The sequence below is a fragment of the Stygiolobus sp. CP859M genome (genome assembly GCF_037389975.1).
Classification (GTDB): domain Archaea; phylum Thermoproteota; class Thermoprotei_A; order Sulfolobales; family Sulfolobaceae; genus Stygiolobus.
Genome location: NZ_JBBHKS010000007.1, coordinates 229,028 through 343,229 on the forward strand (window position 1 = coordinate 229,028; position 114,202 = coordinate 343,229).

Genomic DNA, 114,202 nt, shown 5'->3' on the forward strand with positions numbered 1-114,202 from the left:
AATAATGGGGTTTTTGCCCTCACTTTTCTTTACCATAATATTCCTTTTGAGCGAATAAATAGGTCTCTGTCTAGTTTTGTATACTTCAGGTCTTTGTTGGGAAAATCTTATAACATCCGCTAACCAGCCTTGTAAAAATCTAGGCATCTGATCAGACTTTATTAATGAAATTATAAAGTATTCTCTTACCTAACGGTGTACCCACACTTTCAGGATGAAATTGAACCCCATATATTCTATATTCGACATGATGAACCCCCATTATTTCGTTATCTTCTAAGGAATAAGCGTCAATAATTAACGGCTCTTTTACATCATCAATAACTAAGCTGTGATATCTAGTAGCCTCGAATTGCTTAGGGATTCCGTCATAAATAATCGCTGTCGAATTATGAACTATTTTACTTATTTTACCGTGAAAAACCTTTTTAGCCCTTCTTATCTTAGCCCCGAAAGCATATCCTATAGCTTGATGACCTAAACAAATACCAAAAATCGGAATTCTTTTTCCCAATTGCTTTATTACGTCTATTACTATACCTATATCTTCTTTCTTATCAGGTGAACCTGGACCCGGAGAGATGATGATCCTATCAGGGTTTATTCTCTCTACCCCCCTCACTGTAATTTCATCATTTCTTATCACTATCGGAATAGTTCCTAATTCTCCTACTATTTGTGCTATATTATAAACGAAACTGTCATAATTATCTATTATAAGTGTAATATCTGTCATTTTTCCACCCCCATAGCCACTTTCAAAGCCCTCATTTTATGTTCAGTCTCATAATATTCCATTTCTGGAATTGAATCGTAAACTATACCAGCTCCTGCTTGTATCCTAAACAAATCTTTATTCACGAAAGCACTCCTTATCGTTATAGCAAACTCGGAGTCACCATTAGCTGAGAAGAATCCCACACCTCCAGCATAGGGACCTCTCTTATACGGTTCTAACATCTCTATAATATTCATAGCCATAGGCTTAGGAGCCCCGCTTACAGTCCCCGCAGGGAAGGTAGCTTTCAGCACGTCAAAGGAAGTGTTGTTCCTCTTCAATGTTCCGACTACCTTACTAACTATATGCTGAACATGACTGTATTTTTCTACATACATTAATTCCGGTACTTTCACGGAACCCATGTAGCATACTTTACCTATGTCATTCCTAGCTAAGTCTACAAGCATTAAATGCTCTGCCCTCTCTTTCTCTGAAGCCAACATTTCCCTCTCCAACTCTAAGTCCTCTTCTACGGTCTTCCCTCTAGGCCTAGAACCCGCTATAGGATAAGTTTCAACGATACCATCTTGGACACTGAATAATGTTTCGGGACTTGAACCAATTATCTCCCTATCAAAGAACTTTAGGTAAAACATGTAAGGTGAAGGATTAACTTTCCTTAACGTATTGTAAAAGTGTGTTACATTACCCTTAAATGTATACCTATAAAACCTAGAAATTACTACTTGAAAAGCATAGCCTCGTTTTATATAATCTAATATGTCTGAAACACCATTTTCAAATTCCGTTTTCCCTAAAGATTCGTCATAGAGATCGAACTTTACTTGTCCTGAATCCGAACAACCATCTTTAAGCTGGAGTTCACCTTCCACGTAAACCTTCCCTTCAACATGGTCATATAAGATTACGTTTTCGGGTATGAAGAACTCAGCGTATGGCCAATCCTCGGCTTCTGGTTTCAGATCCTTTATCGTTTCCCAATACCTTATTGCGTCATAACTGACATACCCTATCATACCTCCCTTAAATTTTCCAGGTAAATTCAACAATGGAGCTTTTTTCATAAACTCACCTAAAACCTCCACGGGATCATAAAATGAGGTCGATATCTCTCCCTCGCTAGAGTCCTTGTTCAACTTGAGATAGCCTTTCCTCCCCCAAGCAATTATACTAAACCTCGCTTTATGCTGAGGACCAGAACCGCTTTCAAGTAATGCGGCAATATTCTCTCCTTCTTTAATACACTTAAAGACTTCGTTAGGTTGTGCGAAAGCGGTTATCGGATAGACGTCCATTCTCTCACCTCTTTTATAATTAAGGACATTTTACTCGGGTCTTTCTTTCCCTTGTATAATTCAATCCCACTGGAGATATCAATCCAGTAAGGGTTCAGTGAGAGGTAATCCCTAACATTTTCGGGCTTTATACCTCCTCCTATACCGACCTTAGAGTACTCACTAATCCATTTTTTAGCAATATACAAATCGACCTTGTTTTCATCATCTTTATCTAATAAGACCATGTAATTTGAAGATGAGATCACTTTTCTAAAGTACGTTTCGAATTTACCAGATGCAGGCACGTATAAAATGATATTCCTTTTGAAGGAATTTAAATACTGTAACTCTTCGTCGGTTAAAACCCTATGTATCTGTACAAAATCCGCTTCTTTCCCTTCTTCCAGTATTTTACCTAGTTCTCCTTTAACCTTTACCGTTACTACGGGTTTCGTAACATACCTTTTCACTATTCTTACAAACTCATTTTTGACATACCTAGGACTTACAGTATCAGTTACTACACCTATGAAGTCCGCACCTAATTTTTCAGCTAGCATAGCGTCTTTAACGTTAGATATACCGCAGAACTTAACCCTTATCAGCTTCCTTCACCAAAGCCTCAAATTTTTGAGAAGTTCCGTTTAACTCCATTATCTTTCTTATATGTTCTACAGAACTGCTCATGAGCTGCTCAGCGTACTCATATCCGTCTTTAAAGTCGTTAACTTTCCTTAATAGTTTAAGGCCGACACTAACGTTAATTCCTATGAAAATTCTGACATTTTTGTCCTGTCCCAACAATCCCCTAATGATCTTAAGAGCTGAATCGTGAGCATTTTCGACTCTTAATTTACCTATCGAGACTGGTTCTTTAATGCCGAAATCCGTATAGTTTACCTTATACTTTTCCATACTCTGTCCTTTCACTTCATATATCAGAGTATCTCCTTGAGGACTTACTTCATCAATTCCGGGGTCTCCGTGATACAAAAATACCCTCTCGTAATTAAGATGTTGAACCGCTTCTGCTATTCTATCAATGTATTTTATAGAAAACACACCAATCATCTGGTACTTAGCTGAAGCGGGATTGGTAAGCGGACCTAAGATATTAAATATTGTACGTATCCCGAGATTCTTCCTTACATTAGCAACGTTCTTCATTGCAGGATGATAGAGTTGGGCAAACAAAAATACAAAATTGCACTTTCTCAAAAGCTCAATAGCCTTATCTTTACTAACAAATATGTTATATCCCAGCTCTTCCAAGACGTCAGCACTTCCCGACTTACTGCTCACCGATCTATTACCGTGTTTTGCAACGGGAAAAATCTGACTAAGTACAAGAGCTGCAGCTGTACTTACGTTCAAGGTGTTTAACCCGTCCCCCCCAGTACCAGCTGTGTCCAAACTATCGGGAAAGTCTATTTTTATTGAATTACTTCTCATAGCCCTTGCAAACCCTCTAATCTCTTCTGCCGATTCTCCCTTAGACGCTAAAGCTACCAGAATTCCCGAACTCTGAATCTCATTTATCTCTCCCCTCATTATACCGTTAGCTATTTCCTCAGCTTCTTTTTCTGAAAGATCCTTTTTCTCATAAACAAGTTTTTTCAAGTACTCAGCTGTATTCATCTAAAATCCCCCTGATTTTTTTAACTAGTTCTAGTGCACTATTGATCCCGTTCTTCTCAATTTCTTCGATAAAAGCGGTACCAATAGCTATCCCGTCAGCCCCCGCGGCTAATGCTTTTCTGAGGTCGTTAAGATCGTTAAGACCAAACCCTACAACTAACTTATTTTGAACTAAATTCCTAACACGTATAATCAGGGAGTCAACACTTACGGGAATAATAACTCCAGTAGTGGGTCTTACACCGTAATAAAGAAATATATCGGAAATCTTTGACGCCTCTTGTATGAGAGTATCGGGAACTGATGGAGCTGTAAATAACACAGCCTTTAACCCATGTTTCTTAATTATATTAACATATGACAAATAATCGTCTACGAAATCAATCAATAGATCTGGAAATAGTATCCCATCTATCCCTATTTCTCTTAATTTGCCAAGAAATTGATCCAATTGATTTATATAATCTTCTAAATACGTTAATATAATAATAGGTACTGAAACCCTTTTTCTGACCTCCGCTAAGACTGAATAGTAGTCCTTAAGCCATTCAGTAACTACTTTGTAACTTTTTCTAATCACGGGGCCATCGTATTTAGCGTACTTTGGTGGTACGCCTATCTCCAATATGTCTGTCCCTAATGATACACTTTTTTCTACAAACTCATAGAACGAGTCCAAATTTGGATATCCTAATGTCATATACGTTACTAACATTCTCTTCATTTCTTGCTCCCTATTCTCTTTCTTATAGATTCATAATTACCAAGATCTAATAACCCGTGACCACTGAAATTTACAACAATTACCTTTTTCTCGTTTTTCTTCTTCGCCTCTAATGCCTCATCGATTACAGCTCTCAATGCATGGGAGGTCTCTGGGGCAGGTACAATACCTTGAGTTTTCATAACTAGTTGAGCAGCCTCAAATATGTCCTCCTCTCCGTATTCCCTCCACTCTATGATCTTTTCTCTCACTAATAGGCTAAGAGACGGAGCAACACCGTGATATCTTAGTCCTCCTGCATATATCGAGGGAGGAACATAATCCTTGCCTAGGGTTATCATCTTAACCAGAGGTAATAACCCTGCGGAATCAGGAAAGTCATACTCGTACTTACCAGTGCTAAACTTCGGTACTTCCGCTGCGCCTACCGCAATATACTTCTTTCCTTTCTTAGCACCTATAAAGGGATAAACAAATCCTCCGAAGTTACTTCCTCCACCTACACATCCTATTAGTACGTCCGGTTCCTCGCCTAGCTCTTCTAATTGGGCTATAGCCTCCATACCGATTACCGACTGATGAAGAAGTACTACATCTAAAACACTTCCTACTAGGTATCTGTAGCCGTGTGTTAGTGCATATTCTATAGCTTCACTCATTGCTATACCTAGAGACCCTGGGTGATTCGGATTTTCCTTAAGAACTTTCCTTCCAAATTCAGTTAAGTCCGTGGGACTTGGATAAACATTTCCACCATAAAGTTCCATTATCGTCTTTCTCATTGGTTTCTGTTCATAACTAACTTTCACCATGAAAATAGTGGATTTCATATCATACATTGAAGCAGCTAGTGCTACCGCCGTCCCCCACTGTCCAGCACCCGTCTCTGTTACTACATGCTCTACTCCTTCTTCATACGCAAAATACGCTTGAGGTATAGCTGTGTTTATCTTATGAGACCCCGTAGGGGTTGCACCCTCGTATTTAAAGTAGATCTTTGCAGGAGTACCTAAATATTCTTCTAACCTCTTCGCTCTAATTAGGGGTGTAGGCCTACCTATAGCCGCGTATCTATCCCTCACTTCCTCAGGGATCTTTATAAATCTCTCTATAGTGAACTGTTGCCTTAATACTTCTTTGGGCAATATTTTCTTAAGGAGCTCAATCCTTGAAAATTCAGCATCTGGAGGGTCTCTTGGAGGAGGTAAAGGTTTGGGTAGGTCTGGAACTATATTGTACCAGTACTTTGGAATCAAATCCGTGTTTACCATTGGTGCAACAAAAACACCTTATACAATAAAAGCTTACCACATTTAAAAATTTTAATAGGTATCAAACGTGTCGAACTCACCTTTATACTCATCAAACCTTACGTCCACATTCTCTACCTTTGCAAGAGGAGGTCCTCGTCTTATCTGGTCTAAGAGTTTCTGAAGAGCTTCTTCGTGACCCTCTCCTACTATCTCTACACTTCCGTCTGGAAGATTTTTAGCATAACCTTTTACCCCCAGTCTTACCGCATGAATTTGAACGAAACGCCGAAAACCAACCCCCTGAACTATACCGTATACCCTTACATACATTCTTTTTAACATAATCTCAACCTCAGTGTCGCTCCACTTCTTCACCTATCTGATTTCTCCTTATCATCACAATATATTTTAATCCATCTTCTCTCATTTTAAAATCAATGATTAAAGTAGCAATAGCTGGACTAGGGAATTGTGCCTCAATGCTTATACAAGGAATAGAATATTATAAACAGAAAGGAGAGAGTTATTACGAGGGGTTAATCACACCACTAATAGGAAGATATAAGGTGACTGACATAGAGATAGTCGCAGCATTCGACATATCCAAAAACAAAATAGGAAAGGATATAAGCGAAGCTATCTTCGAGAAACCTAATATAACCCCTAAAATTGTCGAAATGCCCAAAAAAGGCGTAAAAGTTTCTAAAGGACCCACATTTGACGGAGTAGCTCCTCATATGATGGACGTTTTTAACCCTGCAATGGACGGAAAGATAGAGGATGTAGTGCAAGAACTCAAGGATAGTAAAGCAGAGATCCTTGTAAATATGTTACCGGTAGGTAGTGAGATAGCCAGCAGAACTTATGCTAGGGCTGCGTTAGAGGCAGGAGTAGCCTTCATTAACGCGATTCCCGTTTTTATAGCAAGCGATCCTACCGGCGAATTTCCCAGAATGTTTAAAGAAAGGGGACTTCCTATAGCTGGTGATGATGTTAAGGGTCAGATAGGTGCTACGATTCTTCACAGAACACTCACATCTTTGTTCAGACTTAGGGGAGTTAAGGTAGACGAAACCTACCAGCTTAACGTAGGAGGAAACACAGACTTCCTAAACATGAAAACAGAAGAAAGACTATATTCTAAAAGGGTTAGCAAAACCAAAGCAGTAACAAGCACTTTAGAGAACGATTATCTAGAGAAAGAAGGTAAAATCAGGATTGGTCCGTCAGACTATATTCCTTTCCTTGGAAATACTAAAGTAGCTTATATTTACGTTAAGGGCTCTGGCTTTGCTGGGATGCCAATAAAAATAGAAGCGTCATTAGAAGTTGACGATAAATCTAACTGTGCTGCGGTGTTGGTAGACGTGATAAGAGGTGTTAAGGTAGCGTTGGATAGGAAGATAAGCGGACCTCTAATTGAATTATCAGCATTTTACTTCAAACATCCACCTGTCCAGGCGAAAGATGATGAAGAAGCTTACAGATGGTTTAAGAGATTTTTGGAAATGCGAAATTTGTGAAGAAAATTCGCAACTTTTTGTTTGCAAAATTTGTAGGAGAAAAGTATGTTTAGAAGATTTTGTAATCACTCAAGACATATGCAAAGTATGTGAAATGAGCCTCTGTCAAATTTGTAGAAGGAACTTGTCAATAGGAAAGTGCGAGAATTGCGGAAGAATAATATGCCAATCATGCACAGCATATTTTGACGGAGCTAGGAGATATTGCAAAGAGTGTTGGGGCTCGATATTAAACCAGAAGAAAAAGGGAAAAATCTATTTACAATGAACTAAGGATAAAAATTATTCTTTATCTTCTTGATTATTATTTCTTAGTCCTTGAAGCAGTATTTTTTGCTCTACAGAGGCTACCCAACGCCTGGTAGTGATCACAGCGTCTGGGTTAACACTTATACTATCTATCCCTTCCTTTACGAGGAATTCTACAACTTCGGGATATACACTAGGTGCCTGGCCACATATTGAAACTGTCCTACCATACTTATGGGCAGTCCTTATTAACCTCCTTATAGACTCGAGCACTGCCGGATCTCTTTCATCATAATATCCCATTCTCGCAAGTAGGTCTGAGTCTCTATCTACTCCTAGCGTGAGTTGTGCAAGGTCATTACTACCAATACTGAATCCGTCAACTATCTTAGAGAATTCATCTGCTAGAACAACTACTGATGGAACCTCAGCCATAATCCAAACTTTGAAATCAGAACTTCTCCTAAGCCCCTCTTCCTCCATAATTTTAATTGCTTTATTAAGCTCCCATGTAGTTCTGACAAACGGGAACATGACCCAAACGTTACTTAGTCCCATTTCCTCTCTAACCTTTAGAATTGCCTTTACCTCTAGCCTGAACGCTGGCTCGTATTGCTTACTGATGTAACGTGATACTCCTCTCCAACCTATCATTGGGTTTCTCTCGTCTGGCTCAAATTCGGTTCCGCCTTGCAAGCTCTTATACTCATTAGACTTGAAATCAGAGAACCTTACTACTACCGGTCTAGGATAAATTGCTGAAGCGACCATTGATATTCCTTCAGCAAGTTTGTTCACAAACTCCTCAGGTTTACCTATCTTTATTAAGTAAAGCGGATGATATTTAATCCACTCACTGACTATGAACTCGATCCTCATTAATCCTATACCGTCAAACGGAAGATCTAAGTACTTGTTTATTATATCAGGCTGTCCTAAGTTCATATAGATTTTAGTGGCAGTTACTGGATATAGGCTTAATAGTACTTCACGTGAGATTCCTGAAACAGAAGCTTGAGGAGTAACAGTTTGAGCCGAAGACTTCTCTCCCTCCTCTTGAACCACTTTACCTTCATAAATAATTCCTCTAGTTGCGTCAACAGTTATTTCTTGCCCGTCTTGTATGACTTTAGTAGCGTTACCAGTTCCTACTACAGCGGGAATACCTAACTCTCTGGAGACTATTGCAGCATGACTAGTCCTTCCGCCTTCATCAGTAACTATTGCAGATGCCATCTTCATGATAGGAACCCAATCAGGGTCTGTCATCTTAGTAACTAATATCTCACCTTGTTGGAAGTTCTTTGCATCTTTAAGATCAAGTAGAACTCTTGCTTTACCTACAGCAATGCCTGGGCTAGCCGGTATTCCTTTAGTGAGTATTCTACCGGAACCGCTTGACTTCTTTTCTTTCTGCTCTTCTTTACCTTTATTACTCCAATAGGTCTCTGGCCTAGCTTGAACTATAAACACATTATCAGGAAACTTCAGGTCTGAATCGATCGCCCATTCTATATCCATCGGTCTCCCATAGTGCTCCTCGATCTTTAATGCAAGTTTGGCCAACTCTATCGCTTCTTCGTCGTTTATGGACATAGTATCGGCTTCCTCACCGGTTAGTTGCACTGTCTTATTCTTACGGGCGACCGGATCGTAAACTATCTTAGAGATTTTATGGGAAAGTCTCCTCTCAACTATCTTTAGACTGGACTTCTCAATTACGACTTCATCAGGAGTAACTTTTCCTCCTACTACAGATTCTCCGAGTCCCCAACTGGACTCAATAACAATATAGTTCCTATCACCAGTAGAAGGATGTAAAGTAAACATTACACCTGCAGATCTGGAATTAACCATCTTTTGTACTACTACAGCCATAGATATATTTAATTGATCTATACTCTTTGCTTTTCTATATGATATTGCCCTTGCTGCATATAAACTTGCCCATACTTTTTTTACAGCTTCTATTAGTTCTGAACGTGAAACATTTAAATACGTGTCTTGTTGTCCTGCAAAACTAGCTTCCCCTATGTCTTCAGCAGTAGCTGATGACCTAACTGCAACTAAGACTTCTTTCCCCACCATCTTAGACAATGAGTCATAACCCTTGTATATTGATTCCTCTAAGTCCTTAGGCACTAATGCCGACAAGATCAAAGACCTAATCTTTTCGCTCGCACTCTCTTCATCTGACTCTTTTTCCAGAACTTCTTTAATCTTCTCCTTTAAGTTATTATATTCTATAAAGTACTTATATGCATTTGACGTAATCACAAAGCCAGGTGGTACCCTTATACCAAAAGCAATTAATTCTCCTAAATTAGCCCCTTTACCTCCGGCTACAGAAAGCATGTCTTTCCTTATGGATTTAAGATCGAGGATAAGGTCTCCCTCAATAACGGAAGAAGTCACAATATTCCCCATTATAGTATTTACTTATACATTAAAAAATGTTATTGACCCTTGAAAAAATCTCACCACCAATTTAATTTTTCATTTGTGGTCTTCATTGGATTTCTGTGCTACAGATGTAACAAATGATGGTAGAGATGGGAACTTCTCCTTCATCCTTTGCTCAGCAACCATAGTTGCTTCCTCAAGAATCTTTCTCGCCTCAGGCGATGTTGAAGTGAAGTCAACTCCAGTACCGCTGAACTCTCCGGCTTCTATTACAATCTCTTGTAATCCCTCTTCTAGATCAGCAAGTTCAACAGAAAGTTCTGGCATTACTCCTTTCATAGCATACCTTAACTCCCTTATTACACCAACAACCGGTATCAGTGAATTAAACACATCACCTAACTCGGTTACGGTCTCTAGCCTTAACTGCACTTGCTCCAGAGCTATTTGCGTAGCTAACAGCTGTTTTGTGATCTTCCTTATTTCAGCTATCTCGTTAGCATACATTGCAGCCCTCATATTATCTTTAGACATCTGAGCTTCTACTACTTTCTCAAATAACGACCTATCCCTTTCCTGCAGTTTCGAGATGTAAACATCTAGTCTGCTAATTGTAGTCTTAAGCCTATAGTTAGCCATTACAAGCTTGTAACGTAGTGGTTGTTGAGGCTTGAATGCAGTTTTTAACTTTTCAGCTAACGTGGGTTCTTGTTTGCCGTTCCAGTTCTTTATGAAATCGTTTACACCAGCCATTTATCTCAAATTAAGTCTAGTTATACTTAGTTGTTTAAATAGACGGGCTTATAATACCTCATTATATTAAAATAAATTAATGAACGTTTTTTCGGTTAAGAAAGACGCAAACAAAATAATCATACTAAACACTACACCTAAAAAAGTATTACTAAGGCTCATTCTAGTGACCTATGAAGTATCTGCCCTTACGTATAACCAAGAAAGAGTACCTAAAATGCTTCATGACGAAATTTCTATAAATAGAGAACTTAAAGAGAACGAAAAAGTTGAAATTAACTCAACTATAGATACTGTAAAGAAAGTCAGCATTGTATATAAGGATCTGGAAAACGACGTCACTTTGAGAGAAGATCATGAGCTTTAACGATTTTGTCCAGTAAAACATTCATTCTTTTAACCACTTCCTCATCATCCTTCACTTCTTCAGGCCACTCTCTCCCTACCTCTTCTTTAAACTTCCTCGTTGCATCAATACCAATTTTACTTCCTAGAGGTGGGTTAGGTACTGTGTGGTCTAGAGAATCCGTAATTACATTATCTATTAATAGCACATCTCTCTTAGGGTCTACAGTAGAAGCTATAGCATAAATTACTTGATTAATATCATGAACGTTTACATCTTCGTCTACAATAATAATCATTTTAAGTAAACTCAGTTGCCCAGTCCCCCATAGAGCCATCATAGCTCTTTTACCTTGGCCTGGATACATTTTCTTTATAGAAAATATACCTATGCCGGTGTATAAACCGTATTCTGGTAAGTTCATGTCAACCAGTTCAGGCACTATTAATCTCAAGAAGGGTAAAAACAATCTTTCAACAGCCTTCCCGATCCACGCATCCTCTAAAGGTGGTTTACCCACAGAAGTAGCGTGAAATATTGGATTCTCTCTTAAGTACACCTTTTCTAGTTTAAACGTGGGAAAATAATCCTGAGGGGTGTAGTAACCCAAATGATCTCCGAAAGGTCCCTCTAATCTCATATCGTCTAGATCAACATAACCCTCGATGACGGATTCTGCATTAGAAGGAACTAAAATACCGTTATCTAGTTCATGAACCTCAACTCCCTCGCCTCTAACAATCCCAGCGAATAAATACTTGTCCAAACCGGGAGGTACAGGTGAGGATGCTATAAACGCAATAGCTGGGTCTACACCGTTAACTATAGCAATAGGAACTTTCCTAATTCCCAGCCTCTTATACTTATGAGCTGCAATATTTCCCCTCTTTAGAACTTGCCAGTGAACTATTGCTTCCTTTTCATTAACTATTTGAACTCTGTAAACGCTCAAATTAGTTACTTCACTTTCTGGGTCTTTTGTTATAGCTATTGAAAATGTAAAATATTTTCCCGCATCCTTAGGCCACGTTTTTAAGGCTGGGAAAGACAGAAGATTAGCCCTACTTTTTTCCTCAAAAACGGGCTTCTTACTTTTAGGTAAAATTTTCCCAAACTTAGAAAACTCTGCAAGACTCTTTATTTTCTGGGTTAGAGTTATAGGTATATTTCCCATAAAATTCTCTATAAAATTCTTGCTTATTTCGTCTAATTTATCTGTTCCAAAGATGTCGTAAAACGAATTAATAGAATAGAACATGTTAGTTATTACCTTCCAATCAGGATACCCTTTAACTCGCTTAAACAAAAGTGTAGGCAACCTCCTATATGTGGCTTGCCTCGAAATATAAGCGATCTCAAGGTCTGGCGAAATTTCGTCATCTATTTCTACAATTTTTCCTTTTTGACGTAGAAAATGAATATATTCTCTAAGATCCTTAAAAGCCATAATTACTCACATTTTTGATGTAAGATAAAGCTTATAATTTAGTGTAATAAAGAGCTTTACCGTACAGTGGTGAGTTATTGTTGGAAACATTAATGGCTATTTAAAATGTTTAGACTGTGGGGAAGAGTACCCTATAAAGCAAGACCTTATAACTTGCCCTAAATGTGGAGGACTACTAGAAATAGTAGTAGAGCCTCCTAAGTCCTTTTCGTTCTCCTCACTTAAAGGTAAAGGAGTGTGGAGATATAAGGAATTAATAGCAGGGGAATATAAGAAAATAGTTACACTGAATGAAGGAAATACGCCTCTGATAAAGTCAACTAGTTATGAAAATGCTTACTTCAAGTTTGAAGGAGCTAACCCGACTGGGAGTTTTAAGGACAGGGGAATGACGGTAGCAATAAGCTCTGCACTCTCATTAGGATACAAAGTTGTCGTCGCAGCTTCAACTGGGAATACCGCAGCCTCAGCTGCAGCCTATGCAAGTAGAGCAGGTCTCAAAAGTTATATTGTCCTTCCTAAGGGTAAAGTAGCTCTAGGAAAATTAGCTCAATCTATTCTTTACGGAGCAACAATACTTGAGATAGATGGAAGTTTCGATATAGCAATGTCAAGCGTTATGAGGCTTTATAGAGAATTAAAGATAGTTTACCCGCTAAATTCCTTTAACCCGTGGAGACTGGAAGGACAAAAGACCATAGCATTTGAAATTTACGAGGATATTGGAGTCCCTGATAACGTAATAGTCCCAGTAGGAAATGCAGGAAACATTTACGCAATATGGAAGGGATTCAACGAATTAAAGAACGCTGGGATAATTGAAAAGACACCGAGAATGATAGGAGTCCAAGCTGAAGGTGCTTCACCGATAGCAAAAGCTCTCGAAAAAGGGCTGGACAAACCAGAGTTCGTAGACACACCAGAGACTGTTGCTACTGCAATAAGAATAGGAAAACCGGTTAATTGGAAGAAAGCTATAAAAGCGATAAAAAGCTCTGATGGCTTCGCTATTTCAGTATCCGATAACGAGATTCTTGACGCGCAAAGACAATTAGCGAGAAGAGAGGGAGTAGGAGCAGAACCAGCATCTGCAGCAGCTTACGCAGGCTTTCTGAAACTTATTAACGAAAAAAGACTAGACGCAAAGGATAAAACAGTTATGATCTTGACAGGGCATGCGCTTAAAGACCCTGACGCTATGACTAAATCTGAAGCTAAGCGTATTCTAGTCAACCCCGAACATATAGACAAAGTTGTTTTAGGTGAGTTATAAAATGAGAGTGGTAAAAGTAGGTGGTTCAATACAAAAAGATGAAAAAGATTATGAATTAATCCTAGAAAAAATAAGAGAATATTCAAGTGACTCGTCTTTTAACAAGAACATAGTAGTAACATCAGCGATTAAGAACGTAACAAACCAGCTCCTAGAAGCAATAAATCAAACTGACAAATCAGTGGACATCATAAGCGATATTTATGATAGGCACATAAGACTCCTATCAAAACTCGTGGACGGAATAGAATTTGAAAGAGCATTTAAGAATCTTTCCAAACTTGCGGACGAGCTTTACAAAGTAGCGTGGTCAATAAGAGTATTAGACGAAGTCACGCCGAAAGTAAGAGACTACATACTATCTTTCGGAGAGAGACTCGCTGTTATTGTCCTCTCGGCATACCTTGATAGTAATAAACTAAACGTTGGATATTTACCAGAGCCACCTTTGATAACAGATGAGAATTTCGGTGAGGCTAACGTATTATTACCAGAGTCTACAGATTATTTAACTAAAAAACTTGAGGAAATAAACAAACCAATTACGGTTGTACCGGGCTTCATAGGCATCAGCAAATCACATAAGTTCACTACGATAGGAAGAGGAGGAAGCGACTATACCGCAACCCTCATAGGAAAACTCCTTAATGCTAAAGAGGTAAGGCTAATTACTGAAGTACCTGGAATAATGACAGCGGACCCCAAAAAGATCAACAACGCCATAACTATTCCAAGACTCTCCCTTGAAGAAGCAATCGAACTTTCACAACTAGGGGCTAAGAGATTGCATCCTAGAACCTTTGACCCTATATTTGGATCAAATATGAAAGTAATAATAGAAGGACTTTACGAAGAAGGAGATACTGTGATAGAAGGGTTATGTACACCTAATGATTTATTAAAAGGAATTACTATGAACGACAACTTAAAGCTTGTCACCATTGAAAGTACTAGAATCGTAGGAAAGATCGGTTCCGCTGCTACAATAACTACTGAAGTTAAAAACGCTAACGTGAATATAGTTGCGATTTCACAACCTGCATCAGAAACTGTAATTCAATTAGTAGTAAACAATGAAGATAGCGAAAGGATGATGAAGAGATTAAATCAGTTAGACACTTTAATAAAAGAAGTGGAAGTAGAGGACGTAGGCGCGATAAGTATCGTAGGATGCGGATTAAGAAACAAAGAAATCTCATCCAAAGTACTCACAAGGGCTTCGGCATTTAATCCACTCTTTATATCTAGAGGGTTGAAAGGAGTCAGTATAACATTTATATCAAACAAGAGAGAATCAGAGCAACTCGCTAAAGACCTACACAAGGTGGTTTTAGAATGGTCGACAAAATAAAAGTATCCTTACTCGGCTCAACCGGAATGGTAGGGCAAAAAATGGTAAAATTACTTTCTAAACACCCTTATCTGGAACTAGTTAAGGTTAGTGCTTCTCCCTCAAAAATAGGTAAAAAGTATAAGGACTCGGTCAAGTGGATTGAGCCAAGTGATATACCGGAAAATGTCAAGGACTTACCTATAGTATCGACAAATTATGAAGACCACAAAGATGTCGACATAGTACTCTCAGCCCTACCTAATGAGTTAGCAGAGAGTATAGAACTAGAGTTAGTAAAAAACGGGAAAATTGTTGTCTCTAATGCAAGTCCTTTCAGAATGGATCCAGACGTACCTTTAATTAACCCCGAGGTAAATTGGGAGCACCTAGAACTTTTAAAGGTACAGCAAAAGAAAAAAGGATGGAAAGGATTACTTGTTAAAAACCCTAATTGTACCGCAGCTATAATGTCCATGCCCTTAAAACCCTTGCTTGATATAGCAGAGAAATCAAAAATATTAATCACTACACTCCAGGCTGTAAGCGGAGCTGGTTATAACGGAATTTCCTTCATGTCAATAGAGGGGAACATAATACCTTACATTAAAGGGGAAGAGGACAAAATTGCAAAAGAACTCACAAAACTTAACGGAAAATTTGAAGGACAACAAATAATTCCCGCTAGCTTAGACACTTCGGTAACGTCAATTAGAGTCCCCACTAGAGTAGGTCACATGGGAGTAATAAACATACTAACTAACGAGAAAGTGAACATAGAGGAGATAAAACAGCGGTTTAGAAACTTTAAGTCTTTACCTCAAATTAAGAACTTACCCACAGCACCTAAATCACCAATAATAGTTAGAGATGAAGAGGACAGACCTCAGCCCATGCTAGACGTATCTGCAGAACACGGAATGGCTATCACTGTAGGGAGAATAAGACACGAAAATAATGTATTAAGACTAATAGTTCTAGGTGATAACCTAGTGAGAGGGGCTGCCGGAATAACGATACTGACAGTAGAGGTCATGAAGGAGCTAGGATATATATGATTAAGATAGACCTCCACGTTCACACTTTTTATAGCGATGGAAAATACTCCCCAGAAGTTATGGTAAAACACTCACTAAAAGTAGGTCTTAACGGAATAGCCATAACAGACCATGATACGTCAGAAGCACATAGAAGAGTTAAAGGATATCCTATAATCCCTGGGCAGGAAGTCACTACACAGTTCGGACATGTAGTTATTCTCTGTAATTTTCCTCCTGATCCTCCTAGAAAAATTGAGGAACTAGTAGACTATAGTAAAGAAAACAACTGCGTCATTTTTCCGTCCCATCCCTTCGATATCTTTAGGGCAGGAATAGGAGAAAAAGTATACAACTATAAGTTCGACGCTATAGAAGTTTTTAACTCCAAGGCTCCTAGGTCAGCAAACGAAAAGGCGTTAAAAATATCTAAAGAATTGAACATACCTGGAGTAGCTAACAGCGATTCACACGTAAAAGAAGCCTTGGGTTCTGCATATAACGAGTTAGAGATATCGGAGTTTAACGTAGACGAGGTCTTAGAGGAGTTGAGAAAAGGCAAGATAAAGCCGGTAGGAATAGGATTGACCGTAAAAGCTAAGTTAAAGATCGTAGAATGGAGTATATTGAGGAAACTCAAAATTGCGAAAAATTCCCGCAGAGTTGTGCATCAGATGTAAGGGATACAAATACTTATGCGGACTTCCTTCTTGCCCTATAATGGATAGGTTTAGATCTGTAACACTGGCAATAAGTAAAATTCACAACTCAGAAGTCATAGAGGGATCCACTCCCCCTAGTATAATAATCGGAGAAAGAGGGTATCCTAAAGTCTCGTTACTTTACAACATACCCCCCGGCGTTCAAGGTGAAAGTGCTAAAGATTATGAAGACCCGAGAGGCTGGTGGGGAAAGAAAAGCCTAAACGAGATTTTGTCATTGAGAAGTCAAATGATATCTTCTATACTTAAAAAAATAGACATTACAAATCCTTACAGACTTTACGAAAAAGAGATTTCATTAGCTGGAGTCTCGTACAAGCCCGTTGATTCAAACGCAGTAAGCGATAAGAAAGGGATTGAGCCAAAACTGAGGTTCGATGGTATTTTTATACCCAGAGGACCGTCAGTAGAAGTTAATGATATCAGAGTGCAAGATAATCCTAAACTTTCCCCTCAATTCGAAAAACTGATTTTTGACGACGTCAAGGCAGAATCTGCTATTCTAGAACTTTATCGAAACGGAGAAGATTACTACAAGATAATTACTGGTCTATCGCTAGGACTTTTCGGGCTGAAGAAGAACAGGAAATTAGTCCCTACAAGATGGAGTATAACAGCCGTAGACCAAGCAATAGGTAAGTTCCTATTATCTCAAGTCAAACAATACCCCGAAATCAACGAAATCGAAGTATACTACTCATCGTACCTAGGCAATTACTTCCACGTGATCTTCTTCCCCTCAACATATAGGAGTGTCTGGGTAGAAATCTGGCACCCCTTATCACTCTGGACTAAAGAGCTCATAGTTAGCGACTTAAGTGAAAACTTCTGGGGGGAGTATGATTTCCTCGACGGAGGGTATATGGCTTCCAGACTGGCAGTTCTGGAGAAACTTTACGAAAGAAAGAGACAAGCAGGTGTGATCATCATCAGGGAGATAACTTCTGAATATTATGCTCCTGTAGGTAATTGGCACATAAGAGAAACAACTAGACGTGCACTGGAGGAAAAGAAGATTGGGACTTTTTACAACCTGAGAGAGGCAATCAAATTCGTGAACTCAAGGCTAAAAGCGGGGAACCAAATCATGTTAGAGGAAGTAAGGAGTATCAAAAAACTCCTCACCCAGACTACTATTGACTTATTTTTAGATAAGAAGTGACAGTACAGACATTGCAGTATAAAGTCTATTCTCTGCTTGATCCCATACTGCCGACTGCTGTCCGTCTATCACTTCAGCATCTACTTCCTCTCCCCTAACTGCGGGCAAACAATGAAGGAATATTGCCTCCTTACTCGCATACCTCATTAAGTCTTTCGTCACCTTATAGCTACTCAGTTTTTTCTTCTTTTCCTCAGCTATTTTCTCCTGACCCATACTGACCCACACATCGGTATACACAACTTTGCTCCCCCTAACCGCCTCATAAGGATCTTCATAAAATTCTATTATTGCACCACTCTGCTCAGCCTCTTCTTCAATCTTCTTCCATACGTCCTGCCTAGGCTTATATTCTTTCGGAGTTGCAACCCTTAACTCAAGACCCATTTTAGCTGCAAACGACATAAGGCTGATCAAAACATTATCCCCTCCGTCTCCGACAAAAGCCACAGTCTCGTACTTACCGAACTTCTCCTTTATAGTCATATAATCCGTCAACGCTTGAAGGGGGTGAGATAAGTCGCTTAGTAAATTAATTACAGGTTTCTTAGAATACTCGGCCAATATCAGGAGGTTTTTATGGTCGAGGACTCTCGCACCTATACCGTTCACGTACCTTCCGAGAACTCTGGCAGTATCCTCTACCGGTTCACCACGGCTGAGTTGAAGTTCTCCCTTACTTAAGACTATACTTACACCTCCCAAATACCTCACAGCGAGTTCTGTGCTAACTCTAGTCCTAGTGCTGGGCTTTTCGAAGATCAAGGCAACACTTTTTCCCTCAAGGACTTTAGGAATATTACTAGTATAAACGTAGTTCTTCATCATGAACGATACTTCCATCATTTTTTCTATTTCTTGTTTAGAAAAATCCAAGAGACAAAGAAGGCTTTTTCCTCTCAACATATTTTTATGTTATCTATGCCATTTATAAATGTGGAATTCGTAACATTGCTAGGGCAAATTGTAACCCCTAAAAAGGGGAATAAACCGAATTTTGATGAAGCTCACGTACTCCTCGCCCTAGAAACTATAAGGAAAGAACAGCCTATAGGGAGACACTTACTAATGAGAAAGTTGGGTCTCAGTGAAGCCAGTACCAGGACGCTAATTAAAAGGTTGAGGGAACTAGATTTAGTGAACATAGATAAGGTAGCAGGAATAATCTTGTCCGAAAAAGGTAAAAGCATCCTAAAATATTTTACAGAAAAAGCTACAGTTCTCGAAAATATGGAATTAAGGACAATAAATTGGAATGCTGGATGTGTAATTATGAGAAACTTGTCCCACTTAGTCGATAAGATCGGGATACTACAGCTCAGAGACCTAATAATTAAGTCGGGGGCTTCTAAAACACTGATCGGAACAGTAACTGAAGAAGGTAGTATTGAACTACCACCTAAAACCTTTGACGAAAGTGATGAGGTGAAGAAACTGAAAGAGGAGATAAAAGAAAAACTGAAGGAGTCCATACAACCTCACGACTTAGTAGTATTCTTTGAGCCTAGTAGTAATTACTTAGCTTATAAAATAATCCTGACCCTATATTATGCGAATGAGCAAAACGATATGCCTACTGGTTAACCCTGTAGCCGGAAGCGGAGGAAGAATAGGGAATAAAGGTAGTGATAATTTACAAATTTACAACACAGAAACACCATCTCGAATTTTAAGGTTTTTAAATACAGCCCCTAAAAACGCTAATTATATTGTTGCTCCACGTGAAATGGGAGAAAACTACTTTAAGGGAAGCGAAGTTAAGTACGAAGTCGCTAAAATCAACATCAATACACCCACATCAAGAGAGGATACAATCAAAGCCGTAACTTACTTTATAGAGAGTAAGCAATGTGATATAATAGTTTTTGCCGGAGGTGATGGTACAGCAAGGGATGTTTTCAGTGTCGTAAAGGACAAGTTACCAATCCTGGGAATTCCTACAGGTGTAAAAATGCACAGCGGTGTTTTTACTACAAACCCCGAGTCAGCAGGAGTTCTTTTACGACACTTCGTTGAGGACAAGACTGAAGAAATCTTAACTGAAATCTTGGATATAGATGAACAAGCCTATAGACAAGGTAAATATGTTGTTAAGTTATATGGTTACGCTAAGACAGTAAATTACTCCAACTTATTAACACCTAATAAAGAGGAGGTCATAAACGATAAGGAGGAATTAGATGAAATAGCCCAATATGTGATTGATACTTACCTAACATCGTCTAACGAAGTCTTCGTAGTAGGCCCAGGGAGTACGACAAAAACAATATTGAAAAAGATCGGAATAGAAAGTAATTTCCTCTGTACTGATGTCATAAAAAATCGTCAACTTCTAAAGAGTTGTGTGAAGTACGAAGAGTTACTGGGTTTAACCGGGGAGTTAAAGCTTATCCTCACTCCCATTAGTAAGCAGGGCTTTCTCATCGGGAGGGGGAATCAAGAGATAGGACCCGAATTTCTCAGGAAATTACTAAAAGTATCTCAAGGGGCCAATAGGAAAGATAACATAATCATCGTATCTACAAGGAGTAAGTTGAACACTTTCAACTGTCTCAGGATAGACACTGGTGATCCCGAACTTGATGTTTTAATGAGAGGAGTATACAAGATAATAGTTGGTTATGGAGAATTTGTAGCGATGAAAACTTGTGATATTACTGATTAACAAAAAGCATGGAATTACCTAGGCTGAAACTTTCCACTATTATTAATTTTAGTTTGGCGAATAATATATGATGACTACTGACGATACTGACATTACGGATATTATCAGAGTTCAAGAGAGCAAAAGTATTAACCCCAGGTCTAAGTTAGTGGAAGCAATGCTCGTTCTACTTCTCGCGAGACCTCTTAGAACATCAGAAATAGCGGTAAACTTGGGACTAGAGACCAAGTACGTTAGTAGTTATCTGAGCTATTGGAAGAGGAAAGGGCTCGTTTATCAGGAAGCAGGAAGGTGGCATTTGACCCCACAAGGAGAAGACTTGGCTAAGGAAATAGTGGAGAGTAAGAACAACACTAAGTTTACCGAATACCTGGCTATTGCTAAAGATATATTCAATGAAAAAGTTAAACCTACAATAAACAACAAGAATAAGGAAAAAGATGACAAAGAGAGAAAAGAAATTTTGTCGTTTATTGAAGCAAAAACCAGTCCTAAAGAAAATAAACCACAAAAAGAGAATTTGATGAATTGTTTAGATGAAATTCTTCAAAAACTAGAAGAAGAAGAGAAAGAGTTATTATCCTATTTACTGACAAAATACACGCAATGGGGTTCAACATACGTATACATCGACCAGCTACAAGAGGAGTTCGGAGCCGATACAGGCTGGCTCTTTCGGGTATTGAGAAAACTTCAGACTAAGAGGATCTTGTACCTTTATCATGATCCAAAACTGGGTTTAAGGATAGGTTTTACACAGTCATTCAAAAACAAGATTAATGAGTGCTAATTTTTATAAAGGAACTCTCTCTGTTTCTTTAATAAGAGTTGTAGGGGTTTACTTAATCAAAACTACATACATATACTACAACTATGAATAATACCTATACGAAACAATTCTAATCAATAATACTTACAATATACAAACTATATTTAATTACTTCACTCAGGTCTAGTCTATTGTTCATCTCTTGTAGTAGTAGTAATATATATTAGAGGAGACGTGTAAAGTTACATAATGCGGTGTTAATTATGGCTGATAATACGAGGTCTTCTAAGATCTCGGAAGAGGAGATGAACAAAGTGTTAGCAAAGGCTGAGAAAGAGGCAGAGAAGAAGGACCATAAGAAACAGTGGATAGAAAAGATGATAAAAAGCGCAAAAACATACCACAAATTATGTCCGCACTATGATAAGAAGTCTCAAATCTGCTTCTTAACCTTAGGAGGAGCTAAATGCACTAGAGAGGGAAAATTTGAGAACTGTCCAGTATTTATAGAAGATTTAGAAAAGAAGTATAACGAAATAGTGTCAAAAGGCAAAATGCTTCCTATGGACTACCTGGACTTATCCCACATTGTCTGATTGGCCCAGGGGGAGCAGTTGCCCAGGAGGAAAAAAGGTGAAGAACAAGAAGAAAAGGATACTACCTCACAAACCAAGAGCAAGAAAAAGAAGTCATCCTCTGTAAAGTATGTAGATCCTAATGAACTTTTAGACGAATATTTAGACGAAGTGATAAATGCTCTTGGTCTCGCTTATCTCGAATTGTCGAGAGAGGAGTATAAGGAACTTATAAAGGAGCCTTTTGCGGGTGCTGTAGGCGAAGTGAAGACTAAGCCTAAATCTAAGACTATAATAAACAGACTATCTGCCAACAAAGACTCATTAATGGAGTTCCTAGCTATGAAACTTGTGAAAATTAAGGATTTAGAAAAAATGACAGATGAACAATTAGAGTTTGTTGTATATAATACAAAGAATGCAATTAAGGATCTGGGCCCGAGACTGTATGAGATTTGTAGTAAGAAAGGCAGAAGTGACCTAATAGATATTCTCAGGGCTAACTGGACTATATACGGAATTAACTCCCCGGTAAAATGTCCGAAATGTATGTTTAACGCCATTATGCCTGACTTGTCTTGCTATATATGTAAGTACACAATCAGTATGAAACAACTAAAAGAACAACTAAACGTGTTGCAGTTGCTTTTCGACTATTTCAAAGCGGATCCTCAAGGTTACAAGGAGATAATGACAGCTGGTTACTTCTACTATTCATGGGACGGCGTTTTACCCCCTAGTAAACAACCCAAAGATCTTCTAAGGTTCGAGATCGTGCTTAATAAGGAGGAGAAGGAGAAGCTAAAGTCCTTTTACATCGAGCACAGTACTCCCCAGACTCAGTGAAAGCGTCACAAGACTTACACTTGGGGTAGTTGAATAACGAAGTGGAGGTTATGAAGGTATGAAAAAGCTCGTAGTTCTCAGCTAACTGTGTGTTAACCCAAGAAAAGATTGAGTTAAAAACGTCGTCATTAAAGCTAATCTCGTTTATTATACCGAAAGCACTGAGTTCTGATAACGGTATTGAATAAAGAGGAATAAAGATTTTAGTTCCATCGTTTAATGTCTTAGAACTTGTAACGTAATTAAGATAAGAATAATTTTTCATTGTAACTGAGTAGAGGAGATAAGCTAAATAGAAGTTTGAAGGAAAAGGAAGTACTTTCACACTATACTCTTTGAGATTTTTAGCTTCCATTATTAGACTCCAGATATACTCGTTAATATCTTGGTAGTCAAACTGTACGCTAACTTTGTCGATCTTTAAATTACAAGTGTAACAAGCCTTGCCTATGATATGTATTAGGAGCTCTGCTATTTGGTCCATGTTATTTGGTGCTAGAATAGCAACCTTATCATTGTAATTAAACATTTTACTGTTATGAATCTCCTTTCTGACCCTTTTAACAATCTCGTCTCGTGCACACATCTCACATAATTTCCTTCCACCGACGACGTACTTCGCTTCTCTCTTGTTACATCTCTGGCAAAGGTTCATATATCAACAACTTCGAGTGTAGAATTAAAAACTGTTTAAAATATCTCCATTCTTTCTCTAGAACAATGATGACTTTCTCTTTTCTCCCATACCTCATTAGTATTGGGCCATAAAAAAGAAAAATTTATATATAACCGCTCCTAATGAAAACCAGCTACGGTGAGCTAAATGGCAGGTGCTCCAGTATTACTTTTTAAAGAGGGTACAAATAGATCCTCCGGAAGGGATGCTTTAAGGAACAATATACTAGCAGCTGTAACACTATCAGAGATGTTAAAGAGCTCGTTAGGACCCAGAGGATTAGACAAGATGTTAGTCGATAGTTTCGGCGACGTAACTATTACTAATGACGGTGCTACTATAGTAAAGGAGATGGAAATCCAGCACCCGGCTGCAAAGCTCCTTGTTGAGGCTGCAAAGGCACAAGACGCTGAAGTAGGAGATGGAACCACTTCAGCAGTAGTCCTTGCTGGATTATTACTCGACAAAGCAGATGATTTGTTAGACCAGAATATACACCCAACCATAATAATTGAAGGTTATAAGAAGGCATTAAACAAATCATTAGAAATTCTAGATCAGTTAGCTTTGAAGATCGACGTAAGTGATCTTAATTCACAAGTAGCTAGAGACCAGCTGAGAAAGATTGTATATACAACAATGTCGAGCAAGTTCGTTGCTGGTGGAGAAGAGATGGACAAAATCATTAACTTAGTACTCGATGCTGTATCAATTGTAGCTGAGAAGAGGCCAGACGGTAGCTATAACGTTCCTCTTGATTTAATCAAAATAGATAAGAAGAAGGGTGGAAGTACAGAAGATAGTATGTTGGTAAGAGGTCTAGTACTCGACAAAGAAGTGGTTCACCCTGGAATGCCTAGGAGAGTAGAAAAGGCAAAGATCGCTGTATTAGATGCTGCACTGGAGGTTGAAAAGCCTGAGATATCAGCTAAGATAAGCATCACTAGCCCAGACCAAATTAAGGCCTTCCTAGATGAAGAGGCTAAGTACCTTAAGGAGATGGTAGACAAACTAGCTTCAATTGGAGCTAATGTTGTTATATGCCAGAAAGGTATTGATGATATAGCACAGCACTTCCTAGCTAAGAAAGGAATACTCGCAGTGAGAAGGGTAAAGAGGAGCGATATAGAGAAGTTAGAGAAGGCTTTAGGAGCAAGGATTATAAGTAGTATAAAGGATGCGACTCCTGAGGATCTAGGTTACGCCGAGCTAGTAGAGGAGAGGAGAGTAGGAAACGATAAGATGGTATTCATTGAAGGTGCAAAGAACCCGAGGGCTGTGAACATTTTATTAAGAGGATCCAATGATATGGCACTTGATGAAGCAGAGAGGAGTATTAACGACGCATTACATTCATTAAGGAACGTATTATCAAAGCCCATGATTGTAGCGGGTGGTGGAGCCGTTGAGACTGAGTTAGCATTAAGATTAAGAGAATATGCAAGAAGCGTAGGAGGTAAGGAGCAGTTAGCAATTGAGAAATTCGCTGAGGCATTAGAGGAGATACCGATGATATTAGCAGAGACTGCAGGTATGGAGCCTATACAAACTTTAATGGATCTGAGATCCAAGCACTCTAAAGGTCTAGTGAATGCTGGAGTTGATGTAATGAACGGAAGACTTAACGATGATATGATGTCAATCAACGTAATTGAGCCTGTGAGAGTAAAAGCTCAGGTATTTAAGAGCGCTGTTGAAGCAGCTACTGCGATTCTGAAGATTGATGACTTGATTGCCGCCTCTGCATTAAAGAGCGAGAAGAAAGAAGGAAGCAAAGGTAAAGAAGAAGGCGGAGAAGAAGGAAGTAACAAACCCTCATTTGAATGATTAGTTTCTTTTTTATCTCATTTATTCAAAATTCTATTCTAATTGTTTACTCTCATTATAATTTTTATCTATATAATAGTCAGATTATGAAATTATTAAAATATAATTAATTTGTATAATTAATTAATAAATTGTAATAAATTATGAACGCATGAGTGTTGTTTCCTAGTATACATATTACTTTTTACTTTACTTATACATCATAACTTGATTTGTTTCTTCTCCTGAATACCCATCTAGTTCTTCAAGCATCTTCTGGACTGCTTCTTTTATTTTTGGGCTTGAATAGTTGTCACGAGTTAAATAAAGTAATTTCTTTGAGAGGTCTACTCCAATAATTAAAACCAGATTTATAAAGTCTGGACTTAGGATATAATTAGCTAATTTTTCTGGGTCTCCTCCATAAGATGAAAAACCATATTTTGACTCTGCTTTTGCAAGTAATTTCTGAGCTTCATCTAATTTTTTCATATCCAGACTTACGGGCGTTAATACCTTACTCACTATATGCCGTAAGAAGTCAGGTTCTCCCAAATGATTCGCCTATTATAACTAATTTTAACTAGCCATATAAAAACTGTAGTTAAGAAGTTATTTGCTCTTTTCATCAACACTTATAAGTAGATATTTTAATTAATAACATAGGAAGTGAGAGGAGTCAAGATGTCATCCTCGAAGAGAAAAAAGAGGTCTATAGGTAAAGAAGAAGAACCTTTAAATGAGGTTGAGAAAAAACTTCGTGTATTGTATTCCGATAAAGAAGTAGTTGTAATGACTGCACCTAATGAAGAGGAGTTGAAGGAGATATTATTGGACTTATTAAGTCAAAAGCCTATGAATCTAAAAGAACTTCATTCCGCTTTATCAGGTATAGCTAGCGAAGATAAGATAAGAAAAGCATTATCGGATTTAGCGGAGAAAAACTTGGTCACATTATCCGAAGACGGGAAGTATGCTAAGTTAGGTTAGAATTCTTACTGGGCAAGTTTTCCATACTTTTGAACATAACTCCGCTTGTGACACTGTTAATATTCTATCCATAGCCTTACATCTCGCAACTAAACCTTTTTCAGTTCTAAACAATTCAAAATTTGGACACTCACTATCTAGAGTGCTTTCTAGCACGTTAATCTTATGGTAAAATGAGATCTCTTGTTCTACCCTCTCGTCCTCTGTGTATTGTTCAAGTCCGTCTTTTCTGGCCTTTTCCTCTTCGTTACCCATGTAATACCTGCAAGACTTATAGTTACCTTGACACCTTGAAGGTGATGTAACCGAATCGGAAGGAGATTCCAGTACGGGAGAAGTACAAAAACCTCCTTTGTAATGAGGGCATATATTACGTTTCTGCAACTTCTCTCACTATAATATGTACTCCTAATAAATTATCCTCGTCCTCCGAAGCCGTGGGTATAGTAACCTTATTAATCACAACTTTGTCTACTTTTTCGTTAATCTGCTTCAATAACTCAGTTATTTGGGTTTCATCTACTTTTGTAGATCCCTTCATATCATCCACTATTAGGACTTCTACTCTTTTCATGTTTTAAACATTCAGTCAGAAAAAGATATAAACGCACTGGCTTATGCCATCTTGTGAATCCTATAAGAGATGCAAAGATTGAGTTTTCTAAGCTCATATCGGATAAGCTCGGTATTAACTACGATGAAGTATTTAAAAACATCGAATATCCTACTAAGGACGACTTAGGAGATCTGGCATTACCATTACCGGCAGTTACTAAAGATAAGGCTTTGATAAGTAAGGAATACTCGGATAAGGGTCAGATGTTAATAAGAGAAATAAGGAAGATGGGGATTTACATAAACGCCTTTCTTGACGAGGGTAGTCTATTCAAACTTACATTTTCTAATCTTCAGGACGATTATGGAATAGAAAAGATTGAAAAAGGCTCAAAGATCGTAATTGAACATACTAGCGCTAATCCTATTCACCCCTTACATATAGGGCATTTAAGGAATTCTATTATCGGCGATACGATAGCCAGAATGCTGAGGTTAAGAGGACACAACGTTAACGTGAGATTTTACGTAAACGACGCTGGTAGACAAGTCGCTATATTAGCATTGGGTTATATGCTGCTTGGAGAACCTGAACCACCCTCTAATGTTAAGTCTGATCACTGGTTTGGAACAATTTATTCAATAACCAATGTTTTGATAGAAATTAAAAGCATAAAGAAAGAACTTAGTTTGTTGAAAAACAACGATGACGAAAAATACAAAGAAAAAGTGAAGAGGCTTGACGAACTTGTAGCTATTGCAGCCCAACAGCAGGAGAGGTATCCCGATATATTTAACAAATTAGCAGATGAAATAAACAAAATAGAAGATTTAGAGGTAGAGATACAAAATATAATAAGACAATATGAAAGCAAAAGCGATGAAAAGATAGTAGAGGTAATAAGAAAGATAGTGAAATACAATCTGAACGCGTTCGAAAAAAGTCTGTCAAAACTTCACATCACGTTCGATGCATATGATTATGAAAGTGACTTGTTGTGGAACGGGGAAGTAAGTAAGATAGTGAGCGAAGCCTTAAGTAAGTCTATCGATTATAAGGGTACTAAAGCACTTAGCCTTGAGCTAAGCAAAGAGGAAAAGGAAGGACTGTCTATACCTACTGGGCTTCAACTACCGCCATTAGTTTTGGTTAGATCCGACGGAACTTCTCTTTACACTACAAGGGATATAGCATACACAATAAGGAAATTTAACGTATTCGAGGCGGACAAGGTAATTAATGTAATAGCGGAGCAACAAGCCGTTCCACAGATGCAGTTAAGGGCTTCTCTATACATACTAGGGTACACAAAATACGCTAGGAATTTAGTACACTACTCGTACGGAATGGTCAATTTACAAGGCATGAGGATGAGCGGTAGATTAGGGAGGTTTATTGCACTTGACGAGATAATAGAAAAAGTTGAGGAGGTAGCAAGGAAGAAGATACAAGAAAAGGGAGGCAACATGGAAAATGTTGGAGAGGTTGTAAATGCAGCTATTCGCTTTGCAATCCTTTCTGTGTCGGCAAATAAGCCAGTAACGTTTAACGTCAATAATGTAGTAGACTTTGACCAAAACAGCGGACCTTATCTGCAATACACATATGCTAGGGCTTTTAACATTCTATATAAGAATAATGAAAGATTGGAAATAGAGAAAGCTGACCTGAAAGACCTCGAAGGAGACAAAAGGAAGTTGTTAATACTGATTGCTAAGTTCCCCGAAGTATTGTCAAAAGCTTCAGACGAAATGAGACCTGAAGACTTAATAGACTTTTTGAAAAAGTTGTCAGATACCTTTAATAGATGGTATAATAACGAGAGGGTTTTGCAAGAGCAGGATCAGGGAAAGAGAATGACCAGACTATTTCTCGTCAAGGGTGTCGAGAGAGTTCTATTTAATGGGCTCAATGCGATAGGAATAAAACCTCTTGAGAGAATGTAAATACGGACCCGTAGCTCAGCCAGGATAGAGCGCCGGCCTGCGGAAAGTTGGAGAAAGCCGGCGGTCCCGGGTTCAAGTCCCGGCGGGTCCGCTATACTAGGCTTTCCTAACTTTAAGATATCGAGTACAGAAGGAAAAAACCCAGTTGATTTAATCTCATAGAAAAAGAAGGTAAAAGGAAAGTTATTAATGTGTTCAGTGAAACTGAACACAATGCGAGTTGAAAACTTAATATCCCTTATTTTTCATCCCTCTGTTTCAACCGCTTTAGGTTTTATTATAATCTACTTAATACGTTGTAAAAACCTACCAGATCTATTAATATCCTTAATATTTTTCTCTTTTACACCTTTTCTAATTACTTTAATTTTAATGAGAAGAGGCAGGGTTTCTGATCTATTAGTTACAAGAAGAGAACAGAGAGGAAGAGTAATAACATTATCAATACTGGGTTACCTTATTGCGATAGCATTGATTTACATTTATGGAATAAATTTGCTCTTTTACGTGGCACTTTTGTATACTTTAAATTCTTTCCTTATCCTTTTAATTACATTAAAATATAAAATAAGCATTCACGTTGCAGTGCTCTCAGGTGTTTCAACTGTCCTTTCGTTTCTTGTAAGCGAGTATTTTGTTATAATGTATTTTATGACAGCCATAGTAGCGTGGGCTAGGGTTAAAGCTAAGGAACATGAGTTAAGTCAAGTGGTCTCGGCTTACGTTTTCTTTGCACTCCTTACTTACTTGGAGATAAACTTCATTTCTACTGATTTTCATATTTAACGGAGATAAAATTTAGAATGAATAAAGAATAATAACAAAAAAAAAAAAACAATCTAACTTAATACAGCTTTACCTAAGGGAGCCTTCTTACCTATGATCTCAGCTATAACTTGTGATAAACCAGTATACCACGCTACTATTACGGTTAATATACCCATATAACCTCCAGCGTGAATCAATGATTGATTACCATTTATTGACCCTATACCTAGCAAGAAGAAAGTTATCCATAAAAACAGAAACGTTAGGAAAAGCGATAGATTAGCCCTAAAAGTCCCAAACCACATTATCAGTGTGAATATTCCAAACGCTATTAACAATAAGCCTATTCCTTGCGATGTTACGCTTCCGGTAAAACCCATAGCCGTAAACAAATACCATTCCCAAAAGGCTCCGTAAGTAAAAAACGCTACATAACCGAACGTATTTCCGGCCCTCCACTCTATTACTCCCGCTACTAATTGAGCTAGTCCACCGTAGAAAAGGGCTAAGCCTAATACTACACCTTCTCCTTGTGCAGATAACAACCCCGCGTTAAAAGAGCTGAGTACTAGCGTAGTTAAGGCGAATCCGGAAAGCCCTAGAGGAGCTGGATTTACTCTTTTTCTTCCGTCATTACAAACCTAACAGTTTTAATTTATTTTATATTTAAATACGGCAAACTTAAAGAGATTTATAATGGTAGAAAACCTACCTTTTGAGGAGAGATATTACCAACCGCCTTATAAACAACTTTACAAAGAATCACTCGAAGAACCAGAAAAATTCTGGAGAAAAATGGCTGAAGAGATAGAATGGTTTTCACCATTCCAGAAAGTTCTCGACGAGAGTAATGCACCGTTCTACAGGTGGTTTATAGGAGGAAAAGTTAACATAACGTATAACGCTTTAGATCGTCACTTAAAGACTAAGGGGAATAAAGTAGCTATTTATTGGGAAAACGAAAAGGGCGAGAGCAGAAGTTTAACCTACTCACAACTCTATAATGAAGCAAACAGGTTTGCGAAAATACTACAAGATTTAGGCGTTCAAAAGGGAGACAGAGTCCTGATCTATCTTCCTTTGATACCGGAATTGCCTATAGCAATGTTAGCGTGTGCAAGAATTGGTGCAATTCATAGCGTAGTCTTCTCAGGCTTTTCCACACAAGCTGTAGTTGACAGAATAAATGATGCTAAGGCAAAACTCGTTATAACTACTTCGCATACCATGAGGAGGGGTAAGAGGGTAGAACTCAAGAGAATAATAGACGAAGCTGTTTCTCAAACTCCAACAGTAGAAAAGGTTCTGGTCATTAAGAGGGACGAAGAGATAGAATTAAATGAAGAAAGAGACGTACTATATCAAGAATTGATAAAGAGAGTGGGTTATAAGAAAGTAGAGCCAGAAATGACTGATGCAATAGATCCCTTATTCATCTTATATACTTCTGGTACAACTGGAAAGCCTAAAGGTATTTATCACTTACATGGCGGTTACGGTCTCTGGACTTACCTAACCACTAAGTGGGTTTTTGATTTGAGAGACGAAGACGTGTTCTTCAACACTGCAGACATAGGTTGGATCACCGGACACTCATACATAGTTTACGGTCCCTTACAGAACGGTGCCACAGTGCTGATGTATGAGGGAGTTCCAGACTATCCTAACCCCGATAAATGGTGGGAGTTAGTAGAGAAGTATAATGTAACAGTATTTTACACTTCTCCAACGGCTGTGAGAACATTAATGAGATACGGAGAAGAGTGGGTAAAGAAGCACGACTTATCAAGTTTGAGATTATTAGGAAGCGTAGGAGAGCCTATCAATCCTGAAGCATGGAGATGGTATTTCAAGAATGTCGGAAGGTCTCAACTACCTATAGTAGACACTTGGTGGCAAACGGAGACGGGAGGTATAATGATTTCAGCAACTCCAGGGTTAGGGAATTACATGCTTAAGCCCAGTGCTAACGGACTTCCATTACCCGGAGTAGACGCTGATGTGTTTAATGATGAAGGTAAACCCACGAAACCGAGAGAGAAAGGCTATATAGTTATCAAGAGACCGTGGCCAGGTATGTTGGCTGGAGTATGGGGAGATCCAGAGAGATATATAAAGACTTATTTCTCTAAGTTCCAAGGAGTCTACTATCCAGGGGATTATGCAGTAAAGGACGAAGATGGATTCTTCTACATTTTGGGAAGAGCAGATGAGGTGTTGAAGATAGCAGGGCACAGAATTGGAACTAGGGAGATAGAAGACGTCTTAATCTCACATCCGGCTGTCGCAGAATCAGCCGTAATAGGTATACCAGATCCCGTTAGAGGAGAGGTAGCTGTTGCAGCAGTAGTATTGAAACAAGGATATCAACCTTCAGATGAATTGAGAAAAACGTTAATTGAATACGTTAGGAATAACCTAGGTCCCATAGTAGTGTTTGGCGGGTTATACTTCGTAAGTAAATTACCGAAGACCAGGTCAGGGAAGATAATGAGAAGAATTGTAAGAAGCGTAATCTCTGGGCAAACGTTAGGTGATATAACTGCACTAGAGGACGAAACATCAGTTGACGAACTGAAAAAGATCGCAGAGGAATTCTCTAAAGAGATTCAGAGTCAGAAGAATCAACAATAAACTCACTTTTTCCTTAATTTTTGATACAACGAGCGTATCTTACCTTTTTAAGTTGCGGTATATGGTAATACCATAGTTAATTCGGCTATGACTTATTTATATCATTTGAGAAGAATAGATGATAACTAATGCAAAAAGTACAGATCAGTGTACTCTCTCTCGCTAAGCTTAAGGTCATCAAACGTAATAACTCAGTCGAAGAGTTTAAGTCCGAAAAGATTTTTTCAAAGCTATCATTACCAGAAGAAGTGATTGACGGGATACTAAACGACATAGCCCAAAATGCAAAGGACAACGCAATAGACAGTAGGACGATAGCCGATATCGTTGAAAGGAACCTCATAGAACACTCATTAGACTATCCAGAGTTGATGGAGACGGCCAAACGTTTCGTCCTAGCAAGGATTTACAATCACGTTTTCGGCAAAGGCAAATGGAAGGATTTCGACCCAAAGGACTTACTGTTAACATACAATGCGTTGAAAGTCCTAGAAGCTAGGTATCTACTTAAGAACCCCGACACACTCCGCTACATAGAAACCCCGCAAATGATGTTCAGAAGAGTAGCCTCATTTCTGGCAAAAAACGAGGAAAGGAGGAAAGAAGTAGAGGAGAAGTTCTACGAGATAATGTCAGAACTTAAGTTCTTACCAAACACACCTACCTTAATGAACAGTGGTACAAGGCTAGGTATACTCTCAGCATGCTTCGTAATACCAGTCAGAGACTCAATGGTAACCCAAAACGGTGAAGGAATATACGACGCATTAAGGGCTATGGCAGTAGTTCATCAACAGGGAGGAGGTACAGGCTTCGACTTCTCAGAACTAAGACCTAAAGGAGATGTAGTAGCCTCAACCGCTGGAGTAGCCTCAGGCCCCATATCCTTCATGAGGATCTTTGACGTGTCTACTGACGTAGTAAAGCAGGGTGGAAAGAGGAGGGGGGCAAATATGGGAGTAATGCATGCGTGGCACGCTGACATAGAGGACTTCATTAAAGCTAAGACTGGTCAGCTGAAGGACGTACAATTACAGAACTTCAACATATCAGTTGGCGTTTACGACTACTTCATGAAAGCAGTGGAGAGAGGTGAGACAGTCCCGCTAATTAACCCGAGAAAGACCAAGATCCCTGGTAAAGACTACGAGTACTACATTGTTAAGGCTAGAGGTTACATGGATGAGGAATGGATACAAGAAGAAATACTAAGAGAATTAGAGGAGAGAGGAGGTTCAGTTTACCTCGATGAAAGCATTATTATAACAGTTGACGAGGCTTTGGCTATTGCAGAAAAAGAGGGGGCTATAGTGAAGTGGGTAAATGCCAAGGATCTGTTTGACGAGATCGTTAAAGGTGCTTGGGACAGTGGCGACCCTGGTCTACTCTTCATAGACACTATTAACAGGAGGCACCCCGTATGGTACTTGGGCAAGATACAAGCTACTAACCCGTGCGGTGAAGAGCCGTTATTAGCATGGGAGAGTTGTAACTTAGGTTCAATTAACTTAGAGAAGTTCGTAGTAGAGAGGAACGGCAAACCAGTAATTGACTGGGAAGGATTAGCAGAAACTATACGTTACGGTGTGAGGTTGTTAGACAATGTGATCGATGCAAACCGTTACCCGCTGAAACAGATTGAGGAAGCTACAAAGAGAACTAGAAAGGTAGGACTAGGCGTTATGGGCTTAGCTAGAATGCTAATCAAGTTAGGCATTCAATACGACAGTATAGATGCTGTATACTTGTCTTACCAGCTAGCCAAGTTCATCTACTACCACGCTTTCAAAACGTCAATAGAGCTGGCTAAGGAGAAAGGCGTCTTCCCTGCATACGACCCAAGACGTTACAAAGACATATGGGAGAGTGCATTACCATTTGAGCAACTCCTCTCAACGGTAGGTGTTGAAGGTAGAGTAAGTTCAGAAGTTAAAAAACTGACCGAGGTCGTTGACAAACTCGATTTTGACCAACTTAAAGGAGAGAGAATTAAACACGGTGTGAGAAACTCGACCGTCGTCTCGGTAGCTCCAACTGGTACTATCTCAATCATAGCAGGAACATCGTCCTCCATCGAACCACTATTCGCATTAGCCTTCATCAGGAACGTAGCTGTGGGTAAGTTTATAGAAATAGACCCGTTATTCCTCGAGTACCTGAGAAAATACGAGCTTGACGACCCAGAAGTAGTTAAGAAAGTTGCTGAAACTGGCATGATAGGAGAGAATCCCTTCATGCCCAAGAGTATGAGGAGGATATTTAGGACTGCACACGAAGTGCCACCGGAGTTCCACTTACTACACCAGGCCTCGTGGCAACAGTGGAACGACAGTGGTACGTCAAAGACTATTAACTTGAGAAGTGAAGAGCCTCCAGAAACGGTAGAAAAAGTGTACTTGCTGGCGTGGAAACTTGGTATCAAAGGTGTGACGGTTTACAGAGATAGATCTAAATCGCAACAGGTCATATACTTCGGCATAAAGAAGGAGAGGGAAGAAGCTGAGAAAAAGATGAAAGAGGAAAAGAAGATACAGTCTCCTCTGCCCTCCTCACTTAGGATATCCCAAAGTAAATATGTGGAGGTCTCGGAAACCTACAGCGGTGGTTGTAAGACTTGTGAGTTGTGAAACGCTAAGCATTATAATATTAATATTTTTTAATTATGACGGTGTATCATATTCTTGAGAAGGTTTGCAACTTACATTACCTTGTGAATATTCGGTTAAAGAGATCCTACCTGCTGTTAGGGCTTTGATAGCTGAGAAACTAGTTGTCGAAAATAACGTTTCGATCTACAAGACGGCGGAATTAATGGGTTTAACACCGGCAGCTGTAGAGAATTATATAAAAAAGAGAAGAGGTAATGCAATAAAGGATGTCTTGAAAAAAGATAAGAAGTTTATGGAAATGATAGAAGGTTTTATAAGGATTATTTCATCTAAGAACGGTAAAGACGGTGCTTCAATATCATCATATTATTGTATGTTATGTACTGAAGGAAAAAGAGTACTGATTAAACAAGGTTATCAGATGTCACATTGTATAGTAGAGACTCTATCTTCAACTTATGATTTTTCGCTTGAGAAAACTTTCAAGTAATTTTCTGAGAGTGAGTTTTACATAAATTATACCGTTTTTCCGAATAGGTATTTTAACTCTGTCGAACTCAGGTTCTATTTTCTCAGCCTCATTTCCTTTTCCATCAAGTATAGATGCGGAAGAAATTCTAGCAGATAAGATCAGGTTAGCTATTACAGGCTCGTCGTTTAGGTTCACTAATCCTAAAGTAAGTTCGTAATTCTTGTATCTAAAGAGAAATGGGACGATGCCGCTAGGATATAGTTTATAAAGAGAGAGATTAAAAGGCGGTTTACAGTCCAAGTGTATAATTGGAACCTTTAAGTTCCACACTAGTTCATACGGTTTAGCTTCTTTCCACGTGGTACTTTTAGTTACTATTACTTCTGAGCTACCCTCAACTCTTAATGATCTGTTGTCTTTAAACAGTACGATCTCTGATGCAGTGGCAAAGGTTATTGCTTTATGAAGTTCCACTGAGAAGAAATTAGATTTTCCTTCTACTTTCTCGTCAAAATTTAGTATAAACGGGTTCATATAATAGTAGGTGGGGTTGTAGAAGGGTATATCTATCGAAAACGGAGGAGTTTTCTTGTCTAGTTCATGTTCTCTAAACTTTAAACCGTCGATTGTTGTCAGCTCTCCACTTTCCATAATGACTTTTTTACCTTCTAGCCAATCCTTTCTTGTCCAAGGAGAAGGATTAAAATAGCTCTCTCCTTCTTTACAATTTATTAGGTCTCGGATTAATCCTACTAACACTTCGCTGTTGATCTTAAAGTCCCAGCCTCTCTGTTCTTTCTTGATCGGTGTCCTAACGTATATAGGTTCAGTATTATTTCTAAGACTCATACTGGTAGTTATCGAACTCCCATCAGGTCCAATTATTTTAGCATATTCACTCCAGAATATTTTTTCTGGACTAAGATAGTTTAACAATTGTGGGAGCTGTTCTATGTTTAGGTCACTTTCTTCTAATTCCACTATTGGAAAATAAGGTAATGGGTAATCAGCGGCTACCTTTAACAAATCATCTGGCTTCATAAGCGGTCAAGCTCATCATCTTAAGAGATCCGACAAATGCCTTTTCATCATAAATTCAGGATCGGGGGTAATTCTTCATTCTTTTCGATATTATTTCCGCTACTTTCCTGCCTTCCACTTTACCTCTAACTTTGGACATTACTTTACCCATTATTACATTAAATGCTTTATCCCCTTTCTCCTCGATAATTCTTATATTTTCTTGGATTACTTGATCTACGATCTTCTCCAGTTGTTCATCACTAATCTTAGAATATTTCTCCACGAGTTTATTTATATCTTCCTTCGTTAAGGAATATTCTAGCAATATTTCAGGAATTGAGTCCTTACTTATCTTGTCTTCGTAAAGTAACTTTATCATGTACTCTAATAAGTCATCGGTAATTATTGATATATCTCCTCCCTTAGACTTTACGTACTTTAAGTTGACCTCCAGTACTGAGGCAATCACGGATGGAGAAACTTTAGGAGAATATTTATTCACAAGCTCTTCAAAAAGGTCTATTTTGGTACTGTTTAACATCGCAGTAGCAAGCTCTTTACTTAACCCCAGATCCACAAACTTTTTCAGTTTACTTTCAGGCTTCTCAGGCATAAAAGTCTTTGCTAATTCTATTATCTTAGAGTCAATTCTTCTAGGCGGTATATCTGTCTCTGGGTACATTCTGGCAGAACCGGGCTGAGGTCTCATAAACTTTGTAGTTCCGTCCTCGAGAGCAGCCCTCGTCTCTTTTGGGATCCCTTCCAGAGCGTATAAAATACGGTCTCTTATCGTATCGAGAGCCAGTTGTAACCTAGCTTTATCCCCGACTACCAGTACGAAAGCGTCTTCTTCACTTACATTTAATGCTTTCTTTACCTTGTCTACTTCTTCCTGAGATATTCCATAATTGGGTAATTCATCTGAGTGAAATAGTCCCCCTAGACCGGCTAAAACTCTCACGTAATCTGCAACTTCCGTTCCGAACCTTCTGTTTTTCATTAGTTCCCATCCGAAAATCCCTCTAAACTTAGGTATCTTAACTCCGTAGACTAAAGCTCCCTTTTCCAGTTCTTTCTTTACCAGTCTACTATTTGTGGAAGCAAAGATCGAAGTTAGGTCTGTAGGCTTATAATTTTCAAGAATCAACTCTTTAGTAACTCCTCTTCTCTGAGTTAACTCTTCTTTGATCTTTAATAACTCGTACTGTCTCCTCGCTTCGTTTCTTATTATCTCCGGGACGAGCTCTAATCTCTGAACTCCCTTGATTTCAGTCTTAACTCCACCCTGAATAGATACGTTTAGGTCTTGTCTTATTGTCCCTATTCCTCTTTTTACTTTTCCGGTCATTCTCAATAACTGACCAATTGCAAAGGCTACCTTTTCAGCTTGTTCTGGTGTATGTATGTCCGGGGCTGTGGAGATCTCTATTAACGGTACGCCTAGCCTATCTAGGTTGTAGACGATTTCATCTTTATTATCACTTATTTTTCTCGATGCGTCTTCTTCTAGGGCAATTGTTTGTATACCTATCTTATTACCATCTACTTCTATGTATCCTCCCAAAGCTATAATAGCTGTTCTCTGAAAGCCGGAAGTATTGGAGCCATCTATAACTATTTTCCTCATTACGTAAACTTCGTCAACTAACGTACTGTGGAGTGAAAGGGCTATGGCCGTGACTATGCCCAAAGCCTCTTCGTTGATCAAATGAGGGGGCTCCTCGTCGCATTCGACAAGGCATGAGTTTTTGGGTAACTTATAAACATATTTCTTACCTTTTTGCCACTCGAACAAAGCAGCTATATCTACTTCTCCTAACTCGCTGAATGAGGGCCTTAAATACCTCTCTAATGATGCATGAAAGGTTTCATTTAGAGATGTATCACAGTTGCAGAAGAGTTTGTGAGAGGTATTTAATTGCTGATGTATTTCCAATCCTACTTTTAACCCTAACTTACTGTAATCTAATTCTGTCATGATACCACCTGGGATACATTTCGGGAACGTGAATCGGATTAATTTCTCCTACAAAATTAGTGAGCATAAGCTCTTTAACCTTATCTAAGTCTGTTTCATGAGCTAAAACCCACATGAGCTTGACCAAAGCTGTTTCAGGTAACATATCCTCTAAAGGTACTACCCCAGCTTCCTGAAGGAGTCTTCCCGTAGCATAAACGTTCATGTTTACCCTCCCGAACAAGCACTGTGAAGTCATCCCTACAAATATACCGTCCTTAGTAGCTTTCTTGAACGCATTATAAAATTCGGAGGATGTGTGTCCTAAACCAGTTCCCTCGACTATAATACCTTTTACACCCTTACTCATTAAGTAATCGATTATGTCCGGCAGTAGACCAGGGTAGTACTTTAATAGGAAGACGTTAGGGTCGAACTTAGCGTCTACTTCGTTTGCGTCCTTCTTCCTTATGTAATCGTCTCTGAGAATCTCTATTTTTCTTTCCCTATAATACACCTTAGCCAATGGGATGTCATTAACACTTTGGAATGCGTCTCTTCTACTTGTATGCATTTTTCTAACTTTTACACCTCTGTGGACTAGGGTGTAAGTATCGGATGATTCCCCATGCATATTAACCGTAACTTCAGCAAACGGAGCATCTTTTGCTACCAGAACGGAGGTCAAAAGGTTTATAGGCGCGTCGCTGCTTGGTCTATCACTACTCCTCTGAGACCCTACCATAACTACCGGTCCGGTTAGGCTCTTAAGCGAGAATGCTAAAGCTGATGCTGTGTAAGCCATAGTATCAGTTCCGTGAGCGACAACTACTCCTTTTGCTCCCTTATCTAAAGCATTCTTTACTTCGTTTGCTATTTTTATCCAGTATTCAGGCTTCATATTCTCGCTAAGTATGGAAAACAAAACTTTTGCGTCAATTTTAGCTATCTCGTTTATCTCAGGCATGAACTTGAGAATTTCTTCAGTTGTCAAAGCAGGTCTTACAGCACCGGTATCGTATTCTATTTTGCTTACTATAGTGCCTCCAGTGCTGATTATAACGACTTCACTCTTGTCTTTAACCGCTTTCTCCTCTGCCCTTTTCTCCTCTCTTTTTTCTCCTCTCTTTATCAGCTTAACTTCGGATATACTATCTACGGATATACCGATGTTATATCCGTTATCAAGTTTTATGACTAAAATGTCATCAGATGAAGAATAAGAGGGCATTATAATTCCTTTTAGTATTACCCCATTTTTTGTAAGCTCTATGGCATCCCCTTCTTGTAAGTTAAATTTCTTTAAAAAATCAAGTGCCTTACCTGCGTAAGTTTCAGACATAATAAAAGGAGAAAAACTGGGACTAAAAATCTTTACCTAGCTTTAGCTTGTGATGCCTTAAGTACTCTCTTCTCGTACTCTAGCTTGTTCCTAACTCTCGGCACTTCTTTGTGCTTCTCCTTTTTAGGCATTTTAGGTGTAGCGTTCCTTACTTTACCAGCCTTTGTTAATGAACCGTGAGATGGCATAAATAAAATGTGGTAAAGGAAAAATTTAAACTTAAATGTTAAATAATGGGTTTGATAATTGATGAAAATATACTTAGTAGAGCACGCGATAGGATCCTTTGCATATGACGAGCAAGGGAAGCTATTAGATTATGTATTAAATCCTAAAGATTTAGGTAAGGTTGTGGAAGCTCTTATAGAAAACGAGAAGGGAACTCCCCTACCCTCAGCAAAAGAATTAATAAGTAAGTTAAGGCCAGACGAGGTTGTAGTCGAGAATGAGGCTGAAATACCAGAGCTTCAAAAGAGCGGAGTGAAGGCATCAGTAGAAATTCATAATATTGGAAGTAAGACTTTCAGGCAATCTCTTCCTAAAGTAGCTTTAGAAACTAAGTTTGTCTCATCGGAAGAAGAACTTTACTCCTTCTTGTATGAAGTATCCTTTGAATATACAAGAAGGAAACTAAGGGGCGCAGCAAGTAAAAGGGATCTACTAGCGATTCAGGCTATAAGAGCAATTGACGATATAGATAAGACTATCAACTTATTCTCCGAGAGATTAAGGGAATGGTACAGCATCCATTTCCCAGAATTGGATAATTTAATTGACGATCATGAATTATATGCATCAATAGTTTCCAAGTTCGGCTATAGAGACGAGATAAATGAGGAAGGACTGATAGAATTGGGATTAAGCAAAGAGAAATCACAGAGACTTCTTACTGCGGCTAAAAAAAGTATTGGAGCAGATGTTACAGATGTAGATATTAAGTCAGTTAGAATGCTAAGTGATACTATCTTAGAGTTATACAGAATTAGAAGAGAGCTAACTGATTATATAGAGTCGGTAATGAAAGAAGTTGCTCCGAATATAACCGCACTTGTGGGGCCTACTCTGGGAGCTAGGCTTTTAAGTTTAGCAGGAAGTCTTGAGGACTTAGCTAAAATGCCAGCAAGTACTATACAAGTCTTAGGAGCTGAAAAAGCACTCTTTAGGGCGTTAAGAAAGAAAGGTAGACCACCAAAGCACGGTGTCATCTTTCAATATCCCGATATTCACACATCCCCCAGATGGCAGAGGGGTAAAATTGCTAGAGCTTTAGCAGCAAAGTTAGCAATAGCTGCTAGAGTAGATCAGTTCAGCGGTAGGTTTATTGGTGATAAGTTAAATGAGGAACTTAAGAAGAGGATCGAAGAGATTAAGACAAAGTATGCTCAGCCTCCACCTAAAAAAGTCCAGGAGCAACAACCTAAGCCGAAACAAAAAGGTAAAAAGAATGAAAAGAGAAAAAAGAAGAACAAGCGAGAGTGAGAAATTATGTCAGAAGTAGTCAAGGTTGAGAAAAGCGAGTTTGATAACATCTATGAGTGCGTATATAATGACGGGACTGTAAGGCTTTGTACGAAGAATCTAGCACCAGGCCATAATGTTTACGGCGAGAGATTGATCAAAGTAAACGGTATTGAATATAGGGAATGGAACTCCTTTAGAAGTAAGCTTGCAGGAGCAATTCAGAAAGGGCTTAAACACAATCCAATAACAAGGAATACAAAGGTTCTTTATCTAGGAGCTGCTTCAGGAACAACTCCAAGTCACGTATCGGATATTGTTGAAATGCAAGGTAAAGTTTATGCTGTTGAGTTCTCTCCTAGAGTAGTCAGGGAACTTATTCTGGTTGCCCAGCACAGACCTAATTTATTCCCTATTTTGGCAGACGCTAGATTTCCACAATACTATAGGGCTCTAGTTGAGGATGTTGATGTGGTTTATGTAGATATTGCACAGCCAGATGAGACCGATATAGCAATTTATAACGCTGAGTTTTTCTTGAAGGATAAAGGTTATCTAATGATGGCAATAAAAGCCAGAAGTATAGATGTAACTAAAGATCCCAAAGAAATCTATAAGAGTGAGGCTAAAAAATTAGAAGAAAAAGGATTCGATGTGATCGAAGTAATTCAACTAGACCCTTACGACAAAGATCACGCGATGGTATTGGCGAGACTTAAGTGAAACCATGTTCGATAAAATTTTCGACATAGGAATTAAAGGAACTATTTCTTATTACCCACAAGAATTCGTAACGTTAAAGCAAGCTCTAGACGGTAACAATTACGTAAAAGTTAACGGCGGTTTTAAACACTACTTCAAGAAGGAAGAGTTAGAAAAACTATCTAAAAATCTCCCCCTTTACTTATGGGATTTAGTTAAGATCCCTTTTGTAATTGTTAAAACTCTAAATCCAGGTGAGTATGTTTTAAATGGTTCAGAGTGGGAAAATAAGGCAATTTCTGCGTTATTGAAGAAAGATATAAAAAGTTATATGACAATAGGTGATGTAGAAAAGATTATAAAAGAATATAAGTCTCTCGTGTTTATTACATTAAGTCCATTAGGCTCTCTTAGTAGTGGTGATGAAAACGATGAGTACTATTAACGAGATAGAAAGAGTTTTGTTAAGGGGGTATTATGATTATTCTATCATTCACTATCCAGAAAAAAACAAATCTATAGATATAATTGCAAGAAAGAAGAGCGATAGTGCAGATAACTCGCGTTCATTTATATTAAAAGTAACTTCCAGCAAATACGTCCATAACAGCAAACTAGTAAAAGACTTAAAGAAAATGGCTACGTTAAGTGGCGCATTACCTATCTTAATAGACGATCAGGTAGACGAGGAAGTTATAAATGATAGGGATAAGGTGCTGGTAATGAGCTCCACTACGTTTGAGAAAGTAGTTAGCGGTGAGAAAATATTCTTGCTAAAAACCAGAGGGGGTATTTTCGTAAAGATAAACTCTAAAGAACTTAGAAAGATAAGAGAAGAAAAAGGTATGAGCTTGGGTGAATTAGCAGAGAAGCTGGGAGTATCTAGGATTTCGATTTATGATTATGAAAAAGAGGACTCCTACGTATCAATTGACGTAGCCGAAAAACTAGTAGATATGTTCGGAGAGAGAATATTAGGGGACATAATAAGTGATTTTAAGACAGAAGATGTAAAAGTTGATGACAAGGATTTGGATGTAGGGAATGATAGAGATGTAACAAGCTTATTAGTTAAAAAGTTAGTGGGAAACGGATATAAGATAGTCAGGTTTAATTTTACTACTGTAGACCTTGCGGCTTCCAGAGATAATAAAAAGATGTTCTTCTGTATTGAAGCAGAAAACGTTTCAACTTCTCTAAAGAAATTTAATGAGGCAAGTAAGTTAGTTTCTAAAGTTAACGGTGAACTAGTGGTCATTGCCAAAACATCTAAGACGCTCAAGGCTTATGAAAAAGAGAGTTTCAATGCATACACTGTAGAAGATATAGATAAGATCGAAAATGAAATTAACTAAAATACGGGAAGGAAAAGCTGAAATTCTAGTCCCAGATCCTAAAGAATATGAAAAAGAAGGTAAGTTCGATCCTAGTTGGGCTCCGGTTTTCTACAACCCAAGAATGGAATTAAATAGAGACATAAGTGTGCTATTTTTGAATATAATTAGACCTAGACGCATAGTAGATGCATTGTCAGCAACTGGAATAAGAGGAATAAGGTACTTTAAAGAGGTAGAAGGCGTCGAAGAAGTGATATTTAATGATTTAAGTAAAGAAGCTGTTGAATTAATAAATGAAAATATAAAGATCAATAACATTAAAGGTAAGGTATTTAATAAAGATGCAAACTCCTTACTTTATGAAGTTAAAGCTGACTTCGTAGACATTGATCCCTTTGGAACACCTGCACCTTTCCTACTAGCATCTTTCCACTCAGTTATAAGAGGGGGCTATGTCGGGATTACTGCGACTGATCTATCAGCTCTAGTTTGTTCCTCTAAATCCTCAGCTAGAAGAAAATACGATATTATTTGTGATAGACTAAGTTTTTCGAAAGAGGTAGGAATAAGGGGGCTAATAGGAAAAGCGATAAGGGAAGCTGCAGTAGTAGAGAAAGCTGCAATACCAGTATTCTCCTTCTATCATGACTACTATTATAGGGTATTTTTTAAGGTAGAAGGTGGTGCTAAAAAGGCAGACAGTTTACTTTCTAGACTAGTTTACTATTATGAATGTCCAAAGTGTGGTTATAGAGATAAGTCAGTTTATTATCAACATGCCACATGCCCCAAATGTGGGGCATCAATGAAAGCTTACGGCCCTGCTTGGGATGGGGAAATTTACGATAAAAATATGATCAACAAGATTAAAGAGGGGTTAGTTCACTTTAATTATCTATCTACATTTAGTACTATATCTAGGTTAATCTCGATAATTTCAGTCGAAGCAGAATACAAAGAACCTTATTATAAACTTGATTTTATTTCGCCAAGATTGAAAAGAAACGTACCACCTAAAGATAAAGTCATAAAATGTTTAAAAGAAGCTTCAGCTACTCACTTTGATACTGTAGGAATAAAAACCAGTAAAAACTTTGAAGAAGTTGTAGAGTGTATTAAGGTTAACTAGCTCCTTTTATGTTCATTAGTATAAACTTAGATAAGTAGGTACAAGTTGTGGGTGAGACCACACTTCCATTTCCACATTTAGTCAAATTCTTGCACGTAAAACAAGGTATCTCAATTATATTGTCTAAGTTAACCGTTATGAGCGTCGGCTCCTCATTAATAAAATACTTAACAACTGTCTTGCCATTTTCTTTAACTGAGTTCTTCCTTATAACTTTCTTGTTCATTAACTTACGTATGGCGAGATTAGCTGTCCTACTATCAAGTCCGAGTTCCTTAATGAGTTCTTTTAAGGGAATTCCTTTTTCGCCCGCCTCCTTTATCTTTTGATAAATAAGATCCTCATATGATGAAGAACTTGACTCCATTCTAAAATCACCGAATTATCAGTAAATATATATATACTTTAAGGCTTATTTATTTTTCCCTCTCATAATTTTACTTCTATGTCGAAGTTGCTGATTATTTCTTTGTATCTATTTCTTATAGTTACTTCTGTAATATTTAGTGCTTCGGCCACCTCTTTTTGAGTTCTCTTTACATCCATCAATGTACTTATTAAGTACACACTGGCAGCCGCAAGTGCAGTATAACCCTTTCCACTCGTAAGTCCGTTTTTATGCATTAAATCGACTAGTTCTGATGCTTTAGTAGAGACGTAAGGAGGTAAGTTTAACTTTTCAATTATTTTCGGTATATATTCAGTAGGTTTGATAGTAGGCTTAAAACCTTGAACGCTTTTAGCCACGCTTTGAATTCTCTCTAGAGCTTTCCACAAATCGGACGAGGAGACATTATATAAACTTTTTATCTCTTGCAATGACTTGGGAATCTTGTTAACCTGGCAAGAATAGTATAGGATTCCAGCAATTAGAGTATACATATCGATTCTCTTAGCTTTTCCTTCTTCTATTATCCTCCTTGTCAGTAACGCTGCAGTTTCCTTTACATGATCGGGTAAGTTTAGTTTAGAGGCTTCGCTATTTAATACCGACAAGTAAGTTACTAACTTTCTCTCCTTAGCAAGTACTCTTAATTTGTTTTGCATCAGTATCAATCTATGTATCTTAGCCTTGTCCTTGACTCTGGGATATCCGATTTTTGTTGTTATGCCAAAATCGTGTACCTTAGCCGTTATCGGAGACCCTGTTCTTTCCCTTTCCATACGATCTTCAGTCGTGTACGCTCTCCACTCTGGTCCCTGATCTATTATCATATCGTCTATGACGAACCCGCAACTGGTACATACGTGAATTCCTCTCTCGGGATCAAAAGTTATCGAATCAGAAGAACCGCAATTAGGACACTTGGTCATTTTCTTCTACCTCCTTTCTTTCTTTCTATAATCTCAATGAACAATTTCTCGGTAGGCTTCTCGTTAGTAAGAGGTTCAGCTAAAATGAACGGTCTATTTACATTACCTATAATGTCTAAAACTTTTGCTATCCTTTTTCCACTTTCTGTAACTATAATCTTTCCTATGTAGTTATACTTAGAGTAGTCAATCTCTCTTTTTCCTTCAATTAGCCATTTATTACCTAGACTGTTTTTATAGAAATTTCCAGTTTCAAGAAGTCTAATTTTTGTCATAGGATCACATCTCATTTTGTATATTAGATAGTATTTATAATAATACCAGCATAACAGAACGTAAAATGGCGTTCTGCTTGGGATTTAGATTATGGGTTAAATACTTTATTAACCTACGGCTACTTATAAATAAAAATAAATCTTCATACATTAAAGTGATAAGTGAATGTCAACAGCTGAATCCTCAGAGGACGAGATTCAACAAAAGCTCTCACTAGCATATGAGCAGATAAGAAAGTTAAAAGAGAAGAAGGAAAAGTTAATCGAAGAAGTTAAGAAACTAAAAGAAAAAAGAAGGGAAAAAGTAGAAAAAATAAGATCTATAAGAGAACAGCTCATGCAAGTTAGGGAGGAGTTAAAGTCCAAGGTCGAGGAAATAAGACAGCTAAAAGCGCAGAAGCAAAACTTAGTTCAAGTAATCAGCGAGATAAGAAAGGAGTTTGAACAGCTTAAGAATGCAGAGAAAGTAAAAGAGAAGTTAGATCCGGTTCAGATAATGAAAAAAATTGAACAGCTTGAGTGGAAGTTACAAACATCTACTCTTTCACTTGAAGAAGAAAAGAGAATTATTCTTAAAATAGCAGAACTCGAAAGGAAGTTACAGACTGCTAAGAAACTAGCTTCTTTAAAGGAAAAGAACGTAGAAAGTAAAGCAGAATTGTTAGCTAAGAGAGTGGAACTATCTAATATAAGGCAAAAAATGTTAGAATTAGGTAGCCAAGTTGCTGAGAAAAGAAAACTTCTGCAACAACTGAAAGCGGAGAGAGACAAACTCAAAAAAGAATTAGAGGACATAAATAATCAGATAAAAACAATAAGTGATCAGATTGTAATTATTAGGACAGATATAGAAAATAAATCAAAAGAAATTCAACAGCTCAAAGATGAGTTAAAGAAGATCAAGGAAAGTATAAAGAATGCTAAGAATGTGACAGAGATATACCAAAATCAGATAAAGGCTAATCCAGTGAATAAGGAGATGATTGAAAGCAAAAGGAAAGAGATCGAAGAGAAATTGAAGACTAACAAGAGGCTTTCGTTTGATGAACTTTTAATACTATACTACAACCAAAATGATGATAATGGAGAAGATTCTGGTAATATACATTGATATTGACGATGATTTAGGCAGGATTGGAATCAAGACACCAGTTATAGGAGAGTCAGAAGTATCTCAAGCGATTAGGATCGCCGAGGAGAAAATTCCCACCGACTCAGATCTAAACACTATGATAGTGGCTTATAATATATTCAAGAAAATGCGCAATGAAGGGCAAAACGTAGATATCGCATTTATTTCAGGTAGTGAAGGCAGTTCATTGGAAAGTCAGTTACAATTTTCAAAAAAACTGGATGATGTAATAAAAAAAGTAAATCCATCTAAGGCTATAGTAGTATATGATAGTCCTGAAGACGCAAAAGCTATCCCAATAATTCAATCGAGGCTTCCCATCGCAGGTATAGAGAGAGTTTTGGTAGAGCAGTATAGGGGAGTTGAAGAGACTTATGCTCTACTTGGGAGGTATATAAAGAGAGCCTTATCAGAACCCAGATTTTCACGGATTTTTTTAGGAGTACCAGGGATCATTTTGTTTATATTAGGTCTCTTTTCCCTGCTTAATTTAACAGCTTATGCCGGTCCTATAATCATGATGGTTATAGCAACAGCACTCATAATTAGAGGTTTGGGAATAGATGATTTAATAGAAAGTTGGTGGGAAAACTCTACTATTATGGTTATAGTATCAATTATTGCATTAATTTCTCTTATCGCCGGTATAGTAAACGGTTATTTTGTTTTTATCAGCTTGAAAACTTATGATGCACTCACGGAATTTCAGGTTCTATTAAGTATACTTCCCTATGTTGTTTTTGCTTCTGTAGTTCTATTCGGAGGTAAGGCTGTTAACAAAATAATAGCTAAAGATATAAAAGTGTGGCATGATATTTTTAGGATCTTTTCGACAGTCATAATATATTACATTATAGTGGTAGTGGCTAAAAACCTAGAACAGAATTCAACAGAAGTAGGTTTACAAACTATTTATTCCTTATCTATAACTACACTCGTTTTAATCTCTGTGTATATACTTATGAATATAATAGAAAAATATAAGTTCAACTCTACTTCTGCTCCTTCTTAGTTTCAGTTTTTTCTTCTGTTTTTATCCCTAATTTATCCCTAATTTCGACGGGTAGATCTTCTACTTTTATTACTTTAGCTTTTCTAGGAAGCTTCTTTACAAGTCTGTTTAAAATGAGATATGCGTCTGGCGGATTAGACTCTTCAAGTCTAGACTTGAAGACACGGATCTTTACAAAATGATCCGGACTTATTTGAACATATTGATATTTCTGATGTTTTAATGCCATGTTTCTCACCTATTCAACACTTTCTTAAAACTCTAACTCTTCTTCCTCTACTGGTCTTATACAGTCTAATTCGGCAAGCCTGTCGAAAATTCTTTTTACAGCCTTATGTACCTCGTCTTCTCTTTTTGCTCCAGTAATTACCATTTTTCCGCTACTGAATATGAGTAAAACTACTCTAGGCTCGTCCATTCTATATATTAAACCTGGGAACTGTTCAGGCTCGTACATGTTATTTTCAAGGAGAAATGCTGCCTTATCCAAATTAACTATTACATGAAGGTTAGCTGATGCAACTATATTTTGAATTTGTATCTTAGGTTTTCCGGTAAGTTGCATTCCGTATTTTTTAAGCGTCTTTATAATTCTCTTTACTGCCTTGATCAATTCATCAGTACTTTTAGCTCCGGTTACTACCATTTTACCTGACTTGAAAATTAATGAAGTAACCTTGGGAGATTCAAGTCTGAAAATTAAACCTGGAAACTGATCAGGGTCATATTCAACGTTTGGAACGCTTCTCTCCATTGCGTAAAGGTCTAACGACTGTTCAAGGGTTACAGTAGCTACTATATTCTCGATATTAACTACTGCCTTATAGGGTATTTCTGATATTTAGACCACCTAAAAATAGTTTATAAAGACATTTATAAATAACTTGTTTTTTAAAGGATGAGGTCTTTTAAAAGACTGAGTTCAGGGAACTCCATTATTCCTTGTCCTTCTATAATCCCGTAAGGTTTAGCCTTTTCTAGTACTCCGTTTTTTCTCATTAAAGGTGACATATAATTCGTGTGAATTAACGAGATGTCGTTACCAGACTGATAAGTTCCGGTTGCAGGTAATACAATGGCTGTTGCTCCTTCATTCAGTGGTACCTTTAAGAAACACTGAATTTTATGTGCAAATCCCAGCTTATCCCTTATGCTCAATCTTGGATGTTCATGACCTATTATATAAATACGACCCTTCTCTATTGATATCTCTTTATGACCGTGAAAGATGATTATTTTATCATAAACAATTTCATCTAGAAGTTCTACATTATCAAATTTCTCTAGAAGTGAGGAAAGGTAATTGTCATGATTACCCCTTATAACTTTTAACTCCACTCCTTCCTCTTTAAGCGTTGTAAGTATTTCTGTAAGTTCAGCCCTCTCTTGCTTGCTTAATTTACTAAATGAATGTTTAAAATCACCGTTCACGACTAACTTATTAGTTTTAAAGACTTTAAGAGCTCTCTTGTATACTGTTAGGAATCTTTTCTTCTGAATTTTAGGTATAAAAATTCCCTTGGAAGCCATGTCCTCCTCATAACCTATATGAACGTCAGATAAAACTACGGCGTTCAGTGGTTTTACGTAAACTACAGGTAAGTCTTCAGCAATAAAAATCTCAGAAGCTAAATTCATCATATCCTTACTTATGAGTGTAATACTAAATCTTAAATCTAATAAATCTCTCTTTCATAAGTGTCACTGTTAAAGCTAATCGGCCTAGGCTTGTCCAGTAAGTTCCTGACTAAAAAGGCTATAGAAGAGTTATCCTCTTCAGATATAATATATTTAGACTCCTATACATCCTTATCGTGTGACATTGATGAAGAGTTAATCTCGAGTCTAACGGGGAATAATGTTCATGTATTTACAGCGAATCGTTCACTATTGGAGAATAATTTCAAGACAATTCTCCAATATCTAGATGAAGGAAAAAACGTTGCCATCGCTACCATAGGTGATCCTATGATAGCAACTACCCATATTAGTCTAATAACAGAGGCTAAGAATAGAGGTCACGAATTTCTAATTGTTCCGGGTGTTTCGGTTCACTGTTACATGATCTCGAAAAGCATGTTATCCTCTTATCGTTTCGGAAAGTCCGTAACTATAGTTTACCCTTTTGGTGATAAGATAGATACGACACCCTATTATGTCCTTAAGGAAAATCAAGAGCGTAAGCTTCATACTGTTTTTTACTTAGATATAAGAGACGATAAACCAATGAGTGCAATAGAAGCTGTGTCATTATTACTTAAAATGGAAGAAATGGAGAAAATGAGAGTTATTTCACGAGACGATGTGATAATTGTGGGACAAAGATTGGGCTGTCAAGACGAAGAAGTCGTAGCAATGAAACTTAGCGATGTGGTTAATTATCAGTTTAAGCCCCAACCACATATAATAGTTTATCCCTCTAAGTCCCTACACTTCATGGAAAGCGAGGGGTTAAAATGTTTGATGAAGAGGTAAAAAATAGGGCTGAAAAGTATATTAGAGGAATGGAGGAAAGACTTAAGAAAGTTCCATCATTCTTTATAGAAAAATATAGAAAGATTTATGATTTAGCACGACAATATACGCAGGATGCCAAATACTATCTGGAAAAGGGAGACTATATAACTGCTCTAGTAGATATAGTCTATGCCGAAGGTCTGCTAGATTCTATTGCTTTCAACGAGAATATAAATTTAGAACTACAAATACCGAAGAAAGTATTCGTAGCAGGAACGTTTGACATTATTCATCCTGGACACATAGAACTACTTAAAGAGGCGTCTAAATACGGGTTAGTACATGTAGCTGTAGCTAGGGACAAAAATTCGGAAAAAATAAAGGGAAGAAGACCCATAAATGACGAAAATCATAGATTAGAGGTAATAAGAAGCATAAGATATGTTTACGAAGCCTTCCTAGGCGACGAAAACGACTTCCTAAAGAGTGTGGAACGAGTGCGTCCTGACGTGTTATTCCTAGGACCAGATCAGAAAGTCGATGAAAGTAAATTAATTGATGAGCTTAAAAAAAGAGGTTTAGAAAACGTTCAAATTATGCGATTACCTCAAAGGATATCCACGTATGAACATTCGAGTACATCTTCTATAATTCAAGAGATAGTAAAGAGGTATTGTAATAAAAAAGATGATAATAAAAAGGAATAGAAACAGGCATTCTTATATTTATTTTTCAAGTGCTAACGTTTAACAAATAAACTCCATTTGGAATAGCTATGTACAAAGGTGCATTATTAAATAATACGTTTTTAATAAACTTCACAGAGCCTATATAATGCCATTTATTAATTACTCCATTTGTGTGTAGATACGTGCCATACTCTACGTAGTAGTATACTGTTAAATTAGATGGGTTTATATCAACTTGGAAAAATGCTATGTAGTAAATGAACGGGTCTGGTACGAATGTTACACCATACCAATTGTAATCGTAACTTATAGTACCGTAATATGAATAGCTTGAACCCGTAATACTCGGTACGAGATTATTTAAACCTTCCGCTACACCTATTGCATAATATATATAACCGTCACTATAATGATTTTTAGTTTCATTATAAACCGGAAGATATAAGCCACCTAAACAGTAACTAGAATCGGTTGGGGCAATTGGGTTTAAGGTCAACTGCTCATTTAAATTTGGTTTTTTGAACGTCAAATTTATCCATTGGTATTGACCGGGTGGGATAATCTTCAAAATTGTGTTTGTAATCTCATATGGATAAGTAATATTACCTATCGGTACACAATTATTATCGAGTAATACCAGAGTGAGGTTTAAAGGTGCTAAAGCAAAGGGATCTGGTGTGCTTATACCTCTTAGATAATCCCAATCCGGACTTTCAACCTCAGTTATTGGGAAGTTCCCTGAATACGGAATTCCAGCCATACTAACCAGTTGCTGTAAAGAGTATAATTTGTTACCTGTATCGGAATATATTCCTAAAGACGTTACGTTATACCAAGTGCCCTTATTTGTAATGATAATAGCCCATGGATATTCCCCTAATAAGGAGTTTATAGAAACTGGTATACTGATTTTCTCATGTATAGGTTTTAACTCATTCGGATATATTATGTAACATATGTATTGTCGCGAGGGAGAAGTTATATAATAATTTCCATTAATTTCTATTGTAGAAAGAGGAGAGTTCTGTGAATAATAATTTAATCTCTTTATCAGATTTTGAGATGATGAACCTAGCTGTTGCTCTACGGATAAAACTACTAATAATGACATTATTATTATTTGCACTAGTATTACAGCACCTAATATACTTGAGATTCCTCTCTTACTTCTCATGAAGTAACTGAAAAATTAAAAATGAGCAGAGTAGGTTGAAAGTTAAAAATAAAATCTTTTCATCCGCGTATGCTTCACGAATTCGCAAGAAGGTGTTAAAAACTTTACATCTTCTTGAGGACTAAAGATGTAAGAGTAGACCTAACTCCCTTAACGGATCTTATACTTTCAATTATTTGATTTAACTCATTAGTATCTTTAGCCTCAACCTTCACTATTATATCATAATCTCCAGATATCTCCATTACTTCTTTAACTCCTTGTACTACCGATAAGCGCCTAGTTACAGCAGTTGTGTAAACATTCGAGTCACATTTTACGGATACGATAGCCTGAATGTTTTCAGGAGGTCTCGGTTTTAGTATTCTCCCGGTAACATTCTCAGCAAGCTCCAGTAGATCTACGTCACGATAGAATCTTGCACTAGGGTTTGCTTTTATTTTAGCTAAAACTTGATCTAATTCACTATCAGATAGCTTGACACCTAACTTTTCGAATCTGTCTTTAAGGGCATGTTTTCCAGTATATTTGTCTATTACATAATCTCTATTTCTTCCGAAAGTTTGGGGTGGCATAAATTCATAGGTTGACGGGTCGTTAAGAATTCCGGCAACGTGAATTCCCGCTTTATGCACAAACGCGTAATCACCGGTAATCGGGAAGTTCGGAGGCATCGGAATCCCGCTATATTTCTCAACAAGACTGGCTACCTCAGGTAGTTTTTCTAGTTTAACGACCTCTACACCGAAATGATATTTCAATGCGGCAACTACTACTTGAAGAGGAACAATTCCTACCCTCTCTCCCAGTCCGTTTACGGTTGCATGAATAATAGTAGCCCCTCCTTCTACCGCAGCCAAAGCGTTTGCTACAGCCATTCCCAGATCATTATGTGCATGTATATCAAACTCTACGTCTGGAAATCTAGAAGTTAGATCCTTAAATAACTCTCTAGTTTTCGAAGGGTACAAAACTCCTACAGTATCTGCAATACTTATACGATCAGCACCTGCGTCTTTGGCAGTCTTTATTACTTCAAGAAGATATTGGTAATCTGCTCGTGTAGCGTCTTCAGCAGTAAATCTGACCTTAACTCCGTGGCTTTTAGCGTAACTCACGGTCTCTGAAATTATCTTCAGTGCTTCTTCCTTGGTGACATGGTGCTTTGCCTTTAAATGAATATCGCTTATACCATAGAAAATTGCAATTCTATCTACTTCTAATTCAGCTGCCACCTCAATATCCCTTTTGACTGCTCTGCTGTGCCCTAGTATTTCTGAAGTAATTACGCCTTCCTTCTTCATTTTGACTATTCTTTTTATACCCTCGTAAATGTCAGCAGACACTGCAGGGTGCCCTGCTTCTATCATTGTAACGCCTATATCAGATAACGCTTTAGCTATTTCAACTCTCTGTTCTACGGTAAATACTACTCCAGGTGTTTGTTCTCCTTCTCTAAGTGTTGAATCAAGGATTCCTACTTTCATTTGTAATGTCTATGACAGTAATGTGGTTATAAATAAAATGGTAAAGAGTGGTTTCAAAACCGTACTATTTAAGAGAGTTTATTACGAGTTGTGAAATGTTCTCAAATCCAATTCTCTTTGAATATTTTTCCAAAACTTTTGAGAGTAATTCATAAAATTCTCTATTTTGCCTTATAACATCAAGGTGATTAGTATACACAAAAATTATAGATGAAGTCAGATTCTCACTGTGCATATAATCTTGTTCGATCTCCTCTAGTATTGATATAACAGTTTGTAAATCTATTTTATTCTTGTATTGTCTAATTAATTTAAACTCCTCCTCATCCATTATTGACATATTTTACACCGGAAGGACTAAACTTCCTATACTTATATTCCCTGATATAATATCTAAAAGCTTGTCTAAGTTTTTGAAATTAACAACCAGTACTTTTATTTTCGATCTTTCTATAATTTTAATCGCTAATGGGTCTAAAAGCTCATAAGTTCCTGCATTAACTGACTGCGTTAACTCTAAGATTTTTTTCAGCTCAATAGTGCTAAGTCGAGGTAATAATCTAGCTTCGGAGAACTTTTTAGGGTCTTTATCATAAACTCCGTCTACGTTAGTGGCTAGAACTAAAAGATCACTATTGGTAGCTTCACTAACCAGAGACGCTACGGTCGCAGTAGATTGACCAGGCTGAAAACCTCCAGTAACTACAACCTTACCGTAACTCCATTTTTCAATAAACTCCTCTAGACTTTCGGGAACCTTGGAATAAGCAAGGTCTCCCAGATAGAAAGCTACCAGGTAGGCGTTAAGCCGTGACGCCCAAATACCTAGAAGATCTAAGTGAGCTTCTTTGATACCAGCTTTTCTTCCCAAGTTTATGTATTTTCTCGCGGTACCTCCTCCTCCAGTCACAATAGCTACTCTATGTCCAGAATTCAGTAGAGAGAGTACGGATTTTTTTATAATTTCCAAATTAGTCGGATTTTCGTCATCAAAAAATTTCCCGCTTATCTTCAATGTCACTATCATTTGAGGAATAAATCATTTGGGGTAAAATTAAAGCTCAACTGTATGATCGTACAAAAGAATAAGTAAAAACAAGCTTTAGCTTAAGCATATAAAAATCGCGTTAAACTGGATAATCATCTGGAAGTTTATGCCTGAAGTACTTTCCAGTCTCGGGGTCTTTGAATAACCCTATCTTTACACCTTTCCTTCCTTTAGGAGCTAATACCCATGTTTTCTCCGGTGCAAGCTCCATCTCTTTACCTCCTGGAGTTTTTACTTTTACTTTTTTATCAGCCATATCAATCATTACTATACTATTTTAGACAACTTTAAAAACCTTTTTACAACTCATGTAAAGGATAATACCAATAGTAAGCTAAAGATAACTTGAAGGACTTCCTTAAATTATATTGCATCACTAGTTCCCCCATCAATTTGTATTACAGACCCCGTTATATATGAAGAGAACTCCGAAAGAAGGTAAGTTATTAATGATCCCAATTCTTTTTCCACGTCCCCAGTTCTCTTTAACGGCGAGCGAGAGATTACCTCTTTCTGCCAGAGCTCATCAAAACTTATTCCCAATTTTTCAGCTAATCTCCTTAAGCTTCTCTTAGCTCCCTCAGTCTCAAAACTTCCCATAAGGATCACGTTAGCTGTTACGTTAAATTGACCGTAATCTTTAGAGACTACTTTAACCAATTGTATCAATGGGGAACGGGAAACATCAGCTAACACGAATATACTCTGAGGTTGTTTCACAGTCCATGAGGATAAATATATCAATCTACCACTTCTCTTCCTTACCATATGCGGTAGCAGTGATTTAGTTAACTTTATAGCACTAAGCAGATAGAGATTTACAGAATACAACCAATCCTCCATGGTAGTTTCAGCGAAAGTAGAGGGCTCTGAAGGAGGATTCCCCGTGTTGTAAATTAGAGCATCAATATCATTCCCTAACTTCTCTAACGCAAAGTTAACTAGGTCATCCAAACTATCGAGCTTACTGAGATCAGACTGGAAACCGTATACCTCAGGGTTATACTTTTTTAAACTTTCAACGGCTTTATTCAATTTTTCTTTGTTTCTAGAGGTCAAAACCAGTCTACAACCTTCTCTAGCTAACTTCTTTGCTATCCCGAAACCGATACCTTCACTTGAAGCGGTAATAAGTACTTTTTTACCGTTTATATTCACGTTCACGTTTATCCTATTTTATCCTTGTAAAGGATTGTATATAACGTATTCACCTTACCTGAAGTGGTTACTAAATCTATGCCTAGTATAACCATGCCTCTATTCTCAAGTTCGTTTATTTTTGCCTTTAGCTCCTCTGGTTCTTTCACCGTTAAAAACAAGTCATAAACTCCTTGGTAAATGTTCGTACCTCCTTCAACCGTTTTTTCTGAGTAGACGGTAATCCTATAAGTTCTGTTAGTAGGTTTTAGGGTGAATATTGTTGAAAGCTCCCTACCCTGAACCTTTCCGTAAGGTTTAAAATAGTACCCTGCTACGTCCTTAACTTCTCCCTCAACTATCAAAGGATACTCTTCTAAAATTCTATACTCAGATGGCTCCGAAAACGGTACGTATAACTTAGTGTTAGTGAGAGAACTCTCCAAGGATATTCCATCTTTAGCATACCAGCTAGATATAGGTACATTTCTCGATAGCCGGTTATAGAAAACTAATATCTTATAACTCTTCTTTACCTCTAAGACCGCATCGTATTCGATGTCGTAAATCAGTTCGACCTCTGCATCTTCAAAAGCAGGCGTAAAGCCCTTCTCAGCTATCCTCTTTCCTACATCTCTCTTAATCTCGTTCTTAATACTCTCGTAATAGGTCAAGTCGTTACTAACTATGAAATCCTCTTCCAACCTCTTCAAATAAGTAGGTAAGTTGACACCTAGAACGAAAGTCTTATAACCTTTCTCCTTGAGGATTTGTAACGCGTTTCTCTCGAATTTATCCTTAATCTCTTCTATTTTGTCTCCACAAATGTAACAGCTTCTTTTTTGGAACCCCTCATTATAATAGAGGGAAAATAGAGGCGAAGCAAGCTCTCCAATGTTGAAGAATACCTCCTTTAGCTCTGTAAGGTCTTGAATCTCATGATCTTTAATCATCTTATCGATCTCCATCAAAAGTGCCAACTTCATTGCCTTACCTCTCTCATTGTTGGTATGTCCATAACTCAATCTGGCAAAGCATCTGCCTAAACAACTGTTACAAAGAGGATATTTAGAAAGAAGAGTAAAAGCCTTATTTAATATCTCTCCCTTCAAAAAGCTTTGCAAGACCTTTCTTCCTCCTCATCATTTTTAATAAGTTGTTTGTCATTTCATATTGTTTAAGGAGCTCCTTTACCTCCTCGGGCGTAGTTCCAGACCCCTTTGCGATCCTCTTTATTCTAGACTTGTCTATTATGTCAGGGTTATCGAGTTCTTTATAAGTCATTGAATTCATGATATTCATGAATTTTCTTATCTTCTCCTCTCCTAACTTAAGTTGTTCTTCTGGTATTTGTGATAAAATATTGTAACCAGGGATCATCTGGAGAATCTTATTGAGGGGACCCATCTTTCTCATCGCATTCAACTGTTTATAAACATCCCTTAAAGTGAGTTTAGTCTTACCCGTTAACACTTCCTCCATTTTCTTCTCTATCTCCTCATATTCCTCTATTCCTTTGATCTTCTCTATTATAGCCTCAATATCACCCATTCCTAATATGCGTGAGACAAACCTTCTAGGATTAAACACTTCAAGCTCATCGAGCTTTTCGCCAGTGCCTATGAACTTAATAGTAGCCCCTGTAGCGGCTACAGCAGAGAGTGCTCCTCCTCCTTTAGCAGTACCGTCCATTTTAGTGATTATGATAGAGCCTATAGGACTCGCGGTGTGGAACTTAGAAGCTAGATCGTAAGCCTTTTGTCCGATAGAAGCATCTATCACCAAGATTACTTCGTCCGGTTTTATACTCTGATAAATGTTCTTCATTTCTTCCAACAGTTTAACCTCTTCCCCGTAACCATGTCTTCCTGCAGTGTCTACTATGACGACGTCGTATTTTTCCTTTAGGAACTTTTCTACACCGTTCTTAGCTATTTGTATAGCGTCCTTATTCCCAGGCTCACCATATATAGGTACACCTATTTGGTTTCCTATTTGTAGAAGTTGTTCATAAGCAGCAGGTCTATATATATCTGCAGCCACTAATCCTACTTTATACCCTTTTTTCTTGTAGAATAATGCCAATTTTCCTGAAGTAGTGGTTTTACCGCTTCCTTGTACACCTACAAGCATTATCACGTAAGGAAGTTTCTTAGGCATTACATTAGGTTCTTTATCTCCCCCAAACAAGTTAGTTAGCTCTTGGTAAACTATTGAGATAAACCACTCTCTTCTCTCGATAGCAGATGGTGGCTTTTCATTTGCGAGCCTATTCTTAATTTTTGTAGTTAATTCATTAACCAGTTTAATATTTACATCAGCTTTTATGAGAGAAATCTGGAGGTCTTTTATGAAATCATTAACAGCCTTATTATAATCAGAAGAACCTAAAAATTTCTTTACTGCATCTTTTAAATTATCAAGCAAGGTTACTTAACCCTTACAATCTTTTTTCTACCCATTACGTCCCAATACTCTATCTCCGCACCCGGCCTTATTTTATCCGCAAGTTCAGGTTCTTTAGGCCTCTCAATATCAAAAGTCTCGTAAGTTTCTAAGTCCATTATTTGAACAGTGTCACCTTTGTCTGCGAGTATCTGACCTACATGCTTCTCTATAATCGGAACTTCAACCTGCTGATCAACGGGAGCCATTATAGTCCTCTTTTGACCGGTGAAAATACCGATTGCGACGACGTTCGCCTTAGCACTACCGTGCTTACCGGTCTTTGCCTTAGTGATGTCTACAACTCTACAAGGTTCTCCATCTATAACTACGTAACTTCCAACCTTTAAATCGCCAACCGTGGTGTACTGAATGCTCACGATTACTCCCAATTATCCTAATTCACATTAGGTTTTAAACTCTTTTGTCATTGTCACGAAGTTTAGAAGATTTAAGCTCCGAGCTTTGGCCCTTCATCATATTTCAGCCAGTCTAACCTCTTCACAGCAACTTATTTTTACCTTCGATCATATATAAGGGTATGCCGTGGAAAGTAAGGTGCAGAAACTGTAAGACAGAATGGGTAATAAACATTAGTTTCGACATAAGCAAACAACCGGCGATCTACCAATATTGTAAAGTATGTAGAAGAAACACTTTTAATGACATCTTGGAATACATTGAATAAGGGATGAAGAGCCCAATAAAGTTGACCGGTGATATAACCTGTCTCGGCTGACTTCTAACTTACGAAATCTCCGCTCTTAATCTTTTCTGGAATATATTGGAATGCTAAGAATTTTAATCCCTTACTAGCCATAGCCTCGATCTCCAACTTAGATTTCTTATCCAAGAAGATCTCTATCTCATGTTGCCACCCTTTCGTCTTAAACCAATCGTAGTTCTTTATTTCAAGAGCCCTCTTTACGTCCGCTTCCTTAGCCTTGATGATATAATTCCTCCTCTCCTGCTCTGAAAGGTAGGGCTTCTTATTCTTGTCTCCGAAAATATCCGTCATCGAGACCCCCAAAAACTTAGCATTAGGGGTAGCTAACCTCTCGCTTTCATAGGATAGTTGGATCGAACCTATCCTGAATACACTATAGATATACCATCCGTAGGGGTCTGCATCAGTTAAAATATAAACGGGGAGTTTGAGTTCCTCATTTAACCTTCTCACGAACCTCCTAGTCGCTCTATCAGGCTGACCGGCACTAGTTATCAAAATAGCCTTATACTGCCTCCAAAAACCAGCTCTGTGAAGTTGCTGAAATACAGCGTCCTTCTCCACGACTAAAACGAACTCAGCGTTCACGTTCACGAAGTCAATTAAATCAGGAGTAGGTTCTATCGCATATGCACCGTGACCCATCTTACTCAAGTCTATAACGTCGTTACCACTTCTAATCTGCATATCCCCTACCACTTTTCCCTTCTCTTTACTTAGAATTAACATGTCCTCCCTCAAGAGATTGGTGAAGACTTCTATATCTACGATCACACTGTCAGACTCTTTTTGTTCATCCCAAGTGTTCTCCTCATAAGTTTTGTTAGTTCCTTTAAGTATTATAGAGTGCTTACCTCTATAGTACAGATCACGTATTGTCGGATACTCATCGTTGACTAACGCATCGTATATAATACTCGCCATCAGAGTAGTTTGCATAAATCGCTTTGCCTCATTAAGGTCTAGGAAGTTTCTCCTTAACTTTTCCTTTCCTAAGATCAACAAACCTCTTTTCTCGTCGTATATAGTGTTAGACAAAGTCCTCTTGGGGATTTCCATTACGGGTGGTTCTCTCTTATTAATTTGTTCTATCACTTTAAGAAAAGTGTCTCGTAAAATTTTAGAAGCCTTCTTCCTAGCCTCGCGGTCGACCTTTGAAGTAAGTTCCGTCATAACTCCTCAACCTTATAGTTTTTAATTTCCTCTACTAATTGTTTATCTTCAATTTCAAGTTTCTTTAGCACGAGATTGAGCAACTGTTCTCTAATTGAATTCTGAACCTCTGGGACTTTTTCCTTCTCTCCTGCAACAAATATCGCCAGGCTCCTGCTCACTTCAGGAATATATTTAAGGTATGTAATGAGCTTCTTTTTAGCCTCTTCCTCCTTTTTCTTTTCACTAATATAAGCCTTTAACTGCCTCGCGACATCCATTAATGCAAGCTTAATCTCCTTTTCAATTTCCTCGACGTCTGCAATACTTTCCTTGCCCTCACTCTTATACGGGACTTTAGTACTACACAAGTGAACCATGACAACTAAAGGTGGCTGTTCTTCCTCTATACCGTACCTTTTCCAGTCCATCTCTTCACTTACTACCTTCCAGATCACGTCAGACTTCTCGCCATATATTAAAGGGATCTTATTCGCATACCTTAACACTACGGGTTCAGGAGATGGCGGTATTGCTCCGCCATAAGCAATTCCAGCCTCAACAATAAACGGATGCCCTTGATATGCTTTCGGTTTCCTAGTTATAGCAGCTACAAACTCAGGGTTAAAGATCTTCTTAAGGCTTAATTCAATTATGTCAGAACCTATTACTGAAAGCGCTTCTGCTGAAGGCGGTCTAAAGTCCTCAAACTTCTTCATCACTTCTACTAGCCTAGAGATCTCTTCGTCAGTGAGGTCAGTGACCTTCTTGTTCTTGTTTATATTTGCTGACTCTAGAATCTTATCAGCAGTTACATCACCGATGCTCTGGAACTCATTAATCAGGAAATCCCTAACCGGTACTGGCTTATTCAACTTAGTTATAAGGTATTTAATCAACTCTATATCTACACCGTAGGGGTGTGGTTTCACTTCCTCTGGTGGTTTAGGTAATTTCTCGGTTAGCCTTTGATAATACACTACATTACCATCAGGGTCTCTAAACGTGATCTCTGCATAGGGTGCTACAACATAAGTTTTCTTAATGTATTCATATACTCTCGACTTAGCCCTCTGCCAATCTGCAACCAAGTATAACGTCACAGAGGTTCCGTGCCACCCCTTATCGTTGGAAACTGAATATTTTTCAAGTACTACTGGTTCGTTTTTAGTTACGTCTATCTTCAGTTTAAAATAGTAAACCCTTTTTGAATTTAAAGGAGAAGTATAAACCTCAACCGGTTTATCCTGATACATCTGGCTGTAGAGTACAGCCGCCTTGACACCCAGCCCGTACATTCCTCTGGTCTGTCTTAAAACGTACTTCGAACTGTAAAGCACTCTGCCTAAAGCATTAGGTACAACATGAGGAGGTATACCTATACCGTTGTCCTCTACGTTTACCTTGTAGACTTGCTTATCCGGATTTACTAAGTCTATCAAAATTTTGATTGAAGGCAAAATACCATGGACGTCAGTGGCATCTAACGCATTTTCTACCAACTCTCTAATAGTTTGATATAAGGCACGGGCTGGGTTGCTGAATCCAGCTAACTCTGGATATCTCTTGAAGAACTCTGCAGGTGAAATACTTGTATATTTCTCGGAAGACATGAGCACCACGCGGTATAAACTGTATTTTTAATTATAGTATGATTACATTAATAAGGATGCTGACAAGATCGGAAGAATTACAGTAGCGTCTCCGTATATAACTACGTTTTCACTAACCGGCTTAATCTTATTCCAAGATATTGCTTCCCTGGGTTTAGCTCCGCTAAGACTCCCATCATATTCCTGAGCTGTAGTTACATAAACAGTGTAATCGAGACCGTCTTTAAACTGATTCCACCAGATGGTATGGTGTTTACTGATCCCTCCACCAATTATTAAGGCTCCTGACTTCTTGCACGAAAAAATAAGGTCTTTAACCATCTTCATATCTTCAAATAAGTTAATCCTCAGCCCGTTAAATTGGGAAAATATAAAGAGATTCGTTCCGAAGGATCCGTCAACTACGCCGGGTACTATAATCGGTACTTTCTTTTCATAAGCTGCTCTTAATATAGAGTTCTTATCGTCTATCCTCTTACCAAACTCCCATAATAATTCATAAACAGGCCACTCTTTCTTTATCCTTACTAGTTCTTCAATATTTTTCCTGACTACTTCCTCGATTACCTTACCGTAACTTTCAAACGGGACTAGCACGTTTCCAAGCCTATGTATTTCCAACTCCCGTAACATTGTGTCATCATATTCGAACAATCCCTTGTAGTATTTACCGCCGTTGCCTCTGGCTATATCGTGATCAATAGTCCCTCCAGTAGTTATTACAACGTTAAAATACCCTTTCCTTATGAGATCAGCAAAGAGTCCTCTTAGTCCAGTTGAGACTAAATTAGCGGTAAAGGAAAGAAAACGGAGGTCCGCATCTTTCATCATGTCTTTTAAGATCCTAGACCCCCTTACTATGGCTTCCGCCGAAAAACCATATATTTTATCCAATACTGGTAAAATCTTTTCTACTCCTCTAAGGTCCTCTAGTGTTATATCCTCTATAGGTTCCTTAAGTAAATCTGCTCTTTTCATCCCTTGGTCACACCTATTGGTCTTAATCTAGCAACCAACTTAGCTATCTTAACTTCATGTGCAACTTTTGCCACTCTGTCTACATCCTTATAAGCACCGGGAGCCTCCTCAGCAACTACTCTCTTCGTAGCTGCCCTTATTACAATTCCCTTTTGCTCTAAGTTTTGTACTACGTTATTAATCGGGTAGCTTCTCACCGCTGCTTCTCTTGACATCCAACGTCCAGCACCATGAGGAGCCGTAAACCAAGTCCTTCTTCCCTCAAGTATACCAGCCATGACATAGCTGGCCGTACCCATGCTTCCGGGGATCAGGACAATCTGACCTGTACTTCTGTGGTCAGGGGGAATCTCATGACTCCCCGGAGGAAAAGCCCTAGTAGCTCCTTTTCTGTGAACTAATACTTTCTTCCTTTTTCCTTCAATATCGTATTCCTCAATTTTAGCTATGTTATGTGCTACGTCGTAAATTATGTTTAAGTCCAATTTCTCCGGATCTACTTTGAAAACCCTCCCGAAGCTCTCCCTAACCCAGTGGGCTATCATTTGTCTGTTAGTCCACGCAAAGTTCGCCGCTGAGACCATAGCATGGAAATAGTCCTGAGCTTCTCTAGTGTTAAAAGGTATAGCTGCAAGTTCTCTATCTGGGACTTGAACGTTATACTTCTTCATAGCCCTCTCCATAACCTGCAAGTAGTCGCTTGCTACTTGATGTCCTAATCCTCTAGATCCCGTGTGAACCATCACTGTTACTTGTCCTTCATGGGTAATTCCTATCGCTTTCGCTACTTCTGGGTCGTATATCTTGTCTACTACTTGTATCTCTAAGAAGTGATTTCCAGCTCCCAAAGTACCTAACTGAGTGTGACCCCTCTGCTTAGCAATAGGGCTTACCTTCGACGGATCAGCTAAATCCCAACTACCATGTTGCTCTATGTGTTCCATATCTCTGTCCCAACCGTAACCGTTATCTACAGCCCACCTAACGCCTTCAGCCAATACGTTGTCTAACTGTTGTAAAGTTAACTTAACCTTTCCTTCACTTCCGACTCCGCTAGGCACATTTCTGTAGATTTCCTCGACCAAATCCTTGAGCTTGTCCTTTACGTCTTTGTAGTCTAAGTTTGTCCTTAATAATCTGACTCCGCAATTAATATCGTAACCTATTCCGCCCGGTGAAACAACTCCTCCTTCGTCTATAGCTGTAGCAGCGATTCCACCTATCGGGAATCCATAACCCTGATGTCCGTCCGGTAATACGTAAACGGATTCTTGTACTCCGGGTAAACATGCAACGTTCATCGCTTGTTTCAACGTTAAGTCTTGTTTCATTTTCTCAATTAACACATCGTCAGCAAACACTGTTACGGGTACTTTCATACACTCTTGGGTTCCCTTTTCAATCCTCCACTCATAAGTGTTAACCCTCTTGGGTTGAATGTCCGGCATTCCGATATGAAAATTATTTTAAACTCTAATAAAGCTGATTTAAATTGTGAAGAGTATAGCGGACACTGAAATAAACATGATGAGGGCTGAGTAACGGATTCATATAACTTTCTTTGCAGCTTGCCTCTTTTTTTCGTTAATTTCCTCGTACTTCTTTCTTAACTCTTTAAAAATCCCTGAAATCTCGTCCATATCAACATTATAAACCGCTTCCTTTAGAAACGTATAAGCACAAGCCTTGCTGTGAAAATAGTAATCCTCTCCCTTCATTGTTAATTTAATCCCTTGGCCTTCGGGGAATTTTCTCCCGCATACGATACACTCTAATTTTGCTTTCATACAACAAACGGAGAATTTAAATTTTTAAAAATAGCGGTGTATTGTGCATTAAAATAACGGTGATTATTAGTGCATAAATTACACTGTAAACTGCAGTCGCTCATTAAGGAAAAAGGATGGGACGACCTCACTACCGTTCAGAAGGAGACCTTTACCCCAATTATCGAGGGTAAAAACGTACTTGTTGTAGCCCCTACTGGTTACGGTAAGACCGAGGCCGCTTTGTTACCTATATTTAACATAATGCTACGTAACGAGACCAAGCCCGTAGCCGTACTGTACATAACACCGCTAAAAGCCCTCATAAACGATATAACTTTGAGAATCGAATGGTGGACTTCAAAACTCGGTTTTTCGGTAAGCAGAAAACACGGTGAAGTACCCCAAAAGGAAAAAAGCCTGAGGCTGAAGAAAGTACCCCACATACTCGTCACAACCCCTGAAGGGTTGGAAATCGATTTAGACTGGGCGAGTAAATTCAGAGAAAATTACAGAAATACAAAGTGGATAATAATTGATGAAGTTCACGAGTTAGTAAACTCTAAAAGAGGGGCACAATTATCTGTATTACTTGAAAGATTAAAGGACTTTACAAATTACGATTTCCAGAGAATAGGCCTTTCCGCTACAATAGGTAACGAACAGAAGGTAGCCAATCTCATTTTTGGTTCTTCAAATAGGGAAAGTAAAATAGTAAAAGTCGAAGGAGCGAGAGACTTTGAAGTAAAAATACTAAAAGTAAAACAAAAAGAAGGAGAAGACCTTTGGGGCTCTACCGCGAAACTGGTAAACCAACTGGTAGAAAGACCTACATTACTTTTCACTAATTCAAGATTTAGTACAGAGAGATTGTATGAAGAACTAGAAAGGAGTAAACTGAAAAATATCTTTATCCATCACTCCTCTATATCTAAAGAAGAGAAAATAAGGGTAGAGAACAACCTCAGGGAAGGAAAGGCTGACGTTGTTATTTGTACAAGAACACTAGAACTTGGAATACACATAGGAGATATTAAGAAAGTAATAATGTATAGACCACCTCCCACAGTTTCTTCATTCCTCCAGAGGCTCGGAAGAAGCGGGCACACTATAAACAGAGTCTCTAAAGGTGAAATCGTATGCCTATACGATTACGACATCTTAGAAGCAATATCCTTATATGAGCTCGCTAAAGCGGGAATAGTAGAACCGCCAAAATCCATGCCTTACATGGACGTCGTGGCAAGGGAAATAATAGGTATAACCCTTCAATACGGCGAAATAGATGTTGAAAAACTCTATAACCTAATAACAAAATCCTCCTATTATAAAGGACTTAAATTCGATAAGTTCTTATCGCTAGTAGAGTACATGATACAAAACGGATTGTTAAAGAAGGAGAACGATAAGGTGAAAATCGGCAAAACCTTCTTCAAGATCTGGAGGTTTGATAAAGACAACAAAATAACGTGGATGAAGGACTTTTCCGAATTCTTCTCCTTTATAAATACCGACGAAACCTTCAACTTACGTTACGAAAACAAAACAATCGGCGAAATAGACGCGGTATACGTCTACAAACACTTGAGAAATAACGACATTATTAGGATAAGTGGAAAACTGTGGAGGATTGTAAATATAGACATCAATAAAATGCAAATTAACGTAGCCCCTGCTACAAGTGGTAACGGAGAAATCCCAATATGGAAAGGAGAAAACATATCAAAGTCCAGTCTAATAACAAAGCAAATCGAGAAAGTCTTACACAATATCGATGACTACTTATACGGTGAGGATAGTCTTATAGATGAAGAGTCGAAGAACGCTTTGAATAAATTAGTGGAATTCTATCGTATTCATCAACTGCCTCTGCCCAATACAAGGACGATCTACATAGAAAACGAAAACGATGAGATTGTTTATGCAACCCTTATTAACGAGAAGATAGCAAATACACTATCTCACGCCCTATTGTATTTAGCCACTAAAAAGTACTCACTTAATGTCTCTGCAAGGTCTTCAATTTACGGCTTTTCAATAAAGGGAGTAGACAAGGATCTGTTACAAGACCTCATAAACCTAGACGAAAAGCAGCTAAAATCCCTGCTTATAAAATCCGTAAAAAGATCTCCTCTCTTCTTTGCCACACTTAAGGAAATACAATACAGTTTCGGTAAGATAAATAAAGTAAGCAGCAAAGATAAGATAATATTAGAAGAAGCCCTAAAACAGACCGTTAACAAATACTTCAGCATTAAGGGAACTATAAAATACGTAAAGATGATCAAGGAAGGAAAAATAAGGATCATAAACATCAACGGGTTCTCCCCGTTAGGTAAAGCCGTACTGAGCCACTCTCCTATAAAACCGTGGATCTCTGACATCTCAATCCGTATTTACCAAGCCCTCAAAGGCGGAGCCTACACTGTAGAGGAACTGTCAGATATGTTAGGAATATCGAAGAAGACATTAGAATTAAGGCTGAAGAAGATGAGGAAGCCCAGTTCTAAGTACAGGACTTGCAACTTCATAGACGTGGACACCCATGAGACTAGATGGGCGTTATTAGAGGACTTAAAGGAGATAGCCGAATCCGATGATTACTATAATTCCTTCAACCCCATTAACCTCGACGAGTCCTATGTGATGGTAATGAGGGCATACCAGTCAGAAGGAGCTACTGAATCAGTATTCAGGGTAAAGGATCTTGTCAAAAACCCAGAGGAGTTCCTAAAAAGGATACCGTATGACGAAATATTAGAACTGAAATTAAAAGACCCGAACGATTCTCTAGTAGCTTCGATATCTCCTAAGTACTATTTTGTTAAAAAGAGCATAGCCAGATTTTTAGTTTTGAACGCCATAAGTTATATTCAGAACCTAAAGTTCGGATGATGAAGCCCTTCGATAAAGAACGGTGATTCTGGCCCGTGTTACTGATAAAGCACGTAAGTTTCAAAGCACAGATTTATTTTTTCAAACGTTATCAACTATCCGATCCTAGATGAGTGAGAAAAAGTCAAATGAAATTGTGGTTGGAAGGACAAAAAGTGTAGAAGACTATGTGTTAGATATAATAAGCCTCTTTAACCAAGGCTCCCAAGAAGTGGAAATAAAAGGGAACGGCTTTGAGATAAACAAAGTAGTTGACATATACAACCAACTCGTGGACAGACTTAAAGAGGGAGTAAAACTCGAGAAAGTAGACATAGGAAGCGAGGTAAAAGACAAGAGGAGGGTGTCATACCTTCTCCTCAAGCTCAGAAGAGTTTATTAAGGGTCTTACAGCACTGCTGACCTCAGCGAACAAGTCCCTAACAAACACGTCAAGCTTTAACGACCCCTTAGAGATCTTGTCTATTGTATCCAACAACAATCTAGTTCTGTTTTCGCTTACGAAGTCCGAAAAGTTATTACTTAACACCTCATAAGCCTTCATACCTCTTTTAGAAGCTAACAGAAAATACCTCTTTTTAGTCTCCACAACATAACCGTGTTTAACTAGAGAAGATACGGTTTTTGCGTAAGTACTCGGTCTACCTATGTTCTTCTCCTTCATGATCTTTATCACATCTGCATATCCCAACAGAGTTACCGATGAACCCTTCTTGATCTCACTCGCTACTTTACTCTCGTCTAGCACAAAGACCCTTAAAGGATAAATTTGAGAGAAACCACCTTCGACCTTTATCGGTACCTCTACCAATTCCTCAACCCCTTCCTTCAACACTATCTTGACCTTTGCATAAGTTACCCTAGTACTTTTCATTTGACTCGCAATAAACCTCCTGAAGATCAGGTCATAAACCTTAAAGTGAGCCCAAGTAAACTTTACGTAATACTTAAACGGGTTTTCCTCAATATCCCTCTGCAAATCGTTTAAATCCATGGGGTTTGTAGGTCTGATACCCTCATGTGTACCACTCTCTCCCCAACTCCTACCTTGGAATTCACTTTCCAAGTTCACCTTACTTAAGTACTCCTTAGCAATACCGATACCTAAAGGTGAGATGTGACTACTATCCGTCCTGTGGTAAGTGATCAAACCACTTTCGAACAATTCCTGAGTGATCCTCATAGTGACAGGGGCACTTAACCCAAGCCTATTATAAGCATCTATGAGGAGGGAATCAGTAGTGTAAGGCGGTAAAGGCGTTACCTCTTCCACTCGCTCCCCTAGTTTGTAGACTTTAGCGTTTAAACTCTTAACGAATTCATCAGCTTCAGCTTTACTCTTGAATATTCTCTTAATGCTATAGTTACCGATCTTTACGTACACTACCCAGCCCATGTTTCTCTTATACTCCTCAGTCCTCTGGACGATCCACCCTAAGACTGGTCCCTGAACCCTACCGCTCCCGTTGTTTTGATCTCCGATTACAGACTTTAATACACTGCTCAACTCAAACCCTATCCATCTGTCCTCAATCCTCCTTGCTATTTGTGAATCAACGGTGTTATAATTAAACCCTGACTTATTCCTTATTGCTTCCAGAATGGCACTCTTAGTTATCTCATGGTACGATACCCTATACACATTCTTGTTGTAAGGACTGACCAAGGCGTATAAGTCAAAGGCTATCTTCTCCCCTTCTTGGTCGGGGTCTGTAGCAATATAAACTTCATCCACGTCAGAGCTCAATAGCCTAATTGCGTTAATGATCCTTTCTGAAGAAAACAGTAATGAGGAACCACAATACGGGCACGTATCTGCCCTCCTTGTGACAGTCTTCTGGCAATTGTAACACTTGTATATAGGAGAATAGTTTACCCTTATCCCGTCTTCCAATTCAACTCCATGGTATCCTATACTCTCAGTAGTCAAATCGGTTACATGTCCTTTAGATGCTACAACATTGGATACTATTACATTATTACCGTCTATAATTATAGTCTCGTAAACAGGAACTCCGTAAAGCTCCCTCCTTACGCCTCTACTGAAAATTCTGGAGATGGTTTTTGCTTTAGTCGGCGACTCAACTACGATTAACGCGGTCTTTAGGTTAAGGCTTCTAGACTTTCCCTCCCTACTCTCTCTTATCTCCTTCTTTAAGTCGTCTAAGTCCAGTTCCTCAATACTCTTAAACACAGCTTCCCCTGAGTAACTCCTTACTCTCTTTATCAATAACTCAAAGAGGTCCCTATCGTCCACCATTGCCACACTTAGACCCAAGGTAAAACCGTTATTAAGGATCCTACTCGCCCTTCCCGAACCTTGTATGTATGTAATCGCATCGGGTATCAAGATGAAATATTTCCTACCCTCTCTCCTGACTATGAAGTTATCCAGTTTCAACACTTGCAACTTCCTCTCCTTGAGTGAATCCACCACTTCCTCCTTCAACTTCATCAAATAGACGCGTAATTCCTCCAATTTACCGTTCAGGCTCTCGGAGTTCCTCAGGGCAAACTTTAAGGCTTGTACTTCAGACTGTGATAATGTTAGTAACTTCCTCCTGAGTAAACTCACGTCCAGAGACAACCCTTCTGCTACCCTTAGGGTAGTGAATGGATTATTTAGAGATTCCTCTAGAGGCAACTTAGTCTTGGGAACACCGTAAAAGATCACGTATTTCAGCCTCTTAGGCTCGTCCAGACCCCTTACGGCAACACCGTAATAACTCGCCGATCCTACTAAGTAGTCTACCTCTCCCGAGGAGAACTTGTCCATGAACTTTCTTCCCGATATAGCTTGAATAGCCCTAAACCCCTTCCCGTTAAGCTCTTCAACTATTTTCTTAACCTTACTCCTACCATAGTCTTTAGAGACTAAGATCAAAGCCCCTTTATCGTTTATTTTTTCCAATAATCCTACCATATCTAACGAGTTATAGTAAGAGTCTACAATATTCCTACTGTATATCTGGACAGTAGAAGGCTCGAACCCAGCTAAAGTCCTCAACGCTAACTGCTTAGCCCCTTTCGGTCTCAGAGTTGCGCTAGACACTACAAACTGTGACGCGGGTCTCCAAGAATAAACCTCAGCCTCAAGCTCCCTGACCTTCACCATGAGTTCTTTATCCTCTTTCGCTGAGACTATACTCTTCAGCTTTACCAGTTGCACTGCCTTGTCAAATACTTCAGGAGGTATTTGGAGAATAGTGGCAACCCTCTCGGTAGTCTTCCCGCTTTTCAATATCATATCAGCGTCGTCAACGATGACTACCTTAGGCTTTATCTCAGCGTAAGTCTTAGTGTTTCTATTAACTGAGTAAAAGGTAGTTACGTTAATCTTTCCTTCCTCTGCATCACCGCAGGAGACCTCTGGAGTGATAGCCTTTAACCTCTGACAAATCTGATCCTTAAGGGAGTTTGTAGGCACTATGAATAGAGTGGTTTCCCCTCTATAAACCGAGTAAACCATCAAAGTCGTGGTCTTTCCTATCCCAGTAGGGGCTGAAAGGGAAAAGCTCTCTCCCCTTACCAATTTTCTCAACCAATACTTCTGCAAAGGCCAAGGGTCTTTTCCTACTACTTTCCTGAACAGTTCAGACAACTCTTCTAACATTTCCAAGTTATAATATAGTTCCGCATAGCTCTTCAACGTGCCATTCTTAACTAGCAAGTCGTAGATCGTCTTAACGTCTAATTCCTTCGCGTATCCGGGTAAACAGGACTCGCAAGGTAAGCCCTTTAATAGTCTGTCAACTTCAATCGGGCCATTACAATTGGGGCAACCGAATAAGTACCTAATCTTAACCATGCTAAATGTTGCATTTGTAGAGTATGATTTTATAAAACGTAGAAGTAGGTGATATCGTGGCGTCTAGCTTAAATACTAAGTTTATCCACTTCACTCTCTTAGATAACTTTATTACCTTAGTAAGTATCTGATAATGCGATTCGGGTGATATATGTGAGCACCGCCGCAACTCCAAGTAATGTAGTATTAGTAGGTAAAAAACCTGTAATGAACTACGTATTAGCAGCCCTAACCCTACTAAACCAAGGTGTAAGTGAAATAATAATAAAGGCAAGAGGCAGAGCAATCAGCAAAGCCGTAGACACTGTAGAAATAGTTAGGAATAGATTCTTACCAGACAAAATAGAGGTTAAGGAAATAAGGATCGGTAGCCAGACCGTAACAAGCCAAGACGGTAGGCAGTCCAGAGTTTCAACAATAGAAATAGCTATTAGGAAGAAGGCATAAAGGTAATAAAGCGTTTTTATCCCGCGCTTTTCTTAGACATAATTTTAATTATTACGGCGTAAACAATATCTTTAGAATACTATGAGTTCCTCACAACCATCTTATAAAGTAGAATTTGAAGGCAAAGCAAAAATAGGAGAGATCATGGGAGGCTTTGTACCAATACAGCTTAGACCTGAAGACTTGTCCAGCCCACTCTCATTCCAAATGGCGTTGAGCAGAATATACGAGGAATTAATGAGATCTTTAAACCAAGGACCATCGAAAAAATATGTGGCGGAAGTGAAATTTACAGACTCTTTAGGGAATCCCGTAGTAGTAGGAGTCGATTTCGGTCAAAACATCCCTCCCCTTAGCAACAAAGAAGTTAAAGTCAAGATCACTATCGAATTCTACGACGAAGAGTAGCCCTCCTTCTCAAGTACTTAAAAGATACGTCTAACATATACTCTTCCCACGGGATAACTCTATACCTTAACTCCCCGGTTTTTACAAGGATCCCAGTCTTGTAAAAATAACGAATAACGTTAATTGTTACCTTCTTTGAAAAATAAGGAGAAAGGTAATCAATAGCCTCGCCTAAGTTAAACTCATTAACACCGAACTTCTTCTCGAGCAAATAATAAATTACGACCTCCCTCTTCTTCAGCCATCTCATCTTGATCACTCAACAGCCTAGTTACTCATCATAATTCAGACCTTACAAGTCCTTTCATCGAACAATTATTTATAAACACGTAGTTTTAAACTTAACATAACACAATGCCCTACGTGGATAAAAACGATAAAATTTGCAGACCAGGAGAGAAAAGCAAGATAGAAATAGGAGACATTATACTAGTACACCCGGCACTATTAAAGATTAGGGGCTACATAATTGAATTCCCTCCACTCTCTATAATCTCGCCAAGTTGTAAAGAAGAAATAGAATCACCGAACTGGGTAGAAGGGTACACAGTTACAGGAAAAGAAAAGGTATTATTTCTTGAAGGAAAAAAAGAAATAGAAGGGGAAATAGAGGTAAAATGCCCCAGGTTTTTACCCGCGATAACACTTAAACATGCCCTAGGTAAGGTCAAACTCAAAATAAACGATGAAAGATTTGACGGGATCGTACTTGTCGGGATAGGCGAGCTACCCATCCTCCTCCTTAAGGCGGGACAAGTCACCGTGACTACAACACAACTGAAAAACTACTTAGAACCTTTAGCTTACTCTGCCTACTATTACATCTCGTCTGAAAATAACGAGTCTTCATAAATTATTTCCTTTCTCTTCACGGCTTGGTACTCCTCAGCTGTACCCTTAGTAACTAATTCGTAAAGCCTCGCTTTCTTCCCGTTGCTAGGTCTTAACAACCTTCCCAACCTCTGTATGAACTGCCTCCTAGAACCAGTCCCCGTCACTATTATTCCCACGTTAGCATCTGGAATATCTAACCCCTCGTCTCCCACAGTAGTCAGTACCAAAACACCGCTCTTTATACCCTTAAAAACTGACAAAACCCTTTCTCTCTCACTCTTACTCATCTTCCCCGTTATGAGGAAAGCTTTGAGTAAGTTAGCGATTTCTTCAGCCTGCTCCACATACTGAGTGAATATCAGGATCTTGTTACCCTTTTCCTTCTCCACTATCTCCTTAACCTTCTCCACTTTTTTCTTAGCCAAGTTAGTCAACTTTTTTAACTCGTTGTACACCTTAATAGCCTCAACAGCGTCCTCCTCACCTTTCTTTACCAGTTCGAGTAATTGTGAGACTTTCCTACCCTTAGCCAAGCTCCTGAACTTATTCAAGAGCTTATTATATTCTAACTTCTCTTGAGGAGTTAGCTCAACCTTAACTTGGATAATTTCGAAAGGGGCAAGAAAGCCCTTCTGTATCAACTCCTGAGGGGTCTTGAAGTATATTAACCCGCCCATCAGCTTAAACAACTCCTCGTGCTTACCGTCTTCCCTAACCGGGGTCGCTGATAAAGCCAACCTCCTAGAAGCAAAGGAACTCAAGGCAATTACCTTGAACTTATCTGCGGGTAAGTGATGAGCCTCGTCTATCACGAGGACTTCGAACTTGTCAGCCAACTCCCCCATATGCCTATAAGCCGTATGGTAAGTGGTAACCGTGATCGGTTTTACGTTCTTTTCCCCAGAATAATACAGACCTACCATCGATTTTTCCACGTCAGTAAACCTAAGGATCGAATCCCTCCACTGCATCATCTGCACCTTAGTGAAAGTCACAACTAATGCTGACTTTTTAACGTAAGCAATAGCCCCTATCCCGATTACTGTCTTTCCCGCACCGGTAGGTAATGCAATTACACCGCTCCCCTTTTCCAACCAGACGTCAAGTGCCTCCTTTTGGTACTCCCTCAGCTCCCCTCTGAAGTTGATGTTGACGTCTTTGACCTTTAACTCCAGATCCTTTACCTTAAGCCCGTTCTCCTCAAAACGCGTCTTCAAGAAGTTATAATAGTAAGGGTACGTCTCAAAGACCTTTTTCCCTTTATTGTACTTCAACACACCCTGCTCATAGTAGTCCTTAACTAAGTCCATCAAGTAGACGTGAGGCTTTATTATTACCTTTTCTCCCCTCAAGTAGAACTCGACGTCGTAATTAGGTAACTCCTTCTCCAGTTCCTTCAACACCCCCTCATCAACTTCTACGCCTATCTCTTCAAGTAAACTCTTTATATCGTCAAGCTTCAGCCTGTTTTTCTTAGCCCTTTCCGGGTCTATTACGAAGACCGACCCCTTTTCCGGATCCCTGACTACGAAACGTGAGAAGGTCAACAACTTCTTGAAAGTCTCTTCATCTAACCAACGCTGTATGTAAAAAGTCTTCAAGCTCACCTTTGATCACTTCAACGTAAATAACACTTTCAGATCTAACACTATTTATGTATTCCGATAAATTAATTATCTCGTAAATAAAAATGGTATTACCAAACCTGGTGTTGAACACACAACAATAATTCAGGTAATTAGCTTCGATCTTCTCCGGTAAAACCAAATAAACACCCTTTACCTCCCCTTCGTAAGGGTTGACATGTAAAACCAACCCATGACCGTTGGAAAGAGTAAAGCCCAAAAACTCCTTCCCTAGCTCTTCAGCCTCGCTCAATCCCAAAAATAAGCCTTCCTCGAATCCCCTCCAAGGGGCTAACTCAAGAAGCTCCTTAATCCTCACGGACTATTTTTAACTCCCCATGCTTAAATTATCTTCGTGTACTCTCTCCTACTCTCTACTACAAACACAATGGAAAACGCGAAAAAAATAGCTAAAACCTTAGTAGACGAAAGGCTAGCTGCATGCGTGAACATAGTTCCTTACATAAAGTCGTTTTACGTATGGGAAGGGAAGACAGTAGAAGACGATGAGATCCTAGTCATTATCAAGACCACAGCGGAAGCTAAAGAAAAAGTGATAAAAAGGGTAAAAGAACTTCACACGTACCAAGTCCCTGAAGTCATAGCGATCGACTTTAATTCCGGCTTACCTGAATACTTACAATGGTTAACCGAGAGTGTGAAAAAAGATGGAAATTGACGATAAACTCCTCGAAAAATTACAAGCCCTAGCCCTAGTAGAGATAAAAGGTCAAGAAAAAGAAAAAATTAAAAGAGACCTACAGAACATATTAGAGTTCTTCAACAAGATCAATCAATTAGATCTCACAAATGTAGAACCCCTATTCCACCCGCTCTCCTCAGGCAAACTCAGGAAAGACGAGCCAATAGAGCCATTGACCAGAGAGGAAGCACTACAGAACGTAAAGAGAAAAGAAGACGGGTACATAGTAGGTCCCAGAACATACGGTGATTAAAGTGTTCACACCAGACGAGAAAACAGCAGAAGAATATGTAGATAAAACTTACGAAAGGATAGAAAGAGTCGAAGGAAAAGTCAGGGCGTTTATAACGTTAAGGAAAAAAGAAGAAGTACTCAAAGAGGTAAAGGAAGCAATTAACAGAAAACAAGGGAGGTTAAAGGGCGTGTTAATAGCCGTAAAGGACAATATCTCCACTAAGGGGATAAGGACTACTTGTGCATCGAGGATGCTGGAAGACTACGTTCCACCTTTCGACGCTACGGTAATTCAAAAACTCAGGCAAGAAGGTGCTGTGATCTTAGGAAAGACGAACATGGACGAGTTCGCCATGGGCTCGACAACCGAGACCAGTTACTTCGGTCCCACACACAACCCGTGGGATTTGGAAAGGACTCCGGGAGGATCTTCAGGGGGTAGCGGAGCGGCTTTAGCTTCCGGGGTAGTAGACATAGCTCTGGGTAGTGACACGGGTGGATCTATAAGGGCTCCTGCAGCTTTTAACGCAGTCTTCGGTCTAAAACCTTCCTACGGTACCGTGAGTAGATACGGTTTAGTAGCTTACGCCAACAGCCTCGAACAGATAGGTCCGATGGCTAAAAACGCCGAAGACTTAGAACTTCTTTATTCAGTGATCTCAGGAGAGGACTGGAGGGACGCTACCACCATCTCTCAATCTCCTCCTAAAACCGAGGCAGACCTAAGCAAGACCAGATTCGCGTTGCTCAAGAACATCTTGGACGCCTCCCAGCCAGAGGTACAGTCAGTGTTCAAAAAAGCAATAAATAAACTCTCCAGTGAAGGGGCTACGATTGAGGAAGTGGAGTTAAAGTACTCCGACTACGCCCTTCCTACATACTACATCATAGCCATGTCGGAAGCCAGTTCGAATCTAGCCAGGTTTGACGGTGTGAGATACGGTTACAGTAAGTACTACGAGGGAACTTGGAAGGAGACCTTTGCGAAAAACCGCGGCGACGGCTTCGGGATCGAGGTAAAAAGGAGGATACTCTTGGGTAGCTTCATTCTTAGTGCGGGCTATTATGATCAGTACTACTTAAGGGCACTAAAGGTCAGGAGGTTAATAAAAGACGAAATAGACTTAATACTAAGCAAATACGACGTGATCCTCTCCCCCACAATGCCCGTCCTCCCACCGAAAATAGGGGAAGTCATAGACGATCCAGTGAGGATGTACGCCATGGACTTAAACACGGTGTTAGCTAACTTAGCAGGGATCCCGGCACTCTCCCAACCTGCTGGCTTTTATAACAACCTACCGGTGGGCTTACAAATGATGGGCAAGTACCTATCTGACTACTACCTCATTTCACTCTCAAAGTCCATAGAAAGGGTTCTAGGTTATCACGACCTTACGGCTAACCTTTAAGTTTTTTACCTCACACTCATACTTGAGTCTAATGGAAAGTAAACCCACCTTCAGGATCGATACGCTCAGTGTAATCATGAAAGAACTCGAGAAAGAGAAATACCACATAGTGGGCAGTCACTCCGTTTACAAGAAGTGCCACTGGACTCACGAAGCACTCACAAGCGGTAGGTACTGTTATAAAGGTAAGTTCTACGGTATTGAAAGTCACAGATGCGTACAGATGTCCCCTTCGGCAGCTTGGTGCTGGTTCAGGTGTGTACACTGCTGGAGGCTCGAGCCAGAAGATATAGGGCTTGAATGGGACGAGACTAAGATACCAATAGAAGACGATCCGGAGATAATAGCCGAAAAGAGTATTGAAGAACATATGAGAGCAGTCTCGGGTTATTTTGGCAGAGAAGGAGTACCTAAAGAAAAGGCTAAAGAAGCAACTATGCCCAAACACGTAGCAATAAGCCTTACCGGCGAACCCACACTCTACAACAGGCTGGGAGAACTTATCAGTGAGTATCATAAGAGGGGGATGACGACGTTCCTTGTCACCAGCGGTGTGAGACCCGACGTCTTGGCCAGCCTCGAAGAAGAGCCCACACAACTCTTCTTATCCTTACAAGCCCCTAACGAGAAAAAACACAAAATAATAAACCGTCCCATAGTAGCAAACTCTTGGAATCTCGTAATGGAGACCTTAAAGATACTACCCAGCTTCAGCTCCCCCACGGTAATCAGGATGACCATGATCAAGGGCTTCAATATGAGTGAAGAAGACGCAAGAGAGTTCGCAAAGCTCATTGAGTTATCCCAACCCACTTACATAGAGGTAAAAGCTTACATGCACGTAGGTCCCTCGACTTACAGGCTGACTAAAGATGCGATGCCCAGACACAGCGAAGTGAGAGAATTCGCAAAAATTTTGTCAAACTACACGGGATATAAACTCTTGTCCGAACACGTGCCCAGCAGGATAGTACTACTTAGCAAATTAGACAGACCCATACAGATCGGGAACGCGTGGAGTGAAAAGTGGGACTGGTCTACAAAAGACGTAGAAGACGATATAAGCGGAGAATATAAGGAAGCTGAACAAGATTGTTCGGAGGGTGTGAGTTGAAAAGAACTTAACATCTCTTGTGAGGTAATCAGGATCCTAAAGGTAGCCTTAAACAATACCATAACGCAACAAGACATAGCCAAGACGCTAGGTGTATCACAACAGACTGTGTCTAGGAAGCTGAAGGAGTTAGAGGACAACGGTATAATAACGAGGGTCATATCTAAGGAAGGGGAAACAATAAGGCTTACGGAAGAAGGAGAAAGGGCTTTCAGCCAGTGTGTTAAGGACTTAGAGGAGATCCTGAAGATAAGCAGAATCATAAAGATCAAAGCCAAGGTCACTTCAGGGCTCGGTGAAGGCAGATTCTTCTTGTCCCTACCGTACTACGCCGAGTCCTTTAAGAAGTTCCTCGGATTCGAGCCCTACCCCGGGACATTAAACGCTGTAATATATGAGAAGAACTCGATGGAGAACAGAATACTCCTCGACGCAAGTAAGGGTATAGTAATCCCCGAACATAAGGAACCGAATAGAGTTTTAGGCAGCGTAAAAGCGTTTCCGGCTAATGTAAACTCCGTATCGCCTGCTGCTATCGTAATCCCGGCTAGGACAACCCACCCTAAAAGTGTAATTGAAGTGATCTCACCCTACTTCTTAAGGGAGAAATTGGGGCTTAAGGATGGGGACGAGATAGTAATAGAAGTGTTCTTGTGACATAGGCTACCTCGTTTTTTACTTAAAGGGTTAAAAATCCCACGTCTGCCGGTTATAATTGTGCTCACCTCACAGCGTAGCGGGATACACGGTGGCGGTTTATGCGGGTTAAGTACTTCGTATAGCGATAGGTTTAACCTCAATAAGGGCTTAAAAAGAGTAGTCTAAAACTCTTCCTTATCGTAGGTCGATCGTGTATACCTGCACACATGTATGCATTGTGTACTTCTTGGGAGATTTGGTCGTAGTGATGCGTTACTGTTGATCCCGTTTACTGTGTCTTGTGCAATATTTCCAGTTTTTTGAATTCCGCACCCGAACCAGAATAAAGTTTCAATTAATAATAAACTGGGATTAAGGGCTGAAAGTCTCACCTTTTATGGCAGACCACTAGAATGAGGCAAAAACAGACGGCGGAGTTAAGCAAATACTGCCCGAAAAGACGAAAAGGCTAGGGAGAAGATCAACAGAGCGAGAGGTTATAAAGCTTTAAGTTACGTAGGGAAATTCTTCTTAGAAGTCATAAAACCCCTATGAAGACATAGACGAACAAGTTAAAGCTTCAGTCCAATGTGCATGTGGAAAAGCTTACTTGTCCTGTTATGAAGAAATTAAGCCCCTCTCGTAAATCGTAATAATAATATCTCTCTTTTTTACGATTAAACTAGCAGTATCCTATCAAGGTACCGGCATTCGAGCTACCGGGTTTACTTATAAAACGCAAAATAAGGTCTGAAAAATATAAAATATTAAGAGTCGTTCTAGGCTCAAAGCGGGAATATACTATCTAATCTACCTCAACCCTTTCAAAAGTCCCTTGTACTAAAACGTGAAATTAACGTGGGGTATTTACTTAGACAAGTAAAAACCTCGGTCACGAAAAAGGCGAAATTTTACTACTACACAACCATTACTTATAAAACTCACCGACGTTAGATCACGGCTATAGGATCAACTTACCGCTAAGTAAGCTTTAAATATAGTTTATGTATAAGATATATTTCGCGGACGACCCCGCGGGGGAAACACTTCCGCGGGGAAATCACGCTTACAAATGGAGGGGCAAGAAAGCCGGGGTCAAAAACCCCTCGCTGGGGATAACCTCGGTCATCTTGCCTCTGACAGAGGAGAGCCAGAGGGTGGTGAAAAGCCCTCCCGCCCCGATTCCGGTTGATCCTGCCGGACCCGACCGCTATCGGGGTAGGGCTAAGCCATGGGAGTTGTACACCCCCGGGAAGGGGGTGTGGCGGACGGCTGAGTAACACGTGGCTAACCTACCCTCGGGACGGGGATAACCCCGGGAAACTGGGGATAATCCCCGATAGGGGAAGAGTCCTGGAACGGTTCTTCCCCTAAAGGGCTATGGGCTGTTCCCGCTCATAGCCGCCCGAGGATGGGGCTGCGGCCCATCAGGCTGTTGGCGGGGTAAAGGCCCGCCAAACCTATAACGGGTAGGGGCCGTGGGAGCGGGAGCCCCCAGTTGGGCACTGAGACAAGGGCCCAGGCCCTACGGGGCGCACCAGGCGCGAAACGTCCCCAATGCGCGAAAGCGTGAGGGCGCTACCCCGAGTGCCTCCGAAAGGAGGCTTTTCCCCGCTCTAATAAGGCGGGGGAATAAGCGGGGGGCAAGTCTGGTGTCAGCCGCCGCGGTAATACCAGCTCCGCGAGTGGTCGGGGCGCTTACTGGGCCTAAAGCGCCTGTAGCCGGCCCACCAAGTTACCCCTTAAAGACCCGAGCTCAACTCGGGGACTGGGGGTAATACTGGTGGGCTAGGGGGCGGGAGAGGCGGGAGGTACTCCCGGAGTAGGGGCGAAATCCGTAGATACCGGGAGGACCACCAGTGGCGGAGGCGTCCCGCTAGAACGCGCCCGACGGTGAGAGGCGAAAGCCGGGGCAGCAAACGGGATTAGATACCCCGGTAGTCCCGGCTGTAAACGATGCGGGCTAGGTGTCAGACGGGCTTAGAGCCCGTCTGGTGCCGCAGGGAAGCCGTTAAGCCCGCCGCCTGGGGAGTACGGTCGCAAGACTGAAACTTAAAGGAATTGGCGGGGGAGCACCACAAGGGGTGGAACCTGCGGCTCAATTGGAGTCAACGCCTGGAATCTTACCGGGGGAGACCGCAGGATGACGGCCAGGCTAACGACCTTGCCCGACTCGCGGAGAGGAGGTGCATGGCCGTCGCCAGCTCGTGTTGTGAAATGTCCGGTTAAGTCCGGCAACGAGCGAGACCCCCACCCCTAGTTGGTATCACGGGCTCCGGCCCGTGACCACACTAGGGGGACTGCCGGCGTAAGCCGGAGGAAGGAGGGGGCCACGGCAGGTCAGCATGCCCCGAAACCCCCGGGTCGCACGCGGGTTACAATGGCAGGGACAGCGGGATGCTACCCCGAAAGGGGGAGCCAATCCCTCAAACCCTGCCGCAGTTGGGATCGAGGGCTGGAACCCGCCCTCGTGAACGAGGAATCCCTAGTAACCGCGGGTCAACAACCCGCGGTGAATACGTCCCTGCTCCTTGCACACACCGCCCGTCGCTCCACCCGAGCGGAAGAGGGGTGAGGTTCCCTGCGATGAGTGGGGAAACGAACTCCTCTTCCGCGAGGGGGGAGAAGTCGTAACAAGGTAGCCGTAGGGGAACCTGCGGCTGGATCACCTCACATAAATAACTCCCCCGTCAATTTAGGGCGGGAGGGCTTCACTATAACCCTCTGGTTCTCCTCTGGCAGATGCAGTTCCTCCCTTTGGGCGGGGAGGAATGAAGTGCCTAGAGCCCGTATCGGTAGGTGACTTAAATGTCGCCTACCAATATTGGGCTCAATGAGGCTGGTGCCAGGCGACCGCCTAATAACCGCCTAGGGAAACCCAGGGCACCAAGCCGCCCGGTGGATGGCTCGGCTCGGGCGCCGAAGAAGGGCGCGGCAAGCGGCGAAATGCCCGGGTGAGGCGCAAGCAGCCGTAGACCCCGGGATTCCCGAATGGGATATCCTGCCGGGTCTCCGGCGCTCCCTCATGGGAGCGGGAACCCCCCGAACGGAAACATCTTAGTAGGGGGAGGAAAAGAAATCAATCGAGATCCCCTGAGTAGGGGCGACCGAAAGGGGGATAGCCCAAACCAAATCCGCTGGCGATAAGTCAGCGGAGATGTGGTGTTATCGGCCCTAGGTCAGGGGCAACCCAGCCTCCCTGGCCCACCTAGCCGAACTCTCCTGGAACGGAGGGCCAAAGAGGGTGATAGCCCCGTAGGCTAAAGGTGGGTGGGAGGTGGCCTAGGGCAGAGTACCATCCCCTGGTTTGGGGGTGGGAAGTTGGGGGACATGCGCCTCCAAGGCTAAATACGTCCCGAGACCGATAGCGAACTAAGTACCGTGAGGGAAAGCTGAAAAGAACCCCGGGAGGGGGAGTGAAAAGAGCCTGAAACCGGGTGGTTATACAGGGCATGGCCCGAAAGAGATGAGTCCTCCCGAAGGAAAGGGATGCGAGTCCTGAGTACGAGGGAGGAAGATCGGGGTCATGCCTTTCGTCTTGAAACACGGGCCGGGGAGTTCATGCCAGTGGCGAGCCTAAGGGGGTCAACCCCGAAGGCATAGGGAAACCGAACGCCCGCAGCCGGGCAACCGGCGAGGGGCGGGGTCTGCCAGGGCCTGAAGTCACTGGCATGAGGCTAGAAACCGGGCGATCTAGTCCGGGGCAGGCCGAAGGCGGGGGAAACCCCGCTGGAGGGCCGAATAGGGGTTCTGACGTGCAATTCGTTCCCCTGACCCCGGACTAGGGGCAAAAGACCAATCTAGCCCGGTGATAGCTAGTTCCCCCCGAAATGCGTCCTAGCGCAGCCTCCCTGGAGGTCGCCCGCGGGGTAGAGTGACAGATCGGGGGTTCCAAGCGAAAGCTTGGGACTCTCGGTCTAACTCCGAACCTACGGGCGCCGAAGAAGGGGGGAGTGGGTCACCCGGCGTAAGGTTGGGTGGCAAAAGGGGAACAACCCAGACCCGGGTTAAGGCCCCAAAATGCCGGCTAAGTGCCAATCGAAGGGCGTCCCCAGCCTTAGACAGCGGGAAGGTGGGCCCAGCAGCAGCCATCCTCTAAGGAGTGCGTAACAGCTCACCCGCCGAGGCTGGGGGCCCCGAAGGATTGGTCGGGGCTCAAGCCGGCTGCCGAGACCCGGGTGGTGGGGCTCACTGAGCCTCACTAGGTAGGGGGGCGTTGCGGTGGGGTAGAAGGTGGGCCGTGAGGTCCACTGGACCCGCCGCAGGTGCAGATCCCGGCGGCAGTAACAGCGAAGAGGGGTGAGAATCCCCTCCGCCGGAAGGGCAAGGGTTTCCTGACAATGGTCGTCAGTCAGGAGTTAGCCGGTCCTAAGGCAGGGCCCAATAGGTACCTGCCGAAAGGGAAAGGGGTTAATATTCCCCTGCCTCCCCCGTAGGTGCGGTAACGCAAGCCGGACTCCTGACGGATCGGGATAGGGGGAGTAGGGCCACCGCCCTATCCAAGCACTTAAGCCCCCGGAGAGCCGTAACGGTGAGAAGGGGGCGAAGGTGTGATGGGCCCTCCGTTAGGAGGGTTCCCCTGAATCCTGGTCCCCATGAAAAGGGAGCCCGGAACGATCGGGGGAGACCGTACCTAGAACCGACACAGGTGCCCCTGGGTGAGAAGCCCAAGGCGTCTGGGGGGTAACCCAGGCTAGGGAACTCGGCAAATTAGCCCCGTACCTTCGGAAGAAGGGGTGCCTATCAGGGTCGCAAAACGGCCCTGATAGGTCGCAGTGACAAGGGGGACCTGACTGTTTAATAAAAACATAGGTCCCCGCTAGCCCGAAAGGGTGTGTACGGGGGCTAAATCCTGGCCACTGGCGGTCCGGTGAAACCCGGGTCCAACCGGGCGAAGCCCCGCTGAAGGCCGGGGGTAACTCTGACCCTCTTAAGGTAGCCAAATGCCTTGCCGGGCAAGTTCCGGCGCGCATGAATGGATCAACGCGGTCCCCACTGTCCCAGCCTGGGGCCCCGTGAACGCCCTGAGCCGGTGCACAGTCCGGCAACCCCCTACACCGAGAGAAGACCCCGTAGAGCTTCACCGCAGCCTGGCATTGTCCTCCGGGCATTCATGCGTAGCGTAGGTGGGAGGGGTCGAACCCATCCCTTCGGGGGTGGGGGACCCGAAAGTGAAACACCACCCATGAGTGCTCGGAGGACTAACCCCTTATGGGGAACAGTGTCAGGTGGGCGGTTCGGCTGGGGCGGCACTCCCGCGAAAAGATAACACGGGAGCCCAAAGGTCGGCTCAGGCGGTACAGAACGCCGCCGTAGAGTGCAAGGGCAAAAGCCGGCCTGACGAGGCCCTCCCAAGTACGGGGCCTCGACGCGAAAGCGCGGCCTAGCGAACGCTCGTGCCCCCACGTATGGGGGCCGGGCATGACAGAAAAGTTACCTCGGGGATAACAGGGTCGTCGCGGGCGAGAGCTCACATCGACCCCGCGGTTTGCTACATCGATGTCGGCTCTTCCCACCCTGGGGGTGCAGCTGCCCCCAAGGGTAGGGCTGCCCGCCCGTTAAAGGGGAGCGTGAGCTGGGTTTAGACCGTCGCGAGACAGGTCGGACTCTAAGGGTAGGGGGTGCGGACCGCCTGCGGGAAAGGAACCCCTAGTACGAGAGGAACAGGGTTCCGGGGCCTCCAGTTTACCGGTTGTCCGGTAGGGCACTGCCGGGCAGCCGCGCCCTGAGGGGTAACCGCTGAAAGCATCTAAGCGGGAACCCCTCCCCTAAAAGAGGCGGTCAGGCGGGTTACCGCCAGGGCTTCCCCTAGAAGAGGGGGTTGATGGGGTGGGGGTGTAAGCCCCAAGGCTTCCGCCGAGGGGTTCAGCCCGCCACTCCCAATCAGCCCAGCCCTTAGTTTCCCTAGGCGGTTATGCGAAAGTCGTCTGGTACCAGCCGAGAGCCCTTTACATTTCCATTTCACTATTTTTCGCAGTACACGTTAAAGATCATACTTAATAGGGGAGATAGAAAAGGTATTAAACTATAATGTGTATTACCATTTATGGCAGGGGAGATTATTCGGCTTTTGTATAGGTTAGACAAGTAAATTTGAAGATTTCATCATTACTAATGTTTTACCCAAGTTAGGCTTTTCAAAAATAATGAAAACTGGTGGTCCTAATGATAAAGGTTGTGACGCTATAGCCATCAAGGATAAAGTTTATTCTCACTATAGGTACTGTATACAGATAAAGATATATAGTAAGATAACAAGGGTTGGAATTAATGATATAAGGGAAGTGATTGACGGGATTGATATATATAAGTGTGATAGGGGGCTAATAATAACTACATCAAGTTTTTCACCTGAAGCAATAAGTAGAGCGAAATCTAAGAATACTGGGTTATCATTTTCCTCGTTTTTAAGAAGGCTTGTCACGGATATTTTACTAGAGCCTAATTATTTGAACCCGTACTAGGAAAGAATTTTATGTCCTCGACTGAAATATATCTAGAATAATGACGTTTTTAGCAATTACACAGCGGTGTTAAACATCTATGCATTAAGGACTATAAAAATGCCGTAATATATGTCATGTACTCTATCCTCGGGCTAATGATGTGACTTATTACCAATCTAGTTCCCATCCCTTTCTACAACGTGTATGATATTTAAAAAGGTTTGCAGTTTCATATATGTCTATATCAGCCATCATTATTATGGACTAGAAATTTTCATATATATCTAGATCAAGTAGTAAGTAGTGGAAAGGGTATGTCTCAATATCCTCCTACACCAGTAGATGAAGGAGTCCTCAATAGGTTATCAGCATTATTAAGCAGACTAGGACTACCAATAACGATAACCATAGGATATGCCATAGTGAGGGAAACAACTACTTGTACAGCGGTAGGACTGAAGAACCTGCTACAAGAAGGAGTACAACAATACGAGATCTACCCAGCATTAGCGGCAACAAACAGAATCCTATCAAACGCAACCAACATCTTCCAAATTATCAGGCACGGTGTAATCATACGCACAGTAGAGGGAAACTACTACTACATTGGCGGTAAGTCAAACTACTGGGCTGGAGGTAGATCATTCCACGCATACCAAGGATCAACAGAATTCACACTAAACCCCCAGGGAAAAGAGGACTCACCAATATGGCAAAAGATTAGAGAAGCAAACTCAAACATCATAGTCCTACAAGTTAAAACAACAAGACTCTCCACACAATGGGTTAACCCAAAACCACCCGAAGATTGCCAATCATTTATAGTAGGACCACTACTAAACTGGATAGAAAGCCAAGGAAGAGGAGCAATAATAACCAACTACACACCAATATTTACAACACTCAGTAGTCTTTATACAAAAATACCAGGTTTATTTGTGTATAAATCTGGTGGAAAGTTAACTGCTGACCCTTTATTAACGATAATGAGAAGTGTTTCGCTAACTCCACCTTACCCTTACTTTGCTATACTTACTCCTATACCGCCTAGTATTACCGCAGTTCCTCCAAATATTTATGATATAGCTAGGATACTTTTCGCAGTATTCCCTGCAAGCCTGGACAAAGACTTGTGCGAATTTATCTTAATTGGTTCTCAGGAACTATGTAATTACTTGGCAGCTGATTCTTCTTATAAGGAGATGCTTGTTGGTTCTCCGGTGTTCTCTGCTTATTCTTGTCCTAGTGGTTGTAAGAGTGTAGGACTTGTGGGTTTCGTGTACTCAATAAACGAGAATTTAGCTGAACAGCTTAGCCACAATAATTTCCCCTTAGCTTCTCTGTTTTTGTGCCTAGTCCAAGTACTGTTAACGGTGAGTATACTGATCAATCGATAGAGGAGTATGCGAACTTGCTCGGTGTCGGTGATGTGTTATCTCTAAGTAAGAGTTACACATCTAGTGCTAATAGAGCTGAGAGTGAAATTATCACAGCATTAGGTCTTTCAGCTACTATTGCTGCTGCAATTATTAGTTTGGTTGAGTGGTATGAGGATTGGCAGAAGACTTATGATGAGGCTAAAAAGTACGCTGAGGTGGCTAAGAATGTTGTGGAGAGGATTAGAAATTATTTGAACTCCTCTCATCAGTACGAGTTGTTGAGTTACGTTGATGAGTGTGTCGCTGATTCGATTAGTGAGCTCGGAGAGGAATCGTTGAATGAGGAAGAGTTATACGATTCCTCGCTGAAATGTGTGTTAGAGCATAGGGGAAGAGGATACCAAATAATAGAATAAGGAAATATATGGTCTTTCAACCCTTCTTTTACCGCGTGAACAAACTTTGTAAACTCCTTCATTTTTGAATATCATTCGGATGTAAGACAAGAAATTACTTAGGAGATAACTCTTTAAGTAATAAAGTGAGTTCTCTCTCTAATAGCATTTATAATTATATTCAACATTTCTGGATAGGCAACTAAACGCATCTCTGAACATAAACCTCAAGATGTGCGGGTTTCTCCGCATCCGTGATATTCCGCGGGTGTGGGTTGGGTTATCCCGCTAAAGGGGCGGAGGGATAACGGAAGTGACTCTGGTGAAGCCAAGGGCTGAGAATCGATATTAAATATTATGAAATCCTATGAAGCCCAAACCTCTAACTCATACTTGACCTAAACAATTAACCTGGAACTAACCTTCTCTCCCAAATGACTAAGGCTATGGAATACTTAATCATCTCTAAACTCCTGTTAACAGCCTTAGTAGCCCTCTTAAGGGATCATACATAGTCATTCATTGGGGCTAGTAGAGGGAAACGTCACTCACTCATAAGCAGAGTTCTCATTTGAAATATTATTAAAGGAAAATTTTTGGATAATCTCATAATAATATAATTAAATAAAAACAACGTTTAGAAGCGTTCAAAATAACTATACTAAAGTTTTTAAATATATATAATTTATTCCCTTCTCATTAGCTTTCGTCATGAAAAGATTTTAGAAACTTTTGTAACTAATAATTATCAAGAAAGCTAAGTACATCTTTTGCTGATTCTAAAATTTTTCTTAGTATGTTTTCATCTATTTTAACATTCTGAGTGCGACCTTTATAGGGATGGCCAGTCAATGTTACTTCGGTCGGGTTTAAAGTATAATGGTCTACTGCTACACGATAAACATATAAGAGGTATATTTGCGGATCGAGTCCGCTACTGGCTAAGTCTTGAATAAATTGAGTGTGAGGAAAACTATCATTGTTGTTACCCTTACCCTTATTCCCTTTACAAATATTTTTTATAGACCAATAGTTAAATAGAGAAGAGAAATACACAGCGCTAATTATTCTCCTTATAAATACCTCATCTAAACTATTGCTCAAAAGACTCTCAAAATAATTTAACAGTTTATGGGGGTTTAACTTATTTGCATTGCTTGGTTGCATACTAATACCACTTTACCTGCAATGTCACCTAGACCTTCTCTATTTAGAGTATCTTTAGTATACTTTGCTAGGTACTTCCATTCTTCCCAATCACAATTGTTTATGCGAATTTCTACGAATAATGGTTGTGAGGATTCTACGTCTTCTGTAATACTAATGCTAGAAATATTAATTGGAAATGTATTAATCAGCCATAAGACTATTGATGCTAAACCCCTTAGATCTATAAAATTACTGATCCTGTTCACGCTATCCTTATCAATATAAGTTTTCAATATTTCTAGAGCTTCTTTCTCATCAATCATATTAAAAATACTACGGATAGAATTACTATAGGTCTCAGTAGTAGTGGTTACTGGAATATACTTAGAGGAAATACTGATTTGTGTTGACTCCAAGTTAGAGTATATAGTGAAATTCTCCGTCATGTTTTCTCACCTATTTTGTGCCAGCTTATCTTTGGGGTCCATCTTAACGTATATAGAGGTTCTTGTCGCATCTTAAATTGAGTATTTTTAGACGCCATTATTGGTTCTATCTCAAGTCTAATTAAATATTCACCAATTTTCGCATCTTTATAAATTACTTCTTCATAAGCTGAGACTTTATCGTCTATTTCCAATTGTATCCAGCCTTCATTAACTTGTTTACCTGGCTCTAGAATAGGTTTATCCTTGACCTCATTTAGGGCCCCTTCAGAAGGATGCACAGATATTCCAACGATAAAATTAACATTAAATTCCACACCAAAAGGCGAAGATACTTGCGAAGGTATAACGTCCACAATTGCTGCACGCAAAATAATTATACTACCATCACTGACTTTCACATAACCTCTAACTGAGTTCCTAAAACTTATATTATTTAGTAAAGTGCTCATCATAATCAGCTGTCAACGATTTACTATTTACCATAATAATAAAAAGCTATTTCCTAATTTAAACGAGATAGTTCTAGGGATGTTTTTAAAAAGTTTTTCAAGCTTCCCTCAGACTACAAGGATTTTCCAATAAATGCTACTCGGGCTTATTTTTCTGCTTCTTCAAGGGCTATTCTCTCAATCTCCTTAACCGAGTTGTTTAATAATGCGTTTTCTGGATAGGCAATTGAACGCATCTCTCAATATTTACCTCAAGATGTGCGGGTTTCCCCACCTCTTTTTTACTTCCACTGGGAGTAGGTGGGTCGGGGTTATCCCGCTAAAGGGGCGGAGGGGTATGAGTGAGGCAATGCCCCGTGACTCTGGTGAAGCCCAAGGGCTGAGAATTGAATACAAATTTATGAAAATTCAATGAAGCCCAAACCCCACCTTTCCGAAAGCGGGACTAATTTCCTCAGCTAACCTTATGAAGAAGTCCCTCTGCAAAATTGATCACCTCAATAGCAACGTTAATGCATTCCTCTGCGTCATCTCTCTCGTAACTTATACTCATATTATACCTTGACACCAGATACTCGTCACTTAAAGACTTTAACTTACTCCTATTCTCCCTGACAAAACGATCAATCCTCTCATCATTCGTGACAGTCTTTATATGATTAAGTATGATCCTCAAGTCGTGAACGGTAGGAAAACTTCCTGTCAAAGCTATACTTAACCCCTTAAAGTAAAGAACCGAAGCTAAACTCGAGAGAAAACAGACTTCACAATAATAACCCTTTTCCAAGGATATTTTTGCTAGCTCGAGGTATCTCTTAGCCTTAGTTATAAGCTCATTAGCCTCACTTGAGACCATAATTACTTGTAGAGTATTATAATGAATAAAGATTTTTGCAAAAATGTCAGTTGACTAATTTCTAAAATTCAAGTATTGTAATATAAACTGAAGTTTCTGATTGGATGATGTAAGGGATTAGAATAGTTCTATGAAGAGATCGTTTGAGTTATTAATAAAGAGAAAAGAATAATTGACGATTAGCTAGAAGACTAACTTTTATTGAGTTAAAGAGTACTCCACTTTAACCCTACTTTCCCGCGTGAATACTTTCGTTAACTCATCCTTTTTTAATATCATTCGGATGATGTAGTTGAACCAGTACAGTATTTATTTGGAAAAATCCAAGGTCAGTTATTATGTACTTCCAGAGCGTGGATCAAGACAGTGACGCTAGGAAGACACCTAGTTAAACTCTACGTTAAAGCTTAACTTATCCCTTATAGAACGAATCTCCTACCACTAGAATTTAGGGCATTTTTAATTTGTCAATCTGTTAAACCACCTCTACTCCGTGTCTTTTGGCGAGGCTCTTCAGGGCTTTGTCCTTAGTAGCTAAAGGTAATTTATTTTCTACAGCGTGGGCTAAAATTACAACGTCGTTATATCTGGATAAGCTTAACCTTTCTTTGGTTAATATTTCTAAAGCTCTACTTATAATGTTATCATTGTCGCACAGGATTTTAGCCCTTTCATTAGCCACGTAACTTTTTACGTACTCTACGTTGTCGATGTTGTTAGCTCTCAGAAACCAAGTAAACTCATGGATAACTAAGGAGGGGATTAACCATTCCTCAAGGCTGTCTAATAATTCTTCGGCTTCTTTGTGAAACTCCGAATCTTCTACTAGGTCATAGATTAATATGTTTGTGTCAATGACTGCTTTCATTTAAACCCCTTTCTATGTCCCTTTCAATCTCCTCGATAGTTAACTTCCTCCCCAATTTGATTCTCGGTCTTACAGTTAAGACTTTCTTTATTATTATCCTATCCTCTTCTATGTAAAATTCTAAAATATCTCCCTCATGTATGCCTAGCCTGTTTCTTATGGAGGCGGGGATTGTAACTTGATAGTTTCTGGTAACCTTTACCCTTTCCACAACTTACTACTTGATCTAGTTATATATAAAAATTTCTAGTAACATACTCTACACCGGACTTTTATGTATGCGGGTGATTAGATATTTACAAAGTTGGGGGTAAACGGATGAGCTCTCTGGAAACCAGATTGAAGAGGTGTCAGATCTTGGTGCGTATAATTAACAAGTCACAGTAGCTTCTAACTAAAATAATTGCGAAATAGTTTCACTGTGTAATGATTACACTTCTACGTACTCTTCGATCCATTTAAGAAAATATCCTTCTTCTTCCTTACTAAGTATGTGTATGTCTAATTCTACTTCTTCATCATCTTTATCGAGTATTTCTAAAGTCCTCCTTATTTTCTCCTTGCTGCTTAACTTCTCGTCGTAGATTACTGCAATATCTAAATCACTGCTGCCCGTGACTCCACCTTTGACGACCGAGCAGAAGACTATTACTTTATCAACCTTTCCCAACGTTATTGCAACCTCCTTAACCCTCTGTGCTATTGTTCTCCAATTGTTTTCTAAGTACTTTATGTACTCTAGCCCTTGTAGCACCACTTTTCTCCCCAAATATCTTTTATGAGTGGAAGAATATAATTTTCGACCGTATCTAAGCAGTCGGACGCAAATTCTGAGTCAATATCAACTAATGAATATTGTCCTTCAGCCCTGCTTAACCAAGTTTAAGTCTTCCCTCTTTTCTTTTACTAACTTTTCAATTTCTTTATTATTGGTCAGTTGTGCTGGTACTGAGAGTAATTTCATTATATTGTGTGTTTGTGGGAACAAGTAACCTAAGAGAAGATAAGTGGATTTTATAAGCAGTTCGGCTGATATCTGGCAGTTAGTAGCGGAAGCGTCGTGCAATCCTTCATTAAACGCCTCTTTTGCAATCCTCAAGTATTTTAACGCTCTTTCACAGAGTAATTTTGCGTTATTTATTGAGGACATTAATTAAATGTAGCAAAGTTAACTTATAATATCTAGATCGCCTTATTGCTGTGTAACTTACCTTCTTTTTACTTTTATCTCTTGCACTTTCTAAGGGATCATAAAACGGCGAATAAAGTCGTTAATCTTATGATTAGTGTGTCTAAAATACTGTTAGTTTGTCGCGTTAGTCGAATTATTTAATTGCGTAATTTGTGCCTCAGTGATTTCGCTGAGGGAGTCCCCGATAAGAACTCTTAAAATTGCATTCGTGTGATAAAGAGAAGAAAGCGAAACAATGGCGTAAGTGTTGAGACTGATCTAGATTAGAAATAAATAGATTCTGTGTAGCTTACCAGAAGATGAAGAAAGATAATTACTTTTTGCTCACCTAATTACCTCATATATACCGGCGAACTTAAGGAACTCCTCCTCATCTTTCTCATCAATCAGGTTTAAGTCTAAAATCTCTGAAATCTCTTCTGGCAGAGATAAGTGGATTTTAACCAGCAAGTCTCTTACGCGAGTGATGTCTAACCCCTTAACGACTAACGCTATGTCGATGTCGCTACTCCCCATTGCCTTACCTTTTATCACAGACCCGTACACTATAGCCTCCTTTACTTCGGCGAACTTACGTGCAGTATTCAAAGTTAGTGAAGCTATCTCCCTCCAATTCTCTTCCAAGTACTTTATCCTCTCTAGCCCGAACACCACTTGTCTCCCCATACCTCCTTTACAAGCTCAACTATTTCTTTAGCCGTATTTAAGCAAATTTCTGCGTCCTCTTTTTCTAAACCGTAAGAGAAGTATTGTCCCCTTTGTCTTGCGTCTTCCAATAAAATCAACTCGCTCCTCTTCTGTCTAACGAAAGTAGCTATTTTGTCCTTTAAGGCTAGCGAAGAAAGAGTCGATAAGAGTTTCCTTATCTCATAGGTTTCAGGAAATGAATAACCTAAAAACGCAATAGTCGCTTTAATTGCCAACTTAGCGGATATCTGTGACATGAGACCTGAAGCGTTATAAAGACCCTTGTTGAAAGCGTCCTCAGAAGCTTGAATGTATTCTAACGACCTTTTACAAAGTGATATATGAAGCTCGTGCACATGAAACAATCACATTATAAATTATTAACTTTTACAAAGAAAGGGGTTAAGGGGGCGGAAAGCCTCCCCAGACGGATGGCCCCTTAACTTTCTGTCTAAATTTTTTATGCACTCTGTGTACTTTAATATTAGGGTTACTGGTTATGTTAATCGAGGACAGAATTTATCGCTCAATTAAATTACTGCTTTACACTGCTAAAGAGGAGAATACAGAGGTCACTGCGACTAAACTACAGAAGATTTTCTTTTTACTTGAGAAGGAGAAAGGGGTTCAGTTAGGACTGGATTTTAAGCCTTGGTTCTTCGGTCCTTATTCATCAAAACTACAAGATTATATTGATAAACTAATCGAGTTAGGAGAGGTTGATGTTGAGGAGGAGGAAGTAAGAGATCCATTGAGCGGAGAGATAATAGGGTACAAGAGGAATTACGTTTTAAAGAGTGAGTTAAAGCCTGAGGAAGAGGAAAAGGAGATTGAGATGTTTTTCAGAGAATGGGTTAGGAAGAGTAGGACTGAGATCCTAAACTACGTCTACAAGAAATACCCGGAATACGGTAAATATTCCATAATTAGAGACAAGGTTTTAAGTAGGTTACAAGAATGAAGACGAAGAGGAAGTCGACTTTTGTTAACTTCCTCTTAAACTCCTTAAGAAAAAATTTTAAGGCTTTATGCACTTCACTGGTACCCTGGGCCTTAAGCTTTCACTCTTCTGTTTTTCATTATCAAAACTTCCAGTAGTAGTATTAATGTTAAATTATTTCCCTAAAATCTATATTTGTACAGTTTTTATATAAATATAGCACAAAATGGTAATCAATACATTTAAGATAATACGAAAATATATAATTTAGGTAGTAATAATGCATTACTTTAGGCGTTTAATATGTGACAATGGCATTTGCTTACATTCGGTTACTGAGTACCTTGTTTCAATACTGAATAAAGAGGTTGCTAATAGATGTCAACTATCCAGTGTCCTTACTGTGGGTCTAATATGAATTCATTAGCTATTACACAAATTAATTCGCCACTAGGAGGAGTAACTTTTAGTAGACCTGTGAGGATTCTCCCTCTTCATTGTGGTACATGCGGGAAGTGGTTCTGGTTAGAGAGTCCAAATCTAGACTATTTGCTCAACAATATGGAGTTAGAGAAAAATGTTTTTGAGTTCCTTATAGGTAAGTTTGGCATTTCTCGTTATCGTGACTTTTTAAAAAGACATTTTATAGGTTTTACAAAGAGGTTTAGGAAAGATAGTATTAAAGGCATAATTCCAGGCTTGCTTAAACGTAGTATATTGATATACGATTATATCATCGAATATAAAGGAAAGAGATATTTCATTTCATGTTATCGAGACAGAAAGACAAAATGTTATAGATGTTACCAAATAACTCCAGTCGTAGGTGAGAAAAATGAGAAAGCTATCTGATGGGACTGAGTTTTACACGTTGGATGAAGCGGAGGGGAAAGAATTCGATACTTATGACATTTATCTACATGAATTTGTGTTAATCTTCTTTGGTCTAGAGCCAGAGAAGCCTATTCAAAGTAGAATAAAATACCAGAAAGGACTTTTCCTGTTCTTAAAAGAACTAGAGAAAAGAGGATATAAGGTTCAGGATCCTCATTTTATTCCCTATAGTTATGGGCCGTATAGTTTTGTCCTAGCTAGAGTTCTGGATAACTTGTGGTGGTCTGGTTTTATCGAAGCAAAAGGGGAATATGGCAAGGAGACTGAGGAGTTCAAGTTAACAGAAAAAGGAAAAAATGAGGCAATATTATTAATTAAAGAAAAGATTAAAGAAAAAGACTTGCAAGACCTTATTACGTTTAGACAGAGCATAGATCAGTACACAGTAGATGGAATATTACATTATGTGTACACTAACTTCCCTGAAATGAAGGAGAAATCCAAAATAAGAGCAAAATATAAGGATATTAAGTGGGGCAGAGGGAAGGGATGAGGATAACATCATATTCAGAACAATCTGTTTATGGTCATAAGGTTGTTTTTTATCAAATTGAAGTTGAGGGTTCCAAATTCACTACACCAATAAAAGCACTTACTAAGGCAGAGTTGATAGCAAAGCAATATTCAGCCTCAAACATTTACTTACCCGATTATGCCTTCATATGTAGTTCTCCCTTCAAGAAGAGTTATATACCAGATTTAGATTCTGAGCTAACTAAATTGCGAAACCTATTGTCATCTAACAATAAGATCTTCATATATATCCCTTCCATACCCGAAAACACCGAGGATACTAAGGTAGATGCTATTAAGGACTCAGTACAGTACCAATACGATTATAAAACCAGTATTTTGGCTGTACCTATAAAGGATCTTTCAAGAGAAAAAGCTATTAATATCGTCAAAAATGTCGTGAAAGACTATAAGGATCAAAGCGTGTTTCCCGTGGTAGGTATTGATAGTGCAAGCGTTACTAAAGAGCTTATCCATAAAGTTAATGAGATTTCAGGTATAATAATTAGATTTGATAAGAAAAATATTGACTCATATAACAAAATTCATAGTAATGTAAAAACACTGTATTCAATTGTTGAAGGAAATAATAAATTGCCCATTTTCGTAGATTTGCCTAAAAGTTTCAAGGTAATAGTAAGGTCGAGACAATACGTGATAGAGTCTACTACGTTGTTAAGGTATTTTTTCAGCGGAATACTAAGTTATAATACTAGGTTCAGGCAAAGTAGGAGAAAGTTAGAAGGTGCCAGTTATTATAAATTAATCCAAGAGAGGTTTAACGCTTCAGCTATTATAGATCCAATTACTAATGAACCAGTAAGCTTGAGCCAGATGATAAGTAATAATAAAAAATTCGAAGAAATAAAAATGAAAATTAAACAAATAGCTAAACCCGATGATGAAACAGCAATATTTTTACTCGATCACATAGAGGAGGCCTTCCGCGAATCTGATATAGAGAAAAAACGCGTAATATCATCTTTAGTCGATGCATTAAACTCTGTAATAATACACTATGAATTGGAGGATTTTCGAAAGGATGTGGTGTCCTGTACTTCTAAAAATAAGAGCTTACAAGATATCCTTAGATCATTTTCAGGTTTGGAAATGTTTTAGTTAAGAAGCTTAACAATAGTTAAGAGTATATGAGTAATCTATTTAACTTAAAGTTTAGGACATTCAATTTCCTTAAAGAAGTCGCCCACGTTATTGCCGTTTACAACATCGTAGTCTGGATCCTTTAATACTTCTAAACAGATAGGTTTCGATGTTATGTTATCACAGTACACATTAACCCTTATTATGTCCCCTGCTCCCACTCTCGCTCTATCATCTCTGGGTACCAGTGCGGGATTCCTATTGCATCGTATTACAGAATATTTGCCATTTAGTGTTGTTTTACCTATAACTACTAAATCCGCTATTTCATAATCTCTCTTTGCTATATCCAGCGGTCTAAATTGATCCTTTATATCAGTATACACTCCTTCCCAATATCTAATCCAGTGGAGCAAAACTCCGCCAAAAGTTTCCGGCACGGAATTTCTGATAATCTCCGCCTTAGCTATGCACTCTCTTGCAGCAGTATCACCGTTATTGGAAACTTTAATTCTAATCAGTTTCGCCTCCCCAACCGCCTTGTCAATTATGGAATACTCGAATTCTACATCTAGCTTAGGCTTAACCTTCATAATCCTTACTTGCTCCTGTAATGAGTCCGTTTGCTTCTTCATCTCTTCAATTTGCTGCTTTAATGTTTCGTTCTGCTTACTCATCTCCTTATACTGCATACAGTAGATAACTACGCTGGCTATCAGTGCTGCAGTTGTAATAATGCTTATAGTAACCGATATACTTACCATAATAGACCTATTCCTGATGCATAGCTTTAAAAAGATATTAGGTAAATAATGTAACCTCCGCAGTTTACTGTTTTAGTTTAGAAAAATTTATACAACTAGGAATAGGAAAGGCTCCTCTGTCCGTTTTTACTTTCGACTCTTTTTACAGCTTCGGTAGTAGCTATTACTATCTATTAGACAAATACCTTATGATGCATTTAATGAACAAAGGGTTTTCTAAAGGTATGATAAGGAATGCGTTAGAAGACTTATACTTTTACGGATTTATTTTAAAGAGACCTACTATGAAGAGAGGAGTTTATGAATTAACGGAGTTAGGGAAAATAGAGGCAGAGGCATTAGATAAGGGGTTAAGGGGCTTCGCCCCTTATACTAGAAGACTTTAATGAATTAGGGAGGAGGTAAGTTAGGTTAGGGAGGTAAGGGAGGTTAGTTAGTAGGTAAGGAGGGCAAGCAAGGTAAACAAGACTAGGTTAGCAAGACAAACCGGGGTTAAGGGGCTAAAACTATGTTTTTCATAATAATTCTATCCAACTAACTTCAAATTCCGCATACGTACATAACAGATAAACCTATGTAACATTTATAATTATACCACAAAATTAAATTATTTTTCAGAATGTTTACACTTAAATTCACTGTTTCTATTATCTGAGATTAAAAATTATCGCCATGGAAATTTAGCTTATTACTTAAATTAAAAAACACCGTCTAGTTGGTTACTCTTTTAATTTAGGGCTTTGTGGTTAGCGATACTTTATCTGGAAAGTGAGTTATAAACTTCTTCACTTTTGGGCTTATAACTAACCTACAGTATGGTTGATTAGGGTGTTTTTCGAAGTATTTATGATGGTATTCTTCAGCCTCATAAAAGGCGTCAAATGGCTTTAATTCTGTTACTACTTTTTTACCGAGTTTCTTCTCTACTTCTTTGATAACTTCTTCTGCTATCTTACGTTGCTCCTCGTTGTGGTAAAGTATAATAGATCGGTACTGAGAACCTACATCATTCCCCTGTCTGTTAGGAGTTGTAGGGTCATGGATCTCGAAAAAGATCTCTAAGAGTTCTATATAGCTTATGACAGAGGGGTCGAAAGTTATTTGGACTACTTCCGCATGTCCTGTTAAGCCTGTACAAACGTCATCATAAGTGGGATTATGCATCCAACCTCCGGCGTACCCAGGCTTAACGTCTATTACTCCTTTTACCCTTGAAAAAACCGCTTCTGTGCACCAAAAACACCCTCCGCCTAGTGTAGCTTTTTCCATAAATTCTGGTCAATGTTTACAGTATTAAACTATTGTTAGGAAAAATTTTACGCTTGGAAAAGGGTTTTTTGACTATTTCGAGAATGAAGATATTAGCAGGAGAACATGCTTTCTTATTTTCCCGATTTGGTATTAGCTAGGAATAACGATCTGAAGCAAGAATTATGCTATTCAGTTATATAGTTAAGGGTGAGAGGTTTAGTCATTATCTCTAGGATTCTAAGCCCTGGAAACCAAATTTCCGATTTTATCCAGTTCTTGTCCCTTCGTTTCTGGTACTAGAAATAGTGTTATCAGTGCTGATAACAACGCTACCAAACCGTAAATTCCTACCATTCCACCTAATCCTATAATCGAAACTAGTGAAGGGAAGAGCGAAATTACAGTGGCTGAAGCTGTCCTATCGACAGCTACGCTAATAGCTTGTGAAGTCCCCCTAACTTTAGTGTGGACCAGCTCTGGAGTGACCATACCTGAGCCTATTATTGACGCAGGCCCCATTGCGGAGAATAGATAGTTTAGCATGTAGAAAGTCAGACCTAAAACCGCTCCTTCTCCGGTGAGTTGGTTAGCCTTAGGCAAGCCGAAAATAGAGGGGTCTAAAAGCAGTAGTGAATAAAGGATTAACCATGTTGAAACTCCGGTGTAGCCTATAATTATAAGCGGTTTTCTCCCTATCTTGTCTATCAAGAGTATGCAGAGTAATTGACCCGGAATTCCCGCAAAGAACTGGGCGATGTAAGTGAACATTATAGGTGTTATTCCCAAGTTATAGGCAATGGTTATAGGACCGTAAATTGCAAAAGTGGAGGAGTAAACGTCGTAAAGTAACCACAATATTGCAGATACTATTATCAGGAAAAGAGAGGAGGCAAACCTCTGTTTGAAACTCTCAGTATCAACGTTAACACGTAGGCTCACCCCTTCTTTCTCTAAGTTCTTGATTTCCTTCTCTATCGGTCTCACTCTTGAAAGGAAGAGTAAAGTTTCGCTCAGCTTTCTTCTGGCGAATATGACGGAAAGTGCAGGGATTGCTCCGAAGCCTAATACTATCCTCCATGCTATTGAGGATGGTAATGGTAAGGTGACTTGGTCTACGAACGCTGCCAGTACTGCTCCCAGACCCCACATTACGGCGAAAGTTATTACCATTGCCTTTCCTCTCTTATCCTTATCGGCGTTTTCAGCAACAATTATCGGTGAGAGTACGTAGTCTGCACCGACCCCCATACCGAGTAATAGCCTCGATAAGAAGAGTTCATTATAATTTTGTGAGAAGGCTTGTAGTGCGGCTCCTATTGCCATTAGAGTGACGTCTATTCCGTACATTCTCTTTCTTCCTTCTAAATCGGAAATTAAACCGAACAATAACGCGGAGAACGCTGCACCGAGATGAGATCCCGCGACCAGTAAGCCCTCTGATAACTTATTCATTGGTATAAATGCAGAGATTGTGTAGATCATTAATGATAATGAGTATAAGTTATAACCGTCTGAAAATACCCCCATTCCGGAGATGAGTACTGATCTCCAAGTCAGCTTCATGAGTAAATTTAGTATATACTTACAGTTAAAAATTTTGATTATTTACTTTTAGACATATTTCGTTATATAGTAGGAGAGAATATCTGACTATTTTAAATACTCACGCGAGATCAAATATCGTAATGTTAGTGAGGAAGCCCGTCAGGATGTTATCTGGCGTTACTATCGTATCGATTATGACAGCTCCGCATAGATGCCCTCATGGTAAGTGTATTTTCTGTCCCGGGGGCGTTGAGTATAACACGCCTCAAAGCTACTACGGTAAGGAACCGACTTTGATGAGAGCTATTGAGAACAACTATGACCCGTTTTACCAAGTTCAATCACGTTTAAGGCAGTATGAGTTAAACGGTCATACCCCGAGTAAAGTAGAACTTATAATAATGGGAGGGACTTTTTTAGCTACCCCTTTAGATTACCAAGAGTGGTTTGTGACCCAAGCATTAGAGGGAATGAACAGATATCCGAACCCCACAAAGCCTGGGTTTGTGTATTTGGAAGATGCTCAGGTAAGAAATGAGACTGCTACGGTCAGATGTGTCGGGATGACCGTTGAGACGAAACCGGATTGGGGAAAGGAGAGAGAGGCTAAGCAGATGCTAAGGTTGGGAGTTACTAAAGTGGAACTGGGAGTTCAAACTGTCTATGATGAACTTTTGATGAAGAGTAATAGGGGTCACACTGTAAAAGACTCAATAGAGTCTACAAGGATTCTAAAGGATAAAGGTTTCAAGATAGTCTATCATGTGATGCTAGGTCTACCTGGTTCTGACCCCGATAAGGATCTTGAGGGGTTCAAGAGGCTTTTTTCAGATCCGGACTTCATGCCAGATATGCTGAAGATTTACCCTACTTTAGTGGTCGAGACAGCACCTTTAGCTGAGCTGTGGAAGAGGGGGCTCTACAAGCCTTACGACACTGATACGCTAGTGGAACTGATTTCCGAAATGTATCGATATATTCCCCCGTGGGTTAGGGTAATGAGAGTACAGAGGGACATCCCTGCTCCGATAATCTTAGACGGTAATAAGAAGGGTAATTTGAGGGAGTTAGTGGAGGAGAGGTCGTTGGAGAAAGGTATTAAGATAAATGAGATAAGGTTCAGGGAAGTGGGGATTAAATGGTTACACACGGGTAAATTACCTCAAGGAGAGCCTAAGTTAAAGAAATATGTTTACGAAGCGAGCAGGGGGACGGAGGTCTTCCTCTCCTTTGAATATGATGACGGTACGCTAGTCGGATATTTAAGGTTGAGGAAGCCCTCCGATGTCGAAAAGGTTACTATAGTGAGAGAACTCCATATCTACGGTCTTGAGACTCCGGTGGGTTTGTGGGATGACCTAAGTTTTCAACACAAGGGGTACGGTTCAAAGCTCTTAGCTGAGGCTGAAAGAGTCTCTTCCGAAGAATTTGACGCAAAAAGGATCTTAGTCCTTTCTGGTATAGGTGCTAGAGAGTATTATAGGAAGAAGGGGTATCGTAACTCTTATCCTTACATGGAAAAAGAGTTGGTTTAGGATGATACAATTTGTTCAAGTCCTTTCATAATTTCAGATTCTACATGTTCTGTCCATAACATTTCTGGAACGTCTATGGCAAGGAATAAGGGTGAGAGTATTATAGTCTCTACAGCTGTAACAGCTAAGTTTTGTATCCATTTTCCTATGCCTGCTGTCACTTTTAATTGATTCCCTACCTTCTCGAAGGTAAATGTTAAAGCTCTATCTGCAGCTATTAAATCCCTAAGAATTCCTCCCTTTTGAGCCTGGACTATTGCCTTACCGTTTTCCTCCCTATACTGTGTTTTAAAGCCTTTTTGTTGCAGATATGTTACGAACTGATTTATAATTTGTCCCACGTCTTTTTGTGTAGTATATACCTTTTCTTTTTTAAAGGTTCCCATACGATTATACAGTCTCTCTCACTAAAAAGTTTATTCATAAGAACTTAATTACTATAATAATATAAATTACTAAAGCTAAGAATATAATAATTGTAACAAGTAATAATAATAATTTTAGCCTTTACGAAAAGGTTTTTTAGACGGTAACGAATTAGTCAAACTATGAAAATAGTACGTCCACTATTCCTTTTTATCATAACCTTTGTCGGCGAGGTAGGACTCTTCCTGTTGTTTTCTTCATTTTATAACCCTGCCCTTGCCTCTGAGTTTGGAGGACTTACTGTAATTTATAACGGGTTGGTTTATAAGCCCTATTTTATCGTTCTCTTTACCATCTTTATCCATAACTTAGCAGTAGCTACACTGGATTTTATACCGTTAATGGGAGTCGCGATGATGGTATTTAGTATAATTGAGACGGGATTGGTTGTTGCGATTAGCGGTTCTATTATAGGTACTCCAGGGTTAACTATATCTCTTTATCTCCTAACTTTACCGCACTCTTGGTTAGAATTGCCGGCATATGCAGTAGCCTCAGCTAGTGGTGTCTATTTTCTATTTGACGCGGCTGATAAAGGTTTAAGAAAGGCTCTGGTTAGGTTATTCTACATGTACTTAATGGTAGCGGTAGAACTTTTCGTAGCTGCGAGCTTTGAAGCTGGGGAAATAGTAGACAAGCCTTACGGTCTATTACCCTACTTGTTTTGGATCCCGGCTTTGCCTGCATTTTATTTTCTTATAACTTTCTACAAGTACTTTCAAAAGCTAGCGGATTGTAGCTAATAAAACAGCCGTAAGGACTGCAGCTATCCCCAAAATTAAAGCGTAAGTCGGGAAAGCCGGTTTTTGTGCCCTTGAAGTAGGAAGGCTTTGAGGATAGTAGTATGTTGGTAGAGGCTGAGAGAAGTAATAAGTCGGTTGGTAAAGACTCGGAAAAGTGGGCTGAATGTATAACGGATACCCACACCTCGCGCAATAGTTTGCTATATCCTTGTTAATATGCCCACATCTCGGACATTGTTTCATAAGCTAAAGTCGAACTTCGATATAAAAAATCCTTCCGTATGGTGTACGTTAGGATAAAATCTAACTACCCTCATCCACACTCTACTCTTTTTGTAACCGTAGTTACTTTCATCTAATTTTAGCGGAACTAGATATTTTTCGTATCTCTCTGCATGTCTTTCGCCTTCTTCAGGGAATAAAGAACAAGTGGAGAACACAGTGGGTTTTCTCAACCTTCTAGCCTCCTCTAAGATTATTGCTTGTAATCTTGAGAGCCTTAACATATCGCTCTTATTTAGCCTCAGAAATACTGAAGGGTCGGAGGCAATGGTTCCGCTGTTAGTACATGGTGCGTCGATCAAGATTTTATCAGCTTTTTTCACCGGTAAATTAGCGCCGTCAGCAATAATTAACTCAACGTTCTCTACTCCTAGTCTTCTCATTAGTTGTTTTTGTGTGTTGATCCTCTTCTGTGAAATGTCAACGGCAATTACATAGGACTTGTTGTTAGTTAGTTGCTGGATAAGCGAAGTCTTCATCCCTGGGGCACTACCTACTTCAAGGATTCTCTCACCGGGCTTAGGGTCTAGTACTATCACTGGGTAAACGCTGGCTTTATCTTGTATGACGATTTTCCCTTCTTTAAACTCTTTGAGATCTGAGATCCTCTTGTACGTTTTGATAATTTTATATAGGAAATCAAAGGTATCTTTTTCGACAGTTACGCCTTTTCTTTTAAGTTCTTCTATTGTGCTTTTGATATCTGTTTTAAGTGTGTTTATTCTAATCCAAGTGTCTTTAACGAGTAGTTCGTTACTCGACGCTACACCGGTTACAAGTTTCAATCTTAGTTCCGCCCATTCAGGCGGTTTAAAGGTTATGTTTTTATCGTTATTGAGTAATATTCTCACTATTTCATAGACGTCTCTCCCAGGAAATAAGTAGGAACAGTAGTAATATTTTTTAAGAACTTCCAGAAATTTTCTGTATAAACTTGTTCTCTCTCCCCTTACACCGAGCGATTTATAAGCTATATCAAAAGCCCTTTCGGGAGAAATCTTATTCTTAAGTATAAGGCTTATAGCCTTAGCGTAAAGTTTTTCTTCCATTTTATGATGGTTACAATTCTTTCCCGGTCCTCTTATTATTTTTGCCGAGCTTTATGCTTTGTTGATCTCTTCAATTTATTTCATAAGCATGATATGATACATTGAGAATTTTTTAAATTAATATTTATTCAACGTTATTTGCAAGCTTACACTCTAATACCCGGAGCTCTACCAACTAAGGAATTAGCCAAGTGGAGCATCCATGCATAAGCCCAGAACTTGAGCTTAGCCTCAACCACTTGTCCTAAAAAGCTTGTAGCCCTAACAGATTCCCCAAAAGTACGCTTCACAGCTGAGAATAGGGACTCAATCCTCCACCTAATACCGTAACCCTTCTCATCCCTCCAACGATTATAGCCCAACCTCTTGAACTCCCTTACGGTCTTACTCCTAGTAGGATGGCCACGCCTAGTAGAAGCGTTCTTCCTAGGTGGGACAACGACCTCAACCCCGGTCTTGTAAACCTCATTAGCATCATAAGCTTTATCTCCGTAAAATTTCTTGACCTTCTTTCCCTTATCTTGTAAATCCTTAACTGTCTTTACTGCAGTCTCAACCTCGTTTGTGGTTACTTCGGCGTTTATTATGTTGAATTGGTCTTTATCCATTACTATTCGAGCTTTATTATTGAGCTAACGAGTGTAAGCCTTTTTCTATGTTTAATAATTGTAGACGTTTGGCTTTGTGAAGATAAAGTTAAATACCTAATCGATGGTGATTAACTTGGGTGTTATATTGGCGGAAACTGCTCATAAGGTGCTAGCCGAATCTTTGGGTTCAACAGTTCTTGTGAAATTAAAAGGTGATAAAGTAGTGAGGGGCACATTGAAAAGTTACGATATGCATATGAATTTGGTGTTAGAAAACTCCGAAGAGGTTATGAGTGATGGAAGTACTAGAAAGGTCGGAACTATAATAATAAGGGGAGATAACGTTATTCTAGTGTCACCCATTTAAGGGGTCGGACTTTCATTAAGGTTTCATGAGTTTGTATTCAACCTCTCGTCCTCATTCCCCTTATTTCACTCCCCGTGCCGTCTACGGGAGCGGTAGTTAAACCACTCCCTTCAAGGACATGGGGAGCCTCATCGAACCCATCCTCCCCCTCACATTGCTCATCGAGTTTACTGTAGGGCTCTCTTCTACGTGATAGTATGTAACTACAAAATTTATAAACTCTCAATAGAAGAGCTAGGAATGTTAAATAATATCAAATGACATAAAATTCACGGCTTACAGAAAACTGTTGTCAACGGCATATTTGCTTCCCCATCTTCTAAGTTCCTCATAAATGCTCCTCAATTCCCTACCTTTTTCAGTTAGTTCGTACTTAACCCGAAAGGGTCTATCACTGACTATGGTTCTCTTTATTAAACCCGATTCTTCTAATTCCTTTAGGGTAGTTGAAAGTGTCTTTGAATTTAGTCCAGTCAGTTTTTCCAGTTCGTTAAATCCCTTACCTCCGTCGAATAGGTAATAAATTACTATCATTTTTCTCTCGTTTCCGAAAATTTTAATTGACTCTATTACGGGACATAATTTACTTTTTTCACTTACTTTCATTTCGAAAGTCAGTTATTTGTATATCACTCACTGTATAAATATTTTTCCTTATCTATTATAACTTGCAATGGCTAGGTTAGTAAGGCATGACAAAAACTTTCCTTATCAAGTAAAGGCTAGTAATGGAGAGGTTTTTTACATATGTGCGTGCGGTTTGTCTAAGAATAAGCCTTTCTGTGACGGTTCTCATAAAAGGACGCAAGACGAGAATCCTAATGAAATATACGTATATGACAACGAGAATAGAGTAAAAATCTCCACCTCTTACCCGCAGACGTAAGGTAAAAATGTTTAAGCAGTTTCTAAAATAACTTTCTTTTTCTCAACTAAAGTTTTCTTTAAAGTATCTCTAGTGTTCAGTATGAGTTTATATACATCTTCACTGAGTTTTTTGCTTACTAATTCTTTGTTAGCCCTATACATATAAACTGGTCTTCCCTTCTTACCATCAGTTATTATCTTCTCTCTCTCGATTAGTCCTTTACTTAGCAAGGTGTTAAGTGCCTTGTTAACCGAGGCTTTGCTTACTTTTAGTACTTCCGCTAGTTCGTCTGCCGAATACTTTTGTCCTCTGCTTAACAATATGTGCAATACTTCTACCTCTCCTATTCCGAGTCCGTACATGAACGAAATTACTTCATGAATGTCTACTTCTCTTCCACCGGGGAATTTTATCTTACTTGCCATTTGTTCCACAAATGATTATTTTGCATTCAGAAACTAAAAAACACTATATATTTAAAAATATACATTTGTGTACATTTTAACATAGTTTAAGGGAGCGTTACAAGTTTTTCGTAAATTGATTTATAGGCTTTATTCTTTAAACTTTGATAGAACGTCTTGTAGTTTGGTCTCTAGCTCTTCTTTTTCATGAATAACATTTACATATTTTTCAAGAATTTGTAGAAGTTTATTTCCTTCCTCTGTTACACTGTAATACGAGCTTTTGCCCTCTTGCTCTTCCTTCAAATATCCATTTCTCACAAGTATTTCTAGATATTTTTTTAGCTCTGCAAAATTCAATGCCGAAGCGTACATAATTTTTGTCTTGTTAGTCCTCTCTCTGCACGCGTTTAGGATACTATATATTATCTCAGCTGTGCTCCTTTTCTTAGTCATTAGTTTTGTGATAGAAAGATCAATAATATAAAGTAAACTAACATCTATCAAAATTATATCACTGTATTAATAGTAATTAATTACTTTTGATTAACTCTAACGCTTTATTAAATATCGTGCATTATATGCTATCAGATCTCAGGCTAATAGATAACAAATTTGTAGAGTTATTACTAGAAGAGTATTTCCTAGATAATAACTCTGTCGTTAATGACTTCTATATAGTCAAGGTGGCTGAGGATGTAAGAAGAAAGGTTTACAGATTTAAGGTTTGGTTGTTCAGGTCTCTTGATAATAAAGTTGACGGTTTCGTAGGTTATTTATTCTTTTATAAGACGAAAGTAGTGATTAGATTGCCGGTAGTTAAAGACGTAGATATAAGCGAGGAGTTAATAGATAAGGTCGTAAATCTTTACGAAAAGATCTATCTTAGGAAGAGGATTTATGAATAAGGAAGTCTTTAAGCCACTCTATAGTTTTATCGTCATTATTATTTTCTAAGAAATTTATGAATATGTTAGTGAAATCTTCTTTTGTCCTAGTCCTTTCAGAAATGTCTTTTATTGCTCTTATTGCAGTTACTTTAGCAATCTTGTACTTTTTCTCTTCTTTTTCTCTCAGTAATATTACTGAATCGTTATAAAGTATAATGCGTAAATATAGCAATTCATTTTCATCTATCAAGTCGTATTCGACTCCGTATACTCCCTCAATTAACTTGCTTCCGTCATCAAAGTTTTTCAATATTTTTCTATAATTATCAAAGCTACCTTTTATGATAATTATTCCTAAAGGTCTAAGATATATTTTTAAGGTTTTTACTATTTCTTCCTCTTTACAAATAAATTTCTCGTGTTTTATTAAATGTCTTATATCATCCTCAAATACAACCTTCCCTTTGATCAAGTTACTATTAAAGAGAATGTCAAGTACTGTTAACGCTTCTTTTTCGCATTCCATATGGCTTATTTTGAATATATCTTTTTAAACCCATTTTACCACTTGACACTGTAAATTTCTTGTAGGTTCAAATAATAAGGAAAAGGAAAAGTTCTTTTCAGTATCATTCGTTGAATATAAACCATCCTGTATAAAGCTTTATTATTTTCCCGTAAGTCTTTTCAAGACGTTCTAATACATCTTCAACGTCTTTATATCTGCTTTCTACTTTTATTCCCGTTAGTTCTGTTCCTTCCTTTACAGTCTTGAATTTTATTCCTCTTTCTTTAAATTCTGATAGTAATATCGCAGTTATCCATGTCTGTAAGTGGACGAAGTCGTTCTTAGGTAGCTCTAATATCTCAGAGTTCCCTTCTAATTTTTTAAGGGTATTGATATTATACTCGTAAGCATTATATTCATAATCAAAATATTTCTCGTAAGGGAATAGCCCTATTGCGTTTTTTATTTTTTCCCACTCTTCACCTACCTCTTTCATATACTTATCTCTTTTTTCAAGACCAGTACCGAAGAGTAAGAACACAAGAGATATTGAAGACTTGAGCCCTATGATGTTATATTTCTTCTTAATTAAATTAACTACTTCTGAGAGTAACTCCTCTTCAATCCTTATATAATCGCTTAATCTTAGTAAGTCTCCGTTTAAGGTTCGTCTATTTTCTATAAGAGTTTTTAATTTATTATTCCTACCTTTATCGTCAAGATTTAATACTGCAAAGATTTCTTGGTCTTGAATGTCTCTCTTTATTAGGCACTTACTAATCTGCATCTACAATAATATTAACTAGGATATTAGTATTTAATTTTTACGATAATATTCTACACTAACAATATTTAACTTATTATAGTAAAATTAATATAGCATGTATAATTTACCTTTGATTTCCGGCGATTCCATTACTATTACAGAAAGTTCTCTCCTTACACTCTTAATTTGATTCCTTATGTTACAATTAAAATCTTCCGGAACTAATATAATTATGTTCTTTACGTCTTTTGGAATACTGAAGTTTATGAATTTCCCCCAATCAATTACCAGTGAAATACTCACAGATAGTTCATGAGTCACATTAAATTTCGAAATGTGATCCCTAATCATGTCATTCTTTATGACTTCTAGTATCTGCATCTCTGTAGTCTTATTACATAAGCGGTTTACAAATATAAGTATTTTCCATAAATCTTTTATAAAAAGGGGTAGCAAAATTTTAATTTGTCTATAAGTAAAATTAGTTAGACGCTGGGATACTGAGCGGTGATTATAGGACCACCGGACTGATATATGATGTTTTAGGACAAACTCATTTAAATTGAGAACGAGATAGGAGTAACGTGAAATGTGCGTTCGTATTCAGGCGTGATTTAAGAATATATGATAATACAGGGTTAGTTGAAGCTTCTTATGATTGCGATGAGATAATTCCTTTGTTCATAGTTGATCCTAGGCAAATGTTACACAACAATTACAAATCGGAGTTTGCGTCATCTTTTATGATAAACTCGTTAGTAGAGCTTGACACAGAGTTGAGGACTAAATGGGATGCAAAATTAAACGTGTTCTTTGGTAATGCTGAAGAGGTTATAAAGAAGTTAGACGTAAACGCAATCTACGTGAATGAGGATTACACACCTTTTGCTATACAAAGAGACGAAAAAATGAGAGAAAACGCTTTGTCTAAAGGGATAAAGTTTCTCTCATTTACCGATGTGTTATTATCTCCTAAAGAATTAAAGCCAACTAGGAGTTTTTCAGCATTTTATAAAAAGGCATTACAGTATAAGGTTAGAGAGCCTAGAGATGTTAGGGATGGAGTAAATTTTACCGTTATGGAAGACAGCATGGATGTGGACTTTTTGAAATCTTTCATAAAAGTTGAGTCTCCACTACTTAAAGGAGGTAGATCTGAAGGGTTAAAGTTACTTGAGAGAAAGGTGGATTTTAAAAGGAGGGATTATCCTGCGGAGAAGAACTACACTATGTTGTCCCCCCATTTGAAGTTCGGAACTTTGTCTATTAGGGAAACTTATTACAAGAAGAGGGATGATCCTGCGTTTATAAGGGAGCTATATTGGAGGGATTTTTACACGCTCTTAGCTTATTATAACCCTTATATTTTCGGACACTGTTACAGAAGGGAATTTGATTCGATAAATTGGGAGAATAATGAAGAGTATTTTGAAGCTTGGAAACAAGGTAGAACCGGTTATCCAATAGTCGATGCTGCTATGAGGGCTTTAAATAATTCTGGCTTTATCAACGGTAGACTTAGAATGATAGTTGCATTCTTCTTGACGAAGGTATTATTTGTGGATTGGCGGTGGGGGGAGAAGTATTTCGCAACTAAACTCATCGATTATGACCCAGCGATTAACAACGGGAATTGGCAATGGGTAGCGTCTACAGGAACGGATTACATTTTCAGGGTTTTTGACCCATGGAAACAACAAGAAAAGTTTGATCCCGAAGCAAAGTTTATAAAAGAGTGGATAGAGGAATTAAGGGATTACCCCCCTTCGGTTATACATAAGGTATATGAGTATAATATACCAGCTTATCCTAAACCTATTGTTGACTGGAGAGAAAGAGTAGAGTTTGTAAAAAGAGTTTTTAGATTTGAACAATAGTACAATTTATGGAAAAACCTGGGAATGTGAAACTTTTTATTTCTAGTCTTATTTCGTTACCAATCCTAGTGTCTTATGGCTTGATATTCAAGGATATTTACGTGGTCCCCGGAATAATAGCAGTAGTACTCAGTCTTAGATCTGCCTACAAAAGAAAATTCTCGAAATACACGTTCTTGGCATCAGCAATTTCAAGCTTTGTCAGTTTCCCCAGTCCTTTACTTGTGTTCTCTATTTTGGTAGTAGTTTACGCTTTTTATGAGTATTATTCCGGTTCTCTTATAGCTGGGATAATTGAGATTATCCTAATAGCAATATCAACTTTATACGCTGTTATTCCTCCCTATACGGTTCCGTTTTACATTATAGGTCTTGTGACTTCTTTACCATTGACTTATGTAACCGTTATGAATTTGAGGGCATATAGAGGTAAGGACTTCACAGTTGTAACGTTTAAAGCTAATGGCTTGCCTAAAGGTCTATCTTGGTTTGTAGATCTCAACGGTAGTGTAATTCCTACATCCGATTCGGAGATAAACATAATCAGTGAGGGAGGCTCTTGGGTCACATGCCCCGTAAAAGACGGTAACGAGTATTATATTCCGTTAAATTACAAGGGTTTTGTAAGGGCTGGAGACTCTGTCGAAATCGTATTCAAAAAAGTTACAGATGCGAGTACTTTGAATAAATATGAAGAATGTGTGGTCGTCTTTGTTCCGGTAAACTTACCTAAGGAGTTAAACTTCTTTATCTTAGTAAACGGCCATAAGTATACCGGAAGGGAGAGGATTACGGTCCCGGTCTTTGACCATACATTTATTAAATGGGAAGTGGACCGTATAGCCTACGGTGACGTGGTTTTTGAGCCTAAACAAAAAACCGGTACAGCTATCAGAGGCTCTGTTGTAGGTTTAGAGTTCGAACCGAAAATAGATAAGAGGTCATTAGACATTAAAAATTGGGATCCTAAGGCGTGGGTAGGCTCCATGCTTTACGGTTATAGTGTAGTAGACACGGTTAGCGAAGGCGGTAGTAGTTACGTCGTAAAGGCTGAAAAGGACGGAAAGTATTATGCCGTAAAAATACTTAAGCCGAATTTTTCGAGGTCTCAAACCGTAGCGATTAGGGAGTTTACGGACTTGTTCAAAGAGTCCAACAACCTAGTTAAGTTAAGTAATAACAGTCCCTACCTCGTTAAGATCTCAGGGATCTTTGCAGATGTTAACCAAATAGGCTCGGTTCTAAGGGGCGATACTGAGACTTATTTGAAATACCCTCCTGCTATTGTTATGGAGTTTATGGACGGAGGGACTGCTAAAGACCTTTTTCAAATTTATTTTTCTAGCTCCAAAGAGTGGTACGAGATCGTTAGGTTTATCGTAAAGCATACAGCAATAGCATTAGACTATATACACTCTAACGGATACGTTCACTTAGATGTGAAACCTCAGAACATATTCTTGTCAGAAAAAGTTGGCGGAACTTTAGATGATATAGCAAAAGTGTTGAGTTCTGGAAAAGTCTTAATTAAACTAGGTGATTTAGGTTCTGCTGTGAGAATAGGAGAAAAGTTCTTTCAAGCTACACCTGCATACTGTTCTCCTGAGCAGTTAGAGTATGCTATATTAGGCTTAGGCGCTAAGGTAGAATTTGATATTTTCAGTCTAGGAATGACCACATATTATATGCTTACGGGCAGGGAGTCCCCCGTTAGTAGATACTTAGATGAGGCAATAGACCTTTATAACGGAAATGATGTAGGTAGTGCATTGAAACGTATCGACGAAGCCAAGATTGTTCTAAGATCTTGGAATATAGACCTTCCATCTAATGTACCGTCTAATTTAAGAAACTTTATAGAAACCTCTATAAAATATAATGTAAAGAGTTTGTTTAATCTAATTAAAAATCTATGATTTACGCGGTTTTAACATATTTTAATTTTAGGTGAAAATAAGTTTTATCAACGTAAATATAATTAAGCAAGAAACATAATTTACTAAATAAGGTATAAATAGATCCTAAGAGGAAATAAGTATAATGGGGCGTGAATTATACTCAATGTCGTTTTATGTAAATATAAAGAAATTAAGAGTAGTAGGATTAATTAAGTTTATGAAAACAAAACAATTCTACGAGGTAAACCAGTTTGAGTGAAAATTTTATATCACTATTAGGGCTCACAACATTTACATTAGCTAATAGTGTAATTATATACAATTTCAGTAAGAAATTAAAAAGACACACAAATTACTTATTAGGAGAAGGGAAAAGTAAACTGATCTTAAAGTTCTTGGAAGAAGGAGTAGAATTTTTTTCTCAAAGTAATCTATCAGAATTACTGGAAGAAATACTGATAGCTAGTAGAGTAGAAGAAGAAATAAAGTTAGATGATATACAGAAAGAAGTAGTAGATAAAGCAAAAGTTATGAATGAAGAGATAAAGAAAATATATAATTTGTCGAGGTTAATGATTAAGATAGACAATATAGCAAAAGAGCTTTCGATCTTTTCTGAACAATTGAGAATCATTTCTATTTTGTTATTCTCTTTACCACTAGCAGATTCAATCTTAAACTTCTATCCAGAGTTTGATAGTTATAAAGTTGACATTCTCTCTTTCACAATAGGAAGTGACCTTCTGGCTATCTTTTACTTAATATTAATAAATTGGTTTTATATAAGAAGACAATTGAAGAAAAGCTGTAAGGAGTTAGAGATTTAAACTGATTTTGTGTATCTTATACTTTCTTACACCTTCGGACAATTTTTAATAATATGTTGTTTTTATTCATCCTATGGTTAAGTATTGTCCCAGATGTGGATATCCAAATAACGACGAGTCCTTGTATTGTCCCAGATGTGGATATCTTCTTGTAACTTTTCCACAGCAAAACACACCAACCACTATGAAATTTGACAATTCTTCTTCTCAGACCGTAAACTTTTCCTCTCTAATTCAATGTCCTAGATGTGGTACTCTAAATGTTCCTCATGCTAACTTTTGCAAGAAGTGTGGATTTCCTCTAAAGCAACCACGACAAGCACAGAGCCAATCACTTCAACAACAGACAATATCTTATCAGCCACCACAACAAACTCTTCCCCAAGTACCTTCCCCACCTCTGCCAGTTAATACTCAAGCTCCTGCTTCATATCAAGAGAGTGTAAAAACTACTAAGAATAGGAGGAAAAAGGTCGTTAAGGCAATAATAGCCGACGTCGCTGTCGTATCTATAGCGCTATTACTCCTTTCAGTTGTGTTACCGTATTTCTTCGACATAATTTTACTTCCACCTCTTTACATACCTCCTCCTGCTATCTCAGTGCACAATCTCACCATTTTCCAGTTGGACAGTGTACTAGGTGCTTCTGGTTGGTCAATAATTATGAACACTAGTAATTTATCTACAATATATTATTACGTCATAGGTCATCAAACTTCGTCTGTGCAAGGGGTAATTGCAGGTAGTTTAGTTGAATATAGTAACTCTGAAGTTAACGTTTATTCCATCTACCTTAATGCGTCTACTAACCAAGCTGCACAAAATATTGTGGCATATGTAACATCTAATGGGCTCTATTATTCTTCTCCTAACACATTAAAATATACTACCCTAGTTAATGGATATACTGTTTATATAGCAAAAGGCGGAAACTTATTAGTTGGTGTTACCGCTTTCGGAAATTGGGTAGTGATGGTGCTAATATATTCCTCTCCTTCAATTATGTTAAGCTATTCTAGCTCACAGTTAAGCTCTTTAATCGCCGATATGGAAGTAACTAAAACTTTGTAAGCCGTGTTCCTTCGTTATAATTCCTTCCACTATTATAATGGGCATAAAAATAAGCTACGTTCTTAATTCATTAAAAGTTGATCGCTAGTTCTCAAGTTAATTTTAGATTGTTATAAAATAACAGTTTTAGAGTTTCCTAAACTTGTTAGCTTGTAGGGGATAAGGAGGACTAATCTGGTATTAGCCTTAGTTGTTACTTGTTGTAGAAGAAGGCTGATTTGTAAACAATGTAATTATTAAGCTAGAGAAGGGAGTATAAATAATTTTACCGTGTAATAATTATTTTCTTATCATCTCGTCTCTTGTTTTTACTCAAATATCTGAGTAGATTTCCACCAACTCTTTGAACAAAAATGCACTTGGTCTGGGTCTAAAGTCCAATTCAAATAAGCCGAACTTCATTTCATAGCCAAAGTTCCATTCGTAATTATCTATTATAGACCAGTACATGTAAGCCTCTACTTTAACCCTGGAATTTTTTATTGCCTCCAGATGTTGAAGAAGGAAGTTTGGTCTTAGTTTATCCTTGGAATCGGCTATTCCGTTTTCGGTAATATA

General features: G+C 39.2%; 121 protein-coding genes, 1 tRNA gene, 2 rRNA genes and 6 pseudogenes (2 of these 130 cut by a window edge). 61 read left to right on the plus strand and 69 right to left on the minus strand.

The genetic code is table 11. The features are described 5' to 3' along the window. The 8 genes in view from trpC to WIW72_RS02870 are tightly spaced (at most 51 nt apart) and all read right to left on the minus strand, a layout consistent with a single transcriptional unit that may run on beyond the window. A protein-coding gene (trpC, locus tag WIW72_RS02835) for an indole-3-glycerol phosphate synthase TrpC (protein ID WP_337701016.1) crosses the window boundary here: on the minus strand, positions 1-147 show its beginning. It extends 600 nt beyond the left edge of the window; only the first 147 of its 747 coding nucleotides appear in the window; it begins with the start codon at positions 145-147; its stop codon lies off the left edge, out of view. A gap of 4 nt (positions 148-151) precedes the next feature. Beyond that, positions 152-736 (minus strand): anthranilate synthase component II, encoded by a 585-nt coding sequence (locus WIW72_RS02840; protein WP_337701018.1) that lies wholly within the window; start codon positions 734-736, stop codon positions 152-154. Then, positions 733-2,037, minus strand: a complete 1,305-nt coding sequence (locus WIW72_RS02845) for an anthranilate synthase component I (protein WP_337701020.1) — start codon at positions 2,035-2,037, stop codon at positions 733-735. The genes WIW72_RS02840 and WIW72_RS02845 overlap by 4 nt, the downstream gene beginning before the upstream one ends. Further along, positions 2,019-2,624 (minus strand): phosphoribosylanthranilate isomerase, encoded by a 606-nt coding sequence (locus WIW72_RS02850; RefSeq protein WP_337701242.1) that lies wholly within the window; start codon positions 2,622-2,624, stop codon positions 2,019-2,021. Before WIW72_RS02850 ends, WIW72_RS02845 begins: the two co-directional genes overlap by 19 nt. Continuing rightward, entirely contained in the window at positions 2,611-3,657 is a 1,047-nt protein-coding gene (gene trpD / locus WIW72_RS02855; RefSeq protein WP_337720315.1) for an anthranilate phosphoribosyltransferase, read from the minus strand. The genes WIW72_RS02850 and trpD overlap by 14 nt, the downstream gene beginning before the upstream one ends. Next, a complete protein-coding gene (gene trpA / locus WIW72_RS02860) occupies positions 3,644-4,381 on the minus strand; it encodes a tryptophan synthase subunit alpha (RefSeq protein ID WP_337701025.1) in 738 nt (245 codons plus the stop codon). The genes trpD and trpA overlap by 14 nt, the downstream gene beginning before the upstream one ends. Next, positions 4,378-5,652, minus strand: a complete 1,275-nt coding sequence (locus WIW72_RS02865; RefSeq protein WP_337701027.1) for a TrpB-like pyridoxal phosphate-dependent enzyme — start codon at positions 5,650-5,652, stop codon at positions 4,378-4,380. The genes trpA and WIW72_RS02865 overlap by 4 nt, the downstream gene beginning before the upstream one ends. A gap of 51 nt (positions 5,653-5,703) precedes the next feature. Beyond that, a complete protein-coding gene (locus tag WIW72_RS02870) occupies positions 5,704-5,976 on the minus strand; it encodes an acylphosphatase (RefSeq protein WP_156005984.1) in 273 nt (90 codons plus the stop codon). A 95-nt stretch (positions 5,977-6,071) separates the two neighbouring features. Between WIW72_RS02870 and WIW72_RS02875 the strand changes: the two genes are divergently transcribed. Continuing rightward, on the plus strand, positions 6,072-7,157 hold the full coding sequence (locus WIW72_RS02875) for an inositol-3-phosphate synthase (protein WP_337701029.1): 1,086 nt from the start codon (positions 6,072-6,074) through the stop codon (positions 7,155-7,157). Between the two features lie 282 nt (positions 7,158-7,439). On the opposite strand, the gene ppsA is transcribed toward WIW72_RS02875, so the two are convergent. Continuing rightward, positions 7,440-9,833 (minus strand): pyruvate, water dikinase, encoded by a 2,394-nt coding sequence (ppsA, locus tag WIW72_RS02880; protein WP_337701031.1) that lies wholly within the window; start codon positions 9,831-9,833, stop codon positions 7,440-7,442. A gap of 69 nt (positions 9,834-9,902) precedes the next feature. Further along, positions 9,903-10,562 carry a cell division protein CdvB1/B2 gene (gene cdvB1/B2, locus WIW72_RS02885; protein WP_337701033.1) on the minus strand — a complete coding sequence of 220 codons (660 nt, stop codon included), beginning with the start codon at positions 10,560-10,562 and terminating at the stop codon, positions 9,903-9,905. A 79-nt stretch (positions 10,563-10,641) separates the two neighbouring features. On the opposite strand from cdvB1/B2, the gene WIW72_RS02890 reads away from it, so the two are divergent. After that, on the plus strand, positions 10,642-10,929 hold the full coding sequence (locus tag WIW72_RS02890) for a hypothetical protein (RefSeq protein ID WP_337701035.1): 288 nt from the start codon (positions 10,642-10,644) through the stop codon (positions 10,927-10,929). Here the strand turns inward: WIW72_RS02890 and WIW72_RS02895 are convergent. After that, positions 10,901-12,355 (minus strand): UbiD family decarboxylase, encoded by a 1,455-nt coding sequence (locus WIW72_RS02895; protein ID WP_337701037.1) that lies wholly within the window; start codon positions 12,353-12,355, stop codon positions 10,901-10,903. The two genes, WIW72_RS02890 and WIW72_RS02895, sit on opposite strands and share 29 nt — an antisense overlap. 88 nt (positions 12,356-12,443) lie before the next feature. Between WIW72_RS02895 and thrC the strand changes: the two genes are divergently transcribed. Genes thrC through WIW72_RS02920 form a run of 5 tightly spaced genes read left to right on the plus strand, consistent with a single transcriptional unit; the run spans position 12,444 to position 17,879 of the window. Continuing rightward, positions 12,444-13,628, plus strand: coding sequence for a threonine synthase (thrC, locus tag WIW72_RS02900; RefSeq protein ID WP_337701243.1), 1,185 nt, complete (start codon positions 12,444-12,446; stop codon positions 13,626-13,628). A gap of 1 nt (position 13,629) precedes the next feature. Next, positions 13,630-14,979: an aspartate kinase gene (locus WIW72_RS02905; RefSeq protein WP_337701039.1), complete on the plus strand. Its 1,350-nt coding sequence runs from the start codon at positions 13,630-13,632 to the stop codon at positions 14,977-14,979. Then, a complete protein-coding gene (asd, locus tag WIW72_RS02910) occupies positions 14,964-16,016 on the plus strand; it encodes an aspartate-semialdehyde dehydrogenase (protein WP_337701040.1) in 1,053 nt (350 codons plus the stop codon). Before WIW72_RS02905 ends, asd begins: the two co-directional genes overlap by 16 nt. Next, positions 16,016-16,675, plus strand: coding sequence for a PHP domain-containing protein (locus tag WIW72_RS02915; RefSeq protein ID WP_337701245.1), 660 nt, complete (start codon positions 16,016-16,018; stop codon positions 16,673-16,675). The genes asd and WIW72_RS02915 overlap by 1 nt, the downstream gene beginning before the upstream one ends. After that, positions 16,638-17,879: an Nre family DNA repair protein gene (locus WIW72_RS02920; protein ID WP_337701042.1), complete on the plus strand. Its 1,242-nt coding sequence runs from the start codon at positions 16,638-16,640 to the stop codon at positions 17,877-17,879. Before WIW72_RS02915 ends, WIW72_RS02920 begins: the two co-directional genes overlap by 38 nt. Here the strand turns inward: WIW72_RS02920 and argF are convergent. Next, the gene (gene argF / locus WIW72_RS02925) at positions 17,865-18,785 is read right to left on the minus strand and encodes an ornithine carbamoyltransferase (RefSeq protein ID WP_337701044.1); all 921 of its coding nucleotides are present in this window, start codon (positions 18,783-18,785) and stop codon (positions 17,865-17,867) included. The two genes, WIW72_RS02920 and argF, sit on opposite strands and share 15 nt — an antisense overlap. Positions 18,786-18,800: 15 nt before the next feature. On the opposite strand from argF, the gene WIW72_RS02930 reads away from it, so the two are divergent. The 5 genes from WIW72_RS02930 (at position 18,801) to WIW72_RS02950 (ending at position 22,734) form a co-directional block, all read left to right on the plus strand. Next, positions 18,801-19,463, plus strand: coding sequence for a DUF4443 domain-containing protein (locus tag WIW72_RS02930; protein ID WP_337721227.1), 663 nt, complete (start codon positions 18,801-18,803; stop codon positions 19,461-19,463). Beyond that, a complete protein-coding gene (locus tag WIW72_RS02935) occupies positions 19,435-20,544 on the plus strand; it encodes an ATP-NAD kinase family protein (RefSeq protein ID WP_337701048.1) in 1,110 nt (369 codons plus the stop codon). Before WIW72_RS02930 ends, WIW72_RS02935 begins: the two co-directional genes overlap by 29 nt. 70 nt (positions 20,545-20,614) lie before the next feature. Continuing rightward, a complete protein-coding gene (locus tag WIW72_RS02940; protein ID WP_337701247.1) occupies positions 20,615-21,334 on the plus strand; it encodes a winged helix-turn-helix domain-containing protein in 720 nt (239 codons plus the stop codon). Positions 21,335-21,576: 242 nt separating this feature from the next. Beyond that, a complete protein-coding gene (locus WIW72_RS02945) occupies positions 21,577-21,909 on the plus strand; it encodes a hypothetical protein (RefSeq protein WP_156005962.1) in 333 nt (110 codons plus the stop codon). 18 nt (positions 21,910-21,927) lie between these two features. Next, positions 21,928-22,734, plus strand: coding sequence for a hypothetical protein (locus WIW72_RS02950; protein ID WP_337701050.1), 807 nt, complete (start codon positions 21,928-21,930; stop codon positions 22,732-22,734). Here the strand turns inward: WIW72_RS02950 and WIW72_RS02955 are convergent. Next, positions 22,667-23,389: a hypothetical protein gene (locus WIW72_RS02955; RefSeq protein ID WP_337701052.1), complete on the minus strand. Its 723-nt coding sequence runs from the start codon at positions 23,387-23,389 to the stop codon at positions 22,667-22,669. The two genes, WIW72_RS02950 and WIW72_RS02955, sit on opposite strands and share 68 nt — an antisense overlap. Before the next feature lie 168 nt (positions 23,390-23,557). Between WIW72_RS02955 and thsA the strand changes: the two genes are divergently transcribed. Then, positions 23,558-25,237, plus strand: a complete 1,680-nt coding sequence (gene thsA, locus WIW72_RS02960; RefSeq protein ID WP_337701054.1) for a thermosome subunit alpha — start codon at positions 23,558-23,560, stop codon at positions 25,235-25,237. A 189-nt stretch (positions 25,238-25,426) separates the two neighbouring features. Here the strand turns inward: thsA and WIW72_RS02965 are convergent, their stop codons facing one another. After that, a complete protein-coding gene (locus WIW72_RS02965; RefSeq protein ID WP_337701055.1) occupies positions 25,427-25,771 on the minus strand; it encodes a hypothetical protein in 345 nt (114 codons plus the stop codon). Positions 25,772-25,900: 129 nt separating this feature from the next. On the opposite strand from WIW72_RS02965, the gene WIW72_RS02970 reads away from it, so the two are divergent. Continuing rightward, entirely contained in the window at positions 25,901-26,206 is a 306-nt protein-coding gene (locus tag WIW72_RS02970) for a hypothetical protein (RefSeq protein WP_337701057.1), read from the plus strand. On the opposite strand, the gene WIW72_RS02975 is transcribed toward WIW72_RS02970, so the two are convergent. Both WIW72_RS02975 and WIW72_RS02980 read right to left on the minus strand, forming a co-directional pair. Then, positions 26,198-26,590 carry a hypothetical protein gene (locus WIW72_RS02975; protein ID WP_337701059.1) on the minus strand — a complete coding sequence of 131 codons (393 nt, stop codon included), beginning with the start codon at positions 26,588-26,590 and terminating at the stop codon, positions 26,198-26,200. The genes WIW72_RS02970 and WIW72_RS02975 overlap by 9 nt on opposite strands. Beyond that, positions 26,577-26,780 carry a hypothetical protein gene (locus WIW72_RS02980; protein WP_156005950.1) on the minus strand — a complete coding sequence of 68 codons (204 nt, stop codon included), beginning with the start codon at positions 26,778-26,780 and terminating at the stop codon, positions 26,577-26,579. The genes WIW72_RS02975 and WIW72_RS02980 overlap by 14 nt, the downstream gene beginning before the upstream one ends. A 53-nt stretch (positions 26,781-26,833) precedes the next feature. Here WIW72_RS02980 and WIW72_RS02985 point away from each other — a divergent pair, with 53 nt between their 5' ends. The 3 genes from WIW72_RS02985 to WIW72_RS02995 all read left to right on the plus strand — a co-directional run bounded on the left by WIW72_RS02985 (position 26,834) and on the right by WIW72_RS02995 (position 29,494). Continuing rightward, positions 26,834-28,708 carry an arginine--tRNA ligase gene (locus tag WIW72_RS02985; protein WP_337701061.1) on the plus strand — a complete coding sequence of 625 codons (1,875 nt, stop codon included), beginning with the start codon at positions 26,834-26,836 and terminating at the stop codon, positions 28,706-28,708. A 4-nt stretch (positions 28,709-28,712) separates the two neighbouring features. Further along, positions 28,713-28,799: transfer RNA gene (locus WIW72_RS02990), tRNA-Arg, on the plus strand. A gap of 122 nt (positions 28,800-28,921) precedes the next feature. Next, a complete protein-coding gene (locus WIW72_RS02995) occupies positions 28,922-29,494 on the plus strand; it encodes a hypothetical protein (RefSeq protein ID WP_337701063.1) in 573 nt (190 codons plus the stop codon). Positions 29,495-29,547: 53 nt separating this feature from the next. On the opposite strand, the pseudogene WIW72_RS03000 reads toward WIW72_RS02995, so the two are convergent. Next, positions 29,548-30,102 (minus strand): annotated as a pseudogene (locus WIW72_RS03000) (acetate uptake transporter); the annotation flags it as partial. Positions 30,103-30,172: 70 nt separating this feature from the next. Here WIW72_RS03000 and acs point away from each other — a divergent pair. The 3 genes from acs to WIW72_RS03015 all read left to right on the plus strand — a co-directional run bounded on the left by acs (position 30,173) and on the right by WIW72_RS03015 (position 35,209). Beyond that, positions 30,173-32,110, plus strand: a complete 1,938-nt coding sequence (gene acs, locus WIW72_RS03005) for an acetate--CoA ligase (RefSeq protein ID WP_337701065.1) — start codon at positions 30,173-30,175, stop codon at positions 32,108-32,110. 128 nt (positions 32,111-32,238) lie between these two features. Then, entirely contained in the window at positions 32,239-34,737 is a 2,499-nt protein-coding gene (locus WIW72_RS03010; protein ID WP_337701067.1) for an adenosylcobalamin-dependent ribonucleoside-diphosphate reductase, read from the plus strand. Between the two features lie 64 nt (positions 34,738-34,801). Next, positions 34,802-35,209: a transcriptional regulator gene (locus WIW72_RS03015; RefSeq protein WP_337701069.1), complete on the plus strand. Its 408-nt coding sequence runs from the start codon at positions 34,802-34,804 to the stop codon at positions 35,207-35,209. Here the strand turns inward: WIW72_RS03015 and WIW72_RS03020 are convergent. From WIW72_RS03020 to WIW72_RS03035, 4 genes are read right to left on the minus strand one after another with little or no spacing between them, the layout of a single operon-like run. Then, a complete protein-coding gene (locus WIW72_RS03020; protein ID WP_337701071.1) occupies positions 35,171-36,232 on the minus strand; it encodes a hypothetical protein in 1,062 nt (353 codons plus the stop codon). The genes WIW72_RS03015 and WIW72_RS03020 overlap by 39 nt on opposite strands. 55 nt (positions 36,233-36,287) lie before the next feature. After that, positions 36,288-38,192, minus strand: a complete 1,905-nt coding sequence (gene gatE / locus WIW72_RS03025; protein ID WP_337701073.1) for a Glu-tRNA(Gln) amidotransferase subunit GatE — start codon at positions 38,190-38,192, stop codon at positions 36,288-36,290. Continuing rightward, on the minus strand, positions 38,170-39,513 hold the full coding sequence (gene gatD / locus WIW72_RS03030) for a Glu-tRNA(Gln) amidotransferase subunit GatD (protein ID WP_337701075.1): 1,344 nt from the start codon (positions 39,511-39,513) through the stop codon (positions 38,170-38,172). Before gatD ends, gatE begins: the two co-directional genes overlap by 23 nt. A 32-nt stretch (positions 39,514-39,545) precedes the next feature. Further along, entirely contained in the window at positions 39,546-39,701 is a 156-nt protein-coding gene (locus WIW72_RS03035; protein ID WP_156005929.1) for a 30S ribosomal protein S30e, read from the minus strand. A 61-nt stretch (positions 39,702-39,762) separates the two neighbouring features. On the opposite strand from WIW72_RS03035, the gene WIW72_RS03040 reads away from it, so the two are divergent. From WIW72_RS03040 to WIW72_RS03060, 5 genes are read left to right on the plus strand one after another with little or no spacing between them, the layout of a single operon-like run. Further along, positions 39,763-40,992: a C/D box methylation guide ribonucleoprotein complex aNOP56 subunit gene (locus WIW72_RS03040; protein WP_337701077.1), complete on the plus strand. Its 1,230-nt coding sequence runs from the start codon at positions 39,763-39,765 to the stop codon at positions 40,990-40,992. A 6-nt stretch (positions 40,993-40,998) separates the two neighbouring features. Continuing rightward, positions 40,999-41,694 (plus strand): fibrillarin-like rRNA/tRNA 2'-O-methyltransferase, encoded by a 696-nt coding sequence (locus tag WIW72_RS03045; RefSeq protein ID WP_337701079.1) that lies wholly within the window; start codon positions 40,999-41,001, stop codon positions 41,692-41,694. Positions 41,695-41,698: 4 nt separating this feature from the next. Further along, entirely contained in the window at positions 41,699-42,118 is a 420-nt protein-coding gene (locus WIW72_RS03050) for a DUF61 family protein (RefSeq protein ID WP_337701081.1), read from the plus strand. Beyond that, on the plus strand, positions 42,105-43,028 hold the full coding sequence (locus tag WIW72_RS03055) for a helix-turn-helix domain-containing protein (protein WP_337701083.1): 924 nt from the start codon (positions 42,105-42,107) through the stop codon (positions 43,026-43,028). Before WIW72_RS03050 ends, WIW72_RS03055 begins: the two co-directional genes overlap by 14 nt. Next, positions 43,015-44,139, plus strand: a complete 1,125-nt coding sequence (locus WIW72_RS03060) for a tRNA (guanine(26)-N(2))-dimethyltransferase (protein ID WP_337701085.1) — start codon at positions 43,015-43,017, stop codon at positions 44,137-44,139. Before WIW72_RS03055 ends, WIW72_RS03060 begins: the two co-directional genes overlap by 14 nt. On the opposite strand, the gene WIW72_RS03065 is transcribed toward WIW72_RS03060, so the two are convergent. The 3 genes from WIW72_RS03065 to WIW72_RS03075 form a co-directional block, all read right to left on the minus strand. After that, positions 44,132-44,506, minus strand: coding sequence for a winged helix-turn-helix domain-containing protein (locus WIW72_RS03065; RefSeq protein WP_337701087.1), 375 nt, complete (start codon positions 44,504-44,506; stop codon positions 44,132-44,134). The two genes, WIW72_RS03060 and WIW72_RS03065, sit on opposite strands and share 8 nt — an antisense overlap. Positions 44,507-44,568: 62 nt before the next feature. Continuing rightward, positions 44,569-45,453 carry a transcription initiation factor IIB gene (locus tag WIW72_RS03070; RefSeq protein WP_337701089.1) on the minus strand — a complete coding sequence of 295 codons (885 nt, stop codon included), beginning with the start codon at positions 45,451-45,453 and terminating at the stop codon, positions 44,569-44,571. Further along, positions 45,450-45,728, minus strand: a complete 279-nt coding sequence (locus tag WIW72_RS03075; RefSeq protein WP_337701091.1) for an H/ACA RNA-protein complex protein Gar1 — start codon at positions 45,726-45,728, stop codon at positions 45,450-45,452. The genes WIW72_RS03070 and WIW72_RS03075 overlap by 4 nt, the downstream gene beginning before the upstream one ends. Positions 45,729-45,894: 166 nt before the next feature. Here WIW72_RS03075 and WIW72_RS03080 point away from each other — a divergent pair, with 166 nt between their 5' ends. Then, a complete protein-coding gene (locus WIW72_RS03080; RefSeq protein ID WP_337701093.1) occupies positions 45,895-46,839 on the plus strand; it encodes a coiled-coil protein in 945 nt (314 codons plus the stop codon). Further along, entirely contained in the window at positions 46,811-47,872 is a 1,062-nt protein-coding gene (locus tag WIW72_RS03085) for a DUF373 family protein (protein ID WP_337701095.1), read from the plus strand. Before WIW72_RS03080 ends, WIW72_RS03085 begins: the two co-directional genes overlap by 29 nt. Here WIW72_RS03085 and WIW72_RS03090 read toward each other — a convergent pair. Genes WIW72_RS03090 through WIW72_RS03100 form a run of 3 tightly spaced genes read right to left on the minus strand, consistent with a single transcriptional unit; the run spans position 47,853 to position 49,513 of the window. Next, entirely contained in the window at positions 47,853-48,101 is a 249-nt protein-coding gene (locus WIW72_RS03090; protein WP_337701096.1) for a DUF5622 domain-containing protein, read from the minus strand. The two genes, WIW72_RS03085 and WIW72_RS03090, sit on opposite strands and share 20 nt — an antisense overlap. Positions 48,102-48,125: 24 nt before the next feature. Further along, complete coding sequence (locus WIW72_RS03095) at positions 48,126-48,704, minus strand: TATA-box-binding protein (protein ID WP_156005905.1); 579 nt, start codon at positions 48,702-48,704, stop codon at positions 48,126-48,128. A 59-nt stretch (positions 48,705-48,763) separates the two neighbouring features. After that, positions 48,764-49,513 carry a metallophosphoesterase gene (locus tag WIW72_RS03100; protein WP_337701098.1) on the minus strand — a complete coding sequence of 250 codons (750 nt, stop codon included), beginning with the start codon at positions 49,511-49,513 and terminating at the stop codon, positions 48,764-48,766. Positions 49,514-49,570: 57 nt separating this feature from the next. On the opposite strand from WIW72_RS03100, the gene dph5 reads away from it, so the two are divergent. Continuing rightward, positions 49,571-50,347, plus strand: a complete 777-nt coding sequence (dph5, locus tag WIW72_RS03105) for a diphthine synthase (protein WP_337701100.1) — start codon at positions 49,571-49,573, stop codon at positions 50,345-50,347. Further along, complete coding sequence (locus tag WIW72_RS03110; RefSeq protein WP_337701102.1) at positions 50,329-51,036, plus strand: DUF357 domain-containing protein; 708 nt, start codon at positions 50,329-50,331, stop codon at positions 51,034-51,036. Before dph5 ends, WIW72_RS03110 begins: the two co-directional genes overlap by 19 nt. Before the next feature lie 25 nt (positions 51,037-51,061). Here the strand turns inward: WIW72_RS03110 and WIW72_RS03115 are convergent, their stop codons facing one another. The 9 genes from WIW72_RS03115 to WIW72_RS03155 all read right to left on the minus strand — a co-directional run bounded on the left by WIW72_RS03115 (position 51,062) and on the right by WIW72_RS03155 (position 58,689). Continuing rightward, positions 51,062-52,192 (minus strand): hypothetical protein, encoded by a 1,131-nt coding sequence (locus WIW72_RS03115; protein WP_337721228.1) that lies wholly within the window; start codon positions 52,190-52,192, stop codon positions 51,062-51,064. 104 nt (positions 52,193-52,296) lie between these two features. Continuing rightward, a complete protein-coding gene (gene lysS, locus WIW72_RS03120; protein ID WP_337701106.1) occupies positions 52,297-53,679 on the minus strand; it encodes a homocitrate synthase in 1,383 nt (460 codons plus the stop codon). 64 nt (positions 53,680-53,743) lie between these two features. Beyond that, positions 53,744-54,019, minus strand: coding sequence for a hypothetical protein (locus WIW72_RS03125; RefSeq protein ID WP_156005893.1), 276 nt, complete (start codon positions 54,017-54,019; stop codon positions 53,744-53,746). Between the two features lie 3 nt (positions 54,020-54,022). Further along, the gene (gene pyrH, locus WIW72_RS03130) at positions 54,023-54,706 is read right to left on the minus strand and encodes a UMP kinase (protein ID WP_337701107.1); all 684 of its coding nucleotides are present in this window, start codon (positions 54,704-54,706) and stop codon (positions 54,023-54,025) included. A 100-nt stretch (positions 54,707-54,806) separates the two neighbouring features. Further along, positions 54,807-54,983: a chromatin protein Cren7 gene (locus tag WIW72_RS03135; protein ID WP_156005889.1), complete on the minus strand. Its 177-nt coding sequence runs from the start codon at positions 54,981-54,983 to the stop codon at positions 54,807-54,809. 107 nt (positions 54,984-55,090) lie between these two features. After that, a complete protein-coding gene (locus WIW72_RS03140; protein ID WP_337701109.1) occupies positions 55,091-55,891 on the minus strand; it encodes an SDR family oxidoreductase in 801 nt (266 codons plus the stop codon). Positions 55,892-55,893: 2 nt separating this feature from the next. Beyond that, a complete protein-coding gene (locus WIW72_RS03145; RefSeq protein WP_337701111.1) occupies positions 55,894-56,988 on the minus strand; it encodes a pseudouridylate synthase in 1,095 nt (364 codons plus the stop codon). Next, positions 56,954-58,291, minus strand: coding sequence for a signal recognition particle protein Srp54 (locus tag WIW72_RS03150; RefSeq protein WP_337701112.1), 1,338 nt, complete (start codon positions 58,289-58,291; stop codon positions 56,954-56,956). Before WIW72_RS03150 ends, WIW72_RS03145 begins: the two co-directional genes overlap by 35 nt. Before the next feature lie 2 nt (positions 58,292-58,293). Next, the gene (locus WIW72_RS03155; RefSeq protein WP_337701114.1) at positions 58,294-58,689 is read right to left on the minus strand and encodes a translation initiation factor IF-5A; all 396 of its coding nucleotides are present in this window, start codon (positions 58,687-58,689) and stop codon (positions 58,294-58,296) included. A 161-nt stretch (positions 58,690-58,850) separates the two neighbouring features. On the opposite strand from WIW72_RS03155, the gene WIW72_RS03160 reads away from it, so the two are divergent. Then, entirely contained in the window at positions 58,851-58,997 is a 147-nt protein-coding gene (locus WIW72_RS03160) for a hypothetical protein (protein ID WP_337719470.1), read from the plus strand. 54 nt (positions 58,998-59,051) lie between these two features. Here WIW72_RS03160 and WIW72_RS03165 read toward each other — a convergent pair whose 3' ends face one another. The 5 genes from WIW72_RS03165 to WIW72_RS03185 all read right to left on the minus strand — a co-directional run bounded on the left by WIW72_RS03165 (position 59,052) and on the right by WIW72_RS03185 (position 64,566). Next, a complete protein-coding gene (locus WIW72_RS03165; protein WP_337701116.1) occupies positions 59,052-60,209 on the minus strand; it encodes a DNA topoisomerase IV subunit A in 1,158 nt (385 codons plus the stop codon). Next, positions 60,206-61,801, minus strand: coding sequence for a DNA topoisomerase VI subunit B (locus WIW72_RS03170; RefSeq protein WP_337701119.1), 1,596 nt, complete (start codon positions 61,799-61,801; stop codon positions 60,206-60,208). The genes WIW72_RS03165 and WIW72_RS03170 overlap by 4 nt, the downstream gene beginning before the upstream one ends. 42 nt (positions 61,802-61,843) lie before the next feature. Further along, positions 61,844-62,779 (minus strand): deoxyhypusine synthase, encoded by a 936-nt coding sequence (locus WIW72_RS03175; protein ID WP_337701121.1) that lies wholly within the window; start codon positions 62,777-62,779, stop codon positions 61,844-61,846. Continuing rightward, the gene (locus WIW72_RS03180; protein ID WP_337701123.1) at positions 62,776-64,227 is read right to left on the minus strand and encodes an RtcB family protein; all 1,452 of its coding nucleotides are present in this window, start codon (positions 64,225-64,227) and stop codon (positions 62,776-62,778) included. Before WIW72_RS03180 ends, WIW72_RS03175 begins: the two co-directional genes overlap by 4 nt. Before the next feature lie 99 nt (positions 64,228-64,326). Next, a complete protein-coding gene (locus WIW72_RS03185; protein WP_337701125.1) occupies positions 64,327-64,566 on the minus strand; it encodes a hypothetical protein in 240 nt (79 codons plus the stop codon). A gap of 69 nt (positions 64,567-64,635) precedes the next feature. Here WIW72_RS03185 and WIW72_RS03190 point away from each other — a divergent pair, with 69 nt between their 5' ends. Further along, the gene (locus WIW72_RS03190; protein WP_337701127.1) at positions 64,636-67,440 is read left to right on the plus strand and encodes a DEAD/DEAH box helicase; all 2,805 of its coding nucleotides are present in this window, start codon (positions 64,636-64,638) and stop codon (positions 67,438-67,440) included. Positions 67,441-67,549: 109 nt separating this feature from the next. Then, positions 67,550-67,822 carry a DNA-binding protein gene (locus tag WIW72_RS03195; RefSeq protein ID WP_156005867.1) on the plus strand — a complete coding sequence of 91 codons (273 nt, stop codon included), beginning with the start codon at positions 67,550-67,552 and terminating at the stop codon, positions 67,820-67,822. On the opposite strand, the gene rgy is transcribed toward WIW72_RS03195, so the two are convergent. Beyond that, entirely contained in the window at positions 67,787-71,248 is a 3,462-nt protein-coding gene (gene rgy, locus WIW72_RS03200; RefSeq protein WP_337701129.1) for a reverse gyrase, read from the minus strand. The two genes, WIW72_RS03195 and rgy, sit on opposite strands and share 36 nt — an antisense overlap. Positions 71,249-71,401: 153 nt before the next feature. On the opposite strand from rgy, the gene albA reads away from it, so the two are divergent. Next, the gene (gene albA / locus WIW72_RS03205; RefSeq protein WP_156005863.1) at positions 71,402-71,695 is read left to right on the plus strand and encodes a DNA-binding protein Alba; all 294 of its coding nucleotides are present in this window, start codon (positions 71,402-71,404) and stop codon (positions 71,693-71,695) included. 81 nt (positions 71,696-71,776) lie between these two features. After that, a complete protein-coding gene (locus WIW72_RS03210; RefSeq protein ID WP_337701131.1) occupies positions 71,777-72,103 on the plus strand; it encodes a hypothetical protein in 327 nt (108 codons plus the stop codon). Here the strand turns inward: WIW72_RS03210 and WIW72_RS03215 are convergent. Further along, positions 72,078-72,353, minus strand: a complete 276-nt coding sequence (locus tag WIW72_RS03215; RefSeq protein ID WP_337701133.1) for a hypothetical protein — start codon at positions 72,351-72,353, stop codon at positions 72,078-72,080. The genes WIW72_RS03210 and WIW72_RS03215 overlap by 26 nt on opposite strands. A 113-nt stretch (positions 72,354-72,466) precedes the next feature. Here WIW72_RS03215 and WIW72_RS03220 point away from each other — a divergent pair, with 113 nt between their 5' ends. Continuing rightward, positions 72,467-72,955 (plus strand): hypothetical protein, encoded by a 489-nt coding sequence (locus WIW72_RS03220; protein ID WP_337701135.1) that lies wholly within the window; start codon positions 72,467-72,469, stop codon positions 72,953-72,955. On the opposite strand, the gene WIW72_RS03225 is transcribed toward WIW72_RS03220, so the two are convergent. After that, the gene (locus tag WIW72_RS03225; RefSeq protein ID WP_337701137.1) at positions 72,922-74,544 is read right to left on the minus strand and encodes a DEAD/DEAH box helicase; all 1,623 of its coding nucleotides are present in this window, start codon (positions 74,542-74,544) and stop codon (positions 72,922-72,924) included. The two genes, WIW72_RS03220 and WIW72_RS03225, sit on opposite strands and share 34 nt — an antisense overlap. Further along, positions 74,504-74,881 (minus strand): hypothetical protein, encoded by a 378-nt coding sequence (locus WIW72_RS03230; RefSeq protein WP_337701139.1) that lies wholly within the window; start codon positions 74,879-74,881, stop codon positions 74,504-74,506. The genes WIW72_RS03225 and WIW72_RS03230 overlap by 41 nt, the downstream gene beginning before the upstream one ends. 36 nt (positions 74,882-74,917) lie before the next feature. Here WIW72_RS03230 and cutA point away from each other — a divergent pair, with 36 nt between their 5' ends. The 11 genes and pseudogenes from cutA to WIW72_RS03285 form a co-directional block, all read left to right on the plus strand. After that, positions 74,918-75,241 (plus strand): divalent-cation tolerance protein CutA, encoded by a 324-nt coding sequence (gene cutA / locus WIW72_RS03235; RefSeq protein ID WP_337701140.1) that lies wholly within the window; start codon positions 74,918-74,920, stop codon positions 75,239-75,241. Further along, positions 75,231-75,518: an Asp-tRNA(Asn) amidotransferase subunit GatC gene (gene gatC, locus WIW72_RS03240; RefSeq protein WP_337701142.1), complete on the plus strand. Its 288-nt coding sequence runs from the start codon at positions 75,231-75,233 to the stop codon at positions 75,516-75,518. The genes cutA and gatC overlap by 11 nt, the downstream gene beginning before the upstream one ends. Further along, positions 75,511-76,911, plus strand: coding sequence for an Asp-tRNA(Asn)/Glu-tRNA(Gln) amidotransferase subunit GatA (gene gatA, locus WIW72_RS03245; RefSeq protein WP_443294798.1), 1,401 nt, complete (start codon positions 75,511-75,513; stop codon positions 76,909-76,911). The genes gatC and gatA overlap by 8 nt, the downstream gene beginning before the upstream one ends. 31 nt (positions 76,912-76,942) lie before the next feature. Continuing rightward, the gene (gene twy1, locus WIW72_RS03250) at positions 76,943-78,025 is read left to right on the plus strand and encodes a 4-demethylwyosine synthase TYW1 (protein WP_337701146.1); all 1,083 of its coding nucleotides are present in this window, start codon (positions 76,943-76,945) and stop codon (positions 78,023-78,025) included. Between the two features lie 60 nt (positions 78,026-78,085). Continuing rightward, positions 78,086-78,682 (plus strand): DUF120 domain-containing protein, encoded by a 597-nt coding sequence (locus WIW72_RS03255; RefSeq protein ID WP_443294806.1) that lies wholly within the window; start codon positions 78,086-78,088, stop codon positions 78,680-78,682. Positions 78,683-79,845: 1,163 nt separating this feature from the next. Next, positions 79,846-81,338, plus strand: a 16S ribosomal RNA gene (locus WIW72_RS03260). 200 nt (positions 81,339-81,538) lie between these two features. Beyond that, positions 81,539-84,567, plus strand: a 23S ribosomal RNA gene (locus tag WIW72_RS03265). The 16S and 23S rRNA genes sit together here, the layout of an rRNA operon. Before the next feature lie 198 nt (positions 84,568-84,765). Next, positions 84,766-85,128 (plus strand): annotated as a pseudogene (locus WIW72_RS03270) (restriction endonuclease); the annotation flags it as partial. Positions 85,129-85,424: 296 nt separating this feature from the next. Beyond that, positions 85,425-86,507 (plus strand): hypothetical protein, encoded by a 1,083-nt coding sequence (locus WIW72_RS03275; RefSeq protein ID WP_337721229.1) that lies wholly within the window; start codon positions 85,425-85,427, stop codon positions 86,505-86,507. Next, the gene (locus WIW72_RS03280; RefSeq protein ID WP_337701150.1) at positions 86,459-86,905 is read left to right on the plus strand and encodes a hypothetical protein; all 447 of its coding nucleotides are present in this window, start codon (positions 86,459-86,461) and stop codon (positions 86,903-86,905) included. The genes WIW72_RS03275 and WIW72_RS03280 overlap by 49 nt, the downstream gene beginning before the upstream one ends. 169 nt (positions 86,906-87,074) lie before the next feature. Then, a pseudogene (locus tag WIW72_RS03285) lies at positions 87,075-87,255 on the plus strand (RNA-guided endonuclease TnpB family protein); the annotation flags it as partial. 35 nt (positions 87,256-87,290) lie between these two features. Here the strand turns inward: WIW72_RS03285 and WIW72_RS03290 are convergent. The 3 genes and pseudogenes from WIW72_RS03290 to WIW72_RS03300 all read right to left on the minus strand — a co-directional run. Beyond that, a pseudogene (locus tag WIW72_RS03290) lies at positions 87,291-87,383 on the minus strand (IS1 family transposase); the annotation flags it as partial. Between the two features lie 640 nt (positions 87,384-88,023). Then, positions 88,024-88,479 (minus strand): hypothetical protein, encoded by a 456-nt coding sequence (locus tag WIW72_RS03295; RefSeq protein ID WP_337701153.1) that lies wholly within the window; start codon positions 88,477-88,479, stop codon positions 88,024-88,026. Then, positions 88,476-88,931, minus strand: a complete 456-nt coding sequence (locus WIW72_RS03300) for a hypothetical protein (protein WP_337701156.1) — start codon at positions 88,929-88,931, stop codon at positions 88,476-88,478. The genes WIW72_RS03295 and WIW72_RS03300 overlap by 4 nt, the downstream gene beginning before the upstream one ends. A gap of 214 nt (positions 88,932-89,145) precedes the next feature. Here WIW72_RS03300 and WIW72_RS03305 point away from each other — a divergent pair. Beyond that, positions 89,146-89,346, plus strand: a pseudogene (locus WIW72_RS03305) (RNA-guided endonuclease TnpB family protein); the annotation flags it as partial. A gap of 39 nt (positions 89,347-89,385) precedes the next feature. On the opposite strand, the gene WIW72_RS03310 reads toward WIW72_RS03305, so the two are convergent. The 7 genes from WIW72_RS03310 to WIW72_RS03340 form a co-directional block, all read right to left on the minus strand. Beyond that, positions 89,386-89,787, minus strand: coding sequence for a HEPN domain-containing protein (locus WIW72_RS03310; RefSeq protein ID WP_337701158.1), 402 nt, complete (start codon positions 89,785-89,787; stop codon positions 89,386-89,388). A 475-nt stretch (positions 89,788-90,262) separates the two neighbouring features. Further along, complete coding sequence (locus tag WIW72_RS03315) at positions 90,263-90,655, minus strand: PIN domain-containing protein (RefSeq protein ID WP_337701160.1); 393 nt, start codon at positions 90,653-90,655, stop codon at positions 90,263-90,265. Further along, a complete protein-coding gene (locus tag WIW72_RS03320; RefSeq protein ID WP_337701162.1) occupies positions 90,639-90,866 on the minus strand; it encodes an AbrB/MazE/SpoVT family DNA-binding domain-containing protein in 228 nt (75 codons plus the stop codon). The genes WIW72_RS03315 and WIW72_RS03320 overlap by 17 nt, the downstream gene beginning before the upstream one ends. Positions 90,867-91,085: 219 nt before the next feature. After that, entirely contained in the window at positions 91,086-91,409 is a 324-nt protein-coding gene (locus tag WIW72_RS03325) for a nucleotidyltransferase domain-containing protein (protein ID WP_337701164.1), read from the minus strand. Positions 91,410-91,517: 108 nt separating this feature from the next. Further along, positions 91,518-91,805: a HEPN domain-containing protein gene (locus WIW72_RS03330; RefSeq protein ID WP_337701166.1), complete on the minus strand. Its 288-nt coding sequence runs from the start codon at positions 91,803-91,805 to the stop codon at positions 91,518-91,520. A gap of 366 nt (positions 91,806-92,171) precedes the next feature. After that, the gene (locus tag WIW72_RS03335; protein ID WP_337701168.1) at positions 92,172-92,498 is read right to left on the minus strand and encodes a nucleotidyltransferase domain-containing protein; all 327 of its coding nucleotides are present in this window, start codon (positions 92,496-92,498) and stop codon (positions 92,172-92,174) included. After that, the gene (locus tag WIW72_RS03340; RefSeq protein WP_337701169.1) at positions 92,486-92,890 is read right to left on the minus strand and encodes a HEPN domain-containing protein; all 405 of its coding nucleotides are present in this window, start codon (positions 92,888-92,890) and stop codon (positions 92,486-92,488) included. The genes WIW72_RS03335 and WIW72_RS03340 overlap by 13 nt, the downstream gene beginning before the upstream one ends. Before the next feature lie 143 nt (positions 92,891-93,033). Here WIW72_RS03340 and WIW72_RS03345 point away from each other — a divergent pair, with 143 nt between their 5' ends. The 4 genes from WIW72_RS03345 to WIW72_RS03360 all read left to right on the plus strand — a co-directional run bounded on the left by WIW72_RS03345 (position 93,034) and on the right by WIW72_RS03360 (position 96,000). Beyond that, complete coding sequence (locus tag WIW72_RS03345; protein ID WP_337701171.1) at positions 93,034-93,495, plus strand: conjugal transfer protein; 462 nt, start codon at positions 93,034-93,036, stop codon at positions 93,493-93,495. Between the two features lie 357 nt (positions 93,496-93,852). After that, positions 93,853-94,326, plus strand: a complete 474-nt coding sequence (locus tag WIW72_RS03350; RefSeq protein ID WP_337701173.1) for a hypothetical protein — start codon at positions 93,853-93,855, stop codon at positions 94,324-94,326. Beyond that, complete coding sequence (locus WIW72_RS03355) at positions 94,310-94,861, plus strand: hypothetical protein (RefSeq protein ID WP_337701175.1); 552 nt, start codon at positions 94,310-94,312, stop codon at positions 94,859-94,861. The genes WIW72_RS03350 and WIW72_RS03355 overlap by 17 nt, the downstream gene beginning before the upstream one ends. Beyond that, positions 94,858-96,000 carry a hypothetical protein gene (locus WIW72_RS03360; protein ID WP_337701177.1) on the plus strand — a complete coding sequence of 381 codons (1,143 nt, stop codon included), beginning with the start codon at positions 94,858-94,860 and terminating at the stop codon, positions 95,998-96,000. The genes WIW72_RS03355 and WIW72_RS03360 overlap by 4 nt, the downstream gene beginning before the upstream one ends. A 47-nt stretch (positions 96,001-96,047) precedes the next feature. On the opposite strand, the gene WIW72_RS03365 is transcribed toward WIW72_RS03360, so the two are convergent. After that, positions 96,048-96,746, minus strand: coding sequence for a hypothetical protein (locus tag WIW72_RS03365; protein ID WP_337701179.1), 699 nt, complete (start codon positions 96,744-96,746; stop codon positions 96,048-96,050). 200 nt (positions 96,747-96,946) lie between these two features. Here WIW72_RS03365 and WIW72_RS03370 point away from each other — a divergent pair, with 200 nt between their 5' ends. Beyond that, entirely contained in the window at positions 96,947-97,132 is a 186-nt protein-coding gene (locus tag WIW72_RS03370; protein WP_337701181.1) for a hypothetical protein, read from the plus strand. Between the two features lie 346 nt (positions 97,133-97,478). Here WIW72_RS03370 and msrA read toward each other — a convergent pair whose 3' ends face one another. Further along, the gene (gene msrA, locus WIW72_RS03375) at positions 97,479-98,015 is read right to left on the minus strand and encodes a peptide-methionine (S)-S-oxide reductase MsrA (protein WP_337701183.1); all 537 of its coding nucleotides are present in this window, start codon (positions 98,013-98,015) and stop codon (positions 97,479-97,481) included. A 219-nt stretch (positions 98,016-98,234) separates the two neighbouring features. Then, positions 98,235-99,560: an MFS transporter gene (locus WIW72_RS03380; protein ID WP_337701185.1), complete on the minus strand. Its 1,326-nt coding sequence runs from the start codon at positions 99,558-99,560 to the stop codon at positions 98,235-98,237. Positions 99,561-99,649: 89 nt separating this feature from the next. Between WIW72_RS03380 and WIW72_RS03385 the strand changes: the two genes are divergently transcribed. Then, positions 99,650-101,077, plus strand: a complete 1,428-nt coding sequence (locus tag WIW72_RS03385) for an elongator complex protein 3 (RefSeq protein ID WP_337701251.1) — start codon at positions 99,650-99,652, stop codon at positions 101,075-101,077. Here the strand turns inward: WIW72_RS03385 and WIW72_RS03390 are convergent. Continuing rightward, entirely contained in the window at positions 101,074-101,463 is a 390-nt protein-coding gene (locus WIW72_RS03390) for a hypothetical protein (RefSeq protein WP_337701187.1), read from the minus strand. The genes WIW72_RS03385 and WIW72_RS03390 overlap by 4 nt on opposite strands. Positions 101,464-101,625: 162 nt before the next feature. Between WIW72_RS03390 and WIW72_RS03395 the strand changes: the two genes are divergently transcribed. After that, positions 101,626-102,246 carry a stage II sporulation protein M gene (locus tag WIW72_RS03395; protein ID WP_337701189.1) on the plus strand — a complete coding sequence of 207 codons (621 nt, stop codon included), beginning with the start codon at positions 101,626-101,628 and terminating at the stop codon, positions 102,244-102,246. On the opposite strand, the gene WIW72_RS03400 is transcribed toward WIW72_RS03395, so the two are convergent. From WIW72_RS03400 to WIW72_RS03410, 3 genes and pseudogenes are all read right to left on the minus strand, one after another. Beyond that, positions 102,229-102,489 (minus strand): zinc-ribbon domain-containing protein, encoded by a 261-nt coding sequence (locus tag WIW72_RS03400; protein WP_337701191.1) that lies wholly within the window; start codon positions 102,487-102,489, stop codon positions 102,229-102,231. The genes WIW72_RS03395 and WIW72_RS03400 overlap by 18 nt on opposite strands. Beyond that, on the minus strand, positions 102,486-103,577 hold the full coding sequence (locus WIW72_RS03405; RefSeq protein ID WP_337701193.1) for an RsmB/NOP family class I SAM-dependent RNA methyltransferase: 1,092 nt from the start codon (positions 103,575-103,577) through the stop codon (positions 102,486-102,488). The genes WIW72_RS03400 and WIW72_RS03405 overlap by 4 nt, the downstream gene beginning before the upstream one ends. A gap of 146 nt (positions 103,578-103,723) precedes the next feature. Next, positions 103,724-104,200 (minus strand): annotated as a pseudogene (locus tag WIW72_RS03410) (transposase); the annotation flags it as partial. 112 nt (positions 104,201-104,312) lie between these two features. Here WIW72_RS03410 and WIW72_RS03415 point away from each other — a divergent pair. Further along, positions 104,313-104,534, plus strand: coding sequence for an LSM domain-containing protein (locus tag WIW72_RS03415; protein ID WP_156005822.1), 222 nt, complete (start codon positions 104,313-104,315; stop codon positions 104,532-104,534). 276 nt (positions 104,535-104,810) lie between these two features. On the opposite strand, the gene WIW72_RS03420 is transcribed toward WIW72_RS03415, so the two are convergent. Further along, positions 104,811-105,140 carry a winged helix-turn-helix transcriptional regulator gene (locus WIW72_RS03420; RefSeq protein ID WP_337701195.1) on the minus strand — a complete coding sequence of 110 codons (330 nt, stop codon included), beginning with the start codon at positions 105,138-105,140 and terminating at the stop codon, positions 104,811-104,813. A gap of 67 nt (positions 105,141-105,207) precedes the next feature. Between WIW72_RS03420 and WIW72_RS03425 the strand changes: the two genes are divergently transcribed. Continuing rightward, positions 105,208-105,420 carry a CDGSH iron-sulfur domain-containing protein gene (locus WIW72_RS03425; protein ID WP_337701197.1) on the plus strand — a complete coding sequence of 71 codons (213 nt, stop codon included), beginning with the start codon at positions 105,208-105,210 and terminating at the stop codon, positions 105,418-105,420. An 11-nt stretch (positions 105,421-105,431) separates the two neighbouring features. Here the strand turns inward: WIW72_RS03425 and WIW72_RS03430 are convergent, their stop codons facing one another. After that, on the minus strand, positions 105,432-105,827 hold the full coding sequence (locus WIW72_RS03430; protein WP_337701199.1) for a helix-turn-helix domain-containing protein: 396 nt from the start codon (positions 105,825-105,827) through the stop codon (positions 105,432-105,434). 129 nt (positions 105,828-105,956) lie between these two features. After that, complete coding sequence (locus tag WIW72_RS03435) at positions 105,957-106,262, minus strand: DUF4364 family protein (protein WP_337701202.1); 306 nt, start codon at positions 106,260-106,262, stop codon at positions 105,957-105,959. 125 nt (positions 106,263-106,387) lie between these two features. Here WIW72_RS03435 and WIW72_RS03440 point away from each other — a divergent pair, with 125 nt between their 5' ends. Then, complete coding sequence (locus tag WIW72_RS03440) at positions 106,388-106,714, plus strand: hypothetical protein (protein WP_337701204.1); 327 nt, start codon at positions 106,388-106,390, stop codon at positions 106,712-106,714. On the opposite strand, the gene WIW72_RS03445 is transcribed toward WIW72_RS03440, so the two are convergent. The 3 genes from WIW72_RS03445 to WIW72_RS03455 form a co-directional block, all read right to left on the minus strand. Further along, a complete protein-coding gene (locus WIW72_RS03445) occupies positions 106,692-107,222 on the minus strand; it encodes a hypothetical protein (protein WP_337701206.1) in 531 nt (176 codons plus the stop codon). The two genes, WIW72_RS03440 and WIW72_RS03445, sit on opposite strands and share 23 nt — an antisense overlap. A gap of 103 nt (positions 107,223-107,325) precedes the next feature. Further along, a complete protein-coding gene (locus tag WIW72_RS03450) occupies positions 107,326-107,991 on the minus strand; it encodes a hypothetical protein (RefSeq protein ID WP_337701207.1) in 666 nt (221 codons plus the stop codon). Positions 107,992-108,075: 84 nt separating this feature from the next. Further along, the gene (locus WIW72_RS03455; RefSeq protein WP_337701209.1) at positions 108,076-108,351 is read right to left on the minus strand and encodes a DUF4898 domain-containing protein; all 276 of its coding nucleotides are present in this window, start codon (positions 108,349-108,351) and stop codon (positions 108,076-108,078) included. A gap of 203 nt (positions 108,352-108,554) precedes the next feature. Here WIW72_RS03455 and WIW72_RS03460 point away from each other — a divergent pair, with 203 nt between their 5' ends. The 4 genes from WIW72_RS03460 (at position 108,555) to WIW72_RS03475 (ending at position 113,644) form a co-directional block, all read left to right on the plus strand. Further along, positions 108,555-109,847 carry a cryptochrome/photolyase family protein gene (locus tag WIW72_RS03460; protein ID WP_337701211.1) on the plus strand — a complete coding sequence of 431 codons (1,293 nt, stop codon included), beginning with the start codon at positions 108,555-108,557 and terminating at the stop codon, positions 109,845-109,847. An 8-nt stretch (positions 109,848-109,855) separates the two neighbouring features. After that, positions 109,856-111,763: a protein kinase domain-containing protein gene (locus tag WIW72_RS03465; RefSeq protein ID WP_337719598.1), complete on the plus strand. Its 1,908-nt coding sequence runs from the start codon at positions 109,856-109,858 to the stop codon at positions 111,761-111,763. Between the two features lie 233 nt (positions 111,764-111,996). Continuing rightward, positions 111,997-112,572 carry a hypothetical protein gene (locus WIW72_RS03470; RefSeq protein ID WP_337701215.1) on the plus strand — a complete coding sequence of 192 codons (576 nt, stop codon included), beginning with the start codon at positions 111,997-111,999 and terminating at the stop codon, positions 112,570-112,572. A gap of 73 nt (positions 112,573-112,645) precedes the next feature. Continuing rightward, positions 112,646-113,644, plus strand: a complete 999-nt coding sequence (locus WIW72_RS03475) for a zinc ribbon domain-containing protein (protein WP_337701217.1) — start codon at positions 112,646-112,648, stop codon at positions 113,642-113,644. A 312-nt stretch (positions 113,645-113,956) separates the two neighbouring features. Here the strand turns inward: WIW72_RS03475 and WIW72_RS03480 are convergent, their stop codons facing one another. Continuing rightward, positions 113,957-114,202: the 3' portion of a family 1 glycosylhydrolase gene (locus WIW72_RS03480; RefSeq protein WP_337701219.1), read on the minus strand. Its footprint extends 918 nt past the window's final position; 246 of the gene's 1,164 nt are visible here — the last part of the coding sequence; its start codon lies off the right edge, out of view; its stop codon occupies positions 113,957-113,959.

What these genes read in the sequence shown, in the direction of transcription:
- WIW72_RS03040 (WP_337701077.1), top strand. Translation starts at nt 39,763, where the DNA reads ATGAAAATATACTTAGTAGAGCACGCGATAGGATCCTTTGCATATGAC.
- trpA (WP_337701025.1), bottom strand. Translation starts at nt 4,381, where the DNA reads ATGAAGAGAATGTTAGTAACGTATATGACATTAGGATATCCAAATTTG.
- WIW72_RS03070 (WP_337701089.1), bottom strand. Translation starts at nt 45,453, where the DNA reads ATGACCAAGTGTCCTAATTGCGGTTCTTCTGATTCGATAACTTTTGAT.
- WIW72_RS03430 (WP_337701199.1), bottom strand. Translation starts at nt 105,827, where the DNA reads ATGGCAAGTAAGATAAAATTCCCCGGTGGAAGAGAAGTAGACATTCAT.
- ppsA (WP_337701031.1), bottom strand. Translation starts at nt 9,833, where the DNA reads ATGGGGAATATTGTGACTTCTTCCGTTATTGAGGGAGACCTTATCCTC.
- WIW72_RS03110 (WP_337701102.1), top strand. Translation starts at nt 50,329, where the DNA reads ATGTTTGATGAAGAGGTAAAAAATAGGGCTGAAAAGTATATTAGAGGA.
- rgy (WP_337701129.1), bottom strand. Translation starts at nt 71,248, where the DNA reads ATGGTTAAGATTAGGTACTTATTCGGTTGCCCCAATTGTAATGGCCCG.
- WIW72_RS02865 (WP_337701027.1), bottom strand. Translation starts at nt 5,652, where the DNA reads ATGGTAAACACGGATTTGATTCCAAAGTACTGGTACAATATAGTTCCA.
- WIW72_RS03045 (WP_337701079.1), top strand. Translation starts at nt 40,999, where the DNA reads ATGTCAGAAGTAGTCAAGGTTGAGAAAAGCGAGTTTGATAACATCTAT.
- cdvB1/B2 (WP_337701033.1), bottom strand. Translation starts at nt 10,562, where the DNA reads ATGGCTGGTGTAAACGATTTCATAAAGAACTGGAACGGCAAACAAGAA.
- WIW72_RS02980 (WP_156005950.1), bottom strand. Translation starts at nt 26,780, where the DNA reads ATGAAAAGAGTAGAAGTCCTAATAGTGGATGATATGAAGGGATCTACA.
- WIW72_RS03350 (WP_337701173.1), top strand. Translation starts at nt 93,853, where the DNA reads ATGTCAACTATCCAGTGTCCTTACTGTGGGTCTAATATGAATTCATTA.
- WIW72_RS03365 (WP_337701179.1), bottom strand. Translation starts at nt 96,746, where the DNA reads ATGGTAAGTATATCGGTTACTATAAGCATTATTACAACTGCAGCACTG.
- WIW72_RS03115 (WP_337721228.1), bottom strand. Translation starts at nt 52,192, where the DNA reads ATGAGAAGTAAGAGAGGAATCTCAAGTATATTAGGTGCTGTAATACTA.
- WIW72_RS03355 (WP_337701175.1), top strand. Translation starts at nt 94,310, where the DNA reads ATGAGAAAGCTATCTGATGGGACTGAGTTTTACACGTTGGATGAAGCG.
- lysS (WP_337701106.1), bottom strand. Translation starts at nt 53,679, where the DNA reads ATGAAAGTAGGAATCCTTGATTCAACACTTAGAGAAGGAGAACAAACA.
- WIW72_RS02845 (WP_337701020.1), bottom strand. Translation starts at nt 2,037, where the DNA reads ATGGACGTCTATCCGATAACCGCTTTCGCACAACCTAACGAAGTCTTT.
- WIW72_RS03215 (WP_337701133.1), bottom strand. Translation starts at nt 72,353, where the DNA reads ATGAGATGGCTGAAGAAGAGGGAGGTCGTAATTTATTATTTGCTCGAG.
- argF (WP_337701044.1), bottom strand. Translation starts at nt 18,785, where the DNA reads ATGTTGAGAGGAAAAAGCCTTCTTTGTCTCTTGGATTTTTCTAAACAA.
- trpD (WP_337720315.1), bottom strand. Translation starts at nt 3,657, where the DNA reads ATGAATACAGCTGAGTACTTGAAAAAACTTGTTTATGAGAAAAAGGAT.
- WIW72_RS02840 (WP_337701018.1), bottom strand. Translation starts at nt 736, where the DNA reads ATGACAGATATTACACTTATAATAGATAATTATGACAGTTTCGTTTAT.
- gatE (WP_337701073.1), bottom strand. Translation starts at nt 38,192, where the DNA reads ATGACAGAATTAGATTACAGTAAGTTAGGGTTAAAAGTAGGATTGGAA.
- WIW72_RS03010 (WP_337701067.1), top strand. Translation starts at nt 32,239, where the DNA reads ATGCAAAAAGTACAGATCAGTGTACTCTCTCTCGCTAAGCTTAAGGTC.
- WIW72_RS02875 (WP_337701029.1), top strand. Translation starts at nt 6,072, where the DNA reads ATGATTAAAGTAGCAATAGCTGGACTAGGGAATTGTGCCTCAATGCTT.
- WIW72_RS03405 (WP_337701193.1), bottom strand. Translation starts at nt 103,577, where the DNA reads ATGGAAGAAAAACTTTACGCTAAGGCTATAAGCCTTATACTTAAGAAT.
- WIW72_RS02940 (WP_337701247.1), top strand. Translation starts at nt 20,615, where the DNA reads ATGACTACTGACGATACTGACATTACGGATATTATCAGAGTTCAAGAG.
- WIW72_RS02890 (WP_337701035.1), top strand. Translation starts at nt 10,642, where the DNA reads ATGAACGTTTTTTCGGTTAAGAAAGACGCAAACAAAATAATCATACTA.
- WIW72_RS02930 (WP_337721227.1), top strand. Translation starts at nt 18,801, where the DNA reads ATGCCATTTATAAATGTGGAATTCGTAACATTGCTAGGGCAAATTGTA.
- WIW72_RS03090 (WP_337701096.1), bottom strand. Translation starts at nt 48,101, where the DNA reads ATGGCATTAAAACATCAGAAATATCAATATGTTCAAATAAGTCCGGAT.
- WIW72_RS03085 (WP_337701095.1), top strand. Translation starts at nt 46,811, where the DNA reads ATGGAGAAGATTCTGGTAATATACATTGATATTGACGATGATTTAGGC.
- WIW72_RS03275 (WP_337721229.1), top strand. Translation starts at nt 85,425, where the DNA reads ATGTCTCAATATCCTCCTACACCAGTAGATGAAGGAGTCCTCAATAGG.
- WIW72_RS03195 (WP_156005867.1), top strand. Translation starts at nt 67,550, where the DNA reads ATGAGTGAGAAAAAGTCAAATGAAATTGTGGTTGGAAGGACAAAAAGT.
- WIW72_RS03055 (WP_337701083.1), top strand. Translation starts at nt 42,105, where the DNA reads ATGAGTACTATTAACGAGATAGAAAGAGTTTTGTTAAGGGGGTATTAT.
- WIW72_RS03075 (WP_337701091.1), bottom strand. Translation starts at nt 45,728, where the DNA reads ATGACAAAAATTAGACTTCTTGAAACTGGAAATTTCTATAAAAACAGT.
- WIW72_RS03440 (WP_337701204.1), top strand. Translation starts at nt 106,388, where the DNA reads ATGCTATCAGATCTCAGGCTAATAGATAACAAATTTGTAGAGTTATTA.
- WIW72_RS03210 (WP_337701131.1), top strand. Translation starts at nt 71,777, where the DNA reads ATGAGTTCCTCACAACCATCTTATAAAGTAGAATTTGAAGGCAAAGCA.
- WIW72_RS03035 (WP_156005929.1), bottom strand. Translation starts at nt 39,701, where the DNA reads ATGCCATCTCACGGTTCATTAACAAAGGCTGGTAAAGTAAGGAACGCT.
- pyrH (WP_337701107.1), bottom strand. Translation starts at nt 54,706, where the DNA reads ATGATAGTGACATTGAAGATAAGCGGGAAATTTTTTGATGACGAAAAT.
- WIW72_RS03455 (WP_337701209.1), bottom strand. Translation starts at nt 108,351, where the DNA reads ATGCAGATACTAGAAGTCATAAAGAATGACATGATTAGGGATCACATT.
- WIW72_RS03395 (WP_337701189.1), top strand. Translation starts at nt 101,626, where the DNA reads ATGAAAATAGTACGTCCACTATTCCTTTTTATCATAACCTTTGTCGGC.
- WIW72_RS03400 (WP_337701191.1), bottom strand. Translation starts at nt 102,489, where the DNA reads ATGAAACAATGTCCGAGATGTGGGCATATTAACAAGGATATAGCAAAC.
- WIW72_RS03390 (WP_337701187.1), bottom strand. Translation starts at nt 101,463, where the DNA reads ATGGGAACCTTTAAAAAAGAAAAGGTATATACTACACAAAAAGACGTG.
- WIW72_RS03315 (WP_337701160.1), bottom strand. Translation starts at nt 90,655, where the DNA reads ATGAAAGCAGTCATTGACACAAACATATTAATCTATGACCTAGTAGAA.
- WIW72_RS03445 (WP_337701206.1), bottom strand. Translation starts at nt 107,222, where the DNA reads ATGGAATGCGAAAAAGAAGCGTTAACAGTACTTGACATTCTCTTTAAT.
- WIW72_RS03345 (WP_337701171.1), top strand. Translation starts at nt 93,034, where the DNA reads ATGTTAATCGAGGACAGAATTTATCGCTCAATTAAATTACTGCTTTAC.
- WIW72_RS02970 (WP_337701057.1), top strand. Translation starts at nt 25,901, where the DNA reads ATGTCATCCTCGAAGAGAAAAAAGAGGTCTATAGGTAAAGAAGAAGAA.
- WIW72_RS03360 (WP_337701177.1), top strand. Translation starts at nt 94,858, where the DNA reads ATGAGGATAACATCATATTCAGAACAATCTGTTTATGGTCATAAGGTT.
- WIW72_RS02995 (WP_337701063.1), top strand. Translation starts at nt 28,922, where the DNA reads ATGCGAGTTGAAAACTTAATATCCCTTATTTTTCATCCCTCTGTTTCA.
- asd (WP_337701040.1), top strand. Translation starts at nt 14,964, where the DNA reads ATGGTCGACAAAATAAAAGTATCCTTACTCGGCTCAACCGGAATGGTA.
- WIW72_RS03135 (WP_156005889.1), bottom strand. Translation starts at nt 54,983, where the DNA reads ATGGCTGATAAAAAAGTAAAAGTAAAAACTCCAGGAGGTAAAGAGATG.
- WIW72_RS03060 (WP_337701085.1), top strand. Translation starts at nt 43,015, where the DNA reads ATGAAATTAACTAAAATACGGGAAGGAAAAGCTGAAATTCTAGTCCCA.
- msrA (WP_337701183.1), bottom strand. Translation starts at nt 98,015, where the DNA reads ATGGAAAAAGCTACACTAGGCGGAGGGTGTTTTTGGTGCACAGAAGCG.
- WIW72_RS02945 (WP_156005962.1), top strand. Translation starts at nt 21,577, where the DNA reads ATGGCTGATAATACGAGGTCTTCTAAGATCTCGGAAGAGGAGATGAAC.
- WIW72_RS02935 (WP_337701048.1), top strand. Translation starts at nt 19,435, where the DNA reads ATGAGCAAAACGATATGCCTACTGGTTAACCCTGTAGCCGGAAGCGGA.
- WIW72_RS02895 (WP_337701037.1), bottom strand. Translation starts at nt 12,355, where the DNA reads ATGGCTTTTAAGGATCTTAGAGAATATATTCATTTTCTACGTCAAAAA.
- WIW72_RS03420 (WP_337701195.1), bottom strand. Translation starts at nt 105,140, where the DNA reads ATGAAAGTAAGTGAAAAAAGTAAATTATGTCCCGTAATAGAGTCAATT.
- WIW72_RS03170 (WP_337701119.1), bottom strand. Translation starts at nt 61,801, where the DNA reads ATGTCTTCCGAGAAATATACAAGTATTTCACCTGCAGAGTTCTTCAAG.
- WIW72_RS03475 (WP_337701217.1), top strand. Translation starts at nt 112,646, where the DNA reads ATGGTTAAGTATTGTCCCAGATGTGGATATCCAAATAACGACGAGTCC.
- WIW72_RS03160 (WP_337719470.1), top strand. Translation starts at nt 58,851, where the DNA reads ATGCCGTGGAAAGTAAGGTGCAGAAACTGTAAGACAGAATGGGTAATA.
- WIW72_RS03020 (WP_337701071.1), bottom strand. Translation starts at nt 36,232, where the DNA reads ATGAAGCCAGATGATTTGTTAAAGGTAGCCGCTGATTACCCATTACCT.
- WIW72_RS03330 (WP_337701166.1), bottom strand. Translation starts at nt 91,805, where the DNA reads ATGTCCTCAATAAATAACGCAAAATTACTCTGTGAAAGAGCGTTAAAA.
- WIW72_RS02870 (WP_156005984.1), bottom strand. Translation starts at nt 5,976, where the DNA reads ATGTTAAAAAGAATGTATGTAAGGGTATACGGTATAGTTCAGGGGGTT.
- WIW72_RS03065 (WP_337701087.1), bottom strand. Translation starts at nt 44,506, where the DNA reads ATGGAGTCAAGTTCTTCATCATATGAGGATCTTATTTATCAAAAGATA.
- WIW72_RS02905 (WP_337701039.1), top strand. Translation starts at nt 13,630, where the DNA reads ATGAGAGTGGTAAAAGTAGGTGGTTCAATACAAAAAGATGAAAAAGAT.
- gatC (WP_337701142.1), top strand. Translation starts at nt 75,231, where the DNA reads ATGGAAATTGACGATAAACTCCTCGAAAAATTACAAGCCCTAGCCCTA.
- WIW72_RS03165 (WP_337701116.1), bottom strand. Translation starts at nt 60,209, where the DNA reads ATGACGGAACTTACTTCAAAGGTCGACCGCGAGGCTAGGAAGAAGGCT.
- WIW72_RS03380 (WP_337701185.1), bottom strand. Translation starts at nt 99,560, where the DNA reads ATGAAGCTGACTTGGAGATCAGTACTCATCTCCGGAATGGGGGTATTT.
- WIW72_RS02955 (WP_337701052.1), bottom strand. Translation starts at nt 23,389, where the DNA reads ATGAACCTTTGCCAGAGATGTAACAAGAGAGAAGCGAAGTACGTCGTC.
- WIW72_RS03425 (WP_337701197.1), top strand. Translation starts at nt 105,208, where the DNA reads ATGGCTAGGTTAGTAAGGCATGACAAAAACTTTCCTTATCAAGTAAAG.
- WIW72_RS03295 (WP_337701153.1), bottom strand. Translation starts at nt 88,479, where the DNA reads ATGACGGAGAATTTCACTATATACTCTAACTTGGAGTCAACACAAATC.
- WIW72_RS03300 (WP_337701156.1), bottom strand. Translation starts at nt 88,931, where the DNA reads ATGAGCACTTTACTAAATAATATAAGTTTTAGGAACTCAGTTAGAGGT.
- acs (WP_337701065.1), top strand. Translation starts at nt 30,173, where the DNA reads ATGGTAGAAAACCTACCTTTTGAGGAGAGATATTACCAACCGCCTTAT.
- WIW72_RS03465 (WP_337719598.1), top strand. Translation starts at nt 109,856, where the DNA reads ATGGAAAAACCTGGGAATGTGAAACTTTTTATTTCTAGTCTTATTTCG.
- WIW72_RS03450 (WP_337701207.1), bottom strand. Translation starts at nt 107,991, where the DNA reads ATGCAGATTAGTAAGTGCCTAATAAAGAGAGACATTCAAGACCAAGAA.
- WIW72_RS03050 (WP_337701081.1), top strand. Translation starts at nt 41,699, where the DNA reads ATGTTCGATAAAATTTTCGACATAGGAATTAAAGGAACTATTTCTTAT.
- WIW72_RS03435 (WP_337701202.1), bottom strand. Translation starts at nt 106,262, where the DNA reads ATGACTAAGAAAAGGAGCACAGCTGAGATAATATATAGTATCCTAAAC.
- WIW72_RS03370 (WP_337701181.1), top strand. Translation starts at nt 96,947, where the DNA reads ATGAACAAAGGGTTTTCTAAAGGTATGATAAGGAATGCGTTAGAAGAC.
- WIW72_RS03125 (WP_156005893.1), bottom strand. Translation starts at nt 54,019, where the DNA reads ATGTCAATAATGGATGAGGAGGAGTTTAAATTAATTAGACAATACAAG.
- thsA (WP_337701054.1), top strand. Translation starts at nt 23,558, where the DNA reads ATGGCAGGTGCTCCAGTATTACTTTTTAAAGAGGGTACAAATAGATCC.
- WIW72_RS03180 (WP_337701123.1), bottom strand. Translation starts at nt 64,227, where the DNA reads ATGCCGGACATTCAACCCAAGAGGGTTAACACTTATGAGTGGAGGATT.
- WIW72_RS03080 (WP_337701093.1), top strand. Translation starts at nt 45,895, where the DNA reads ATGTCAACAGCTGAATCCTCAGAGGACGAGATTCAACAAAAGCTCTCA.
- gatD (WP_337701075.1), bottom strand. Translation starts at nt 39,513, where the DNA reads ATGTCTGAAACTTACGCAGGTAAGGCACTTGATTTTTTAAAGAAATTT.
- WIW72_RS03100 (WP_337701098.1), bottom strand. Translation starts at nt 49,513, where the DNA reads ATGATGAATTTAGCTTCTGAGATTTTTATTGCTGAAGACTTACCTGTA.
- WIW72_RS03175 (WP_337701121.1), bottom strand. Translation starts at nt 62,779, where the DNA reads ATGAAAAGAGCAGATTTACTTAAGGAACCTATAGAGGATATAACACTA.
- WIW72_RS03185 (WP_337701125.1), bottom strand. Translation starts at nt 64,566, where the DNA reads ATGAAAGCAAAATTAGAGTGTATCGTATGCGGGAGAAAATTCCCCGAA.
- WIW72_RS03310 (WP_337701158.1), bottom strand. Translation starts at nt 89,787, where the DNA reads ATGGTCTCAAGTGAGGCTAATGAGCTTATAACTAAGGCTAAGAGATAC.
- twy1 (WP_337701146.1), top strand. Translation starts at nt 76,943, where the DNA reads ATGGAAAGTAAACCCACCTTCAGGATCGATACGCTCAGTGTAATCATG.